Consider the following 105399-nt stretch of genomic DNA (forward strand, 5'->3'; position numbering starts at 1 on the left):
ACGACGGCTACAGCACCCTGGCGTTCCTGGGGCATCTGCTGGTGGCCATCGGCCGCTGCATCGCCAAGCCCAGCCGGATCCGCTGGGCGCCGGTGTTCGCGCTGGCCGAACGGGCCGGCCTGGACGCCATCCCGATCGTCGCCACCACCACCTTCTTCATCGGCGCGGTCGTGGCGCTGCTGGGGGCCAACCTGCTGACCGAGTTCGGAGCCCAGGTGTTCTCGGTCGAGCTGATCGGCATCTCGGTGCTGCGCGAGTTCAACATCCTGATCACCGCCATCCTGCTGGCCGGCCGCTCGGCCTCCAGCTTCGCGGCCGAGATCGGCTCGATGAAGATGAACCAGGAAATCGACGCCATGCAGGTCATGGGGGTCGATCCCTACGAGGCCCTGGTCCTGCCGCGCTTCGCCGCCCTGCTGATCACCATCCCGCTGCTGACCTTCGTGGCCACCCTGGCGGGCCTGGCCGGCGGCATCCTGGTGGTGTGGACGGCTCTGGACCTGTCGCCCGGCTTCTTCCTGCAGCGCATGCAGGACTATGTCGGCGTGCAGCACTTCTGGATCGGCCTGTCCAAGGCCCCGGTCATGGCCATGGTCATCGCCGCGATCGGCTGCCGCCAGGGCATGGAGGTCGGCAACGACGTCGAATCCCTGGGCCGCCGGGTGACGGCGGCGGTGGTCCACGCGATCTTCGCGATCATCGCCATCGATGCGGTCTTCGCCCTGATCTACATGGAGCTGGACCTATGACCGCCGGCGACGTCGAGCCTGGCGAGGACGCGGTCTCCACGGCCACCGCGCCGCCGATCCGCATCGAGGGCCTGGTGTCGCGGTTCGGCGAGGCGGTCATCCACGACGGCCTGGACCTGACGGTGAACCGCGGCGAAGTGCTGGGCGTGGTCGGCGGCTCGGGCGCGGGCAAGTCGGTGCTGCTCAACACCATCATCGGCCTGAAGGCCCCCGACGGCGGCTCGGTCAAGCTGTTCGGCCAGGACATGCAGGTCGCCTCGCGCCGGCGTTGGAGCGTGATCGAACGGCGCTGGGGCGTGCTGTTCCAGCAGGGCGCGCTGTTCTCCAACCTGACGGTGCGCGAGAACGTCGCCGCGCCGCTGTTCGAGCACACTCGCCTGCCCAAGCGCGAGATCGAGCAGCTGGCGGACCTGAAGATCGCCCTGTCCGGCCTGCCAGCAAGAGCGGGCGGCCTGAAGCCGGCCGAGCTGTCGGGCGGCATGCGCAAGCGGGCCGGCCTGGCCCGGGCCCTGGCCATGGACCCGGAACTGCTGTTCCTCGACGAACCGACCGCCGGGCTGGACCCGATCAGCGCCGCGGCCTTCGACGAGCTGATCAAGGACCTGTCCGACAGCCTGGACCTGACGGTGTTCATGATCACCCACGACCTGGACACCCTCTACGCCATCACCGACCGCATCGCCGTGATCGCCGACAAGAAGGTCGTGGCCGCCGGGCCCGCGAGCGACCTGGAAAAGTCCGACCACCCCTGGATCAAAGAATACTTCATGGGACCGCGCGGTCGCGCGGCCGCCGGCAAGTCGACGCCCCCCCCGTCGATGCCCCCCACGTCGACGTCGAGGACGCGCTGATGGAAAGAAACGCCAACTACGCCCTGGTGGGCGCGGCGACCCTGATCCTGTTCATGGGGTTGCTGATCTTCGTCGTCTGGCTGGCCAAGCTGAGCTTCAGCCAGGACTACGACCTGTACGACGTGCTGTTCGTCGGCCCGGTGCGTGGCCTGTCGGACGGCGGCGAGGTGCATTTCAACGGCATCAAGGTCGGCGAGGTCACCAAGATCGCGCTGGACAAGAGCGACCCCAACCGGGTCATCGCCCGGGTCCGCGTCACCTCCGACGTGCCGATCAAGACCGACAGCTACGCCACGCTCGAGCCCCAGGGCATCACCGGCGTCAACTATGTGCAGATCACCGCCGGCGCCCCCTCCAAGCCGCTGCTGAAGAGCACCGTCAAGAGCGGCGAGGTCCCGGTGATCCGCAGCCAGCGCAGCGCCCTGTCCGACCTGCTGGAAGGCGGCGGCACGGTGCTGACCCGCACCATCGAGGCCCTGGACCGCATCAACCGCGTGTTGTCGGACGACAACGTCAAGACCTTCAGCGCCGCGGTCAGCGACGTCCAGTCGGTCACCGCCGAACTGCGGGAGCGCAAGGCGATCATCGCCGACACCCAGAAGGCCCTGCAGAGCATCGACGCCACCACGTCGAAGATTGGCGAGCTGTCGGATAGCTCCAAAGGCCTGGTCGACGGCGACGCCAAGCGCACCCTGAAGAACCTGGGCGACGCCGCCGAGGAGCTGAAGGCCACGGCCAAGGACGTCCGGGGCATGGTCGGCAAGCTGGACGGTCCGACCACCGATTTCGCCACCACCGGCCTGCCGCAGTTGTCGGCCGCCGTCGTGACCCTGCAGTCGGCCGCCGAGTCCCTGGACCGGTTGGTCGGCGAGGTCGAGCAGAACCCGCGCGGCCTGGTCAGCAAGACCCCGGCCAAGGAAGTGGAGGTCAAGCCATGAGCATCCCCCCCGTGCGCGTCTCGGGCCCCGCCCTGCGCTCGCTGAGCGTCGCCGCCCCCGCCCTGGCCCTATGCCTGGCCCTGTCCGGCTGCATCAGCCTGTTCCCCAAGGCCGACCCGTCGGGCCTCTACCGGTTCGGCCACGGCTCGCCGCCCGCCGCCGCGTCGACGTCCGAGAAGACCTTCGGGGTGTTCAAGACACCGACCGTGTTCACTCGGGCGGCGATGGGCGACAGGATCCTGACCGTCACCGATGGCGAGGCGGCCTACATCGCCAGCGCCCGCTGGGTGTCGCCGGCCATCGTGCTGTTCGACGAGTCGGTGGCCCGCGCCTTCGAGGCCGAGTCCAACCCGGCCCGCCTGGTCACCCGCGGCGAGACGGCCAAGGCGGCTATGGCCCTGCGCCTGGAGGTCCGCTCGTTCGAGGCCGACTATGTCGACGGCCCCAAGGCCGCGCCCGAGGTGCTGGTCGAGATCCGCGCCGTGATGACCCGCACTGGCGATCGCGCCCTGCTCGGCGACAAGGTCTTCCAAACCCGGGTCAAGGCCTCGAACAACCGGGTCGGCGCCATCGTCCAGGCCTATGACGCGGCCAACACCCAGGTGTTGACCGAGATCATCGCCTGGGTGGGGGAAGCTGGGAGCAAGCTGCCGGCGGAGTAGGTTTGGGTCGCCTTGAAGCCGTGTCTGGCTCTTCTGCTTTGCGCCATGTGCCGACCTTCGCCCGATTCCAGGAATACGACCTTCGGGAGCATTGCCGCGCGGACCTACTAACCCCTTGGCAACGCCGCGCCCATCGGTTTGGCGCGCGCCAGAAGTCCGCACAGGCGCTATGCTCCTGATCAGGTGATGGGGGGCAAGATGGTGGGGCGCAGCGGCAAGAAGTGTTCGTTCCTGGTATCGGCCTCACTGGCCGGCACGATAGCCGCGGGTTGGGCCGCGATCGCGCGCGCCGATGTCGTGACGTCTCCTCCAGATGGCTTCGCGATCGCCGAGCCGCTCGGGGGCCTGTCGCTAAGGCGGGTCTATGGATCACGGCCGGGTCAGACCTGCATCTACGATCGAGCGCCCAAGGGATGTGCGCTCCTGGCGGTTTCAGCAGAGTGGTCGCCGCGGAACTTGCCGATCGCCGTCACCTTGGAGCGCCGCGATACGGGCTTCGCGATCCAGTTTTCGACTTTGTTGCAAAACCCTAAGGGCCTCCCAGCGTGCTACACTCGTCAAGGGCTTGCCGGTAGCGGCGCTTCAAGCGCCGCCCGAGTTTGGGCCAGCTTGCAGTCGCGGTTCGAGACGTGGAGCAAGGAGTGCGACGTCGTCCGCGCCTTGGGCGGCGATCGCGCCCGATCGGATTTCTTATCGACGGGGGCCGATATGAGCCGGGCCTACCAGGTCCTTCGCGCGGCGAGACAGCTTACGCCCTCCGAGGAGGGCGCCGGTCTGGATTCGTTTCTTCCGGACCGGGTCACCCAGCCGTTGCTAGACGCCGTGGTGGTCGCGTGCGGCGGCTCTCCGGGATCCGCTACACTCGGATCGAACGACACGATCGCCTGGCATTTCGACCGGACCGTTCCCTATGGTCCGGACGGTTCGAGGCCCTTTGGCGTCTGCGTCGACGAGCAGATAAAGTACTTCCCGGGTTATCGGCGCCCGGACTAGGCCGCGCAGATCTCGCGGACACAGCCGCGCAGCCAACGGTGCGCCGCATCGCCATCCGTCCGAGGATGCCAGAGCAGGGACACCGTGAACCCAGGCAATGGGACCGGTAGCGGAAACCAGAACATGCCGGCCCGCAGCGCGCGGGTATGACGCTCGGGGACCGTGGCGATAAGGTCGGATCCACGTGCGAGGGCCAGCGCCGCGGCGAAGCCGCCTACCTCGGCGGCGATGTCCCTCACCACTCCGGACGCTGCCAGCCAGTTGTCGATCGGCGGCTTCTCGGAGCCCTGCAGCACGACCTCGACGTGACGCCAGGCGCCATAGCCCGCCGAACTCACCGGACCAGGGCTCAGCGGGTGCCCGAGTCGCGCGACGCCCACATAGCGATCGTCGAACAGCCCCTGGGCTCGGACCTCCGGTCCAATCGTTTGTTCGACGACGCCGGTCTCCAGATCGACGTCGCCATCGCGCAGCGGCGTGCTGTCCTTGTCGAGCTTGGCGATAAAGCGGAGCCGCACGTTCGGGGCCTGTTCGGACACCCGAGACACCAGCTCGGCCCCAAAATTCTCCACGAAGCCCTCGCGCGCGCGAAGGGTGAAGGTGCGGGCCAGGCGGGCTAAATCGAGCCGCTCCACCGGGCGCAGCACCGCCGCGGCCTGGTCAACCAGCTGACCGACGTTCTCGCGCAGCGCCAGCGCTAGAGGCGTCGGCGCCAGGCCGCGGCCGGCCCGGACAAGCAGCTGATCGCCGGTGGTCTCGCGCAGCCGCGCGAGGGTCCGGCTCATCGCCGAAGGGCTGAGCTGCAGGCGCTTGGCCGCGCGCGCGACGCTGCCTTCCGCGAGCAGGACATCCAGGGCCACGAGCAGATTGAGGTCGGGTGTCGACATCGGTCGATGTCTAGCACGACCTCGCTTCTGACATGGCGTCAAACGCACGAATGAATTGCAAATGGTGCGCGTTCCGCCCCATCGAGCTCGCGGCTATCTCTCGGACAGAGCCGAAGGAGACAGCCATGACCAAGACCGCCCTGGAAACATTCATCGACAACGTCCGGTCCGATTGGGGGCCGTTGACCAGCGAAGTCGCCGCCGCGTGCAGCCGTCACTTGGCGGCGCTGCTCCGGGCGCCGGTGACCGAAGCGTGGTTGGCGAACCTGCATGCGAAGCCGCCGCTCAGCACGACGCTGTATCGCGACCCCGACCACGGCTTCATGCTGCTGGCCCACGCCGAGCCAGCCGGTCTCTACCGGCCGCCACACGACCACGGCCTCAGCTGGGTGATCTATGGCGTTCAGCGCGGCCTGAGCGAGATGGGGACCTACGGGCGCTTGGACGGCGCCGACGGGCCGCGCCTGGTCAAGCGTAACGCCACCCTGGTCCAACCTGGTCAGGTGCAGGTCTACCTGCCAGGAGACATCCACGACACGCGCTGCACGAGCGGTCCGGCCCTGCTGTTTCGCTTCACCGAGCGCGACCTGAAGGTCGAGGACGCCGAAGAGCGCAGGATCACGCGTTACGTGGAGCGGAACGGCGTGTGGACGCGGGGCGCGCCATGACCATGCGCCCCGTCCGGGCGATTGCCGCGGTGCTGGCGGCCACGACGCTGGTGGTTCTGGATGCGGCGATCGTCAACCTGGCGCTACCGACGATCGGCCACGCTTTGCGGGTGTCGCCCGCGATGTCGATCCTGGTGGTGACCGCCTACCAACTGGCGCTGGTGATGGCGTTGCTCCCTTGCGCCGCGCTCGGGGAGAGCCTCGGCTTTCGGCGTGTCTTCACGGCGGGCGTGGCGCTTTTCACGGCGGCTTCGGCGCTCTGCGCCGCCGCTCCGTCCCTGCCCTGGCTGGTGACGGCGCGATTTCTTCAGGGGCTCGGCGGCGCGGCGGTGATGGCCCTGGGCGTCGCCCTGCTGCGCCAGGTCGTGCCGCCTCACCGCCTCGGCGCCGCCATCGGCTGGAACGCGCTGACCGTCGCGCTCGCCACGGCGACTGGCCCGTCCTTGGGCGCTGTGATCCTCTCGGCGGCAAGCGGGCCCTGGTTGTTCGCCCTCAATCTGCCGATCGGCGCCGCGGCGCTCTTGGCCAGCCGCGCCCTGCCGCGCTCGCCTGGCTCCTCGCGAGCGCTGGATCCCCTCAGCATCGCCCTCAACGGCGGTGTCTTCGCCGCCTTGGTCGTCGGCGTGGATCTGCTGCCGACCCAGCCGCACCTTTCCCTCGTCCTGTTGCTCGGCGCGGGGGCGGGGCTAGCGATGCTGGTGCGTCGCGAAGCGCCCAAGGCGTTCCCCTTGGTCCCGTTGGACCTGTTGCGCGTGCCCTCCGTCAGCATTTCGGCAGCCGCCTCGGTGTGCCTGTTCACCGGTCAGACCGCGGCCCTGGTGGCGCTTCCCTTCTACCTGCAGCACGGCCTGGGCCTCAGCGCGTTGCAGATGGCGCTTTACATCACGCCCTGGCCGTTGACGGTGGCGATCGCCGCCCCGGTCGCTGGCTACCTGTCCGACCGCGTCTCAACCGCCTGGCTCTGCGCCTTGGGCGGCGGTATCCTCGCCCTGGGCCTTTCGGCGATGGCGATCCAGGCGCGGGGCGCGCCCCAGATCCTGGTTCCCTGCGTCATGCTGTGCGGCCTGGGCTTTGGCCTGTTTCAGGCGCCCAACAACCGCAACATGTTCCTCGGCGCGCCTCCGGAGCGTAGCGGGGCGGCCGGCGGTTTGCAGGGAACGGCCCGCCTGACCGGCCAGACGGCCGGCGCGGTGCTCATGACGGCGCTCTTCACCGCCACCTCCGTCGACCTGGCGCCGAGACTCGGCTTGGGGATCGGGGCCGCGCTGGCGTTGACGGCTGGGGCGGTTAGCACCCTGCGCGCCGGGCGCAGGAGCTTGTCCGCCGCCCGGCCGGCGCCTCGATGATCGTCGCCATCGCGCCAGCAGCGGACAAATGGCGCCACAAGGTGACGCCGCCCTATCCACTCACAAGGCCGACAGCGGCTCCGCCACCGCGCCATACCCGGCGTCCGGCTGGATGCGCAGCGACGGGCCGTCGACCCAGGGCTCGACGGTGACCAGAGGCCGGGCCAGCGCCGTCTCGATCGCCGCGATCGGGCTGGCGCTCTCCGCCAGCAGTTGCAGGTTCATCCGCGTTGGAAAGATGAGTTTGCGCGCGCCCGAGGCCGCCAGGGCCAGGGCCTCGCCCGGGGCGATCCACTCGGCGTCGACCGCTTCGTGGCCGTCGCAGATCGCCAGTTGCGCCAGGGGCGCGTGGGCGACGTAGAACCAGGTGTCGAAGCGCTTGGCCATCAGCGGCGGGGTGATCCAGCGGGCGAAGATGGTCAGGGCCGCCAGGTCCAGCTTCAGGCCCAGGTCACGGACCACGTCGAGGAAGGCCACGCGGTCCTCGGCCACCGCCGCCCGCACGTCGATCGCCGCCTCGCCGACATAAGTCTCGCCGGCCGCGTCGCGGGCCAGCAGCACCCCCGCCTCCTCGTAGGCCTCGCGGATCGCGGCGATGCGCAGGGCGGCGCCGTCCTCGCCGACGCTCTCCCAGCCGGTGGCGTGGTCGCTCCAGGCTGGGTCGTGGTCGCCGGCATGGCTCTTGCCGCCCGGGAACACCAGGGCGCCGGCCGCGAAGTCGATCTGGTGGTGGCGCTTGACCATCAGCACCTCGAAGGGCGAGGCATCCGCCTGGGCGTCCCGCAGCAGCAGAATGGTGGCGGCGGGTCGGATGGGGTCGGTCGGGCGCTCTGACATCGGACGAGCTTGGCGGAGAAGCCGCGCCTTGCCCAGACGTTTTCGAACAGGCGTTTGGTTAGAGCCGGGCAAACATTAACCTGTCATCCCGGACAAGCGCGCAGCGCGCCGATCCGGGACCGACGCGTGAACTCAGCGCTTCCGGCGGTCCCGGATCTTCGCTTCGCTACGTCCGGGATGACAGTTTCAAGGTGGAAAAGACGCTCTACCCCACCGCCGCCTCGACCTGCTCGGTCAGGCGATCGACGCGCTCCAGCAGGTAGTCGGTGTCCTCGCGCGACACCGCCGCCGAAGAGGTCAGGAACCGCTGGATCATGTGCTCCTGGAAGCGTTCGCGGTCGCCGGGGCGGCCGTCATAGTCCAGGGCGTGGAAGGCGTCGACGCCGGCCCGCAGGGCCGGGAACAGGCGCGACGGCAGGCCGGCCCGCTCGCAGATCGCCTTCAGACCCAGATGCCCGGCGTCGTGGATCATCAGCCAGGTGCGGTGATGGGGCACGCCCGCCAGCTCGGCGACGCCCCATTCGAAGAAGGTCATGTGGCCGTGGGCCAGGGCGCGCAGCAGCAGGGACGGCGTCAGGCGCTTGACGCTCGCCAGGTGCGCCGCGAAGCCCTTGGCGTCGGCCGCCCGGCCGGCCTGCTCCACCAGGTCGATGGTCGCCCGCTCCTTGGCCCCGAGGATCAGGTCCAGGGTCCGCTCGGCCGACAGGGCGTGGTGGGTCAGGATGTGGTCGCGCAGCTGGTCGCCGACCATGTCGATCAGGCGCTCGGTCACCGCCAGCGGCAGGGCGGCGCGATAGGCCACCGCGCTCAGCACCGCCTCCGACTTGGAGAACCGGTCCAGCACGCGCTGCAGGGCCATGTCCGAGAAGCGGGCATTGTCGTTGGCGCAGGCGGTGGCGACCACCTCTTCCGACCCCTGGTCGACCAGCAGGGCGGTGATCTTGCTCGACAGCCTGGGACGTTTAGCCACGGCCAGTTGCCGCACCGGACCGCCCAGGCGGACGATCTCGGCCAGATCCTGGTCGCTGAACACCGGCGAGAAGCTGATGATCGGCAGCGACACGCTCTCGACGTCACGGGCCAGGCGGTTGGCGATATCGGGCGGCAGGGTCGGCGAATTGCGCAGGGTCACGGCCATGGCGCGGCGGACCAGTTCGGCGGCGTCGGCGGCCATCACCCGCAGGATGTCGGCGGCCAGGGCCCGCTGGGCCTCGTCCAGCTCGGCGCGGTCGATCGTGCGACACAGCTTGTGGGCGGCCAGCGCCCGCTCGTCGGGCGTCGCGCCCTTCACCAGCATGCGGATGTCGTGGTCGGTCAGGGCGGCGCGGGTGGTGGCCATGGATCTCCCCCCTATGCCTGGGAACAGCTGGGAATCGGATCATCCCTTGTTAGGCTTAACGATTGTTTGCCCGCATTGCGCTGTGGATTAACGATAAGCCGTAACCCCGTGCAAACCGCGACCGCCTAGGGTCCTCGTTCATCACCCGAGGAATCCGATCCTTGTTCGCCGAGCGCCGACCAACCGCCCCCGCAGTCAGCGGCGCCGACGCCCGTCTGGCGCTCGACGCCCAGACGGCGCTGCTGCCCTATGCGCTGGCGGTGTTCGCCGTCAGCCTGCCGATCTATGTCTGGGCCGGGTCGTTCGCCGCCAACGCCGTCTGGCTGGCGGTCAGCTTCGCGGTGTTCGCCATCAACTGGGGCGCCTTCTACGCCGTGGTCGCCTGGCTGCGCACGCCGGAGGCCGAGAACCTGGCTCGCCGCGCGCGGGTGCACGTGCTCTCGGGCCTGCTGTGGGCGGTGGGGGTGATCCAGATGGCGATCTTCGCCGACGGGGCCGGCCCGGCCCGCGACACTCTGCTGCTGCTGTCGGCCGGGGCGGCGGTGGTCTGCATCTTCTTCTCCGCGCCGTGCATGGTCGCCCTGCTGATCACCGCGCCGGTCGCCGCCTGCGGCCCCTTGCTGCTGCTGTTCTCGCGGCCCGACAGCCGCTGGGCCGGCACAATGGCCTGGGGCGCGATCGCCCTGGCGATGGCCCTGTCCCTGGTGCTGAACCGCATGCTGCGCCGCCAGCACGCCCTGGCCCTGGACCATGAGGCCCTGCTGGAGGAGCGTCTCAAGGTGCTGGAGTCCGCCGAGCGCATGGCCCGCTCGAAGTCCGACATCGTCGCCACCCTGAGCCACGAGATCCGCAACGGCCTGACCGGGGTCACCCACGTGCTGGCCGCCGCCGCCGGCAAGGGCGGCCGCGCGGCGCCATCGCGCGAGCAGCTGAACGCCGCCCTGGACGCCGCCCAGGACCTGGTCGCCGTGCTCAACGCCACCCTGGACTCCGAGACCGCCGAGTCCGGCCGCCTGGCGGTCGAGCGCGTCGCCTTCGAGCCGGTGCGCCTGATCCGCGACCTGGTGCTGCTGGACCGGCCGCACGCCATGGCCAAGGGCCTGGAGCTGACCGTCCACGTCGAGGCCGAGCTGGAGCACCGCCAAGCCGGCGCGGCCATGGGCGACCCGCTGCGCACCCGCCAGATCATCGCCAACATCGTCGGCAACGCGGTGAAATACACGGTGCGCGGCCGGATCGAGGTGCGCGTCGAGCGACGCGGCGACCAGATCGCCATCGAGGTGGCCGACACCGGTCCCGGCCTGTCGGGCGAAGAGCTGGAACAGGCCTTCGAGGCCTTCCGCCGCATCGAGCGCACCGGCGCCGGCGTCAACGGGGCGGGCCTGGGCCTGTCGCTGTCGCGCCAGCTGGCCCGGCTGATGGGCGGCGCGCTCGAGGGCTCCAGCGCCGTGGGCGTGGGCAGTTGCTTCACCCTGACCCTGCCTTTCGACGAACTGGCCGTCTGCGTGGTCGAGACCCGGGCCGAGGCCGCCCAGCCGCCCGAGCCGGCCGGCGCGCCGCCGCGCAACCTGCGAATCCTGATCGCCGAGGACGACGCCCTCAACGCCGCCATGCTGCGGGCCATCCTCGAGCAGCTGGGCCACCAGGTGGTCCACGCCCAGAACGGCCGCCGGGCCCTGGATCTGGCGCGGATCTGCGACTTCGACCTGGTGATGCTGGATGGCCGCATGCCGATCCTCGACGGTCCGCAGACCGCCGCCGCCCTGCGCGCCCTGGACAGCGGCAATCGCGACGTGGCGATCATCGCGGTGATCGGCGGCGACGCCGACGAAGCCCGCGAGTGCCTGGACGCCGGCGCCGACACCGTGCTGCGCAAGCCCGTCAGCGTGGCCGCCGTGGCCCGCGCGGTCGCCGACGCCGCGACCCTGGACCGCAAGAGCGTCTCCAGCCAGGCCGCGGTCGCCTGATATCACCGACGGAAAGACTTGTGCCAGGGTTGTACGAAACCGTCGGTAAGGCCAAGCTAGGCTGCGGATCGCGACCCCTCCGGAGACGAAGGGCGCGGCCGGATAGCCGTCACGCTCCTCCCGAGATGTCCTCATGAAAAAGACCCTCGCCCTCGCCTTGTCCGCGCTGGCCCTGTCGTCGGCGCCGGCCGCCTGGGCCGACGCCAATATCGAAGCCTCGCCCGCCGGCTGGCGCCTGCAGAACTACGCGCCCAACACTTTGCTGGTCCATTTCACGGGCTCGCCCTGCCAGTACGGCACCCTGTCATTTCCGGCCAACGCCACCAACGAGGACAGGAACCGGTTCTACGCCCTGGTGCTCAGCGCCGCGACGACCGGCAAGAAGGTCGGCGTCTATTACGAGACGGTCAGCGGCTCCTGCCAGATCACCTCGTTCTACACGCCCTGACCCCCCCGCGACGCAACCTCCCCGTTTGGCTCACGCCGAGACCTCCGCTCAGGACATCTCCATGAAAAAGATCGCGACCATCGCTCTGCTCGCCTCCGCCCTCCTGGCGGCTTCGCCCGCCCTTGCCGACAACTATTTCGAGGCGGTCCCCACCGGCTGGAAAATGCAGAACTATGTGCCCAACAATCTCATCACCTACTACACGGGCACGGCTTGCTACGCAGGTCAGATCTCCTTCGGCCCCAACGCCACGAACGAGGACAAGAACCGGTTCTACTCTCTGGTGCTGACGGCCCAGACCACCGGCAAGAAGATCGGCGTCTTCTACGAGACGGTCAGCGGTTCCTGCCAGATCTCGTCCTTCTTTCCAGTCCTCTAGCCCGGTCCTCCGGCGGCAAGCGACGTCGATCGTCCTTCCAACAAACGTTTGGATCGCCCACACTCGCCGCAACAAAAAAGCGGGAGAACGTCATGCTGCGCGGATTGCGGGTCATCGAACTGGCCACCTACATCGCCGCCCCGGGCGCGGCCGGGATCATGGCCGACTGGGGCGCCGACGTGATCAAGATCGAGTCGCCCGACGGCGACCCCATGCGGCGGTTCTTCGACACCATCGCCTCCGACCAGGACGCCAACCCGATCTTCGAGCTCGACAACCGCGGCAAGCGCTCGGTGGTGCTCGACATCCGATCAAAGGGCGGCGCCGCCGCGGCCAAGGCCCTGGTCAAGGACGCCGACATCTTCCTGACCAATGTCCGCCCGGCCGCCCTGGCGCGGGCGGGGCTGGACTACGAGACGCTGAAGGCGGTCAATCCGCGGCTGATCTATTGCAGCCTCACCGGCTACGGTCTGGAGGGGCCGGACGCCGACAAGCCGGGCATGGACGTGGCGGCCTTCTGGTCGCGAGCCGGGGTGGGCGCGATCACCGCGCCGAAAGGGGCCGAGCCCTTCCCGATTCGCACCGGCATGGGCGACCACGTGACCTCCCTGGCGACGGTGTCCGCCATCCTGGCGGCGGTCCACGAACGGCATCGCACCGGAACCGGGCGGCTGGTCGAGACCTCGCTGCTGCGCACCGGCGTCTATGCGATCGGCTCGGACATGGCCATCCAGCTGCGGTTCGGGAAGCTGGCCTCGACGCGCGGGCGGCGCGAGGCGATCCAGCCCCTGGCCAATTTCTTCAAGACCAGGGACGACCGCTGGATCTGCCTTCTGGCCCGCCAGGGCGCCACCGACTGGCGGCAGATCGCCGTCGCCGCCGGCCGCCCGGACCTGCCCGAGGATCCGCGCTTCGCCACCGCCCGCCTGCGTCGCGAGAACACCGCCGCCCTGGTCGACATCCTCGACGAAGCGTTCGGGGCGATGGACTACGCCCAGGCCAAGGAAGCGCTCGACGCCGGCGACATCACTTGGGCGCCCTGGCAGACGCCGCGCGACCTGGTGGGCGACCCCCAGGCCCAGGCGGCGGGATGCTTCGTGCAGACCCCGGACGGCCACGGCGCCACCTTCCCCGCCCCCGCCGGTCCGGCCCGCTTCCCGGGGTCGGAGGACGGGCCTAGAGGCCCGGCGCCGCGCCTGGGCGAGCACACGGCCGTCGTGCTGACCGAGATCGGCTATTCGGAGGACGAGATCGCGGGGTTGCGGCCGGTGGAGGCGTAGGGATGAGCGGACCGAAATGACCTACCGCCTGGTCTTGTCCCCGGCTTCCGACAGCACGCGCAGCATCTCGGACGAGAACATCGAGTTGGTCATCCGCGAGGCGGACGAGCCGCTGCTGTTCGACGCCAGGCTGAAGCCGCTGTCGACATCCTGCGAGCCGCGCAGGATCAGGTTGACGAGCGCTTCCTGCTGCTGGATGCGCTCCAGCCGGCGGCCGGTGGCGTACTGGATGAAGCCCTGGTCGGCGGCGGGCGTGGCGTTGGCCGAGGCGTCGAGGGCCGTGACGCGCTCGCCGCCGCCGGTCTTGGTCAGGTTGGCGTAGACCTCGCCGACCGTGGCCGCCCGGCCTTCGCGATAGAAGATCGAACGGTTGGCGGCGGCCGCGTCGGGGAACATCGCCGCGGCGCTGGCCCCGGGCGAGGCGTTGACGGCCTCGATCAGTCGGGCCGAGCCCTGGGGCCCCAGGAAGTGGGCGGCGTAGAGCTCGCCGGAGGTCGGCGAGCGCCCTACCCGCCCGCGCAGGTAGGAGGCATGGTCGGAGGCCAGTTCGCCAGCCATCAAGGATGCGGCATGCGGATCGAGCTTCAGGCCCAGCACGGCCTTGCGGGCCTCGTCGCCAACTACCCGGTAGCGGCCGTCCGCGCCCTGTTGGATCAGATCGGCGTAGCGGGCGTAGCCGTACTTGGTCCCATGCTTCTTCAGCGTGGACAGCCAGGTCTGGTCGACGAACTGGAACAGGCCCGAGGCCGAGGAGGTGCCAGCCTTGGCGTTGGGGTTGTAGCCGCTCTCGCGCTTGGCCGTGCCCATCAGGAACGTGAAGTCCACGCCCGTCGCGCTGGACGCGCGCTGGATCGCCGACTCGACGACGCTGCGGATGGAATTGACGGCTGCCATGGCGTCAATGTCTGAACCAGCGTGGTTAATGCGCGCTTAACCATGCCGGCGCGGGGGCCCCGCCGCCCTGCGACAGGGTGTCTCGCTTACGATCGTAATAAATCTACGCTCGTAATATTTACAAACGTAATTCTTCGTGGGACGCTCGGGTGTCGATCCAGAGACATCGACGCTCAAGGAGGTTGCCATGGTCGCCCATCAAGCCACGATCGGTTCCTACATTCCCGGCCTGAACGACGCGCCGCGCGGCAAGCCGTCGAAAGCCATGGTCGCGGCGCTCGTCCTGGTCTCCGCCGCCCATGCGGGACTGTTCGCCTACCTAGCCTACCAGAAGTTCGTGATGCCGCAGCCTGTCATCGAGGACCGGGGCTTCATCCTCGAAGCCCCGCCACTGGAGCCGCCGCCGCCCAAGCCGCAGCAGGAAACGCCCAAGCCGGAGCAGTCCAACCCTATCCGGCCGCATGTGCCCGCTGATCCGCCGCCCCTGGCGACCCCCGACAAGCTGGTCGTGCCGGTCCCGCCGCCGAGCGACGTGGTCGGCTCGGGGCCTCCGAAGTTCACCTTCAATCCGCCCTTCGCCGGTGATCCGCCGGTCGAGCCGACGGTGGCCAAGGTGATCCGCAGCCCCAACTGGCTGAAGAAGCCCGGCGCCTCGGAGTTCAGCCGCTTCTATCCCGAAAGCGCCATGCGCCGGGAGGTTTCGGGCCAGGCCACCCTGGCCTGCACCGTCGCGGCCAACGGCGCCCTGCGCGACTGCGTGGTGGCCGGCGAGACCCCCGCCGAGGAGGGCTTCGGCAACGCCGCCGTCAAGCTGTCGAAGTACTTCAGGATGAGCCCCCAGACCGAAAACGGCCAGCCCGTCGACGGCGCCAGCGTGCGCATCCCGATCAAGTTCAGCGCGGGGTAGCTATCTCGCCCTCTCCCAGAGGGAGAGGGAGGGGCCCACGCCGTCAGGCGTGGGAGGGTGAGGGGTTTAGACGTTGGACGGCGTGCCGGCAGGGCGCTTGGGGATGAGCAGTTGACGGCGTCACCCCTCACCCTCCCACCGCTGCGCGGCGGGCCCCTCCCTCTCCCCTCCGGGAGAGGGCGCAGGAAGGGGCCGACTTTCCAACCAGATCCTCCCCCTCTGGGGGAGGTGGCCCGGAGGGCCGGAGGGGGTCCGCACGGCGCCCCCAGACGGAGAACCCCCTAATAGCTCTTCGGCAGCCCCAGCACCCGCTCAGCGATGAAGTTGAGGATCATCTCCCGGCTGACCGGCGCGATGCGGGCGATCATCGCTTCGCGGAAGTAGCGCTCGACGTCGTATTCCTTGGCGTAGCCCATGCCGCCATGGGCCAGGACCGAGGTTTCGCAGGCGGTGAAGCCGGCCTCGGCGCCCAGGTACTTGGCGGCGTTGGCCTCGGCCCCGCAGTCCTTGCCCAGGTCGTAGAGGGCGGCGGCCTTGAAGGCCATCAGGTTGGCGGCCTCCAGTTCGGCCCACGACCGGGCCAGCGGATGCTGGATCCCCTGGTTCTGGCCGATCGGCCGGCCGAACACCACGCGCTCCTTGGCGTAGGTCACCGCCCTGGACAGGGCCACACGGCCCAGGCCCACGGCCTCGACCGCGAACAGCACCCGCTCGGGGTTGAGGCCATGCAGCAGGTAGGCGAAGCCCTTGCCCTCCTCGCCCACCAGGTCCTCCTGGGGCACGTGCAGGTCCTCGATGAACAGCATGTTACACTCGACCGCCTTGCGCCCCATCTTGGGGATCGGCTTGGCCTCGATCTTCTCGCGGTCGGTGTAGAACAGCGACAGGCCCTGGGTCGGCTTGGCGCACTGGTCCTTGGGCGTGGTGCGGGCGATGATCAGAATCTTGTTGGCCCGCTGGGCCCCGGTCGTCCAGATCTTGCGGCCGTTCAGCACATAGCCGTCATTGGTGCGCTCGGCCCGCGTCTCCAGGCTGGAGGTGTCGAGGCCCGAATTGGGCTCGGTCACCGCGAAGCACATCTTGTCCTCGCCGGAGATCAGCCGCGGCAGGTGCTTCTGGCGCTGTTCGTCCGTGCCGAACTTCACGATCGGCATCGGGCCGAAGATGTTCAGGTGGATGGCCGAAGCGCCGGAGAAGCCCGCGCCGGACTGGGCCACGGTCTGCATCATCACGGCGGCTTCCGTCAGGCCCAGGCCCGCCCCGCCGACGCTCTCGGGCATGGCCACGCCCAGCCAGCCGCCCTCGGCGATGGCGGCGACGAATTCCTCGGGGAAGATTCCGGTCTCGTCGGTGCGGCGCCAGTACTCGTCGTCGAAGCCGGCGCACAACTTGGCGACGCCCTCGCGGATGGCTTCCTGTTCCTCGGTCAACCAGAATCCGGCCATGCGCCCCTGCCCTTGCTGTTGTCGTTGTCGCTCAGGCCTTCGAAAAGCGCCGCGCGTCGAAATGCGCGGCGTCCGGACCCGGGTCGTTGCCTGTCAGATACGCCGCGACCAGAGCGGCCACAAGCGGCGCCAGCAGCCAGCCGTTGCGCCGCGCCCCGACCGCCAGCATCACGCCGGGGGTCGCGCTCCAGCCCACCAGCGGCAGGCCGTCGACGGTGGTCGCCCGTACCCCGACCTGGGTGGTCATCGTCGCCTCGGCCAGCTCGGGCCGCAGGCGGATCGCCGCCCGGCGCAGGCCCTCGGTCGCGACAGGATCGATCGTCAGGTCGTTCCGCCCGACCTCCATGGTCGCGCCGATCGCCGGGTTTCGGCCCGGGCAGACATAGGCCCCCTCGCCCCGGATCACCGGACCGGTCGCCGGGCCGCGGTCGGCCCGCAAGATCTGGCCCTTGATCGGGGTCAGGGCGGCCAGTTCCGGGGCCAGGCCAGGAAGGCGGGCCGCCCCCGTGGCCAGCACCACGGCCTCGAAGGCCGCCAGGTCTCCGACCTCGAAAGCCCGCGCCTCGAACCGCACGCCCAGCGCCAGGGCCGCGTCATGCATCGCCGCCAGGGACGGCCGCGCCTCGAGCCGCCAATCCTCGTCGCTGGTCAAGGCGCCACCCTGCCGTCTCACAGGCGCGCCCACGGCCTCGAAGCGGGTCGCGACGGCCTCCAGCCAGGCCGCGTCGCCCTCGACCCTCAGGCCGCTCCTGAGCAGGGTGATCCCCAACGGCGCGGCGAAGGCCGGCCAGAGGTCGCGCGCCCGCCGCAGCAGGTCCAGGTGCGAGGTCGAGGCGGGGTCGAACACGGCTTCGGCGACCGGGGCCAGCATGCCCGCGGCCACGCCCGAGGCGTTGTCGCCCAGGGGGCGCGGATCGAAAACCGTGACGTCCCGCCCGGCGCGCGCCAGGGCCAGCGCCACGGCCGATCCGATCGCGCCGGCGCCGGCCACCGCCACCCGCGCGCCAAGCCTCGTCTCCATGGGCGGCAAACACCCCTGTCCGCGCGAAAGGTCAACCCCGGCGGGCGATTTTCGGGACAAGGACCTGATGTGTCAGAGACGTGACTAACGCAACCGCATGGGTCTATCCTGTGTTAACCAAGCTGGACCGCACGCCTCGCATCCACGCGCGACCGGGCGATCGCTGGAGGGACCAGAAGCGGATGACTGCAAAACCCCCCGCCGAAGCGGCTCACCCCGTCGACCTCTATGTCGGCGCCCGCCTCCGGATCCGCCGCAAGGTCCTGGGCCTGAGCCAGACGCAGCTGGCCGACGCCCTCGGCATCACCTTCCAGCAGATCCAGAAGTACGAGCGCGGCGCCAACCGCATCAGCGCCTCGAAGCTGTACGAGGCGGCGCGGCTGCTGCAGTCGCCGGTGTCCTACTTCTTCGAAGGCCTGGACGAAACGGCCGGAGGCGACGCCGACGACGGCTTCGCCCAGCGCATGACCCAGTTCGTGGCCACTCCCGAAGGCCTGGAACTGGCCGGCCTGTTTCCCCGCCTGAACGACCGCCGCCTGCGCCGCCGCGTGGTCGATCTGGTCAAGGCCATGGTCGACGACGAGCCGGCCGCGACGGCACGCTAGGCCCACCGCGCCGACGCACGCTTCTTCGACGCCCGCGACGCGCGACGCCGCCTGAACGCTCTGTTTCCCAGACTCAGGGTAGCGGCGCTGTGCCGCACAGGCTGGACCTATCGCAAAGCATCGTTGGCGCGCAGCATCGCTTTCAAGAAAGCGGCGCGCGACCATCCGCGCGCCAGGGGGGAGCGTAGAGTGGAAACGTCGGAGGCCGCTTTGGGCCGCATTCGATACTGGTGGCAGACCCGGCCCATGGCCGGCCTGACCGTGGGTTGGATCGTGATCATCCTGATCGGCTGGCGCGTCTGGGCCGCCGTATCCGGCCACCACGGCTAGGGCATTCGTCGGCCAAGTTGGCTTAACCCCAACACCGCCCATCCCGACGAATGCTCCAGGTCTCGCCCCCCCGCCCGGAAAACGAAAAAGGCCCGGCTTGGCGGCCGGGCCTTTTCGACGTCTGGCGATGGTACCGCCTCTCAGGCTTGAACTGAGGACCTCCGGTTCCACAAACCGGCGCTCTAACCAACTGAGCTAAGGCGGCGCATCGCGAGGGAGTGTCTTTAGTCGGAGGCGTGAGCCGGATCAAGCACCGAAACAGCCCCGTTCACACGAAAACGCCCCGGAGCCGTGAAGCTCCGGGGCGCTCGTGGTCTTGCCGGTCGTCGGACCCCTAGCGGGGGACCTGGAAGACGATCGGGATCGTGATCTGACCACCGTCCACCGGAGCGCCGTCAAGCGTCTTCGGCTTCATGCGGAACAGTTTCGACAGCTTCATCGCCGCGTCGCCAAAACCGTAGTCGCCCGGGTTTTCCGAAACGACAGAGCAGCTTTCCAGCGACCCCCTGGCGGTGACGGTGCACGACAGAGTCGCGCGGCCATTCACTTCCATCCGCTGAGCGCGGTCGGGGTAGTAGCGAGCCATGTCCTCACCGGTAGGCTTGCGGGCCCAATCCGGCTTGGTGATGACCGACGCCCGCGCCGGCGGGTTCGAGGGAACCGGCGGCGTGGCGGAGATCACGGGCGGCGCCGTTTGCTCGACCCGTTCCTTGACAGGCGGGATCGGCAGGGGCGGCGGCGGCGTGATGTCCGGCGGCGGCGCGATCGGCGGCCTCGGCTGCACCACCGCGGGAGGCGGAGGCGGAGCGTTGGTCGGCGGCGGCGGCGGCGGCGGCGGAGGCGGCGGCGGCGGGGGCGGCGGAGGCAGCTCCACGTCCACGGCGTCGTCGTGGTACTCCTTCATCACTGCTTCGAACTTCTGCTTCGCCAGATACGCGAACAAAGCAGCGTGGAAGCCGACGACGACGATCAGCGCGATACCGAAGGCGCCGAGGCCCTTCTTCCGGCGCGGACCTTCTGAGGTGAGCGGGTCGTAGTGGCGATGCTCAGGCGCTTTTTGTTCAGCCATGCATCACCCCTAGCTGTTCTCATCCTTGCCGATCAGAGCCACGCTATAGAAGCCATTGTCCTGGAGGGCGTTCATGACCTCCATGAAAGCTCCGTAGCGCGTCTTTTCGTCGGCGCGGATGAAGATGCGCTCCTTGGTAGGGTCGCGTCTGCCGATGTTCTTCGTCAGGTCTTCACCCATCGTGTCAACCGTGGTCGGAAAGTCTCCAATAAAGACTTCGCCCGATTCCTTGATCGAGATGTAGACCGGTTTCGGCGGATTAGGCGATGCCTTCGCGACCGCCGGCGGCAGGTTCACTTCGACCGACACGGAGGCGAGCGGCGCCGCCACCATGAAGATGATCAGGAGGACCAGCATGACGTCCACGAAGGGCGTGACGTTGATCTCGCTGTTCTGTTCGACGTTAAACCTGTCGCCACCACCGCCTGAGAGTTTGGCGGCCATCGGTCTTAGGCTCCTTTGTCGAGCTGGCGCGAAATGGCGTTCATCAGTTCAGCGACGAAACCTTCCGAGCGCGTGCCGTAACCCGAGATGCGGGTCTGGAAGTAGTTGTAGAAGATAACCGCCGGGATAGCGGCGAACAGACCGATACCGGTGGCGAGCAGCGCTTCGGCGATGCCGGGGGCGACGACGGCCAGGTTGGTCGTGTTGGTGTTCGCGATGCCGATGAACGAGGTCATGATCCCGTAAACCGTACCGAACAGACCGATGAACGGACCGGCCGAACCGACCGAGGCCAGGAACACCATGCCGCCCGACAGACGCTTCACCAGCGAGGCTTGCACCGCGTTGATGGCGTAGGTCGCGCGCGACAGCGTCGAGTCACGGTGCTCGCCGGTGACGGCCAGACCCGCTTGACGCGACAGTTCGACTTCTTGGGCGGCCGCGGCGGCCATGTCGGCCATCGGGTTGCCTTCGAATTCTTCCGACGAACCGATACGGGCGATGTCGGCGATCGAACGGGCGCCGCGGAAGGCTTCCAGGAACTTGTCCGATTGTTTGTTCAGGGCGCCGAACTCGAAGATCTTGGTGATCAGCAGGACCCACGAGAAGATCGAGGCCAGGATCAGGCCGATCATCACGACCTTAACCACCGCGCCAGCGGCGAGGAACATGCCGACCGGGGTCAGCGAGTGCGATTCCTTCTTGGGTTCGGCGGCGGCGGCGTCAGCGGCCGGCGGAGCGGCTTCGGCGGGAGCCGGGGCCGGAGCGGCGGCGTCACCGGCCGGAGCGGCGGCTTCGGTGGTGGCCGGCGCAGGAGCCGCAGCGTCCTGAGCGAAAGCCGGAGCGCTCGCCATCAGCGCCATGGCGCCGACGAGTGCGATGAGGGGGGTCTTCCGTTTAATGTCGAGCATCTGTCGCCAGTTCCTGATTGGTCTAGCACGTTTGGACCGAGGGTCGTCGCGCGAGAGCGTCTCCACCCTAACTTGAATAGCCTGCGTGACGACCGATCTCTCGGTAGCCCCGCGGACCCGCTTCGCTGCGCTCGACCCGTTACGCCCCCCTTGCCGGGCTTGTGCCCCTGAGAAGGATCGTTTCGAAGCGCGTGTGACCGCCGCCCCTATGAGGCAGCGATCTTACCGCAATGTTAGAATTGCGGCAGGGGTCCTTTGGCAACCCCTTTTCGCACCGTCAAGGGGTGAGGGAGGGCATAAATTCACCGTCCCTTTGACGCACGCACTATCGTTGCCGCACCGCACAAAAGGGAAATCAGGATTTGAGGGCGGTTTTTCCCTATCATGGAGAATATCCATGCTGCGCTGCAACAAACTGACAAAACGCCGGTCTTGCAGGCGTGACCACGGCGAGCACCGAGCCAAAGCGCAATCCTGCGGCGAACGTCCCTGGCCGTTCTCGGGCGCTCGCCGGGCGTCGCCTCCCGCCGAAAGCCGGGGAATGGGCCCGTCGGCGCCTTCCGCCAGGCCGAAAATGGCCGCGCCCGGCTGAAATCCGTACCTCGATCGGTCGGAATCGGCGGCCGAGCCTGACGATTCCGGTCTCAGACGGCCGCCGCCGGACCGAAGCTCCACCGCCGGATTCCGGACGCGTCGCCATGGCCATCCGCCCGTCGCGAAGACGCCGGGCGGGCCGGTGGCCGGCGCGCCCAGGCATGACGCCGATGGGCGGCTAAAATTTCACTTCTGCACGGGAGGGGGACGGAAGTGATGAAAGTCGCGGCGCCGGCCCACGAGCCACCCCACGTCACGAGCGATGACTTCGATCGAATGACCAGGCCGCGGATGAGGAGAAGTGGTGCCTGGGGCCGGAATCGAACCAGCGACACGCGGATTTTCAATCCGCTGCTCTACCAACTGAGCTACCCAGGCCCTGAGCCTTGGAGGCGGTCGAAACCGCCCCGGCGCCCGCCTGACGGCGAGGAGCCGCGTCTATAGGTGAGCCGAAAAACGAAGTCCAGTCCCTCGTGGGCGATCGCCGATTATTCCCGCTCGAAGTCTGTGGACGGCGGGTTTTCCTCGTCCTCGTCGGCGCCGGGCACGACGTAGCGGTCCGACAGCCAGCGGTTCAGGTCGACGTCGGCGCAGCGCTTGGAGCAGAACGGCCGGAACTCCGGGATCGCGGGCTTCTTGCAGATCGGGCAGGCGCTCATGACGCGGAGACCTCCAGGCGGTCGTTGGGCCAGTCGGCGACGACCGACAGGGTGAAGCGCCGGCCGATCTTGTCGGCCAGGCCGGCGTCCAGGGCCGCGAAGGCCTCGGCGACGGCCGGGCCGCAGCGTCCGGCCAGCCTGCCGCCGGGGTCGGCCCTGCCCTCGCGCTCGAAGGCCCGGACCAGGCGCAGGGCGCCGGCGCGGGCCGACAGGCCGCCCGTCTCGTCGAGCAGCCGGTCGAGGATCGGCCGGGTCCGGCGCGGCACGATCATCTCGAGCGCCCCGAACTTGCTGATCGGCCCCAGGCCGACGCCGGGATTGTCGATGGCGAAGGCGTTGCGCGCCGCCGTGGTCAGGGCTGGACCGTCGTGGCCCCGGCCGACCAGGTCGAACACCACAAGCCCCGCCAGGCCCTTCAGGCGCAGGACCCGGGCGGCCGTGGTGAAAGCGGCCATGTTGGCGGCGCGGGCCGCCTTCTTGGAGTCGCCGTCGCGGTTTCCGAGGTCGACGTCGACGGCCACCAGGGCCCGGGTCGGTTCGACGGCGATGTCGCCGCCGCCCGGCAGGGCGAAGACGGTCATCAGGGCCTCGGCCTCGGCGGCCTCGACCGCCTCCAGGGCGGCCAGGCCCTGGGTGGGCGAGCCCGACTTCACCCACAGGCGCAGCAGCTCGTCGATGGTCGGGGCGTGGGCTAGGACGCGGGGCTCGCCCTCGGCCTCGCCGATGAAGCGGGCCACGGCCGACTTGTCGCGGCGCGAGGGCGCGCGGATCTCGATCTCGACCAGTTGGCCCTCGACCAGCTTGGGCATGTCGGGGCGCAACGGCAGCAGGATGTCGGCCCCGCCCGGCAGGGCGACGAAGGCCGAGGCGAAGGCGCGCTCGATCTTCTTGACCCGGGCCACGCCGCGCACGCCCTCGGCGTCCAGCGGATCGTCACCGTCCCAGGTGGCGACCAGGCGTTCGGGGCGACCGTCCAGGGTGACCACCCCGACCGTCTCGCCGATGCCCTTGTAGAGATAGGCGCGCCGCTCGCTCATGGTTTCTTCCAGTCGAGACCCTGAAGCAGGTTCATGGTCTCATAGAGGGGCAGGCCGACGACCGAGGTGTAGGAGCCATGCAGGTCGATGATGAAACCGCCCGCCACGCCTTGCACGCCGTAGCCGCCGGCCTTGCCGTTCCATTCGCCGCCGGCCAGGTAGTCGGCCTTCTCGGCGTCGGACAGATGCTTGAACTGCACCCGGGTCTCGACCAGCCGCGAGGCCTCGCGGCCGTCGGGGGCGATCGCCGCGACGCCGGTCAGCACCATGTGGTTGCGGCCCGACAGCAGCTTGAGACAGTAGGCCGCCTGCTCGGGTGTCTCGGCCTTGGGCAGGATGCGGCGACCGACGGCGACGACGGTGTCGGCGGCCAGCACCAGGCAGCCGGGCGAGCGCGGGGCCACCGCCCTCGCCTTCTCGACGGCCAGACGCAAGGCATGGCGCCGCGGGGTCTCGTCCCGCGACGGCGCCTCGTCGATGTCGGCGGGATCGACCCGATCCGGGACGACGCCGACCTGCGCGAGCAGGTCCAGGCGCCGGGGGCTCGCACTGGCCAAAACCAGCGGCGTCCGCTGGACGACCATCGCCAGCCCTACTTGAAGCGGTAGGTGATGCGGCCCTTGGTCAGGTCGTAGGGCGTCATTTCCACGAGCACCTTGTCGCCGGCCAGCACGCGGATGCGGTTCTTGCGCATCTTGCCGGCGGTATGGGCGATGATCTCGTGATCGTTCTCCAGCTTCACGCGGAAGGTCGCGTTGGGCAGCAATTCGCTGACCGTACCGGGAAACTCGAGCAGTTCTTCCTTAGCCATCAGGCCTCTCAAAACGGGTGACGCCATGCCGGTAGAGCCCCCGCGACGATTGAGTCGGGGAGCGGATCGCGGCTGCGAGGCGGGGTGTATAGCGCATTCACCCCCCGAACGTCGATGGCGCGCCGAAACGTTGTCGAATCGCGTTGGCCAGGGCGTCGCGCACCTCACGATAGGCGGTAAGCATGGCGTCGCGGGAACCGATCGCAAGGGTGGGGTCGTGGGTCGGCCAGTACTCGATGTCGGTGGCCCGGTCGCGAGCCAGCTCCACGGCCCGGTGCTGGGCCTCGGGGGTCAGGGAGATGACCACGTCGAAACTGTCGTCCTCCAGCTGGGCGAAGCTCTTGGGGCGATGACCGGCGACGTCCAGGCCCATCTCGTCCATGACCACGGCCACGAACGGATCGACGCCCTCCTCGGCCGGGTCGCCCTTCAGGCCGCACGAATCGACGAAGGCCCGGGCGCCGTAGAAATGCCGGAACAGGGCCTCGGCCATCGGCGAGCGCACGCGGTTGTAGTTGCAGGCGAACAGCACCGCGTCCGGAAGCCCCGACACCCCTAGAGCCTCTCTCTGCCGAACAAGCTCAACCGCTCAGAAGAGAGAGGCTCCAGAGTCTGGGTTCTTGGGCGTGTTCTCATCGTGAAACCGGGGCCACTTTCGCGGAACACGCCCTCAGCCCCGCCAGTGCAGCGCGCAGATCAGGGTGAACAGCCGTCGGGCGGTGTCGAGGTCGGTCTTGACCTTGCCCTCCAGCCGCTCGCGCAGCAGCGACGAACCCTCGTTGTGCAGGCCGCGCCGGCCCATGTCCAAGGCCTCGATCTGCTGCGGCGACGAGTTGCGGATCGCCGAATAGTAGCTGTCGCAGATCATGAAGTAGTCCTTGATCACTCCCCGGAAGGGCGACAGGGACAGCAGGTGCCGGCGCTCCCAGCGCTCGCTTTCAGGGCCCGGCCCGACGATGTCGAAGGCCAGGCGGTTCTCGATCAGCGACAGGCGCAGGTCGTAGGGCCCGCCCGCCGCCTCGGCCGGCTCGAAATAGTTGCCGTCCAGCAGGTCGAAGATCGCCACCTGCCGCTCCTGCTCCTGGTCGCGGGACGCCGCCGCGAGGCTGTCCTCGTCGATGACGATGGACTTCAGGGACTGGCTGGCTTTGACGTCTGACATCGGAGGGAGACTTGCGCCTTACGGCTTCGAAGGCAACCGGCCAGACGGGAGGCGGATCGACGCCGACAGCGCGTGGGCCGGCAGGCCCTCGGCCCTGGCCAGGGCCACGGTGTGGGGGCCGAGGATCCCGAACGACGCCGCGTCGCATTTGACGATCGAGGTGCGCTTGAGGAAGTCGTAGATCGACAGGCCCGACTGGAAGCGCGCCGCGCGGCTGGTCGGCAGCACGTGGTTGGAGCCGGCCACGTAGTCGCCGATCGCCTCGGGCGTCAGCCGGCCCAGGAAGATCGCCCCGGCGTGGCGCACCCGGTCGGCCAGGCGCTCGGGGTCGTCGATCGCGAACTCGACGTGCTCGGGGGCCAGCAGGTCAACCAGGCGCGGGCTATCGTCCAGATGGCACAGGATGATCGCCCCGTGGTCGCGCCACGACTCGGCGGCGTCGACGCCCGTCGGCAGGGTCTTCAGCAGGGCGTCGACGGCGTCCGACACCGCCTGGGCGAAGTCCTCGTCGTCGGTGATCAGGATCGACTGGGCGGCCGGGTCGTGCTCGGCCTGGCTCAGCAGGTCGGCGGCGATCCAGTCGGGATTGTTGTTGGCGTCGGCGACCACCACGATCTCGGACGGGCCGGCCAGGGCGTCGATGCCGACCACGCCGTACAGCCGGCGCTTGGCGGCGGTGACATAGGCGTTGCCCGGGCCGACGATCTTGTCGACCGGCTGGATCGGCCCCGCGCCATAGGCCAGGGCGGCGACGGCCTGGGCCCCGCCGATCCGCCAGATCTCGGTGACCCCGGCCTCCTTGGCGGCGGCCAGCACCGCCGGCTCCAGCTTGCCGGGCGGGGTGACCATGGCGATGCGGTCGACGCCGGCCACCTGGGCGGGCACGGCGTTCATCAGCACGGTCGAGGGATAGGCTGCGCGACCGCCGGGCACATAGACGCCCACGGCCTCCAACGGCGTCCAGCGCCAGCCCAGCTGCACGCCGGCCTCGTCGGTCCACGACTGGTCGGTGGGGCGCTGGCGTTCGTGGAAGGCGCGGATGCGGGCGGCGGCGAAGGCGATGGCCTCGCGGACCTCGGGGGTCGCGGCGGCGGCGCCGGCCTCGATCTCCTCGGCGGTGACGCGGATCGTTTCTTCCGTCAGCTCCACCCCATCGAAGCGGCTGGTGAAGCTGAGCACGGCGGCCAGGCCGTCGGCCCGCACGGCGTCCAGCACGTTGCGCGCGGCCGCATCGACGTTCTCGGGCGCGCCCCGGCGCTCGTCGAGGAAGGCCTTGAAAGCGGCGGGAAAGGCGGGGTCGGCGGAGTTGAAACGACGCATGGGGCCTAGATGCGGGTTTTTGTGTGGGATGCAAGTTTTGATGCACGAGGCCGCCAACCCAAAGCCTCCCCCTGTGGGGGAGGCGATCGCGCAGCGATCGGTGGGGGGGAGTTTTGGGGTTGTCGATCGTAGGACTGGCCATCGGCCTATCACTCCCCCCTCCGTCGGCTTCGCCGACACCTCCCCCACAGGGGGAGGCTTTACGGACACATGACTTCGCCGCCTGACGGGATGTCCCGAAAGGGTGGTTGAGGAGGACGCGGAGCGGCCGGGCCAAGCCCGGATGACCGTGAGTTTGTGTGTGCGTTTCGGCTAGACCTGACCGCTCCGCGAAACCGTTCTTCTCAAGGGACGGCGATTGAGGGCTTGTTTCATCCCGATCGACGTTTCCCCTCGGACGGGCAGGATCAAAGCCGCCCGGAAGGGGCCGTCGGCGACTCCGACTGATCCTGGAACAGGGATTGATCGGGCCCGAGCGGGCGTCGGGGTGCAGGACGCAAGTCCCGGCGAGGTTTCGGTGGGTCCCGGATCTATCCACGAACAGACCCACACCTGCCTCGCGCGCGGCCCTGCGCGGCCCCGCTCGGTTCCATCCCCATCGCCTGCTTGGGCCGGTACCAAGAGCCCTCCCCGTGATGGAGACAGCTCTATTGTGCAGCGGGTTTGAGCGCGGCGGTCAATGTGACGCTGATTTTCTTGCAGGGCGTTGGAAAGGCTGGGGTTCCTTCCGGCGCGGGCGGGGATACAGGCACGCCCGTCCCCGTCAGGCGGATGCTTTCAACGTCCGAGAAGGGTGGAAGTCAGACAACCGTTCTTCCCTCCCCCTTGTGGGGAGGGGGGACCAGCGAAGCTGGTGGGTGGGGCTTCACCGCCGCAAGGACGCCCTGCACCGGACCCCCACCCGACCCGCTACGCGGGCCACCCTCCCCGCAGGGGGGAGGGACGGGATGGTTTTGGGTTTCAGATGCTGACCGTTCGAACCTCCGCAACGGGTCGAAAGCGGAAACCAACGCCCTATTGGAAAGCCGACGCCCTCGCCCCGCCGCCAACCCGCATCGCCGCCCAATAGACCGCCGCCGCCAGTCCCGCCCCGACGAACCACGCATAGTCGTAGAGCCCCGTCCACGGCGCCCCGAGCCCGGCCGCCGCCGGCAGGCCGGCCGCCTTCAGGAACCCCGGCAGGTTCGGCGCCACGCCGATCACGAAGGCCGCCAGCGCCGCCAGGTTCCAGCCCTTGAAATAGGTATAGCGCCCCGTCCGGTCGTACAGCGCCTCGACGTCCAGCCGGGTCCGCCGCAGCGGCCAGTAGTCAGTGATCAGGATCCCGGCCACCGGCCCCAGCAGGGCGCCATAGCCGGTCAGCCAGACGAAGATGTAGCCCTGCGTGCTCTCCAGCAGCTTCCACGGCATGATCAGCACCCCGATGACAGCGGTGATGTAGCCGCCGGTGCGATAGCTGATCCGCTGGGGCCACAGGGCCGAGAAGTCGTAGGCGGGGCCGACCAGGTTGGCGGCGATGTTGCAGGAGACGGTGTCGAGGCTGATGATCAGCAGGCCGACCAGCACCGCGATCCCGCCGATGTCGCCGGCCAGGGCCACCGGGTCCCAGATCGGCTTGCCGAAGATCAGCACCGTGGCCGAGGTGGTGATGACGCTCATGGTCGCCAACAGGGCCATCGGCCCCGGCAAGCCCACGGCCTGGCCGACGATCTGGTCCTTCTGCGACCGGGCGAAGCGCGTGAAGTCGGGGATGTTGAGGGCCAGGGTCGCCCAGTAGCCGGTCATGGCGGTGACGGCGGGGCCGAAGTCGCGCCAGAAGGTCCCGGCCTTGGCGCCGCCGGGGTCGTAGGCCGAGGGTTCGTGCAGGATCGGCCCCAGGCCGCCGGCCTTGCTCAGCGCCCACCAGACCAGCAGGCCACAGACGACGACCTTGACCGGCGCCGTCCAGGTCTCGAGCTTGCGCACCGTCTCCAGGCCCTTGGTGACGAACAGCAACTGGATCGCCCAGAAGGCGGCGAAGGCCAGCAGTTGGCCGACCCCGATGCCCAGCACCGGGACCATCGGCCCGACCAGGCCGCGCCCGACCATCACCCCCAGCAGGGTCAGCAGCGCCCCGCCGCCGATCCAGGTCTGGATGCCGTACCAGCCGCAGGCGACCACCGCCCGGGCCAGGGCCGGGGCCCGCGCCCCGCGCCAGCCGAACGAGGCCCGGGCCAGCACCGCGTAGGGCACGCCCCAGCGCGCCCCGGCGTGGCCGATCAGCAGCATCGGGACCAGCACCACCAGGTTGCCCAGCAGCACCGCCCACACCGCCTGTCCGGCCGACATCCCCTGCTCGATCAGGCCCGCCGCCAGCATGTAGGCCGGCACGGCGATGACCATGCCCAGCCACAGGGCCGCGAAGTGCTGGGCGCGCCAGGTGCGCTGCTCGGGCGTGGTCGGCGCCAGGTCAGGGTTCCAGAGCGTGTTGCCGCCCTGAAGGTCGATTTTCTGATGCATGCCGCCCCCGCGATGTCGTGGGCGGAGCATCGGTCAGGTTGGGGGTGGACGTCACGCTTTAAGTGGGGTGGCGGCGGTCAGCTCCCTAGTGCTGTCATCCCGGACAAGCGCGCAGCGCGCCGATCCGGGACCGGCGCGTGAACGCAAGCGCTTCCGGCGGTCCCGGATCTTCACCCGGCTTCGCCGGGTTCGTCCGGGATGACAACAGTTGGGGTTTGGTCGCCCTACCCCATCCCCGCATAGGCCAGGGTCGCCAGCCCCGCCCCGAACAGCAGGAACATCGCCACCAGCCCCACCCGGCCCCACTGGATGCAGGGACCCATGTGCCGCAGCTCGGCGGAGGCCGGCTTGTTGATGTCGCATTTCCTGAAGAACACGGGACGCACGCGCACACGGGTCGCATACATGGCGTCGACCATGGTGAACCTCCCTAACGATGCCCGCCCCTCTGGCGGGGACGTGGGTCGAGGTTAACACGAAACTCGCCTGATAGGCGAACAACGGGCGTGACCATCCGCCTTGCGCGCATCACTCGCGCGGGCCCGGAAGCGGCGGGGATCGCGACGGCACCGGGGTCGACTGGACGATGGAGGTCGTGGTCTGGCCGTAGGCGAGGAACCGGTCGAGGATCTGGTCCATGTTTTCCAGCGCGTCCAGATGGACCTTGAGGATGAAGCAGTCCTCGCCGGTGATGCGGTGGCATTCGGCGACCTGCGGGATCGACTCCGCCAGTTCGATGATCCTGGGAAGCTGCCCGGCCATCGGCCTGACCCGGATGAACGCCGTGATCGGCCACCCCAGCGCCTTGGCCGACAGTTCGAGGCGATAGCCCAGGATGACGCCGGCCTCCTCCAGCCGGGTCAGGCGCTCCTTCACGGCCGGGGCGGACATGCCGATCCGCCGGGCCAGTTCCGAAACGCTGGCGCGGGGATCGCTGTCGAGCAGCCGCAGCAGTTCGACGTTCCTGGCGTCGAGAAGCAGATCATCGAAGTGAAGGTTATTTCGCGCCATGACCTTCAAACTCGTCCTGATAATCCGGGATGGACCTTTGACTCACCATGGACCCAGGCCCGTTGCATTGCAAAGATGATGGCCTTCACGGATCGCGGCGATGCACGGAGCCGACATGACGCTTTCAACCTCCGGATCGACCTTGGCCGCTCGGTCGGCGCAAGTTCCGCCACATCTCTATTTCGTGGCCAGCGCGGTCTTCCACTATCTGGGCCCGGCCTTCGCGGTGCTGCTGTTCGCCCGGGTCGAGCCGCTGGGCGTCGCCTGGCTGCGGATCGCCAGCGCCGCGATCATCTTCGCGGCCTGGCGGCGACCCTGGCGGTTCTTCCGCCAGCTGTCGGCCGCCGACCGCCGTACAGTGGTCGCCCTGGGCGTGGTGCTGGCCCTGATGAACGCCACCTTCTACCTGGCCATCGACCGACTGCCGCTGGCGACGGTGGGAGCGATCGAGTTCCTCGGCCCGATCGGCCTGGCGGCGTTCGGCATGCGGTCCGTCCGCAACGGGCTGGCCCTGGCCATCGCCGTGCTGGGGGTCTGGCTGCTGACCCAGGTCCGCATCGAGGGTGAGCCGATCGGCTACCTGTTCGCCTTCCTCAACTGCGGGCTGTTCATCCTCTACATCGTGCTCGGCCACCGGATCGCGGCGGGCGGCGGCGTGGCGGGGATCGATCGGCTGGGCATGGCGATGCTGATCGCCATGGTCGCGGCCCTGCCGATCGGCCTGCGCGACGCGGCGCCGGCCTTCGCCCACCCGCTGCTGCTGGCGGCGGCGATCGGGGTCGGGATCTCGTCGTCGGTGATCCCCTATGTCTGCGACCAACTGGCCATGGCGCGGTTGCCGCGCGCCACCTTCGCCCTGCTCCTGGCGCTGCTGCCGGCCACGGCGGCGGTGATCGGCGTGGTCGTGCTGCGCCAGGTTCCCACCCTCTGGGAGATGGTCGCCATCGGCCTGGTGGTGCTGGGCGTGGCGATCCATCGTCCCGAGGGGCGGGACGCCTAGCTACTTGACGATCGTATCCACCGTCTGCCGCGTGACCGCGTGATAGAGCGGCCGGGTCTTGGCGTAGACCCGCTTGGCGATCGGCTGGCCCCACGTGCCCTGCTCCATCAGGTCCTTGAATAGCGGCGCGACGAACTTGCGGCGGCCCTGGTCGGTGAGGAAGGCCTCCAGCGACGGCGTGGCCGGGTCGTAGCGGTTGGCGATGGCCAGTTGCAGCCAGACGAAGCGGATCTCGCTGTTGCCTTGGGCCGACAGGCCGAAGGCCTTGTCCAGGGCCGCCAGCCGCTCGGCCGACAACTGGCGCGGCAGGCTGGCGACGAAGCGGGTGCGCTCAGGCGTGCTCCAGGCCGTCCATTTGGCGCTGGGCGCGGGACCGCCCTTGGCGAAGGCCGCGGCCAGGGCGTCCACCGCCGGGAAGGCGGCCGACTGCACGTGGACGGCGTTGCCGGGCAGGCCGGCCTCGTAGACCCATTTGTCGATGCCGATCGCGGCTTCCAGCTTGGGGTCGCCCTTGATCAGGTTGGCGCGCAGGTCGGCGACGAAGCCGGCCGTGGTCTGCGACTGGAAAGCGTGGCGGGCGAAATATGCCTTCAGATAGGCGTCCCAGCGTTCGCGGCCGACGGCCTTTTCGATGGTCCGCAGGAAGGTCGCGCCTTTCTGGTAGGCGATGTCGGTCATGCCGTCGTCGGGGTCGCGGCCGGTCAGGTCGAGATGCAGCTTGGTGTTGGGGCTGGCGGGCCCGCCGGCGTCCTTGATGGCCTCCTGCAGATCGCTCCAGCCCAGGTCGGCCAGCATGTCGGCGCGTTCCTTGCCGTACAGCTTCTCCATGATCCGGTTCTCGAAATAGTCGGTGAAGCCCTCGTTCAGCCAGAAATCCGACCAGGTGGCGTTGTTGACCAGGTTGCCCGACCACGAGTGGGCCAGTTCATGCGCCACCAGGCTGACCAGCGAGCGGTCGCCGGCGATGATGGTCGGGGTGGCGAAGGTCAGGCGCGGGTTCTCCATGCCGCCGAACGGGAACGACGGCGGCAGCACCAGCAGGTCGTAGCGGCCCCAGGCATAGGGCCCGTAGAGGCTCTCAGCCGCCTCGACCATCTTCTCGACGTCGACCAGCTCGTCGGCGGTTTTGTCCAGCACCGAGGGCTCGGTATAGACGCCGGTCCGCGCGCCCAGCGGCTTGAACGCCAGGTCGCCAATGGCGATGGCGATCAGGTAGGAGGCCACCGGCTTGTCCATCCTGAAGCGATAGAGGCTGCCGCCGGCCACGGGCTCGCCATCGGGGGTCAGCATCTCGGCGCTCATCACCGCCTTCAGGCCTTCGGGCGCGACGATGCGGGCCGTCCAGGTCTGGCGAATGCCGGGGCTGTCCTGGGTGGGGATCCAGGTGCGGTTGAGGATCGCCTCGCCCTGGCTGAACAGGTAGGGCGTCTTCTTGCCGGCCGTCTGGGCCGGGGTCAGCCATTGCAGGGCCGCGCCGCCGGGCGCGCTGTCGTAGCTGACGACGATGCGGCGGGCGCCGTTGAGGGTAACGGTCAGCGGCGCGCCGAGGATCGGGTCGGCCTTGCCCAGGGTCCACGGCAGGGCCACGCCCTTGGCGTCGGCAACGCCCTTGATGACCAGGCCCTTGCTGTCGAGCACCACCTCTTTCGCGTCCGGCGCGGCGGCGATGTCGAGGGCGGCCGTGCCGGTCATCTTCTGGCCGGCGAAGTCGGCGGTCAGGTCGAGGTCGACATGGGTGACCCGGGCGACCAGCGGCTGGGCGTAGGAGTGGATGTCGCGCGCCTCGGGCGTCATCAGGATGGCCGGAACCGGGGGCTGGGCGGGCGTCGCCGCCATCACCGCCGTCGCGGCCGCGCCGCACAGGAGGAGCGCCAGCAGGGCGGCGCGGGCGGCGGTCTTGTTCAAGGTCATGGGAGCCGGTTCCGATTGCGGCGGGGCGTCCGCCCGCGCGTGGACTTTGAACCGTCTTAGCTCAGACCCGCCCGGGGTCCAGCCCCAATACCCCCAACGCTGCCGTCTCGAACTCCGTGCGTCCTTCGAGGCCCGCTTCGCGGGCGCCTCAGGATGAGGAGCTTTGTGCTGATTCCTCATCCTGAGGTGCGAGGCGCAGCCGAGCCTCGAAGGACGCACGGCGTGGGCCCGTTCGCGCTCAGAGATAATCCAGCAAACTCGTCCCGCCCGAATTGACGCTGCCGTCCGAATTGAACATCGAGGCCAGCTTTTCCGACAGGTTCTGCATGGCGATCATCTTGTCGTAGAGCGCCGGGGTCCAGCCCGCCGCCTGGCGTTCCTCGTCGCTCATCGAGGCATATTGGGTGATCAGGGTCTTGCCGAACGCCGAGGGGTCGGACGAGCCCTTCGTGCTGATGAAAGCGCCCGAGACGCTGTCGCGGTTGCGGGTGCGGATTTCGGCCGCCGCCTGGGCGACCTCGTGGTCGGAGAACTGGTCGCCCTTGTTCAGCGCCACCGCCGCCAGCGACCGGTCGTCGAACTTGGAAAAGTCGATCTGGCCGTCGTCGGGGCCGGTGGCCATGCCGTCCTTGGTCGCGGCGGCGTACTGCTTGTTCAGCACGCTGCGGACGTCGGAGGCGACCTTCTCGATGTCGCGGGTGCGGGGGTTGGACACCACCCCGCCGGTGTCCTTGAGATAGGCCGCGACCGGGTCGCCCTCGATGCCCTTGGGCTGGACGCCGGGCTTTTCCGTCGCCTGCTTGAGACCCTCGGTCAGGGCGGCCTTGTCCTTGGCCCACTGGCCCATGGCCTTCTCCTCGGGACCGGCGGCCTCGAGGTTGGCGAGCGCGGCCTTGTAGAGCCCGGTGTAGTCGCCGGTCACCCGCATCACCGAGGCCGAGGCGGAGAGGCTGGCGTCGCGGTTGGCCTTCAGCTGCAGGCTGGCGACCACCTGCTCCTCGATCGGGAACTTGCCGCCCTGGTTGCTGGCGATGGCGTAGAGGCCGCGGCGGTCCAGGCCGCTGACGTCGATCGTGGCCTTGCCGTTCTTGAGGGCGCTGGTCGCCTTGGCGTCGGCCAGCAGCTTGTCGAGCGCCGTGCGCGCGGCGCCGACCACCGCGTCGGTGGCGCGGGTGTCGGTCTGGGCCGCCAGCGCCGCCTGGGCCTGGGCCGACAGGGTGACATTGACGCTGGAGCCGCCGGCCTTGGCGGCCGCAGCGCTAGAGGCGTCCGAAGTGGCGGCCGTCGTCGCGGCGTTGGCCGCCGTCCCGGTGGTCGTCAGATAGGGGTTGGCCGCATAGCCGTTGGTAACGCTGCCGACCATGACCACCCCGACGCATCCGTCGCGAGATTACGAATCGCGACCAGCCTGAAACACCGCCACACAAGGCGGCAACAGGGTTAAGAGCGCATTAACCATCATGAGAGCTGGGGACACACACTCGTTCCCGGCGCCTTGCCATGACGTCCACGGCCATGGAGCGAGTGTGTGTCCCCGTCGTCTCGCACCTCAATCCCGGGCGCTGACCTGGGCGATCGGCGTGATGTCGCTGAAGTTGACGATGTCGCCGCTGACCTCGGCGCCGCGCGGGCCGGCCAGAGAGGCCTGCATGGCGGCGGCGTCCTCGAAGGCCAGGTGAACCATGGCCACGAACGGCGCGGGGCCGCCGTCGGGGGCCGACAGCCCCTTGAACACCTGCACGTCCTTCAGGCCCGTGGAGGCGAAAGCCGCCTTCACCAGCGGGATGTGGACGTCGTCGTAATAGGCCTGATCGAACTTTCCGCCGGGGGTCGCGGGATAGAGCACGCTGAAGATGACCATGTCGTCTCGCCGATCCGCGGCTCCGCTTGAGCGCGGGCCGTCCTGACGTTCACTTAAGCACGGGCGGGACGGGGCGCCACCGAGGCGGCCCCGCTACCGCGCCGCCCACAGGTTGCCGGCGGCGGCCTGCAGGTCGCCCGACACGCCGCGACGGGCCAGGGACAGGCCTTCCAGCTCCACCCGGTCGGCGCGCAGGGTGCGGGGGTGGACGCTGTAGCCCAGGTGATAGACGGCGCGGTCGGTCTTGGTGACCCCGTCCTGGATGAACACCGTCAGCACCCCGACCGGCACGCGGCCCGTCCTGGCCTTGCCCGCCGCCTTGCGCAGGCCGTTCTCGATCCAGTCGACCTCCAGGCGCGGATTGCCGGTGGTCTCGACGCTGTCGCCACGGATCTGCGGCGGGAACCAGACGGTCTGGGTCTGGATCACCTGGCCCTCGTTGACCGAGGTCAGGCGCACCCGCTTGCCGTCGTCCTCGCGCGCGCCGGTCATCACGAAGCTGAGCTTCTGGGCGTCGGCCCTGGCCTGGGCCTGGCGCTCGCTGGCGGCGGCGGTGCGGTCGCGGTCCTCGCGGGCTCGCTCGCGGTGCGAATCCCAGAAGCCGAGACCGGCGATCAGCAGGGCGCCGACCCCGACGAACTCGGCCAGGGTCAGCCAACGGACCTGCAGGCGCTTGCGGGACTCTTCGGTCATCGGGGCTCCGCTCGTGGCAAGGTCGGGGACACACACTCACGGCGAAAACCTAGCCGCATTGGCCCAGGCCGTGCAGTGAGTGTGTGTCCCCAGCTGTATCCGAAACGCTTAGTCCGCGTGAGCCGGCTTGCGCGGCGTCGACCACGGCTCCGAGACGTCGGCCAGGACCACGTCCAGGCAATCGACGCTGACCTTCAGGTCGCCGCCGCCGGCGAAGGTCAGCAGCACGCTGCCGCCCGGCGCCTCACCCGCCTCGAAGGCCACCGACAGCAGTTCGACCACCGCCGACTTGGCGTCGCGGCGCAGCTTGCGGGCCTGAACGCCGGTGACGTCGCCCAGTTGCAGAGCCGAGCGCACGCGCTCACCCTTCCTGCCCGCGCCTTCCCACCGGAAGCGGTTGCAGGCCAGGGTCAGGGTGCGCCCCTGGGCGTCCCAGCGAATGTCGCCGATCTTGGCGACGGCGTCCTGCAGGACGGCGGAGATCACCGCCAGGTCTTCGGCCTCATGGGCCAGCAGCTTCAGGGGGGCGGCGTCAGTCATGGTCGATGTCGCTTTCGGGCTCGCCCTTGATGCGGCGCACCTGTGCTCCGCAAGCGCCCAGCTTCTCTTCCAGCCGTTCGAAGCCGCGGTCCAGGTGATAGATGCGGCTGACCGTGGTTTCGCCGCGCGCCACCAGGCCGGCGATCACCAGGCTGACCGAAGCCCGCAGGTCGGTGGCCATCACCTCGGCCCCCTCCAGCCGCTCGACGCCGCGCACGCGGGCCTCGCCGCCCGACACCGAGATGTCGGCGCCCAGGCGCATCAGCTCCGGGGCGTGCATGAAGCGGTTCTCGAAGATGGTCTCGCGGATGTGGCTCTCGCCCTTGGCCGTGGTCATCAGGGCCATGAACTGGGCCTGCAGATCGGTGGCGAAGCCCGGATAGGGTTGGGTTTCCAGATCGACCGCTTCCAGGCGGTGGCCGTTGCGCTTGATGATCACCCCGTCCTCGGTGCGGATCACGCCGGCCCCGGCCTCTTCCAGCTTGACCAGCAGGCTGTCGATCAGCTCGGGACGGGCGCGGGTCAGCTGGACCTCGCCGCCGGCCATGGCCGCGGCCACGGCGTAGGTGCCCATCTCGATCCGGTCGGGGATCACCGAATGGGTGGCGCCGTGCAGCTTGGCGACGCCGGTGATGGTGATGGTCGGGGTCCCCGCCCCGTCCACCTTGGCGCCCATGGCGTTGAGGCAGATCTGCAGGTCCAGCAGCTCGGGCTCGCAGGCGGCGTTGTGGATCCGCGTCACGCCGTCGGCCAGCACGGCGGCCAGCATGGCGTGCTCGGTGGCGCCCACCGAAACGAACGGGAAGGTGATCTCCGCGCCCTTCAGGCCGCGCGGGGCCTGGGCGTAGACATAGCCCTCGTGCAGGTCGATCTTGGCGCCCAGGGCCTCCAGGGCCTGAAGGTGCAGGTCGACCGGGCGGGCGCCGATGGTGCAGCCGCCGGGCAGGGAAACCTTGGCCTGGCCGGTGCGGGCGATCAGCGGGCCCAGCACGTTGAACGAGGCGCGCATCTGGCGCACCAGCTCGTAGGGCGCGAAGCCGCTGGTGATCTCCGGGGCATGCAGCACCGTCTCGGAACCGTCGGGCCCCTCGCGCTCGTCGACATGGGCGCCCAGGCGGGTCAACAGCTTGCCCAGGAACTTGGTGTCGGCCAGGCGTGGCATGTTGGTCAGGCGCAGCGGCTCGGACGTGAGCAGGCTGGCCGCCATCAGCTTGATGGCCGAATTCTTGGCGCCGCTCACCGGGATGATCCCGTTCAGCTGCGCGCCGCCGGTAATGGCGATACGATCCAATGAAAGTCCCTCGTCGCGCGGCTGAAGACGTGGGGGCGCCGCGCGGTCACATGTGAAGGGGCGGTTCTACCGGTTGCAAGGGCCCACGCAAGAGCCTGCACCGAATCCGCACGGTTCGTCCTCAGTCGGATGACGGTTCGGGGGTTTCCGGCTTGGCCGCCGCCGCGGGCGCGGCCTTCCTACGGCGAAGATTGGTCCGCAGCGCCTGGGCCAGCCGCGCTTCGCGGGCCGCTTTCTCCCCGTGGGGCTTGGTGTCCGACTTGGGGTTTTGGCTCATATGTCCACAGGTGAAAGCCGTGCGACGATCGGTCAAGACGATTTTGGCTTTGCCAACCGCGTTTGGTTCGCTATACGCCCCCTCCTCTTCGCCGCGGTAGCTCAGTGGTAGAGCGCATCCTTGGTAAGGCTGAGGTCCTGGGTTCGAGTCCCAGTCGTGGCACCATCGGGACCCAGACCCTGCAAGGGGTTTGGGTCCCGACCACTCCAATCTCCCCATATCCCTACCTCCCTACGCCGAACCTAGGCGCCGACCTTCCCGTGCGCCGCGCGGGCGGCCAGGGCATGGTCGATCACCGCGCGCACCTTGGGCGATAGCTGTCGGGCGGCCGGATAGAGGGCGTAGAGTTCGCGGTCGGCGACCCGCCAATCGCCGAACGTCAGCTCGATCAACTCGGGAAAGCGGCCGGCCAGCCCCTTGGGCAGATAGCCGACGCCCAGGCCTCCCCGCACGGCGAGGGCGCCGAGGGACAGGTCGTCGACCGAAGCGCCCAGCGCACGCGGCGTGAAGGTGAAGGCCTCGCCGCCCGCCTGGGCGAACCGCCAACCGTGGATCGGCGGCGTGACGACGGCGGGCAGGCGGACCAGGCGACGCGGATGGTCCAGATTGGCGGCTTCGGGCCAGCGCTCAAGGAAAGGGCGGCTGGCGAACACGCCATAGGGCGCGGCCCACAGCTTGCGGGCCACGTGACGGCCGTCCGGCAGCGGGGCCAGCTGGAAGGCGACATCGACGCCCTCCTCGATGAGATCCGGGACCCCGTTGGTCAGGCGCAGGTCCATGACGAGGTCGGGATGGGCCGCGGCGAAGTCCAGCAGTTGGGGCGCGAACTCCTCGTTGCACACATGGTAGGGGGCGGTGACCGTCAGGCGCCCTGACAGCCGGGAGTCGCACAGGTCCAGGCCACGCGTGGCCGCCTCGATCTCGTCCATGGCCGCCGCGCAGCGATCGGCGAAGGCGCGGCCGTCGTCGGTGAGGCCGACGGCGCGGGTGGTGCGGCGCAGCAGCTGGGTCTTCAACCGCTCTTCCAGGGCCGCCACCCGGCGGCTGACCGAACTCGTCGGCAGGCCCAGGCTTCGGGCGGCCGCCACGAAACTGCCCTCGCGCGCCACCCGCAGGAAGATCGCCACGTCGTCATAGCCCAGCATGCGATCGCTCCTCGCCCACGCTTCGGGATTCAGATCGGCGCCGGCGCCGCCGAACGCAAGGCGGGCATTATCCCAAACATGGAAAACAGCGCTCCATGAGCGCGGATTGTCCCATCGGCCCATGGACGGCATCTCCCATCGCGCCTCGCAGCCTCCGCGAGGCCCAAGGAGTAGACCCCATGAAAGCGCTTGTTCAGGACCGGATCGGCTCGCCCCTCGACGTCGTGGAACTGCGGGACGTTCCCAAGCCGCGCGCCGGACCTGGCCAGACTCTGGTGCGGATGGTCGTCGCCGGGATCCACCCGGGCGACTTCTTCTTTACCCAGGGCCTCTATCCCGAAGCCAAGCGGCCCCAATTGCCGGGTCAGATCGTCGGCAACCACGGCGTGGGGCGCGTGGTCTCCGGCGATGGCCGCGCCGACCTGGCGCCGGGGACCCTGGTCGCCTTCAGCGCCGGCCGTGTCTGGGCCGAGTACGCGGCGATCGACACGGCGGCGCTGATCCCGCTGCCGGACGACTATCCGATCGACCGCGCCGCCCAGCTGATGCCGGCGATCACCGCGCGCGACCTGCTGACGGCCAGCGGAGTCCAGGCCGGCCAGTGGCTGGCGGTGACGGCGGGCCACTCGCTGGTCTCGAGCCTCTTGATCCAGATGGCGCGTCGACGCGGCGTGCGCGTGCTGGCGGTCGTCCGCCGTCGGATCGTCGGCCGCGACCTGGAGGCGCTGGGCGCCGAAGCCGTGATCGCGCTCTCCGACCTCCAGATCCCGCTGGCCGAGGCCGTGCGTGCGGCCACGGGCGGAGCCGGCCTGAACGGCGTGGCCGACGCCGTCGGCGGCGAGGTCCTGACCCAGTTGCTGGAGGTCCTGGCCTTGCGCGGCCGGGCGGTGATCGTCGGCGCCTATGACCCCCAGCCCTTCAAGGCCTCGGCGCTGAAGGTGCTGATGGACCTGCTGGAGATCCGCTCGTACGTCTATCGCTACTTCTTCGAGCCGCCGGCCGCCGGGGACGGTGACTATCTGAAAAGCGTTCTCGACGAGCTGGCCGACCCCGCCACCGTCGTGCCCATCGCGGGCCGGCACCGCCTGGAAGATTTCCGCCAGGCCCTCGAGGAGACCGCTGCTCGCCCCGAGGCCGGCAAGCGCGTGCTGGTGTTCGACTAACCCGCGGGTCGCCGGCTCGCGCGGACCGCGATGGGGGCCACCGCGGGCGCGGCCGACAGGATCAGGAAGAGCGCAGCGCGTCGCACTAGTGGCCCCTCCGGAAATCCATGTCCTCGAGGGCGATGCCGTTGGTCTCGGGCATCACCTTCCAGACCCACAGGAACTGCAGCAGCATCATCGCGCCGAAGAAGGCGAACACCCATCCGCCGACATGGGCGGCGAAGACCGGGAACGCCCAGGTGATCGCCGCCGCCATCACCCAGTGGGTGGTGCTGCCCAGCGCCTGGCCCTTGCCCCGCACGGCGCTGGGGAAGACCTCGGAGATGAACACCCAGATGACCGCGCCCTGCGAGATGGCGAAGGCGGCGATGAAGCCCAGCAGCCCGGCCAGGACCAGGGCGCCGTTGGGATGAGCGCTCTCCAGTTGCAGGCCCACCAGGATCAGGGCGACGGCGGTGGCCACCGACCCGAAGTAGAGCAGGGGTTTGCGGCCGTAACGGTCGATCAGGAAGAAGGCCAGCAGGGTGAAGATCAGGTTGGTGCCGCCCACCGCGACCGACTGCAGCAGGGCGCTGTCGACGCCGGCCCCGCCCAGTTCGAAGATGCGCGGGGCGTAGTAGAGCAGCGGGTTGATGCCCGACAGCTGGTTGAACATGGCGATGGCGATGGCGCAGGTCACCGGCACCGAATAGGCCGATTGGAAGAGGCTGGGCTTGGCGGCCGCGACGTCGCGCTCGGCGGCGACGCGCATGTGCGCCACCTCGGCGTCGGGGTCGCGGAAGCCGAGCCGGGCCATCACGCCCCTCGCCTCGCCGTCACGTCCGTTGACGACCAGCCAGCGCGGGCTGTCGGGCAACAGGAAGGTGACCACCAGGAACAGGATCGACGGAACCGCCACGATGCCGAACATCCAGCGCCAGGCGGTGTCGGCCGGCGCGAGGCTGGAGATGACGTAGTTGGAGAGGAAGGCCAGCAGGATGCCCAGCACGATGTTGAGCTGGTTCAGCGCCACCAGCCGTCCGCGCACATGGGTGGGCGCGACCTCGGCGATGTAGATCGGGGTGACGACCGAGGCCGCCCCGATCGCCAGCCCGCCCAGGAAGCGGAACGACACCAGGGCGTACCAGTCGAGGGCCAGGCCCGTCCCCAGCGAGGACACGACGTAGCAGATCGCCACGGCCAGCAGCATGGGCTTGCGCCCGAAGCGGTCCGAGGGCCAGCCGGCGACGAGCGAGCCGATCACCGTGCCGATCAGCGCCGAGGCGACCGTGAAGCCCAGCGCCCCCTCGCTCAGGGCGAAGCGGTCCTGCAGCGCCGAGGTCGTGCCGGAGATCACGGCGGTGTCGAAGCCGAAGAGCAGCCCGCCGAGGGCCGCGCCGGCGGCGCTGAGGATCATCGCCAGGGTGACTCCCGATCTCGTGGGTGGCGGGGCCGCGGTCTGTGTCGTCGTCATGGGTCAGGAGACCTTCGCGAGGGTGGAGACGGAGCTCTGTTGCGCGCCGATCGCCCAGTGCATGGGCCATTGGCGCGTGATCGTGCGGTGGGCGATGGCCAGGGCGCCGGTCAGGCCCGCCGAGGCGCCGGCGGTCGGTGCGGCGACGTAAACGCTCATGTCGAGGTCCCGGACGCTGGCGTCGTAGTCGGCCAGCTTGTCGGTCAGGGCGCGGCGGACCTGTTCGTACATGTTGGCCTGCTGCATGACCCCGCCGCCGATGATGATCCGGTCGGGGCGGACGATGTAGGTCAGGGTGGCGCAAAGGCCGGCGATGTAGTCGGCCTCGATGGCCCAGGCGGGATGATGGGCGGGAAGCTCTTCGGCCGGCGCGCCCCATCGGGCCAGCATGGCCGGTCCGCAGGCCAGGCCCTCCAGGCAGTCGCCATGGAACGGGCAAATGCCTTCGAAGGCCTGGTCGCCGACGGCGCGCGGCAGGCGGATATGGCCGGCCTCGGGATGGTTGGCGCCACCGTGCGGCACGCCGCCGATCAGCAGGCCGACCCCGATGCCGGTGCCGATCGTCACATAGCAGAAGGTGTCGAGCCCCCGGCCGCCGCCGAACAACAGCTCGCCCACGGCCGCGCAGTTAACGTCGGTGTCCAGCGCCATCGGAACGTCCAGCCGCCGCCGGAAGTGGCCCAGGAGGTCGATGTCGCTCCAGCCGGCCTTGGGCGTCGAGGTGATCGAACCGTAGTTGGCCGAGGTCTGGCGCAGGGACAGCGGGCCGAAGCTGCCGATCGCCAGGGCCGACAGCGGGCCATGGGCGGTCGCCGCCCGGTCGAAGAAGGCGCTGGCCGCCCCCAGGGTCTCGTCGGGCGTGGTGGTGGGGATGCGCACCTGGTCGAGGATCACGCCATCCTCGTTGGCCACCCCGCACAGGAACTTCGTCCCGCCGGCCTCGACGCCGCCCAACAACATGCGATCTGACATGGTTTCAATACTCGTGGATGGCGGCTTACTGGCCGGTTTGACGGAGGCGCCCGGCCGGGCAGGCGCCGTCGCGCGCCCGGACCGGGAGGCTAGAACCTGTGGGTGAGGCTGGCGAGATGGCCGTGTCCGGCTTGCGCCGGAGGAGCGAACGCGCGCCCCGCGGCCAGGGACACGGACGTGCGGCGGCAAGCTCTGAAGGTCATTGTTTCCTCACGCGATGCGTCTTTCGAGACGCTATTCTTCCCGCCGGTCGGCGGCGTTATCCAATTAAATCTAGTAAAGTGATTTAGTCGAGTCAACGGCGAGGATGAAGCCCGCCTAGTCGTCGGCGCCTTTCAGGAGCGAGCCGAGGTTGGGGGTGTAGCTGGCATAGAGCGGCAGGAGCCCGGCCCCCACCGCCGGAGCGACTTCGCCGATCCGGCCGCGAAGCAGGCTGGGCGTGAAGAAGTCCCGCGGCGCGCTGGCGGCGATCTTCCCTTCGACCAGCTGGCCAAGGGCCTCCAGGGCGGCCTCGTCCAGGGCGCCGCTGAGCACCACCGCGTCGAGGTCCAAGAGGCTGTTGGCGCCGATGGTGACGAAGGCGATGGCCTCGGCGCAGTCCTCGAGCCAGGCCTGGCGGATCGCGGCGTCGTCGCCGGACCCCAGGCGCGCTTCCAGGCTGTAGAGCGACGCCCTGTGGAGCAGGAAGTCCCGGCCTCCGGGCGTCGCAACCGGCATCGAGGCCAGGGCCGCGGCGTTGCCATGGCGGCCCTGGTGGATCTGGCCGCCCAGCACCAGGCCGCCGCCGACGAAGGCGCCGATGTGGAAATAGAGGTAGTTCTCGATCCCCAGGCCGACGCCGCACAGGAGCTCGGCCAGCGCCGCGGCGTTGCCGTCGTTCTCGAAGAACACCGGACAGTCCAGCCCGGACCGGAAGGCCTCCTCGACATCGGCCCTCCCCCAGTCCTTGGCCTGGTCGGCCGAAACGCCGATCTCGTCGCGCCATTCGCCGATGAACCACGGCATGGCGATGCCGACCCCCAGGAACGCCTCGCGCCGCTCCGGCGCCAGGGCGGCCAGCTGGACCCGGGCGAACCGCGCGATCTCGGCGATCACCGCCTCAGGCTGAGGGAACGTCACGTCATGGGTCTGGGTGGCCAGGACCACGCCGTCGAAGTTCAGCAGCACGCAGGTCAGGCGGTTGCGCCCGATCTCGACGCCGATGGTGAAGCCGTTGTCGCCGTTGATCTTGTAGATCGTGGAGGGCTGGCCCATCCCGCCCGTGCGCCGCCCGGCCACGACCAGCAGGCCGTCGGCTTCCAGGCCTTCGACGATGCGGACGGCCGCCTGGGGCGACAGTCCGGTGATCTTGGCCAGGTCGGCCTTGGAGGCGCCGTCCAGTCGGCGGATCGTCGAGAGGACGAGGCGCTCGTTGTAGCGGCGAACGCCGTTGGAATTGCTGCCGCGCGCCATTCGACGGACACCCTCTAGGCCGGTGGGGCCGGCATGATAGCCGCGCGGCTTCGAGTCGCTAGCCGGTCAATCCTGTCGCCCGTCGTCGGGCCCCACGCCCCTCCCCCATTCGACGAAACCTCGCTCACCGGTTCGGTGCGGGTGCGCGACGCGGATGCGGATCGGCGCCGGAAGGCCGGCGGAGTCCGCTAGCTAGCAGGCGATACGGTCGGCCGGCTTGGCCCCGCCGTCGGCCCGCGCTTCGCCCCGATGCCGGTACTGCTCCAGGGAAGCGGCCTTCATCTGGATCGAGAAGCCGGGCGCCCGCGGCGGCATGTAGGCGGCGTCGCGGATGACGCAGGGCTCGACGAAGTGCTCGTGCAGGTGATCGACATATTCGATGACGCGGCCCTCGCGCGTTCCCGAGAAGCACAGGTAGTCGATCATCGACAGGTGCTGAACGTATTCGCACAATCCCACCCCGCCGGCGTGCGGGCAAACCGGCAGGTCATACTTGGCCGCCATCAGCAGCACGGCCAGGACCTCATTGACCCCGCCCAGCCGGCAGGCGTCGATCTGCACCACGTCGATCGCGCCGTTCATGATGAACTGCTTGAACAGAATGCGGTTCTGGCACATCTCGCCGGTCGCGACCTTGACCTCGCCGATGCCGGCGCGGATGCGGGCGTGGCCGTAGACGTCGTCCGGGCTGGTCGGCTCCTCGATGAACCACGGCTTGGCGAAGGCCAGGGCGTTGACCCAGTCGATGGCCTCCTCGACGTCCCACACCTGGTTGGCGTCGATCATCAGGGTGCGGTCGGGGCCCAGCACCTCGCGCGCGATGCTGACGCGGCGGATGTCGTCGGCGCGGTTGGCGCCGACCTTGAGCTTGATGTGGCGGAAGCCGGCGTCGACGGCCTCCTGGGCCAGGCGCCGCAACTTGGCGTCGTCATAGCCCAGCCAGCCGGCCGAAGTGGTGTAGCAGGGGAAGCCCTCGGCCTCGAGGGTCTCGACCCGCCCGGCCTTGCCCTCGGCGCGGGCTTCCAGCAGCGCCAGCGCCTCGGCGGGCTTGATGCAGTCGGTCAGGTAGCGGAAGTCGATGGCGCGGACCAGTTCGGCGGGCGACATGTCGGCCACCAGCCGCCAGACCGGCTTGCCCTCGGCGCGGGCCCACAGGTCCCAGACCGCGTTGACGACCGCGCCGGTCGCCAGGTGCATGGCGCCCTTGTCGGGGCCGATCCAGCGCAACTGGCTGTCGCCGGTCAGGTGGCGCCAGAAGCGAGCCGGGTCCTGCTTCACCCAGTCCAGATCGATCCCGACCACCAGGTGGCGCATGGCCTCGATCGCCGCGATGCAGATCTCGTTGCCGCGACCGATCGTGAAGGTCAGGCCGTGGCCTTCCAGCCCATCCTGATCGGTTTCCAGCACGACATAGGCCGCCGAATAGTCCGGATCGGGATTCATGGCGTCCGAGCCGTCCAACGCCTGGCTGGTGGGGAAACGCACGTCGGCCGTCCGCAGGCCAGTAATTCGAGCCATCAGGACTGGGCCCCTCTCAGGCTGTGGACGCAGGTCAAGGCGGTGATCTCCAAGGGTCGCGTTCGGGGTCGGGGCGCACGCGGAGGACGATGTTTCAACGGTGATTTCGTATGTGGAATATACGTTCGCATTTAAAATGCAGTCAACACCCTAGCGAACGGCGAGCGCGGACCTGGACCGCGACGCCGATCACCCGGCGGCGCGTTTTCGGGGCTGAAATCAAAGACCAACCTCAAAAAAGGTAGCGATAACATCGTCGCGGATTGTTACGACAAATGCAAGCGCATTTGCATTCTACTTTTACCAATGAACCGCCGGTGTTTCATTGCCTCGCGGACACCTGACGCTCGGAGCGCGCCCTAGGAGCCGTGGACGGTAGGCGTTGAAGGTTGGTTTCGGCCGCGCCTTGCGTCCTTCGAGGCTTCGCTACGCTACGCACCTCAGGATGAGGGAGGCAGCACAGACTTCCTCATCCTGAGGCGCCCTCCAAAGGAGGGCCTCGAAGGACGCAGGGCGCTTCAAGACCTCAGCCGCCCACAGCTCTTAGAACTTCGCGCGCACGCCGGCCGTGAACCTGCGGCCGACATTCTCGTAGCCGCGGCTGTAGCCGTAGGCGTTCTGGTCGATCCGGGCGCTGTCGGTCAGGTTCTGGCCGTCGACGGTCAGGCTGATGCTCTTGGTCAGGTCGTAGCTGGCCGAGAAGTCGACCTGCCCGTAGGACTGGCCATAGCTGCCGTCGCCGAAGGTCGAGGTCGTGCTGTTCACGAACTTGCTGCGGAAGTTGTAGGCGAGGCGAGCGCTGAGGCGGCCGTTCTCGTAGTAGCCGACCAGGTTGTAGCTGTATTTCGAAACGCCAGGCAGCGGCAGCGGCGGCCCGCCCTGCACCGTGGAAACGTCGTCGGCGTCGATGTAGGTGAAGTTGGCGATGACCCCGAAGTCGTCGAACGGCCCCGGCAGGAAGGTCAACGGGGCCTGGACACCCAGCTCCGCGCCCTTCAGCTTGCCGCCGGCCCCGTTGTCGGGCTGCGAGATCGTGAAGGTCCGCGGCACGATCGCCCCGGTCTCGGTCAGGGTGACGTTGATGTTCTCGACGCGGCTGGTCGAGACGACGAAATTCTGGACGTCCTTGTAGAACAGCGCGGCGCTGACCAGGCCGCCCTGGCCGAAATAGTATTCCACCGACACGTCCAGCTGCTTGGCCCGGTACGGGTCGACATTGGGGTTGTTGATGGTGATGAAGCTGGTGTTGGCGTTCACCGTCGTCGACGGCGACAAGGTCGACATCGTCGGACGCGACATCACCTTGGCCACGGCGGCGCGCAGCACCAGGTCTTCCCGCAGGTTGTAGCGAAGGTTCAGGCTGGGCAGCCAGTCGTGGTAGGCGCGCTTGATCGACACCGGCGTGACGCTGGGCAGGGTGGTGGTCGAGGAACCCAGCGAGAAGCGAATCTGCGTCAGGTCCGGGGCGTAGCCGGCCGAGTCCTGGTCGGTGTGCACGTAGCGGAGGCCGACATTGCCGGTCAGCCGGTCGTCGCTCGTCGCGAAATCGGCGCGCAGATAAGCCGAGGCCTCCTTCTCGCCCACCGCGTACTCATTGGCCAGGGCGCGGACCGTCGGCGCGACCTTCAGGATGGCGTCGAGCGGCGCCTTGGCGAACAGCAGCGCCGGGTCGGCCGACAGGAAGGTGCTCGGATATTTCACCGGGCCGTCATAGCTGTTGAAGAAGTGGTCGAACGAATAGAGCCGCATCAGGCTGGAGGCGTCGAACGACGGGCCGTCGACCGAGGCGACGACCGGCAGGCCCAGCAGGCCGGCCAATTGCGCGGCGGTGACCTTGATCTGGCTGGTGCCGAATTCCTGCTTGCGATCCGAATAGCGCGCGCCGGCCTTCACGCCCCGCAGGAAGCCCTGGCCGGTGTCGTAGGCCAGGTCGAGCTTGGTGTCCCAGTTGCGGTCGTCGATCGGCCGGCGATAGTCGCCCGACAGCCCGATGCCCTTGAAGTTGGCCGGGTTCAGCGGGTCATAGCCGCGGGTGAAGTTGAACTGCGGGAGGTTCTTCGGGTCCTGGCGGAAGTCGTAGGAGGCGCTGGCGCGCCCCAGCACCGTCGGCACGAAGCTGTCGAACAGCTGCTCGGCCTTCGAATAGGAGCCCTCGCCGTTCACCGTCAGGCGGCCGAAGTCCAGCTTGAAGCCGGTCCCTCCCGATTTGAGCGTGTTGTAGGTGTTGGAGACGGTGTTGGTGTTGCGATAGTCGACACCGTCGGCGTCGAGGTAGATGACCCGGCCGTTGGCGTCGAGCGCGCTGTCGCGGATGCACCCGCCCGGCGCCACGCCCTGCTGGGCGGTCGGGCAGATGATGCTGGTGAACCGCAGGGTGTTGATCGGCTGGCTGAGCTTGGTCTCGTACTTTGAATAGAGGAAGTCGCCATACAGCTCGATGCGGTCGGTCGGTCGCGCCTGGAACCCGCCGATCGCGGTCACGCGCTTCGAATTGCCCAGGATGATCCGGGTGCCGGCCTCGTGGTTGAAGCGCAGGCTGTCGGCGAAATCGCCGTCCCGGTTGTAGTCGAGCTTGGGCGTGCGGGTGTTCTCGACGCCGTTCTCGAAGCCGAAGCCGCGGAAGGTGTCGGACCGGAAGTCGCGGCGCTGGTAGTTGACGCCCAGGCTGACCCCGAACCGGTCGGAAAACAGGTGATTGACCAGCACGGCCACCTGCGGCTCGACCTTTTGCGACTTCTGCTCGTACAGGCCTTCGGCGCTGATCGCGATGCGGTCGCGACCCAGGTCCAGCGGCCGGGCGGTGTTGATGTTGACCGTCGCGGCCAGGCCGCCGCTGAGCTGATCGGCCGAGGGGGTCTTGTAGACCTCGACCGAACTGACGAAGTCGGAGGCCAGGGTGGCGAATTCGAAGCTGCGACCGCCGCTCGGGGTGGTCAGCACGCGGCCGTTGTATAGGGTTTGGGTGAAATCCGGGCTCAGGCCGCGGACGCTGATCCGCGAGCCTTCGCCGTTGGTGCGGGTGATCTGCACGCCGGTGATGCGCTGCAGGGAGTCGGCCAGGTTCTGGTCGGGGAACTTGCCGATGTCCTCGGCCGAAATGACGTCGCTGATCACCGAGGCGGTGCGCTTGATGGTCGCGGCCTTGGCCAGGCTTTGGCGAAAGCCGGTGACGATGACCTCGTCGACCGTGCTGTCGGCGGCGGCGGGCGGCGGCGGGGCTTCGGCGGCTTGAGCATGGGCCAGGCCCGGAAGCAGGGCCATCAAGGCCAGCGCCGAGACCCCTCCGATGAGCGAACTCTTTTCCAACGTCATATCCTCCCCCGTCAGCGCTTGCCGCGCATTTTGCATGTGGATTTTATGTTCGTATTTAAAATACCTGTCAACTCATTGGCGTAAATTCGGGAAGACCAATATGAAATGCAACTTGCACATATAAACTCATATTGCCTATCTAGGGTCGCGGCCTTTGGGGGACCGGCTGAACGGACCCGGTAGCAACGACCCGGGTCGCCCGGCGCGCCGCTCCGCCACGGCCGCCCAAGACCCGTTCGGCGGTCGACGGCTTTCGAAACCGAGGAAAAAGGTCAGATGAAGAACCTTCGCATCGCGGCGCTAGCCCTGCTGGTCGCGCCCACCCTCGCCCTCGCCCAGACGCCGGACCCGACCGCCGACCAGCGCCGAAGCGCAGAGGCCAACGAACCCACCGGGATCGGCGCGCCGGCCGCGCGCGACAGCCAGGCCCTGGCCCGCGCGCGGGACGGATGGTGGACCCAGGCCCAGCAGACCCGCGACCAGCGGCTGCAATGGTTCCGCGACGCCCGCTTCGGCGTCTTCGTGCACTGGGGCCCCTACTCGGTGCTCGGCGGTCAGTGGGAAGGCCGGCCCAATCCAGGCTATTCCGAGCACATCATGCGCGTGGCGCGCATCCCTCGCGAGACCTACAAGAACGAGGTCGCCGCCAAGTTCCGGCCCGACGCCTATGACGCCCGGGCCTGGGTCAAGCTGATGAAACAGGCCGGGGCCGGCTATGTCATCCTGACCGCCAAGCACCATGACGGCTTCGCCCTGTGGCCGTCCGACGCCAGCGACTACAACATCGCCAAGGTGTCGGGCTTCCAGCGCGCCCCCCTGGCCGAACTGGTCGCGGCGGCGCGGGCCGAGGGCCTGAAGGTCGGCTTCTACTATTCGCACGCCTTCGACTGGGAAGACCCCGACGCCCCCGGCAATGACTGGGACTACGCCAATCCCGGCGGCGACAAGAAGCTGCACGGCGTCGACTGGTGGAACAACGACCCGAAGTTCCTGGTCAACACCCAGCGCTATGTCGACCACAAGGTCGTCCCGCAGCTGACCGAGCTGATCACCCGCTACCACCCCGACATCCTGTGGTTCGACACGCCCGGCAAGCTGCCGTTCTTCCAGCAGGCCCAGGTGGTCGAGGCGGTTCGCCGGATCGATCCGAACGTCGTCATCAACGGCCGGGCGGCGCGCACCGCCGAGGCCAATCTCGGCGACTTCCTCGACACTTCCGACCGGCCGGCCGAACTGCGCCCCACGCCGGGCGACTGGGAAGCCATTCCCACGACCAACGAGTCCTACGGCTACAACGCCCTCGACCACAGCCATAAAAGCGTCGCGCACTTCGTGCGGCTGATCGCCAAGGCGGCGGCCAAGGGCGGCAACATCCTGCTCAACATCGGTCCCAAGGGCGACGGGACGATCGACGCGCCCGACGCGGCGATCCTGCAGGGCGTCGGCCGCTGGATGGCCGTCAACGGCGACAGCATCCACGGCTCGACGCGCACGCCGCTGGACCGCCAGGCCTGGGGCGACAGCACGATCAAGGGCGACCAGCTCTATCTGCACGTCTTCGACTGGCCCAAGGGCGGAACCCTGCGGCTGGGCGGCCTGCTGAGCCCGCCCAAGAGCGCCTGGCTGATGGCGAACAAGACGCCGGTGACGTTCCGCCGCGTCGGCGCCGGCGACTACGAGTTCAGCCTGCCCAAACAGGCGCCCGACGCCGCCGACAGCGTCATCGTCGTCAAGACCGACGGTCCGGTGCGGGGAGAGGCCGGACGCCTGATCGAGACCCGCTGGGGCGACAACCAGCTTCTGGCCTTCGACGCCCAGGCTCGCGGCGCGGGCTTCACCTATGGCGACGGCAAGACCGCGCGGTTCTATGTCGACGGGTTGGAACGGGCCGGAAACAGCCTGGCCTGGCCGGTCCGGGCCACGCAGGGCGCCCCGGTCAAGGCCAGCCTGCGCTACAGCACGCCGGGCCCGGTGGGTCCGAACGCCCGCTTCGTCCTGCGCTACGGCGCCGCGACCCTGTCCGCGCCGATCACCGCGACGGCCTCGCCGACGGACCTGCGGCGCCTGGATCTGGGCGCGCTGCCGCTGCGGGCCGGAGACCTGGCCGACCTGACTCTGGCCATCGAAGGCGGCGATGCGCCGGTCCATGTTTTCGATTTGCAACTGGAGCGATGATGAAGGTCCCTTCCGTTCGCCCCCACCCATCGGCTATCCCTTTGTCCATGACACGGGAGAAGCCGGTGGCGGGCGCATTGAGCAAGGCCGGGATCGACGGCGACGACGAGCAGCGCTATCGGGCGCCGGCCCTCGAAAAGGGCCTGGACATCCTGGAGCTGATCTCGCGAGCGTCCGAGCCCATGTCGATCGGGATGATCACCCAGGCGCTGGGCCGCTCGACCGGCGAGCTGTTCCGGATGATCCAGGTGCTGGAATATCGCGGCTTCATCGAACAGAGCGGCGCCGGCTATGTGCCTACGGCGCGCCTGTTCGCGCTGGGCATGGAGCAGGCCCCGGTCAAGTCGATCCTGGAGGTGGCCCTGCCGGTCATGCGCAAGCTGGCCGAGGAGGCCGAACAGAGCTGCCACCTGGCGCTGCGGGCCGACGGCGACATCGTCGTCGCCGCGCGGATGGAGTCGGCCGGGCTGATCGGCTTCTCGGTGCGCATCGGCTATCGCCAGCCCCTGGTGCTGACCGGCTCGGGCACGGTGCTCTACGCGTTCCAGTCGCCGGCCACCCGGGCGCGCTGGGAGGCCGCGTTCGACCCGAACCTGCCGGCTGACAAGCTGGCGGCCTTCCGGGCCCGCGCCGATCGCGTCCAGGCCAACGGCTATGACGAGCATCCCAGCGACGTCGTGCCCGGCATCGTCGACCTGGCCGCGCCGGTCCTGCGCGGCGAGGTCGCGGCCGCCGCCCTGACCATGCCCTTCGTGCGCAAGGTGCCGCTCAATGTCGAGCAGGGCCACGCCCTGCAGATGGTGCGCGAGGCCGCGCGCGAGATCTCGTCCGAACTGGCCTCGAGCGACGTGCGGGTCTGACCGTCGGGTGATGGGCGCCGGCTACCGGCCAGCGCCCTCCGTTCCCTGTCATCCCGGATCTGCGCGCTGCGCGCTTGTCCGGGATGACAGGATTTGTATGCCCTTCGTTCAGCCCGCGACCACCACCTGGTCCTGCTGGCCCAGACCCGCGATGCCCAGCGAGACGCGGTCGCCGACATCGAGCCAGACCTGCGGCTTCTGCCCCAGGCCCACGCCGGGCGGCGTGCCGGTGGTGACCACGTCGCCCGGCTGCAGGCTCATGAACCGGCTCAGATACGAGAGGATGAAGGCCGGCCGGAAGATCATCGTCGACGTCGACCCGTTCTGGTAGCGCTTGCCGTTGACCTCCAGCCACATGTGCAGGTCGTGGAGGTCCGGCAGTTCGTCGGGGGTGACCAGCCAGGGACCCAGAGGCCCGAAGCTGTCGCAGCCCTTGCCCTTGTCCCATTGCGACGACTGCATCTGGAAGGCGCGCTCGGAGACGTCGTTGCAGACGCAGTAGCCGGCGATCGCCCGCGCGGCCTCTTCTTCCGACACATAGGCGCAGTGGGCGCCGACCACGAAGGCCAGCTCGACCTCCCAGTCCAGCTGGGTCGAGCCGCGCGGCTTGAGGATGGGGTCGTTGGGCCCTGACAGGGCGCTGGTCGCCTTCATGAAGACAACCGGCTCGTCCGGGATGGGCAGGCCGGATTCGGCGGCGTGGTCAGCGTAGTTCAGGCCGATGCAGATGAACTTGCCGGGCCTGGCGACGCAGGGACCCAGCCGCGTGTCAGGCGCGACCACCGGCAGGCTGGCCGGGTCCAGCGCCCGCAGGCGGTCCAGGCTCTCGGGCGTCAGCGTGGCTCCGTCAACGTCGGCGATGACGCCGCTCAGGTCGCGGATGACGCCATCGGCGTCGAGCAGTCCGGGCCGCTCACGACCCTCTTCCCCAAAGCGCAGCAGTTTCATCAGAGGTCTCCGAGTTTCGAGGAAGCTACATCACCCAGCCGCCGTCGATGACGTGCGTCTGGCCGGTGGTGAAGGCGGAGACGTCGGAGGCCAGGTAGAGCGCCAGGCCGGCGACCTCCTCGGCCTTGCCGACCCGTCCCATGGGCTGGCGCGCGACGAAGGCGCTCCAGGCGGCGTCGTAGTCGCCGGTCGCGCGCAGGCGTTCGTGCAGCGACGGCGTCTCGACGGTTCCCGGGCAGATGGCGTTGCAGCGCACCCCCTGGGTGACGAAGTCGGCGGCGACGGCCTTGGTCAGGCCGATGACGGCGGCCTTGGTGGCGCAATAGGCGAACCGGTTGGGCACGCCTTTGATCGAACTGGCCACCGACGACATGTTGACGATGCTGCCGCCGCCCTTGGCGATCATCCCCGGCAGGGCGGCGCGGATCGTGCGGTACATCGCCGTGACGTTGAGGTCGTTGGCGAACGCCCACTCGTCGGGCGAGCAGTCGAGGATCGTGCCGGCCGACACCACGCCCGCGCAGTTGAACAGGATGTCGAGTTCGCCAGCCTGGCCGATCACCTCGCGGACCATGGCGTCGTCGCGTACGTCGAGCCGGGCGACGCGGCAGCCGGCCAGGCCGTTCAGGGCGTCGAAATTGACGTCGGTGGCCCAGACGGTCGCCCCCTGGGCCGCGAACAGCTCGGCGGTGGCGCGGCCGATGCCCTGACCAGCGGCGGTGATCAGCGCGGTCTTGCCGGCCAGTTGTCCCAAGGCGGCCGCTTGCGTTCGGTCAGTCATGATCGTGGTCCTTAAGTCCGTAGAGTCGGGCGGCGTTGCCGCCCATGATCGCCGCGCGCCGCGTCTCGTCCAGCGGCGCCAGCAAGCTTGAGGTGATGTCCAGCCACGCCGCGTAGCCGCCGGCCAAGGTCAGCACGGGCCAGTCGCTGCCCCAGACGATCCGCTCCGCGCCGAAGGCGTCGAGCAGCACCGACAGGACCGGACGCAGGACCGAAACGCCCGCGCCGGGCGGGGCCTGCGTCAACAGGCCCGACAGCTTGACGCTGGCGTTCGGCGCGGCGGCGGCGGCGCGGATTCCCGCCTCCCAGGCCCGCAATCCGGCCGGCGTGAAGGTGGGCTTGCCGGCATGGTCCAGGATGATGGTCAGGCGCGGATGGCGCTGGGCCAGTTCGGCGACCACGCCCAGTTGGTCGTCCCGCACCAGGGCGTCGAGCACCAGGCCTTGCCGGGTCATGGCCTCGAGGCCCGGCGCGACGGCGGGTCCCAGGATCCAGGCGGGGTCCTCCAGGTCCTGCAGCATCGGCCGCAGCCCGACCAGGCCCGGCCGCCGCGACAAACCGACGACCCGCGCCGCCGCGTCAGGAGCCGACAGGTCGGTCCAGCCGACCACCCCGGCGATCCACGGATGAGCCTGGGCGGTGGCCAGCAGGAACTCGGTCTCGGCCTCGGTGGGCGCGGCCTGCACCAGGATGGTCGCCCCGACCCCGCCGGCCAGCAGTTGGGGGCGCAGCGCCTCCGGCTCGAAGTCCTGGTGCAGCACGCCCATGGCCGGCGTCAGCCAGCCGTAGTCGCCGCGCGCCAGACGCCAGACGTGATGATGCGCGTCGATGCGCGTCACGCCGGATCGCCCGGCAGCGCCGCCTCGGCATCGACCAGCCCTTCGCTTCGCAGCTCGCGCCAGAGGTCGGCGGGCAGCTTCCGGGCGTACAAGGCGAGCGTCTGGTCGACCCGCGCCACCGAGCCCAGGCCGGGGATGACGCTGACGACGGCGGGATGGGCCAGGGGAAACTGCAAGGCCGCGGCGGTCAGGGGCGCGCCATGCCGGTCGCAGACGGCCTCCAGCCGCCGCACCCGTTCGACGATGTCGTCCGGGGCCTGGCCATAGTCGTAATAGTGCGGGCCGTCGCGCTTGACCCCGCTGGCCAGGATTCCCGAATTGTAGGCGCCGCCGATGACCACCGAAACCCGCCGCGCCAGACAGGCGGGCAGGAAGGTCGTCAGGGCGGTCTGTTCCAGCAGCGTGTAGCGCCCGGCCAGCAGGACGACGTCCAGGTCGACGTGGTCCATCGCCTCCAGGCAGATCTCCCACTCGTTGACGCCCAGCCCGAAGGCGTTGATCGCGCCACTGTCGCGCAGCCGCTCCAGGGCCCGGAAGCCCCCGCCCGTGGTCAGTTGCGCGAAGGTGCGTTCGTGGTCGTCGCCATGGGTCAGGCGACCAATGTCGTGGACATAGAGGATGTCGATCTTCGCCAGCCCCAGACGCTGCAGGCTGTCCTCGTAGGACCGCATGACGCCGTCGTGGCTGTAGTCGTAGACCTGCTCGAACGGCATGGCGGACCGGAAGCCGTGCCGCTCGCCGTCGCCGCTCAGGCTTGGATCCGGCGTCAGCAGGCGGCCGACCTTGGTCGACAGGACCGTGTCCCGGCGGTCGCGCAGCAGGTCGCCCACCCGGCGTTCGCTGAGGCCGTGGCCATAGCGCGGCGCGGTGTCCACATAGGTCATCCCAGCTTCGAGCGCGGCCTCGAGCGTCGCCTTGGCCTCCCCGTCGCCGACCGGCCGATAGAGGTTGCCCAGCGACGCCGCGCCGAACCCCAGTTCGCTGATCGCCAGGCCCGTGCGCGGAATCGTGCGCTTGGGGATCATGCGTCGCGCTCCTGTTCGTCGAGCGCGAAGATGCGGGCCATCGGCGTCCATTTTGGGCCGTCGTCGCGGATCGGCTTCTGGAAGGCGTCCATTTCCTGTTCCCAGGCTTCGACCCGCGCCCGCAACCCGGGATCGGCGGGGCGCGGGAAATCGTCCTCGACCTCGGCGATCATCACCAGGCGGTCCTCGATCCGCCAGATCTCCATCGACCGATAGCCGCGCTGGCGAATGTCGCGGACCACCTCGGACCAGACCGCGCCAGGCGCGTGGCGGGCCTCGTAGGCGGCGATCAGCCCCGCGTCCGCGACCAGGTCCAGGGCGTGGACCAGCCGCCGGCTCACGGGCGCTTCTCGCGAAGGACGAGGATGGCGAAGCCCAGCACCACGGCGAAGCACAGCATCGGAATGGCCATCATGTGGTGGATTCCGCCGATGCGGTCGGAGACCAGCCCCATGGCCGGCGGGATCAGGGCGCCGCCGATGATCGACATGATCAGGAACGACGAGCCGTTCTCGGTTTCCTCGCCCAGGTCCTCGACCCCCAGGGCGAAGATGGTCGGGAACATGATCGACATGAAGAAGCTGGTCAGCCACAGCGCCGCCACCGCGACCTCGCCGCTCAGGGTCGCCGCCGCCCCGCAGAGCACCACATTGGCGACGGCATAGATCGCCAGCAGCCGGGCCGGCGCGACCCGGCGTTGCAGGAAGGCGCCGCTGAACCGGCCAACCATCAGCATGGCCAGGCTGCCCGACAGCAGGAAGGCGACACTTCGTTCACCCAGCTGGGGCGCCTGGCTCTTGGCGAAGTCGATGAAGAAGCTCCAGACCCCGACCTGCGCGCCGACATAGAAGAACTGCGTCACGACGGCCCGAACCAGGCGCTGGTGACGCAGGACCGCCCAGAACGAGCGGACCTCGGTCCGCTCCGCCAAGAGCCGTTCGATGCGCGGGAACCTGGTTCGCGCGATCAGCACCGCCAGCAGACAGACCGCGATCCCGATCGCCACATAGGGCCCCTGGACCGTGGCGGCCTCGCTGGTCCGCCAGGCCGCGCGCTCGGCGGCGGTCATGGCCGACAGGGCGGCGGGGCTGTGCTCGACGCCGGAGAGCACGAAGAGACCACCGATCACCGGCCCCAGGATCGCGCCGACGCCGTAGAAGGACTGGGCCAGGTTCAGGCGGGCCGACGCGGTCTCCTTGGCGCCGAGGATCGAGACATAGGGGTTGGACGCTGTCTCGAGGAAACCCAGGCCGATGGCGATCACGTACAGGGCCGTCAGGAACACGCCGAAGCGCTGGACCTCCGCGGCCGGGTAGAACAGGAACGCACCGGCGGCGTAGCAGCCGAGCCCGAACAGGATCGTGGCCTTGTAGCCGTAGCGCCGGATCAACAGGCCGGCCGGGATCGCCGCGCAGAAGTAGCCGAGATAGAACGCCGTCTGGATCAGGCTCGACTGCGTGCGGGTCAGGTCCAACGCCTTCTGGAACTGGCGGATCAGGACGTCGTTCAGCGCCGCCGCCAGGGCCCATGAAAAGAACAGTGTCGTGACCAGCGCGAACGCGACGGCATAGCGGCGCTCCACGATCGGTGGCGGCGCGGCCGCGACATCGGTCGGCATTGAACAAAACCCTCCTCGATCGGCGCGTCTGACGCGCGCCCTTGTTTTCTGACAAATATGAAATACAGGTTCATATAAGAAATGCAAGCGAACGCAGGGCCGGAAAGCGATGATCGCCACCTCGACCGAGGACTTCAGGCAGGCCGCCAAACGGCGGCTGCCGCGCTTCCTGTTCGACTATATCGACGGCGGGGCCGGCGACGAGAGCACCCTGCGCCGGAACGTGGATGACCTGTCCACCTTGGCGGTTCGACAGCGGGTTCTCAAGGACGTTGGTGGCGTCGATCTGACGACGTCGCTGTTCGGGCAATCCCTGGCGGCGCCCATCGTGCTGGGGCCCGTGGGCCTGAGCGGCATGTACGCCCGGCGCGGCGAGGCCCAGGCCGCCTGCGTCGCCGCCGAACGTGGTTTGCCATTCTGCCTGTCGACCGTTTCGGTTTGCGGGCTGGAAGAAGTGGCGGCCGCCTCGGCCGCGCCGATCTGGTTCCAGCTCTATGTGATCCGCGACCGCGGCTTCATGCGCGACCTGATCGCCCGGGCGAAGCAGGCGGGCGCCAGCGCCATGGTCTTCACGGTCGACATGCCGGTTCCGGGCGCGCGGCGGCGCGACGCCCACAGCGGACTCTCCGGCCCCCACGCGGCGTGGCGCCGCTATCTGCAGGTCGCCGGCAAGCCCGCCTGGGCCTGGGACGTGGGCCTTCACGGTCGCCCTCATCAGCTGGGCAACATCGCGCCGGTCCTGGGCCAGGCCAGCGGCCTCGAGGATTTCATGGGCTGGCTGGGGGCCAATTTCGACCCCACCGTCCAGTGGCGGGACCTGGAATGGATCCGCGAAGCCTGGGACGGCCCGCTGATCATCAAGGGGATCCTCGATCCGGACGACGCCCGCGACGCGGTCCGCCTGGGCGCCGACGGGCTGGTGGTGTCCAACCACGGCGGACGCCAGCTGGACGGCGCCCCGTCCACCGCCCGCGCCCTGCCCAGCATCGCCGAGGCGGTGGGCGACAAGCTGACCGTCCTGGCGGATTCCGGCGTCCGCTCGGGACTGGACGTGGTGCGGATGCTGGCGCTGGGCGCCAAGGGCGTGCTGCTGGGCCGCGCCTGGGTCTATGCGTTGGCGGCCGCCGGCGGCGGGGGCGTTGGCCAGTTGCTCGACATGATGACGGCCGAGATGCGCACCACCCTGGCCCTGGCCGGCGTCACGACCATCGCCGACATCGATCGCGGCCTGCTCGACCTCCGATAAACGAGGCCCCAATAAACGAAGGCCCCAATAAAAAAGGAGCCGGACGACGGGAGTCGTCCGGCCCAGGCGGGGAGGTTTCGACGCGCCGCTAGTTGGCGGGCGTCAGGTAGAGCGCGCGGATCGCGAACAGTTCCTGGCCGGCGGTCTGGGGCCGGATGGCGACGGTGTAGCGGCCGGGCTTGTCGAAGTGCAGGATCCCGACCGGCTGGAACGCCAGGAACACCGGCTTGCGCCGTTCGATCTTGCCGGTCTCGACCACGCCGAAGGCGCGCTTCTGGTCGTTCATCTCGACCACGCCCTCGCGGCCGGCCTGGGCGGCGGTCGCCGAGTACTGCAGGTCGATGTGGTAGTCGCCGGGGCGCTCCACCTGCACGGTCCAGGCGATCGACTTGGCCGGATCGTCCAACCCGACCACGGTGTAGTATTTCCGCGTGTCGTCGACCGACAACTGGGTCTTCACCGCCTCAAGCCCGACGCCTTCGCTCAGGACGGCGTCGGCGACGTCGAGCGGCTGGCGGCCATAGACGGGCGACAGGACCGCGCCCTGGTCGCGTCGCGCGGCGACCGGCTCGCGGGTGTCGACGGCGATCACCAGGTCGTCGCTAGGCGTGGCGTCCTTGGGCAGGGTGATCGCCAGGCCGTCGCCCTGCTTGAAAGGCAGGGCCGCGCCACCGGCCAGCAGCGTCACCTTGGTGACCGCTTCGGTCAGGCCCGGAACGCGGATCACGCCGTCGGCCGGACGATCCAGGACGTGCAGGTAGAGGCGCTTGCCGCGCTGGGTGGCCACGCCCCACGGCGTCTGCGGCAGCGGCGAGCGCGTCGTGCCGTAGATGCTCTCGCCATTGACCTTCAGCCAGTCGCCGACCTTGAGCAGGCGAGACTGCGCGCCCTCGGGGAAGCGGCCCCGGCCGTCGGGACCCATGTTGAGCATGAAGTTGCCGCCGCGGCTGGCCGAGGTGGCCAGCAGCTCGATCAGGGTGTCCGTCGACTTGAAGTCGTTGTCGAAGGCCGAATAGCCCCAACTGCGGTTGTGGGTGAACACCGACTCCCAATCGCCGCCATGCACCAGGCTGGCCGGGGGGACCTCGGAATCGGACGGCGAGCTGTAGTCGCCCAGGCCGTTGCCGATCCGGCTGTTGAGCAGGCAGTCGGGCTGCAGCTTCTTGACCAGCTCACGCAGGCGCTTGGAATATTCGGGCGCCATGGGTCCTGGCGTGTCGAACCAGATTTCGCGCAAGGGTCCGTAGTTGGTCAGCAACTCGGTGACCTGCGGGACGACCTTGGTGTTGAAGTAGGAGTCGAAGTCGGTCTTCTTGGGGTCGAATTCCCAGTCGTTGCCGCCACCGTTCGGCTCGGTCCAGTCCTGGTATTGCGAGTAGTAGAAGCCCAGGCCGACGCCCTCGGCCTTGGCGGCCTCGGCCAGTTCCTTGAGCGGGTCACGGCCGAAGCGCGTGCCATCGACGATGTTGTGCTTCGACGCCGCCGACTTGAACATCGCGAAGCCGTCATGGTGCTTGGCGGTGATCACCACATAGCGAAAGCCCGCGGCCTTGATCGTGCGGATCCAGGCCTTGGCGTCGAAATCGACCGGGTTGAACTCCTCGGCCAGGGCCAGGTATTCGGCGCTGGGGGTCTTGCTGCGCTGCATCAGCCATTCGGACGCGCCGTAGAACCGCTTGCCGCGGATCACGCCGCCGGCCTGGGCGTAGATCCCCCAGTGGATGAACATCGCGTAGCGGTCGTTGTTGAAGCGCGCCAGCGCCTGGGTCGTCGCCGCATCGTGCTGGACGGGCTCATAGACCTGGGCCTTGAAACGCGTCTGCTCCGGAGGCGCGCCGACCGCGTCCTGCGCCTGCACGGAGGTGCTCGTCATCAAAGCCAGAACCAGCGCGCTGACCGTCAATCGTATCATCTAGGACCTCCCCTATGAGCCATTCGTTTCATATGTGGCATGGCATTTCTTATGTGAAAGTCATTGCGCAAATCTCGGCGACGGTCAATCCCGAGTTATCGAGGGGCGCGTGATAGGGAATTGATGGCTTTCGCAGGCCGTCTCGGCATGGCCGAGGGACGCCCAGCGCGGGGGCGCTGGGGCGGGAAAGCCGTGTCGAACAGCAGGCGGGTGGCGCGGCTCAGCCGGCCTTTGGCTTGAAGCGGAAGGCCCCGCGGCCGGGTGGGACGGCATAGACCGCGCAGCCCGCTTCCTTGCGCAGGAACCGCGCGCCGGCCGGGGCGCGGGGCAGCCGCTCGCCGCCGTTCGGCAGCCAGGCCTCGGCCACGCAGGCCCCGGGGATGGCCACCTCCAGCACGGCCAGCCCGTCCGGCTCGCGCCGCCAGTGCGAAGCGGCCAGGCCGCGCGGCGTCAGGATCGTCGCCCCCGCTCGGTCCAGCCCGGTCGGCAGGATGGGCCGCGCCTGGAGGCGGGCATAGCCCGGCGCGGTCGGTCGCAGCCCGGCCAGGCCCTCGTAGAACCAGCTGCTGATCGACGCGAAATAGTGGTGGTTCCACGACCGCGCGCCCAGGCCCCAGCCCTCGGGCATGCTGCGGATGTCGTTCTTCAGCCAGAAGCCCCAGCTGGGTTCGTCGGTGCGAGTCGCCACCCGGTAGGCGACGTCGCCATGGCCATGGTCGCCGAGCAACCGGGGCAGGTAGCGCAGGGCGTAGACCCCGACGTCCAGGCGGTAATTCTTGGCGACCAGATCGGCCGCCAGGCCGTCGACCACCGCCTGGGCCTGGCCGTCGGGGACCAGGCCCAGGGCGACAGGCAGGACGTTCATGGTCTGGGCGTAGACCGCCGGCTTGCCGCCGGTCGCCGGGGCCAGGTAGCGCCGCCCGGCGGCGTCCCAGTAACGGCGGTTGTAGGCCTCGCGCACCTGGGCGGCGAGCGCGGCGTAGCGCGCCGCCTCCTCGGCCTGGCCCAGTTGGCGAGCGCTGGCGGCCGCGCCGGTCAGCATGTGGAAGAAGAACGCGGTCGAGGTGGCGTCGACCGGCCCGGTCGGCCCGGCGGCGGCGTATTCGCCCAGGCCCCGGTCGTAGCGGAAGTCCGGCCCCTTGATGAAGGTCGCGGTGTAGTCGGCCAGGCGGCGGCGCATGGCCTGGGTGCGGGCCTCGATCCGCCGGTCGCCGAACCGCAGGGCCATCTCCTCGGGCAGGATGAAGGCGGCGACGTCCCAGGCCGGGGTCGGGCCCCAGATATAGTTCCAGCCCGGGCTGTTTTCGTAGCCGTAGAACGGCGTCGTGGGTACGATCTCGGGCAACTCGCCGCTGGGGGCCTGGGCGTCGCCGAAGTCGTCCAGCCACTTGGTCCAGGTGCGAGCGACGTCGAAATTGACCGCAGCGGCGGCCGAGGAGGCCTGGGCGTCGCCGGTCCAGCCGTTCTTCTCCAGGGTCGGGGTGTCGGTCTGGGCGGCGTGCAGGTTGTTGAGCAAGCCCTGACGCGCCGCGTCGTGGATCTGATTGAGCAGGGCGTCTCCGCAGTCGAACGTCCCGATCGAGGCGACCGCCGAATGCACCTCGACAGCGGTCACCGTGTCGGGCGCCGGCGGGCCGGCCAGGCCGGTGACCTGGACATAGCGGAAGCCGCCATAGCCGAAGGCCGGCCGCCAGGTCTCGGGACCGGTTCCGGCCAGGGTGTAGCGGAAGGTCAGCAGCTGGGCGTCGATCAGGCCGCTGGCGACCTGGATCGTCCCGTCCTTGCGCGGCTTCTCGGCCAGGACCAGCGAGATCGTCCGCCCGGCCGGGCCGGCGGCGGCCAGCACCGGCTGGCCGGTGATGATCCGGCCGAAATCGAACACCCAGACGCCAGGCGAAACCTCCCGGGTCGCCACCGGCCTGTGGGTGGCCACACCCGTGACGGGTTCATGGATCGCCGCGACCAGGCGGCCGGCTGGAGCCTTGGCGACCCGCGCCGGCTCCCAGGCCGCGTCGTCGAAGGCGGCCGTGCGCCAGCCGCGCGGCTCCAGCCGCGCGTCGTGGCGTTCCCCAGCATAGATCGAGTCGAACAGGGTCGGGCCGTCGGCGCTCTTCCACGAGGGATTGGTGACCAGCACCTGGACCTCGCCATCGGCGCGGACGATCTCCAGCCGGGCCCGCATCGCCGGCTCGGCCGTCCAGGGCGCCTTGTGGAAGTACCATTCGTTGGGTTCGGTCACGCCGTACCAACCGCGTCCCAGTTCGGCGGCCAGGACGTTGCGCCCCTCGCCGATCAGGGCCGTGACGTCGTGGGCCGCGTAGAGCACCCGCTTGTCATAGGCCGTCCAGCCGGTGGCCAGCGGCCCCGCGCCGATCGCCCGGCCGTTCAGGCTGAAATCGGCCCAGCCGCCGGCCGCGACATAGAGCCGGGCCCGCGCCACCAGTCCCGCGACCTCGAACCCACGCCGCAGCAGCGGCGCGGGATGAGCCAGGGGCAGCATGATGTCCTTGCCAGGCACCCCGGCGGCGATGGTCAGGCCGTCGGGCCCGGGGTCGCCGCCGGTGAAGGGATTGTCGCCGCCCTCGAACCGGGTCTCGAAGCCCGGGCGGTCGGGGGCGGTCAGGCCGACGCCATGGATCACCGCCGCGCCGGCCTCCGGCGCCAGGAAGCCGAACGTGCCCTCGGCCTGGGTCGCGTCGTCCAGGGTGTCGATGACGACGCCGTCGAGGCTGACGCTCAGCGTCGCGCCCTTGGCGGTGATCGCCAGTCGCCGGCGCTGGCCGGCCAGGGTCGCGAAGGCGGCCGGCAGCGGCGTGGTCTTCAGCTTGCGCAGCTTGACCTGCGGGCTGGCCCCGCCCGGATACTGCCGGACCTGGACCATCAGCGACGGCGCGCCCTCGACCTCGCCGATCCGCAGGACATAGGCCTCGCCATAGGTCTTGCCCTCGGGCCGGGCCCGCAGCAGCACGTCGAAGAACCGGCCCTTCAGGGTGAAGTCGACGGTCAGGACCTGGTCGGCCCAGCCGCGCGGCGGGGCCAGATTGCGACCGATCCAGGCCGCCTCGCCCCAGTCGGCGGGATCGAGCAGGCCCATCTCGAAGGCGGCGGGCGCGCTCCAGGCCCCTGCCCGGTCGGCGGTGTCCCACAGCCGGACCCGCCAGGCGCGACGCTGGCGCGAGGCCAGGGGCGGACCGGCATAGACCGCCTCGACCGCGTCGGCGCTGGCCACCTTGCCGCTGTCCCAGACCGGCCGGCCAGCCGCGAGCTCGGCCTCCGACCCGGCGACCTGCACCTGATAGGCGCTCTGGCCGACCGCCGGCGGACGCCACATCAGCCGGGGCCTGGGCTCGTCCAGACCGATCGGGCTGGGCGCGTATTCCACACGCGGATCGACGGGGGCTCCCGTCGCGCCGCCGCCGGTTTCCAGCGCCGAGGCCCCGCCCGCCGTCAACCAGCCGGCCAGCGCCGCGCCGCCGCCGAGCGCATCGCGCCGCGTCGCCTTGACCATCGGTCGTCTCCGAAGGTGGGCGCGATCAGTGCGCGCCGGGCGCCGTACCCGTCGCCGATGCGCCCGGCATGGAGCCAGCAGGGCCGGCGGCCGGCGCGGGCACCTTGGCCAGGGCCTCGCCCAGGGCCTTCAGCGCTTCCTCGTCGAGATTGGCCTGCGGGAAGCCGGCCAGTTCGCGCGGGCTCAGCCCCTTGATCAGCTCGGCCGTGGCCGCCTGCTCCTCGGGCGGCGCCTCGGGCTGGCCGGCGGCCTCGCCGCGCTTGCGGAAGAACTCGCTGAGCACCGCCCGGGCGGCCGGGTCGGCGAAGATGTCGGCCATCTTGGTGTCGACCGAATAGTGGGGCGTGGCCGGGGCCGCCTGCCGCGCCTGGGCCATGCCGCCCGCCGACAGGATCGCCACCGACGCCATCAGGGCGATCGTCAATTTCCTCGACATGTCGAACCTTCCATTCAAAGCCAAAAAGAGCGTTTCCAGCGAAGGACGAGCGCCTTCGTTCTTCGTTACGTTATGCAACCGTATAACCAAAGTCGAGCCTCATCAGCGCACCATGATCGCCACCAGCGCGTCGGCATGGGCCTCGATCACCGCGGGGTCCGAAGGGTCCACGCCCCACACCCGCCGGACCTCCGGCGCCAGGGTGTAGAACAGCTGGGCCGCGCCGACGAAGATGTAGACCGAGGCCGGGACCGAGACCTTGGGCAGGATCCCCTCCTTCTGGCACAGCAGCACGAAGGCCTCGGCCGCCTGGCGGGTGTGAACGATGAACTCGTCGGCCGCCCAGCGGAAACGCTCGCTGTCGCGCACGCTTTCCTGGACCATCAGCCGGGCGTGCTCGGGGTGCCGCGCCGAATAGAGCACCACCGCCCGGATCACCGCCTTGGCGAAGTCGCGGTACGAGCCGTAGGCCGGATCGTCCGGAGCCGGCAGCTGCAACTCCTCGGCCTGACGCTTGAACAGGAACGACACCGCCGCCCGCCACAGGGCGTCCTTGCTGTCGAAATGGTACTTGATCAGCGCGTGGTGCACGCCCGCGTGGGCGGCGATCTCGCGCGTCGATGCGCCCTCGAAGCCCTGTTCGGAAAAGATCTCCAAGGCCGACTGGAGAATGCTGGCCTGGGTGGCCGCCTTCTGGCGCGCGCGAATGTTCAAGACGGGATCCCTGGGTCGTGGGCGCCGCAACCCGCGACGCGCGGTGAGACTAACAAGAGACTCGGCGGAAATGAAATTGGTTCACCAAGCGGTGAATCAGGCTCGACATTTCATTATACAGATGCATAACGTAACACAGTCGATACGGACCGCACAGAGTCCGAGGGGAAACGCGAGATGCGCGATCTGAAGCGAAAGCCGTTGGCGCGCGTGTCCTACGCGCCGCTCCTCGCCGTGGCCCTGAGCCTGGCCGCTTGCGGCGCCCAGAGCCAGACCCCGCCGCCCAACACGCCCCTGGTTCCTGTCGAAGCCCGGATCGCCGACGGCGCCCTGCGCGGCTACACGGCCTCGGGCGTCAACACCTTCAAGGGCGTGCCCTACGCCCAGCCGCCGGTCGGAGCCCTGCGCTGGCGTCCGCCGCAGGCCGCCCAGGCCTGGACCGGCGTGCGCGACGCCCAGGCCTTCGGTTCGGACTGCATGCAGAACCGCGCCGGCTGGGACGATAGCCAGTCCACCCTGCCGGTCAGCGAGGATTGCCTGACCCTGAACGTCTGGTCGCCCGACAACGCGGCAAAAGCGCCGGTCATGGTCTGGATCCATGGCGGCGGCTTCGTGATGGGCTCGGGCAGCCAACCGGTGTTCGACGGCGCGGCCCTGGCCCGTCGCGGTGTGGTGGTGGTGACCTTCAACTACCGCCTGGGCCGTTTCGGCTTCTTCGCCCACCCGGCCCTGACCGCCGAGCATCCCAACGAGCCCAAGGCCGACTACGGCCTGATGGACCAGGTCGCGGCCCTGGCCTGGGTGAAGGCCAACATCGCCGCGTTCGGCGGCGATCCGGGCAAGGTGACGATCTTCGGCCAGTCGGCCGGCGGCGGCTCGGTCAACCAGCTGATGCTGATCCCCACGGCGCGCGGCCTGTTCAGGCAGGCCATCGCCCAGTCGGGCGGCGGCCGCGACCTGTGGCCTCTGCTGTCGTCGGACCGCCCCGGCAAGGTCTCCGCCGAGTCGACCGGGACCGCCTTCGCCGCCAAGGCCGGGGTGAAGACCCAGGACGCCGAAGCCTTGCGCGCCCTGCCCGCCGCCAAGGTGCTGGGCAAGCTGGACCTGCTGAACCAGGAGGAGGCCACCTATTCCGGCCCGGTGATCGACGGCAAGCTGGTCACCAGCTCGGCCGCCGAAGGCTTCGCGGCCGGCCACCAGGCCAAGGTCCCGCTCCTGATCGGGGCGGGCAGCGACGAAATGGGCATCATCCCCGGTTTCCTGAAGGGCATGTTCGCCGGCAAGATCGTCGCCCAGCTGGGGATCCCCGAGGACAAGCTGCTGGGCGTCTACGGCTCCAAATCGGCGCTGAACGCCGACCTGCCCAGCGACGCCTCGTTCGTCGAGCCCGCCCGCGCCCTGGCCGGACTGGCGGCCAAGTCCGGCCAACCCGTGTGGCTGTACAGCTTCGGCTATGTCGCCGAGGGCAAGCGCAAGGACTGGAAGGGCGCGCCGCACAGCAGCGACCTGGCCTATGTCTTCGACACCCTGTCGACGCTGAAGGACAAGACCTCGCCGGCCGACCAGACCATGGCCACGCGCTGGGCCGACACCTGGGTCGCCTTCGCCAGGACCGGCGCGCCCGACACCGCCGCCCTGCCCGGCTGGCCCCGCTACGACGCGGCGACCGACCTGCGCATGGCCGTGACCAACGACGGCGCGGCGCCGGGCGCCTCGCCCGACCGCATCCGCGCCCTGGCGACGCTGCGCGACGCCCAGGCCGCCGCCACCAATCAACCATAAAAAACGGAGGGGACGAAAATGTTGAGGTTCAAGACGGGATTGGCGCTGGGCGCCTCCATGGTCGCGCTGATGTCCGGCCAGGCCCTGGCCCAGGACGCCAAACCCGCTGACGAAGCCATGCTGATCACCGAGGTGGTGGTCACCGCGCAGAAGCGCGAGGAAAAGCTGCAGGACGTGCCGATCGCCATCAGCGTGGTCGGCGAACAGGAGCTGATCCGCCGCAACATCGGCAATATCGACCAGTTGAAGCTGGTGGTTCCCAGCTTCGACGCCACCGCGTTCGGCGTCTCGGTGCGCGGCGTGGGCACCTCGACCTTCTCGACCTCGATCGAGCCGACGGTCTCGACCGTGCTGGACGGCGTCGTGCTGGGCCGGCCGGAAATGGCCCTGGGCAGCTTCTACGACGTGGCCCGGGTCGAGATCCTGCGCGGCCCGCAGGGTATGTTGTTCGGCAAGAACGCCTCGGCGGGCCTGGTCAGCATCACCACCAGGTCGCCCAAGCTCGACGCGCTCGAGGCCCTGGCCAATGTCAGTGTCGGCGAGGGCGGCTACACCAAGTCCGACGCCGCCGTGAACCTGCCGCTGGGTGACAAGGCCGCCCTGCGGGTCGCCGGCTTCGTCAACAAGCTGGACGGCGTGCTGAACAACAAGTTCGACGGCCGCCAGTTCAACGGCAATGACGAGTGGGGCGGCCGGGCCAAGCTGCTGTGGCGGCCGACCGACACCATCGACGTGCTGCTGACTGCCGACTACGCCAAGCAGGACCAGTCGGTGACCTGGTCGCCCTACAAGGTGAACCCGGCCGGCGCGCCGAGCTTCGTCTATTTCGGTTGCGGCGTGGTCGCCTCGCCCGACAACACCGACCTGTGCATCGACGGACCGCAGTACAAGCGCCGCGAGAACTACGGCTTCGCGGCCCAGGTCGACTGGAGCCTGCCCGCCGGCCTGACCCTGACCTCGATCACCGCCGTCCGGCGCGACTTCGACGACAGCAACGGCGACTCCGACAGCCTGCCGGTCAACATCCTCAACGACAACATCTCCAACCAGGACCTGCGCCAGGTCAGCCAGGAGGTGCGCATCGCCTCGCCGACCGGCGGCAAGTTCGACTACGTGGCCGGCGTCTACTACTTCCGGCAGAAGACCATCCAGGTCACCGACCAGACGGGCGGTTTCGGCCTGCCGTTCAACCTGAAGGGCAGCAGCACGATCAACAGCCTGGTGGACACCGCCAGCTACGCCGTCTTCGGCCAGGCCCACTACCAGTTGACCGAGCAGCTGAGCCTGATCGGCGGCGCGCGCCTGACGCGCGACGAGGTGTCGCTCGACTTCCATCAGTTCGCCAAGCCGTTCCCCTACATCGCCGTCAACCCGAAGGTCGACTCCTACGACATCGCCCGGGAGACCAACCTCTCCTGGAAGCTCGGCGCCCAGTACCAGTTCGCCGCCAAGACCATGGGCTATGCGACCATCTCGCGCGGCTACAAGGGGCCGGGCTTCAACCAGACGGGGGTCAGCAACGCCACGACCAGCCAGGAGGTCGGTCCCGAGATCCCGACCAGCTACGAGATCGGCGTGAAGACCACTCTGCTGCAGGGCCTGGCGGTGCTGAACGTCGCGGCCTTCGACACCAAGTTCGAGGACTATCAGGCCCAGACCGTCGATTTCACCCTGACGCCGCCGGCCTTCCGCACGATCAACGCCGGCGACCTGAAGACCCGGGGCGTCGAAGCCGACCTGACCGCGATCCTGGCCCCTGGCCTGATGGTGACGGCCGCCGCGGCCTATATCGACGCCAAGTACGGCCAGTTCGCGCCGATCTCCTGCGACCCCGTGGTCACGCCCGTCGGCTGCGTGGTGCTGAACCCGTCACGCCCCCCGCTCACCCCGCCGCTCTACGGCTATGACGCCTCGGGCCAACGCCTGGGCGGGGTGTCCAAGTGGAAGGCCAGCCTGGCGGCGGTGTACGAGCGCCCGATCGGCCATGGCCTGAAGCTGGCCGGCTCGGCCGACTACGGCTGGCGCAGCGCCGCCAACGCCGCGGCGACCAAGGACCCCAACACCCTGATCAAGGCCTACGGCATCCTCGGCTTCACCCTGGGGGTCGGCGACGAGGGCGACCGCTGGAAGCTGGCGATGTGGGGCAAGAACGTCACCGACAAGCGCTTCCCCAGCGCCCTGTTCGGCACGCCGTTCGGCGGGGCCGGCGACTATAGCCAGGTGCTGACCGGCGACGCCTTCCGCCGCTACGGCGTGACCCTGAACCTTCGCTACTGACCGTCCGGAGCGGGAAGACGTCGAGCGATTCCCGCTCTTTAGGACCGGAGGGTTTAGGTCCTCCGGTCTCTTTTTTATCCGTGACTGGACCTGGCGGACCTCAATTCTACCTCCGCTCATCCCGGCGAACGCCGGGACCCAGATCCCATGGCGGCGTGGCTGATTGGAAGGGCTCAGCGCTCTTGGCGTCAGCCTCAAAGCCTTTCCATCTGGGTCCCGGCGTTCGCCGGGATGAGCGGAATTTTAAGTTCAGGCCGTCCTTTCCACCACCACCTCCAGCGCACCCGCCGCACCCGCCCAGACCAGGACGAGTTGCGCCTCGCGGTCGTGGGTCCAGCGGGCGTCCGGCTGTGACAGCCGCACCTGGACGCCGTTCGGGAAGTGCGCGGTCGGCAGATAGATCTCGGTCGGGGCGTCGATGGCGAGGTCGGCCTCCAGCTCCAGGTCGAACCGCCCGCCCGAGAACCGCATCGCGCCGATCACCCCCTGGGTCAGCCGTGCATAGGGCCGGCTGAAGCCCAGCAGGGCCCGCGCGCCGGCGTCGGGGTCGTTGGCCCCCTCATCGACCTGATCGGCCGAATAGATCGACAGGTCCTCCTGGTTCCAGCCGTCTCCCACCCGCAGGTCGTTGCGGTTGCTGGCGGTGTAGTTCCACTGGGTCGAGGACAGCCGCAGCGCGTCCAGCGCATCGTACATCAGGCCCAGCGCCTGGGCGTGGGCGGTCCACGGCGCCTGGCCGCGCTCGCCCCGGTCCCAGGCCTCGAAGGCGTCGCCGCCATTGAGGTCGTAGGGGATGCCGAACTCGCCGATCAGGGTCGGCGCGCCCTGCTCGCCGAACCGCGAGCCCAGCCAGCCCACATAGGCCAGCTGGTTGAAATAGTGGGCGCGCAGGGCGTCCAGATCCTGGGCCGGGTCGAAGCGCTTCTTGCGCAGGATGTTGATGTCGTACCAGTGGCTGGCGTTGACGCTGCGCTCGGGCATCGCCTCGGGGAACATCCGCCCGGTGCCCAGCACGTAGGGGCACAGCTCGGCGAACACCAGCCAGTCGGACCGCACGGCCCGGATCGTCTCGGCCACCCTGGCGAAGAACGGGGCCATGAACTGGTTCTCGTGGTCGATCGGCTGGCCGTCGCGGACCCGGAAGAAATCCTCGTCCAGCACCTGCCCGCCCTCGCCGTCGAACCGCCAGGCGCCGGCCTGTTCGAAGGGGTCGGGGCCGTCGTGCGTCCAGATCGAGACGCCGGCCAGGTTGGCGGACTGTTCGCCGACCGCGTGGAGCACGCCCTTCTCGTCGCTCCAGCCCAGGCGGGTGATCGACACCGTCTGGCCCCGCGCCGCGCGCAGGGCGTCCAGCGGCGTCCAGTACAGGCCCGGCCAGACGTGCATCGGGTCCTCGGGCGTCGCCCGCAGCCGGGGCTGGCTCATCGGCAGGCCCACCCAGCCGAGACCGGGCTCGTTGAAGGTGTCGAAGCCGATGACGTTGTCCAGGTGCGCCACCCGCGCCGCCACGACGGCCATGGCGCCCAGATAGTGGTCCTGCAGGAAGTGCTGGACGTTGCGGCCCTCGACCGTCCAGTCCGGGGTCAGGGTCGCGCCGGCGAAGAAGGCGGTCCAGGCCACGCCATTGGCGGCCAGGCGGTAGTTCGACGCCCAGCTCATCATCGGATAGCGGTCTTCCTGCCGCGCCTCCGGACTGTCGTAGTCGTAGCGGTGCTGCATGACATGGGCCGCGTCGGCGGCGTCGAAGCGGGTGAAGTCCAGGCCCAGGGCCTCGAACACCCAGCCCGGCGCGCCATCGCCGCCACTCATCCGGCTCCAGACGTCCTGGTGGAAGTCCACGAACACCAGCAGCCCATGGGTCCTGGCCTTCTCGATGACGGCGACGAAATAGTCGAGATAGTCCTGGTCATACTGGCCGGGGCCCGCGTGCTCGACCGCCTCCCAGGTGGTCAACAGCCGCAGGGTGTTGAACCCCCAGCGCGCGATGCGCCCCAGATGGACGTCGGCCTCGTCCAGCGGGAACGGCCGGCCGATGAAGCTGACCGTCCGATGGTCGGAGAAGTCGCTGGGCCGGTCGGTGCCGCCGCCTGGCCACGGGACCTTGCAGTCGCCGCCCAGATTGACGCCGCGCAGGATCGCCTGGCGTCCGTGAGGGTCCACGAAAAGGCTTCCCCGAACATCGATCAGCGGCTTTGACATTCCATTCCCTCGGAGGCATTCTCGTTTCGTTATACAACTGGTGAATAAACATGACGGGCCCGCCGGTCCAGTCCTGCCAGGGTGAAACGGGGAAGAAATGTCGGGGATTCAGTTAGACGGGGCGCGGCTCACGACCTTCAAGAAGGTCGCCATCGGGGCCGGGGATTTCGGCTTCAACCTCTATTGGCAGACGGCCGGGCTCTATCTGCTGTTCTTCTACACCGACAGCCTGGGGCTGCCGGCCGCCACGGCCGGCTTCATCTACATGGCCGCCCTGATCTGGGACGCGGCGCTGGACCCGGTCCTGGGTCTGCTGGTCGACCGCACCCGCACCAGCATGGGCCGCTACCGGCCTTATCTCATTCTCGGGGGAGCGCCGCTGGCGCTCGGCTTCATCGCCATGTTCGCCGGGCCCTCGACGGGCACGGCGGCGATCATCTTCGCCGCGGCCACCCACCTGGCGTTCCGCACGCTCTACGCCGTGGTCTCGATCCCCTACGCCGCCCTGTTCGCCCGCATCACCAAGGACAGCACCCAGCGCGGCGACATGGCCGGCATCCGGATGGTGTTCGGCACCCTGGCGGCGATCGCCGTCGCCGCCCTGACCCTGCCGCTGGCCCAGGCCCTGGGCACGCCGGAAGCGCCGCGTCGCGGCTGGCTGATCGTCGGCGCCGTCTATGGCGTGATCGCCGCCTTGTGCCTGCTGGGCGTGGCCTGGGCCGCGCGCGGCCTGGACGTGGCCGACGAGGCCCCGCCGCCGCCCCGCCCGCTGCGCGACGTGGTCCGCAGCCTGGCCGCCAACCGCGCCCTGCACCTGGTGCTCGGCGCCGTTGCCCTGAGCGCCTTCTCCGGCACGATGTTCTCCAAGAACCTGCTCTACTATTTCAAGTACGTGGTCGGCGACGCCGGCATGGGCAGCGCGGCCCTGGGCATCGGCGCCCTGACGGCGGCGATCTGCGTGCCGGCCTTCGCGGTCGTGGTCCGGCTGGTGGGCAAGCGCGCCACCTGGCTGATCGGCGCCGTGCCGGGCATCGCCGGCCTGCTGGTCTGGCACTTCGTCGACGGCATGGGGGTGATCCCGCTGTTCGCCGCCGTGGTGCTGCAGGCCATGGGCCTGGCCTCCTACGTGGTCTGCTTCTGGGGCATGCTGCCCGACACCGTCGAGTACGGCGAATGGCGCAGCGGCGTGCGCACCGAGTCGATGGTCTTCGGCCTGACGGTGCTGGGCCAGAAGGCGGCCCTGGGCCTGGGCGCCGGCTTCCTGGGCGTGGCGCTGTCGCACATCGGCTACACGGCCAACGCCGTCCAGACCCCGGAAACCCTGGCCGGGATCAAGGCCATGATGTTCTGGATCCCGCTGATCGGCGGCCTGGGCTCGGCGGGCCTGATCTTCTTCTACCCGATCAACCGCGCCGCCCACGACAAGATGGTGGCCGAGATCGCCGCGCGCTCGGAACAGACCCCCATCGCCCCGACCAAGATCTCGCTGCAAGAAACGGTGATTCAATGACCTCCGCCTCCCTCCGGGCGGCGCCCCTCGTCGCGTCGTTCGCCCTGGCCGGGGCCGCCGCCCTGGCCACCCAGGCCCAGGCCGCCACCACCTGCGAGGACCTGGCCAACCTAAAAGTGGCCGGCGCGACCATCACCGCCGCGAAGACGATGGTGGTAGGCGATCGCCAGCCGATCGAGACCTTCGGCATCCCGCCCCTGCCGGTCGCCCAGGCCTATTGCCGGGTCAACGCCACCCTGGCCCCGACCGCCGCCTCGTCGATCAAGGTCGAGGTCTGGCTGCCGCTCGAGACCGCCTGGAACGGCAAGTTCATGGCCACCGGCAACGGCGGTTACGGCGGTTCGCTGGGCGGACCGCGCCTGTCGATGCGCCCGGCGCTCAAGGCCGGCTACGCGGTGGCCGGAACCGACATGGGCCACACCGAGGACGGGGCCGGCGGCGAGGCCAACTGGGCGCTGAACCAGCCCGAGAAGATCGTCGACTGGGCCCACCGCGCCAACCACGAGACCGCGCTGTTCGCCAAGGCGATGATCGCCGCCCACTACGGCAAGGGACCGCGCCTGTCCTACTTCTCCGGCTGCTCCGACGGCGGCCGCGAGGCCCTGATGGAGGCCCAGCGCTACCCCAACGACTTCGACGGCATCGTCGCCGGGGCTCCGGCCAATGCCTGGACCCGCCTGATGACCAGCTTCGCCTGGTCGTGGAAGGCTGTGCACGAAGCGCCCGAAAGCCGCATCCCCGACGCCAGCCTGGCCGTCGTCCAGAAGGCCGCCCTGGCCCAATGCGACAAGCTGGACGGCGTCGCCGACGGAGTGATCGAGGACCCACGCCTGTGCAAGTTCGACCCCGCCGTCGTACAGTGCAAGCCGGGCCAGACCGCCGAGTGCCTGACCCCGGCCCAGACGGCCGGCCTGCGCAAGCTGTATGAAGGTCCGCGCGATCCGCGCACCGGCAAGTCGCTGTTCCCCGGCTACCCGGCCGGCGGCGAGGCCGTCCCCAACGCCTGGCCGCTGTGGATCAGCGGCGAGAAGGCCCAGCACCCCTCCTTCGCCCGCTCGTTCTTCGCCAACTTCGTCTATTCGGACCCGAACTGGCAGCTGGCCAAGCTGAACTTCGCGGCCAATGGCGACTTCAAGATCGCCCACGACCGGCTGGGGGCGCTGGTCGCCTCGGACAATCCCGACCTGTCGGCCTTCAAGGCGCGCGGCGGCAAGCTGATCCTGTTCCACGGCTGGTCCGACGCGGCGATCACCCCCTACGCCACGATCCGCTACTACGACGCCGTCCGGAAAACGATGAGCGTCAAGGGCGCCGATAGCTTCTCGCGGCTGTACATGGTTCCGGGCCTGTCGCACTGCTTCGGCGGACCCGGCCCCAACAGCTTCGACATGCTGGCCACGCTGGACGGCTGGGTCGATGGCGGGAAGGCGCCGGACGTGGTCATCGCCAGCAAGACCAACAACGACTATGCCGGCCTGCTCGACATGCCGGCCAAGACCCTGCGCACCCGCCCGCTCTGCGCCTATCCCAAGGTGGCGCGCTGGGACGGCAAGGGCTCGACCGACGAGGCGGCCAGCTTCAGCTGCGCCAAGCCGGGGTGACACGGCCGGGGACAGGCGCATGCGCCTGTCCCCGGCCAAGTCCACCTCGCAAAACCACTAGACTGACCCAAGGGCGCCGGCCGCCAGATCGGTTCAAACAACCGTTCTGGAGGAAAACGCCATGCCGCAAGCCCTGATCATCGACGCCTGCCGCACGCCGCGCGGCATCGGCAAGGTCGGCAAGGGAGCCCTGGCCGACTTCCATCCCCAGCACCTGGCCGCCACGGTGCTGAAGGCCCTGGCCGAGCGCAACGACCTGAACACCGCCCAGGTCGACGACATCATCTGGGGCACCAGCACCCAGCGCGGCAAGCAGGGTGGCGACCTGGGCCGGATGGCGGCGCTGGACGCCGGCTATGACGTGCGGGCCAGCGGCATGACCCTGGACCGGTTCTGCGGCTCGGGCATCACCACCGTGAACCTGGCGGCGGCCTCGATCATGTCGGGCATGGAAGACCTGGTGATCGCCGGCGGGACCGAGATGATGTCCTACACCGCCGCCACGGCCGACCGCACGTCGGTGGGGTTGCTGGACTCCGGCAACCTGCGCCTGCGGGCCCGCCACCCCCAGACCCATCAGGGCGTCTGCGCTGACGCCATCGCCACCCTGGAAGGCATCGACCGCCGGGTGCTGGACGAGTTAGCCCTGCTCAGCCAGCAGCGCGCCGACCACGCCATCCGCCACGGCCACTTCGACCGGGCCCTGGTCCCGGTGCTGCGCGACGACGGCTCGGTGGCGCTGGACCGTGAGGAGTTTCCCCGCCCCGAGACCACGCTCGAAGGCCTGTCGGCGCTGAAGGCCTCGTTCGAGATGATGGCCGGCGTGCCGATCGACGAGGCGGGCACGACCTTGGGCGGGTTGATCAATCAGGTCTATCCGGACCTGAAGATCCAGCACGGGCACCATGCCGGCAACTCGTCGGGCGTGGTCGACGGGGCGGCCGCCGTGCTGCTGGCCTCGCCCGCCTACGCCGCCGCCCATGGACTGAAGCCTCGCGGCCGGGTGGTGGCCATGGCCAATATGGGCGACAGCCCGACCCTGATGCTCAACGCCCCGGTCCCGGCGGCCCGCAAGGTGCTGGCCAAGGCCGGGCTGACGGTGGATGACATCGACCTGTGGGAGATCAATGAGGCCTTCGCCGTGGTGGCCGAGAAGTTCATCCGCGACCTGGGGCTCGACCGCGACAAGGTCAATGTCAACGGCGGAGCCATGGCCCTGGGCCATCCGATCGGCGCGACGGGTTCGATCCTGATCGGCACGATCCTCGACGAACTGGAGCGCCGCGACCTCAAGCGCGGCCTGGTGACGATGTGCGCGGCCGGCGGCATGGCCCCGGCGATCATCGTGGAGCGGGTCTGAGAGCTCTCTATAAACCCGCTCCTCCCGGCGAATGCCGGCGACCCAGATCCCATAGCGGTGTGGCTGATGGGAAAGGCTCGGCGTTATTGGCGTCAGCCTCAAAGCGATTCCATCTGGGTCCCGGCATTCGCCGGGATGAGCGGATTGAAGGGATCTCACCGCCGGTAATACGCCTCCACCAGCGCCCGGTGCGGCGGCAGGTGTTTGAGCGCCTCGGTCGCCGCGCCGGCCACCTTGGCGAAGGCCTGCTGGGCCATCGCGCCATCGGCGTAGCGGCCCTCGACCGGCGCGAAGTCGGTCGCGGCGTTCATGCCGTAGAGGATGTACTGGTAGCTGGCCGGCAGGAAGGTCTCCAGGTCGACCAGGAAGTCGAACCGCGACACCGGCCGGTGCTTCCATTGGGCCATCAGGTCCCGCAGCCCTTGCGGCCACGAGGCCGGATCGGCGTTGTCGCGCCAGTAGGGCTCGTCGCGCTTCGACAGGCAGTAGTGCAGTTTGAGGAACGACACGATCCGCTCGAAGCGGCCGGCCATCAGGCCGTTGAAGGTGCGGGCGGCGCTGTCCATCGCGGCGCGGTCGCGCAGCGGGAGCACCTCGGCGATCATCGTCGCGGCCACCTCGATCAGCATGATGCCGGTGGATTCCAGTGGCTCGAAGAAGCCGGCCGACAGGCCCACCGCCACGCAGTTGCCGATCCACTGGCGCTCGCGATAGCCGGTCTGGAACTTCAGCAGCCGCACCGGCAGGTGGTCGGCCTCGGACCCGACATAGGCGCGCAGCACCGCTTCGGCCCGCGCCTCGTCGGTGTGGCGGCTGGAAAATACGTAGCCGACGCCCCGGCGACCATCCAGGCCGATGTCCCACGTCCAGCCGGCCTCGTGGGCGGTGGCCAGGGTGTAGGGGGCGATCGGGGCGTCCGGCGTCGGATAGGGAACCTGGACGGCCAGGGCGCGGTCGTTGAACAGCACGTCGTCGCAGCGCTTGAACGGCGCGCCCAGGGCCTCACCGATCAGCAGGGCGCGGAAGCCCGAGCAGTCGATGAACAGGTCGCCCTCGATCACGCCCAGTTCGCTGGCCGTGACCGAGGCGATGTCGCCGGTCTCGGCGTCCAGTTGCACCGTCTCGACCTTGCCGGCCAGATGGACGACGCCCAGTTCCTTGGCCACGCCCCGCAGGAAGTCGGCGAAGCGCGCGGCGTCGAAATGGTAGGCGTAGTTCATCGGCCCCTGGAAATCGGGGTCCTCCGGCCGCTTGGGCGCCAGGCCGGCCTCGATGATCCTGCCCTGGGTGGTCACCGCGTCGGCGAAGGCCAGGGGCGCGCCCGCCTGGTGGTCCAGCAGCCAATAGGGCGACAGATCGCGACCCTCTGGCCGGAGCGGCAGGTTGAAGGGGTGAAAGTATTCGGAAGACTTGCCATCCGCCGAACGCCGTTCCCAATCCACGAAACGGACGCCCTGCTTGAAGGTCGCCGAGCTCTCGCGCATGAACCGCGCCTCGCTGACGCCCAGGGTCGCCAGGGTGCCGCGGATGGTGGGGAACGTGCCCTCGCCCACCCCGATGACGCCGATCTCGGGGGACTCGATCAGGGTGATCCGCGCCCCGCCCGGACGGTCGGCGCCCAGCTGCTTGGCCAGGTAGGCGGCCGTCAGCCAGCCGGCCGTTCCGCCGCCGACGATGACGATGCGGTTGCCCGCCATGAGCACGGTTCCTTGGACTTCACCTCCGCGCGCAACAGAAGCGCGGGTCGGCGAAAGGAAAGAAAAAATCCTGGGTGATGGTCAGGGGGAGACCATCACCCAGGGAGCGCAGTCTGGAGGAATGCATGCGCTCAAGGATGGCTGGCGCGACGCGCCGAGGGGCGACACGCCGCGCCTGAAGCGAAACCCGCCGGGAGGAGGATTTCGCTTCAAACTCGAAAAACGGATCCCGCCGGCCCGGACGCTTCCATCCGGGCCGGCGAGGTTTGGACCTCGCCTAGAACTTCGTCCGCAGACGGAAGCCCCAGGTGCGCGGCGGCTGATAGACCGCCGTCCACACCGGCGTGTAGTTCGGGGCGCCGGCCGCGCCGGCCCCGGTCTTGATGTCCTTGTCCTCGAGGTTCTGGACGAAGACCTCGGCCGACCACGGCCCTTCCGACGGCTGGTAGGTCAGGGTCACGTCGGTGCGGGTGTAGCTGCCCTGTTGGTCGGGAGCGCCCTGGTTGAAGTAGGACAGCCAGCTCTTGGTCTCGAAGTGGGTGGCGATCCGCGGGATCACCTTGGCGCCGCTGGTCAGCTCGAAGGTGTGATCGTAGGCAACCGTGCCCGAGAAGTGCGGGGCGTGCGGCAGTTCGTTGCCCTTCAGCTGGATGGCGGCGGTGACGTCGCCGTTGATCCGCTGGTCGGGGGCCAGCAGGTCCAGCATCTTGGTGTCGAGCGCCGTGGCCGAGATCTGCAGGCGGTCGTTGGGCGTCAGATAGGCCGTCAGTTCGGCCTCGACACCGTAGGCGCGGGCGCCCTTGGCGTTCTTGGTCACGACCTGCGAGCGGTTGGTGGTGCCGTCCGGATTGAAGATCGTCTCGACCTGGTTGATCTGGTAGCCCTTGAAGTCCTCGTAATAGGCCGCGAGGTTCAGGGTGGCCCGGCCGTCGAGGAAGCGGATCTTCGAACCGACCTCGTAGTTGGTCAGGGTTTCCGGATTGGCCAGGCGGCCGCCGTCCAGGATGTTGCCCGACTTGAAGCCGGTGCCGACGCTGGCATAGACGAGGACGTCGTCATTGATGTCGGCGTCGGCGCGCGCCAGCCAGGTCAGCTTGTCCCAGCTGCCCTTCACGTCGTTGCTGCTGATGGCGTAGCCCGGGCCGAGCAGGGCGAACAGTTGCTGGGCGGTGGCGCCGCGGTCCTGGCCGAAGATGCCGGCGCTGCAGTGGGCGGCGGTGTCGACCAGCAGGCAGTTGGCGTAACCGTTGAACATCACGTTCCGGCCGCCCTGATCCTGCTTGCTGTCCTCGGTGTAGCGCAGGCCGCCGGTCAGGCGGATGCGGTCGTTGACGTGCCAGACGGCCTGGCCGAACGCGGCCTTGGACTCCACGGTCCGCTTGGCCTGGATGAAGCTGCCGGCCCAGGTCATCGGACCGTCGCGATAGCCGTCACGCTGGTCGATGTCGAAGCGGATCGAGTTGTCTTCGTGGCTGTAGTAGCCGCCGACGATCCAGTCGACGACCTTGTCGCCCGTCGACTTCAGCTGGACTTCCTGGCTCCAGGCGTCGTTGCGCGACCACACGGTATGGTTCTCGCCGAAGCCGCCCTGGGTGAGCGCGCCGTTCTGGGTCACGCCCAGGATGCCGCCATCGGCGTCGCTGTTGGCGCTGCCGCCCACGCGCTGCCAGCCCGTGATGTAGGTCAGGGCCACGTCGTCATTGATGGCGTAGTCCATGGTGCTGCGCACGCCGTACGAGAAGCGGTCGCTCTCGGGGGCGGTGTCGATCAGGGCCGACCACTTCTTCTGGCCGGTGCGCGGGGTCTGGGCCAGGGCGACGACCGGGGCGCCGGTGTCCTGGTAGCCCTCGACATTGACGTTCCAGGTGAACTTGTCGTTCGGCTTCCACAGCGCGCTGAGGCGGGCCGAACGCTGGTCCTGAGCGTAGTATTTCTTGCCCTGGGTGACGAAGGCCGACGGGCTGACGCCGGCGATCTGCGGCGGGCGCTGGAAGTCGACATAGCCGTCGTGACGCTCGGTGATCGCCGCGATGCGGATCGCGAAGGTGTCCGACAGCGGCATGTTGACCGAGGCCCGCGCCCCGAAGCGGTTGTACGAGCCGGCCACGATTTCGGCGCTGCCGTAGGAGTCGCCCAGCGTCGGCTTGGCGGTGCGCAGGCTGACCGCGCCGACCGTGGCGTTACGGCCAAACAACGTGCCTTGCGGACCGCGCGCCACTTCGACCGCGTCCATGTCGTACATCAGCACGGCGGCGCCTTGGGCGCGCGGCGAGTAGATGCCGTCGACATAGATGGCGACTTCCGGGTCGGCCACTTCGGTGAAGGCGGTGTCGTTGCCGATGCCGCGCATGGTGATCAGGATCGCGCCCTGGTCGCCCTGCTGGTTGATCGCCATGCTGGGCACGAACTTGGCCAGGTCGGTGACGTCCTTGACGTGCTGTCGGTCCAGCGCGCCCTGGCTGAAGGCGCTGATGGCGATCGGGGTGTCTTGCAGGTTGGTCTCGCGCTTGGTGGCGGTGACCGTGATCTCTTCGATCAGGCTGCTGTCGGCCGGAGCCGGAGCCGTGGTCTGGGCCTGGACGGCGGTGGCGGCGATCAGGGCCGCCACGACCGACGAACCGGCCAATAGGTTTCTGCGGAACTTCATTCGTCATCCCTCCCTGCGCGCGATCCTTTTTTGGTCGCGACTTGCGTGCTGTGAATAGCTACAGTACGACAACGTTGTCAATCATGCTTGTATTTGGCACTTAGTTGAGACAAGCACCTCACCTGGTGTGAATAGCTTGAGGTAGGCGATCAGAAACAAGAGTTATTTGAGAATACGGCCCGCCAAGGGCAAGATGTACAGGGGAGGAATAAAAATGAACCGACAGCAGATGCACGGCCTGGCCATGGCCTTGATGCTGACCACGGCGCTGCCTGCCGCCGCCGCTCATGCCCAGGCCGCGACCGCGACCTCGGCGAAACCTTGGATGAACACCCGGCTGAACGCCGATCAACGCGCCGACCTGATCGTTGCCCAAATGACGCAGGACGAGAAATTGACCCTGGTGTTCGGCTATTTCGGCTCGAACCAGGAGAAGCCGAAGTTCACGCCGCACGCCGAGGCCCGCATGGGCTCGGCCGGCTACATCCCCGGAATCCCCCGCCTGGGCGTGCCGCCGCAATGGGAAACCGACGCCGGCGTCGGCGTCGCCACCCAGCGCGAGTCGAGCGATCCATACCTGGAGCGCACCTCCCTGCCCGCAGGGATAGCCACCGCCGCCACCTGGAACCCCGAGCTGGCCTTCAAGGGCGGCGCGATGATCGGTTCAGAGGCCCGCGATTCGGGCTTCAACGTGCAGCTGGCCGGCGGCGTGAACCTGGCTCGCGAACCACGCAACGGCCGCAACTTCGAATATGGCGGCGAGGATCCGCTGCTGGCCGGGGTGATGGTCGGGGCGCAGATCCGCGGCATCCAGTCCAACAACATCATCTCGACCATCAAGCACTGGGCCCTGAACGGCCAGGAAACCGGCCGCATGACGGTCAGCTCCAACATCGGCGACGCCGCCGCCCGCCAGTCCGACTTCCTGGCCTTCGAGTTCGCCATCGAGAACGCCAGCCCCGGCGCGGTGATGTGCGCCTACAACCGCATCAATTCGACCTACGCCTGCGAGAACGACTACCTGCTGAACCAGGTCCTGAAGCAGGACTGGGCCTATACGGGCTATGTGATGTCCGACTGGGGCGGCACGCACTCGACCGCCAAGGCCGTCAACGCCGGCCTGGACCAGGAGTCGGCCTACACCTTCGACAAGCAGCCCTTCTTCGGCGCGCCGCTGAAGGCCGCCCTGGCCGACGGTTCGGTGTCGCAGGCGCGGCTGGACGACATGGTCCGCCGCATCACCCGCTCGATGTTCGCCCACGGCCTGTTCGACCACCCGGTCAGCAAGAAGCCGATCGATTTTGCCGCCCACGCCAAAGTCACCCAGGCCGACGCCGAGGAAGCCATCGTCCTGCTGAAGAACGACGGCAATGTCCTGCCGATCACCAAGACCGCCAAGACCATCGCCGTCATCGGTTCGCACGCCGACGTCGGCGTGCTGTCGGGCGGCGGCTCGTCGCAGGTGTTCCCGATCGGCGGCATGGCGGTGAAGGGCCTGGGCCCCAAGGGCTTCCCCGGCCCGATCGTCTACCACCCCAACTCGCCGCTGCGGGCCCTGCAGGCTCGCAACCCCGGCGCCAAGATCATCTACAACGACGGGACCGATCCGGCCGCCGCCGCCAAGGCCGCCGCCGGCGCCGACGTGGCCGTGGTCTTCGCCCATCAGTGGGCGGCCGAATCCCAGGACTATTCCCTGACCCTGGCCGACAACCAGGACGCCCTGATCAACGCGGTCGGCGCGGCCAACCCCAAGACCGTGGTGGTGCTGGAAACCGGCGGTCCGGTGCTGATGCCCTGGCTATCCAAGGTCGGCGCCGTGGTCGAGGCCTGGTTCCCGGGCACCAACGGCGGCGAGGCGATCGCCCGGGTGCTGACCGGCGAGGTCAATCCGTCGGGCCGCCTGCCGATCACCTTCCCGGCCAGCGCCGACCAGTTGCCGCGCCAGACGATCGACTGCGACCCGGCCAAGCCGGAGGACTTCTGCGACGTCGATTACGACATCGAAGGCGCGGCCGTCGGCTACAAGTGGTTCGACCAGAAGGGCCACGTCCCACTGTTCGCCTTCGGCCACGGCCTGTCCTATTCGACCTTCGGCTACAGCGACCTGAAGGCCTCGGCGACCGGCGACACCCTGACCGTCAGCTTCAAGGTCACCAACACCGGCAAGACGGCCGGCAAGGACGTGCCCCAGGTCTATGTCGGTCCCAAGACCGGCGCCGGCTGGGAAGCCCCGCGGCGCCTGGCCAGCTTCAAGAAGATCGACCTGGCCCCGGGCGCGAGCACGACGGTCAGCGTCACGGTCGATCCGCGCCTGCTGGCCACCTTCGACTCCAAGGCCAAGACCTGGAACATCGCCGGCGGGGCCTACGAGGTGTCGCTGGGGGCGTCGTCGCGGGACCTGGGCGCGAAGGCCGACGTGACCTTGGCGGCGGCCACGCTGCCGGTGTCGTACGACGCGAAGTAGGGATTAGGGGCGGGGCGGCGGTGGCCGCTTCGCCTTTTCCACCTCAACGACTGTCATCCCGGACAAGGCCCGCAGGGCCGCCGATCCGGGACCGCCGCAAGCGCTGAGTTCACGCGTCGGTCCCGGATCTTCGCGCTACGCGCCAGCCCGCCGTCAGGCGGGCCGCTTGCGCGCCCCGAGGCCGGGATGACAACCGTTTTGGAGTTACCTCGGCGCCGGCCCCGTCGACGCCCGGACCATCAGCTCGAACGGCAACAGCTGGCTCCCCGCCGTCAGTTTCTCCCCCGAGGCGCTGGCGGTGATCAGCATGTCGGCGGCCTTTTCGGCCATCCGCGCCACCGGCTGGCGCACCGCCGTCAGCGACGGCACGCTGAGCCGCACCCCGATGGAATCGTCATAGCTGAGGATCGACAGCGCCCCCGGCACCGCGATACCCCGCGCCTGGGCGACGCTGACCACGCCCAGGGCCATCTGGTCGTTGGAGGCCATGATCGCCGTCGGCGGCTCGGGCAGGTCGAGCAGGGCGTTGGCCCCCGCCACCCCGGCCTCGAAGGTGAAGTCGCCCTGATAGACCCAGGCCTCGGGCACGGCGATCCCCGCCGCCTCCATCGTCGCCACGAAGGTCTCGACCCGCTGGATCGACGACGAGAACTTGTAGTCGCCGGCGATCATGCCGATCCGCTTGTGGCCCAGGCCCAGCAGGTGCCTGGTCGCCTGGCGGGCGGCGGCCCGGTCGTCCATGTAGACCCGCGGCCCCTGCCCGCGCACCGGGGTGTTGAGCCGCACGAACGGGATGTTTCTCTTCTTCAGCGCCCCCAGCACCACCGGGTTCTCGCAGTTGGGCGGCGTCAGGATCACCCCGTCGGGCTGCAGCGACGACAGCACCGCGGTGATCTGTTTCTCAAGCTGGTCCGACTCGCGGTCGACCAGCTCGAACATCAGGTGATAGCCCGACTGCTCGCAGCGCAGCATGGCGCCGTACAGCATCTGGTCGATCCACTCGTTGCCGCGCTCGCTGCGCCAGTTGTCCAGCGTCAGGCGGCGATCGTTGAAGGCCACCAGCAGATAGGAGCGCGAGCCGGCCATGGTGCGGGCGGCCTTGCTGGGGCTGTAGCCCAGCTTCTCGACGGCGGCGAGCACCCGCTCCTTCAGGTCTGGGGTGACGTTGGGCTCGTTGTTGAGCACTCGCGACACCGTCTTGACCGACACGCGCGCCTTCTCGGCGACATGGATGATCGTGGCCGGCCGCTTCGCCATGCAGAATCCGTCTTCCCCCGTTGCGCGTTCAAATCTAGACCCCGTGCAACACTCTGTCTGCCCCACGCCGTCCTGCTCGTTCCATTCTAACTTGACGGCGATGGGAGCGGTATCATTTAAGAGCCGCATTCGACCGCGCAGCCTGAAGGACCGTGCCCATGACCCTCACCGGTGAACTCCTGATCGACGGCGGCGCGCGCGCCGGAGGCGGCGGCGCGATCACGGCGATCGATCCCAGCACGGGGGGAGCCCTGCCGGTCAGCTTCGGCGGCGCGACGCCGGCCGACCTGGACGAAGCCTGCGCCCTGGCGGCGGCGGCCTTCGGGCCCTACCGCGCCACCTCGCCGGAAGTCCGCGCGGCCTTCCTGGAGACCGTGGCTTCGAAGATCGAGGCGATCGGCGATGAGCTGATCGTCCGGGCCATGGCCGAGACCGGCCTGCCCCGCCCGCGCCTGGAAGGCGAGCGCGGCCGCACGGTCGGCCAGCTGCGGATGTTCGCCGGCGTGCTGCGCGACGGCGGCTGGCTGGAGGCCCGCATCGACCCGGCCCAGCCCGACCGCAAGCCGATGGCCCGTCCCGACCTGCGCCTGCGCAACGTGCCGCTGGGTCCCGTGGCGGTGTTCGGCGCTTCCAACTTCCCGCTGGCCTTCTCGGTGGCCGGCGGCGACACCGCCTCGGCCCTGGCGGCCGGCTGCCCGGTGGTGGTCAAGGCCCACCCGGCCCATCCGGGAACCTCCGAGCTGGTCGGCCGGGCCGTGCAGGAGGCGGTCGCCGCCTGCGGCCTGCCGCCGGGCGTGTTCGCCCTGCTGCACGACGCCGGCATCGCCATCTCGCAAGGCCTGGTCGGCGATCGACGCATCAAGGCCGCCGGCTTCACCGGCTCGCGCCGGGCCGGCCTGGCCCTGCTGGCCGTGGCCCAGGGCCGGCCCGAGCCGATCCCGTTCTACGCCGAGATGAGCAGCATCAACCCGGTGCTGCTGCTGCCCGCCGCCCTCAAGGCCCGCGGCGCGGCCATCGCCCCCGACTTCGTCGCCGCCCTGACCCAAGGCGCCGGCCAGTTCTGCACCAATCCCGGCCTGCTGCTGGCCATCGATGGCCCTGAGCTGGACGCCTTCCTCGCGGCCACCGCCGAAGTGGTGGCCAAGGCGCCCGCCGGCCAGATGCTGACCCCCGGCATCTGCAAGGCCTACACCGGCGGCGTCCACGCCCTGGAGACCACGGACGGCGTGAGCCAGGTCGCCCACGGCCTGGACGGCGGCCACGGCCAGGGCCGGGCGGCGCTGTTCAGCGTCGACGCCGCCACCTTCCTGGCCACCCCGCACCTGCAGGACGAGGTGTTCGGCGCCGCCTCCCTGGTGGTCCGCGCCAAGGACCTGGCCCAACTTCTCGAGGTGCTCGCCGCCCTCGAGGGCCAGCTGACCGTCGCCGTCCACATGGACGAGGCCGACATGGATCTCGCCCGCGCCCTGCTGCCGACCCTGGAACTGAAGGCCGGCCGGGTGCTGGTCAACGGCTTCGGCACCGGCGTCGAGGTTGGCCACGCCATGGTCCATGGCGGCCCGTTCCCCGCCACCTCCGACAGCCGCACCACCTCGGTCGGCTCCCTGGCCATCCACCGCTTCCTGCGGCCGGTCTCCTACCAGAACCTGCCCCAGGCGCTGCTGCCGCCCGAACTGCAAGACGGCAACCCGTTGGGGATCGTCCGCCGGGTCGATGGGACGCTGAAGCTCTAAATAAGCCCGTCATCCCCCGACTTGTTCGGGGGATGACGACGGTCGTGTACGCTCTCGCCTTTATCGTCCGCCCCCAACCGTTCGCCAACGTGATAGACGAAGCGCCGGTTCCGGGAGCGACACGCCAGACATGAACTACCGCCACGCCTTCCACGCCGGCAATTTCGCCGACCTGCAGAAGCACGCGATCCTGATCGCCCTGCTCACCACCCTGACCGCCGACGAGACGCCGCTGTCGGTGATCGACACCCATGCCGGGGCCGGGGCCTACGACCTGGGCGGCGACATGGCCCAGCGTTCGGGCGAGGCCGCGGCGGGGATCGGCAAGCTGCTGGCGGCCGCCAAGGCTGGGGCCGCGCCCGCCGTGTTCGCGCCCCTGGTCGCGGCGGTGAAGGCGCTGAACGGCGGCGGCGAGGGCTCGCTCTATCCCGGCTCGCCGCTGCTGATCGCCCGATCCCTGCGCAAGGCCGACCGCTACGTCGCCTGCGAGCTGCGGCCCGACGACTTCGACAGCCTGCGCCGGTCGCTGGCCCCCTACCCCTTCGCCCAGGCGGTGCGGGACGACGGCTACGCCACGGCCGTCGCCAAGGCGGGCAAGGGCGGCCAGGGCGGGGGAAAGACGTTCGTGCTGATCGACCCGCCGTTCGAGCGCAGCGACGACTACGCCCAGATCGTCGCCACCACCAAGGCCGTGCTGGCCAGGGACAGCCAGGCGGTGATCGCCGCCTGGATGCCGCTGAAGGACCTGGAAACCTTCGACGCCTTCATGCGCGCGATGGAAACCGTCACCAGCGACGCGCTCGCCGCCGAGCTTCGACTGCGGCCGCTCGTGGACCCCATGAAGATGAACGGCTGCGCCATGGTCATGGTCGGGGCGCCCCGGTCCGCCGAGGCGGCGATCGCCGAGGTTACGACCTGGCTGGCCGAAAACGTGGGCGACACCGGCGCCAGGGCGCGGATCTGGCGCGCGTGACCCTCCGCCCATCCGGCCCCTGAAGGCGGACGGATGGGCTTGACCCGGGGTCAACAATTTCGCGCTTGCGAAGCCAAAAACCGTGTTATGCTGCATCGCAACAAAACGGTTGTTGGAGCCCGCGCCATGACCTCGTTCCTGCCTGAAATCCCCAAGATCGACCCCGAAAAGGGTCCGAACCTGCTGGCGGGCGCGGCTTCGCCCCTGTGGCTGGTGTTCGGCGGCGCCGCCATGGCCGGCGCGACCTGGTGGTGGTGGACAGCGCGCTGGCGCGAGGCGGTCAATATCGAGGCCCTGATGGCCCCGACCCTGGCGCTCAAGGCGGAACCCGCCCCGGCGCCCGTGATCGATCCGGTGACCGAGGCCCCGGTCCTGGCCTTCGCACCGGTGGAAGCCGTCGAGGTCGCCGAAACGGTCGAGGCCGTCGCCACCGAGACCATTGAAACCGCCAAGGCGGTGACCGAACCGGTCGTCGAGGCCGTCGTCGAAACCGTCGAGGCGGCCGCCGACGACCTGACCCTGCTGGTCGGCGTCGGCCCCAAGCTGTCGGCTTCGCTGGCCGAGCTGGGCGTCACCCGCTTCGCGCAGATCGCCGCCTGGGGACCCGAGGAACTCGCGGACTTCGACGCCAAGCTCAGTCTCAGGGGCCGCGCCGAGCGGGATGCGTGGGTGGCCCAGGCCAAGCGGCTGACCAACCCCTAAACCATCATCCCCGCCCTCTGCGGGAGACCCCAAATCGAGGCGGCCATACCCTGCGTCCTTCGAGGCGAGCCTGCGGCTAGCACCTCAGGATGAGGTTCGTGGACTGGCTCTGAATTCCTCATCCTGAGGCGCCCGCGCAGCGGGCCTCGAAGGACGCAAGGCGCTACTCCAGCCCAAACGCCGCCAGCAACCGGTCGGCCGCTGCAGAGGCCGGCAGCTCCCCCGCCCGCACCGCCCGCTCGACTTCGGCCGAAATCCCCGCCACGGCCGGCGCGGCCCTGAACGCCTCGGCCAGCCGGTCCTGGACCATCGCCCACATCCAGCGGCTGTCCTGGTCGGCCCGCCGCCGGGCGCGGTCGCCGTTGGCGGTCATGATCTGGCGGTGGCGCCGGATCTGGTCCCACAGCCCGTCGAGCCCCGCGCCCGTCAGGCCCGAGGCGGTCAGCACCGGCGGCGTCCAGTCGGGCGAGGCCGGCGTCAGGATGTGCAAAGCGTTGCGGTAGTCGCGGGCCGAGCGCTCGGCCCTGGCCGGATCGGCGTCGGCCTTGTTGATCACCAGCAGGTCGGCCAGTTCGATCAGGCCCTTCTTGATGCCCTGCAGTTCGTCGCCACCGCCGGGGATCAGCAGGGCCAGGAAGATGTCGACCATCTCCGACACCACGGTCTCGGACTGGCCCACGCCCACCGTCTCGACCAGGATCACGTCGAAGCCGGCCGCCTCGCACAGCAGCATGGCCTCGCGGGTCTTGCGGGCCACGCCGCCCAGCACCCCGCCGGATGGCGACGGGCGGATATAGGCGTTGGGGTCGACGCTAAGCCGCTCCATCCGGGTCTTGTCGCCGAGGATCGAGCCGCCGTGCCGGCCGGACGACGGATCGACCGCCAGCACCGCCACCCGGTGGCCGGCGGCGGTCAGCATCGTGCCGAACGCCTCGATGGTGGTCGACTTGCCGGCCCCCGGCACGCCGGTGATGCCGATCCGCTGCGCCCCACCGGTGCGTGGCATCAGCCGTTCGAGCAGGGCGCGGGCGGCGCGCTGGTGGTCGTGGCGGCGGCTCTCGACCAGGGTAATGGCGCGGGCCAGGGCGGCGCGGTCGCCGGCGACCAGGCGGGTTTCGAGGTCGGCGATGTTCGGCTGGGCGCTCACCCGTCCCGCTTAGAGGACGACGGCCGTCCCGGAAACCGAAACCATCATCATCGAACCGTTGGGGCCGACGGTGTTGTAGTCGAGATCGACGGCCAGGATGGCGTTGGCGCCCAGCTTCTCGGCCTCTTTCACCAGGTTCTTCATGGCGTCCTCGCGGGCCCGGGCCAACACCCGCTCATAGGACTTCGAATGGCCGCCGATGAAGTCGCGGATCGCCGCCATCAGGTCCAGCACCACGTTCGCGCCGAGGATCGACTGGGCGTAGATCGCGCCCTTGTAGTCCTGGACCGGCCGTCCTTCGATGAAGGGGGTGGTCGAGATCAGCATCGATGGATCCTCGTCAGCCGGGTCGGCGCGCCGTCAGCTTAAGCATAAACCGGCCGTTTGCCGAGGGGCTCCCGCCAAGCGCTCGCGTCCGGCGGGAAACTGTACCGTAGCCCTTCCTGCGCGCTCATGGTTAAGGCAGATTGGCGGCTTCTCGCCGCTGGGGGCTGCCGGTGATCTTCGCCAAATCGCATCTGGATCTTCACAACATCCGCAACAACGTCGAGCGGGTGAAGAAGCTGTCCGACAACGTCGTCGGCATCGGACCGCTGGGCATCGGCCTGGATGGCCTGCTGACCTGGATTCCCGGGGCCGGAGAGCTCTACAGCCTGGGGGCCGGCGGGCTGATCATCATCGACGCCGTGCGAGCCCGCGCCGCGCCGATGATCGTCATCCAGATCACCGCCATCATCCTGATCGACACCGTGGCCGGGGCCGTGCCGGGCATCGGCAACGTCGCCGACATGCTGTTCACCGGCCACAAATGGTCGGCCGACATGCTGACCAAGCACATGGACGACACGATCTATTTCGAAGGCACGCGCAAGGACGTGCAGGGCTCGGCCGAGTACCGCGACCTGCTGGGCCGCATCCAGGCCGGCAAGGAAAAGCGCCGGGTGGTGTTTCTCGGTTAGCATCGGCCCGAAAAGTGGGGACCGGTTTTCGGAACGAGCCGATGCATGGTCGGAGACAACCAACACCTCGCCGGAGCGTTGACCCCAGATGACCGACCGCACCGCAGAGCCCTATGTCGTCGATGAAGGGCCCGCCAGCCACCGGCGCAAGGCCCATCACGCCTGGCGTCAGGCCGAAACCGTCAAGCGGCTGTCGGACCGGCTGATCGGCATCGGACCGTTCGGCATCGGGCTGGACGGCGTGCTGGCCTGGGTCCCCGGCGTCGGCCTGGCCTACGGCCTGGGCGCCGGCGGGCTGCTGCTCTACCACGCCGTCAAGGCCAAGGCCTCGGCCGCGACCCTGGCGCGGATGGCCGCCTACCTGGCCGCCGACAACCTGTCCGACACCGTGCCGATGCTGGGCTGGGCCGTCGACACCCTGTTCCCCGGCCACCTGATGGCCGCCAAGGCGCTGCAGAAAGACATCGAAGGCCGCCACGGCCTGCCCGACGACATCGACGCCAAGACGCGGAAGAGGCGGCGGATGAAGGCGGGCAAGCGGTAGGTCAGCGGATCGGCGGCAGATCGGCCAGACACAGCGTCAGCGATGGGAAGGCCAGCGACGCGACCGTGTCGCGCGCCGAATACTGAACGACATCGCGATAGACGCCGCCACTCAGGTCGCGATGGACGGTGATCGTGCTGGTGTTGACGTCCACCACCCAATAGTCGCGCACGCCGTGCTGGGCGTAGAGTTCGGCCTTGATCGACAAATCCTTGGCCACGGTGCTCTGGGCGACCTCGATCACAAGACCAACGTTCGCGCCGTTCACCCCGTCCAGCGGCAGGTTGGCGTCGTAAAGGTAGAGGTCTGGGTCCGGCGCGTAGGTCGGCGCCAGTCGCAGGGTGGAATCGACGATGACGATGGTCTTGCCTTGGGCCTGGGCCATGAAGGCGTAGGCGATCTGCATCTTGGCCCGCGTATGCGGCGCGCCTTCCGAAGCCATCTCGACCAGCCCCCCGTCGATCAACTCCACCTTGGCGCCCTCGTCGAGGATTCCCGCCGCCTGCATGCGCAAGACGTCGTCCAGGGTGAACCTGTGCGGCTGGGAGGTTTCGAGCGCGCGGGCCAGGGCGTTCATGGGGAGAGGCTAGCACGAACCCGCGCGGCTCGGAACGGCCGCTCGCGGAGCAGGAAGGCGGCCCTGCCGACCATAGGCGATCGTCCAGACACCCAGGCCCGTAGCCAGACCGAGCACGGCGCTGAGCGGGAAGACCACCAGGGTGTCGGTCGCGTGCCAGCCGAGCAGTTTGAACGCCACCGCGAAACCCGTGATCGCGCCGATCAGTCCGGCCAGCGCGCGATGGTGCCGCCCGAACTGGTGCAGGCAGGCCCAGACGCAGCAGGCGCTCAGCACGTAGGGCCAGCCCAACACCGCCCCGAACGGCAGGGCGGCGACCGCGCCCGAGGCGGCCGTCGCGGCGCGCGTGGCGTAGGAGGTGGCCTCGTCGGTCCAGATCATCACCTGCGACAGGCCCAGGGCCGGAAAGCCGAAGGCGAAGACGACGGCCAGGACGATGCGGTTGACGCTGGTCTTCTCGCGGGCGGGCGGCGGGAGCATGGGGGCCTCGATGGGATGTGCGTGACATCCTCATCAGGGGTGATGCGCGTGCGGATGGATCGGTGAGCGCCGTGGAAATCCCGTCAAGCCGTGGTGCAGAGAGCTGTCGTCGATCTTCTTCGCCAGAACGCGTTTGCTTCCCTTTGAAGCGCCTTGTCTCTATCGCCGTTTTCCCGGCGAAGGCCGGGACCCAGCTTCATCCGGAACGCCTCGTGGGTTTCACCTGGGCCCCGACCTTCGTCGGGGAATCGGAAGAAGGGATCGCGTTCAACCGCGAAAATCACGCCCTAGATGGCGGATAATGGCTCAATGACCGGTTCGGGCAACATTCGTTGGCGGCCATAGGCGATCCACCAGGCCAGCAGTCCGCAGCAGACCCCCGTGAATGGAAAGGCCAAGCCCGGCCAAGCCCATGCCCGGCTCAGCAAGAGCAGGCCGCCATTCAAGCCCCCGATGGCCGCCGCCATGATCGCGAAATGTAGTCGCAGACGGTGCAGAACAGCCCAGACAAGGAAGGATGGGAAGGTGATGGCCGCCGCGAGCAAAGGCATAACCGTCAGCATCGCCGGGATCATTGGCCTCAGTCCCGCGAGCGTCTCCGCAGGGGTCTTGTCGTAGTCGCTATAGCCGAGCGCCAGCGCGCTCGTGGTCGCCAACGGGTAGGCGACCACGAGCGCGACGTAGATGGCGGCCAAGACCCTCGCCCCCGTCGTTCGTCGTTCACTGCGCGGTCTCATGTGCAGATTACGCCGCCTCGCCCTGCGTATAGCCCAGCTGCTTGTTCAGCTTGTCCAGCAGCTCGATCACCGCCTCGGCGATCACCGTGCCGGGCGGGAAGATCGCCGCGGCGCCGGCCTCGCGCAGGGCGTCGAAGTCCTGGGGCGGGATCACGCCGCCGACCACCATCATGATGTCGGCCCGGCCCTGCCTGGCCAGTTCGGCCTTCAGTTCCGGGGCCAGGGTCAGGTGACCCGCCGCCAGGGACGAGGCCCCGACGATGTGGACGTCGTTCTCGACCGCCTGCTTGGCGGCCTCGGCCGGGGTCTGGAACAGCGGGCCGATATCGACGTCGAAGCCCAGGTCGGCGAAGGCGGTGGCGATCACCTTCTGGCCGCGGTCGTGGCCGTCCTGGCCCATCTTGGCGACCAGGATGCGGGGGCGGCGGCCGTCGGCCTGTTCGAAGGCCTCGACCATGGCTTTCGCCCGAGCGGCGGCGGGGTCGCTGCCGGCTTCCTTCATATAGACCCCCTGGATCGACTGGATGGTGGCGCGGTGGCGGCCGAAGACGTTCTCCATGGCCAGGCTGATCTCGCCGACCGTGGCGTGGGCGCGGGCGGCGTCGACGGCCAGGGCCAACAGGTTCTGCGTCCCGCGCGCCCCGTCCTCCAGCGCCTTCAGCGCGGCGGCGGTCCTGGCCGGATCGCGCTCGGCCTTCAGACGGGCCAGCTTCTCAAGTTGCTGGGTACGGACCGACGAATTGTCGACCTTCAGCATCGGGATGACGTCGGCCACCTCCGGCTTGTAGCGATTGACCCCCACCACGCTCTGGCGATTGGCGTCGATGCGGGCCTGGGTCTTGGCGGCGGCTTCCTCGATGCGCAGCTTGGGGATGCCCTGCTCGATGGCCTTGGCCATGCCGCCGGCCGCCTCGACCTCCTCGATGTGGGCCATGGCCCTGACCGCCAGGTCGTGGGTCAGGCGCTCGACATAGTAGCTGCCGCCCCAGGGGTCGGCGACGCGGGTCGTGCCGCTTTCCATCTGCAGGAACAGCTGGGTGTTGCGGGCGATGCGGGCCGAGAAGTCGGTGGGCAGGGCCAGGGCCTCGTCCAGGGCGTTGGTGTGCAGGCTCTGGGTCTGGCCGTTGACCGCCGCCATGGCCTCGACGCAGGTGCGCGAAACGTTGTTGAACACGTCTTGGGCCGCCAGCGACCAGCCCGAGGTCTGGCTGTGGGTGCGCAAGGATAGCGAGCGCTCGTCCTTGGGCGCGAACTCGCGCTTCATCATCCGGGCCCACAACAGCCGGGCCGCGCGCATCTTGGCGACCTCCATGAAGTAGTTCATGCCGATCGCCCAGAAGAACGACAGGCGTGGGGCGAAGGTGTCGATGTCCATGCCCGCCGCGACGCCGGCCCGGGCGTACTCGACGCCGTCGGCCAGGGTGTAGGCCAGCTCCAGGTCGGCCGAGGCTCCCGCTTCCTGCATGTGGTAGCCGCTGATCGAGATCGAGTTGAACTTCGGCATCTTCTCCGAGGTGAAGGCGAAGATGTCGGAGATGATCCGCATCGAGGGGCCGGGCGGATAGATGTAGGTGTTGCGCACCATGAACTCTTTGAGGATGTCGTTCTGGATCGTGCCCGACAGCTTGTCGGGGCTGACCCCCTGCTCCTCGGCGGCGACGATGTAGAGCGCCAGGATCGGCAGCACCGCGCCGTTCATGGTCATCGACACGCTCATCTTGTCGAGCGGAATGCCGCTGAACAGGGTGCGCATGTCGAGGATGGAGTCGATGGCCACGCCGGCCATGCCGACGTCGCCCTTCACCCGCTCATGGTCGCTGTCATAGCCCCGGTGGGTGGCCAGGTCGAAGGCCACCGACAGGCCCATTTGACCGGCCGCCAGGTTGCGGCGGTAGAAGGCGTTTGAGTCCTCGGCGGTCGAGAAGCCGGCGTACTGCCGCACCGTCCACGGGTTGGTGACGTACATGGTCGGATAGGGGCCGCGCAGATAGGGCGCGACGCCCGGATAGCCGCCGGTGAAGTCCAGACCCGCGATGTCGGCTTCAGAGAACGAGGCCGCGACGTCGACGCCTTCGGGCGTGACCCAGACCGGGCCGTCGGTCGGGGCGTCGACCCCCTCTCCTTCTCCAAGGGGCGTCCCGGCCTCGAAATCGACGTCCGCGAAATTGGGGAACTGGCTCATGCTTGCGCTCCCTCGAAGGCGGCGGCGAAACGGATCGGCGTCAGCGGCGGGCAGCGCGAGTCCGGCCCCGGCAGGCGGACGCTGGGCCCGTCGACCGCGAAGTCGGCGACCACCGGCGTGGCGACCTCGGCCGGCTTGTCCTCGCCGTTGGGGAAGGCGGTGACGCCGAGGATCTTGCGGCTCTTGTCGGCGAACTGGGCTTCCTGGCCGGCGCGGGTTTCGCCGACGATGTCGGCGATCAGGCCGCTTTCCAGCGCCTTGATGATCCCGCCGTCCGCCTCGATGGCCTGGAAGCCGCCCCAAGCGGCGCGGGCCAGCAGGTCGGTCAGGTTGTCGAGGTACCAGGCCCCGCCGGCCGGGTCGGCGACGCGGCCCAGGTGGCTCTCCTCCATCAGCACCAGCTGGGTGTTGCGCGCCTGGCGACGGCCGAAAGCGGTGGGCAGGCCGATGGCGTCGGTGAAGGCCCCCAGCACCACCGCGTCGGCCCCGCCGACCGCGCCGGCGAAGCCTGCAGAGGTCAGGCGCAGCAGGTTGGTCCAGGCGTCGGCCCGGGTCAGCATGCGTTGCGACGAGCGGGCCTCGATGACGGCCGGGACCGAGACGCCGCAGGCCTGGGTGATCCGCGCCCACAGCGCCCGGGCGGCCCTCAGCTTGGCCACGCCGGTGAAATATTCGGCGTCCAGGCTGACGCCCAGGACGATGCGCGAGAAGGCCTCTTCCATCGACAGGCCGGCGCGGACCAGGGCCTTGGCGTAGGTCACGGCGCTGGCGGCCATCGTCGCCAGTTCCTCGGTGTTGGAGCCGCCGGCCTCGTGGGCGGCGCGGCCGGTGGCCAGGAACAGGCTGGCCTTGGCGTAGGTCGTCGCCAGGCGGGCGCCGACCGTGGCGGCCGAGACCAGATGGCTCTCGATCGGGCCGGGGCTGGTCCCAGCCTGGGCGAAGGCGGTCAGCGGGTCCAGGTGGAAGGCCAGCGGCGCGTTGGGCGCGGACTTGGCCAGGGTTCCCAGCCAGTCGGCGGCCTTGGGACCCAGGAAGCCGGCGTCGAGGGCGACGGGGGCGAGGTCCAGCATCACGCCGTTCAGCGCCTGGGCCAGGTCCTGCAGCGAACCCACCGCCACGCCGTTGAGGCCGGACGGGTCGAGGGCCAGCAGCACCGAGGCCGCGCCGCCCTCCAGGTCCTTCATGATCTCGGCGGCCGCCTGGCGCGGATCGGGATGGGCGGCGCGCATGCGCAGGTCCCACGGCCGGTCGGCGTCGCGAGCCCGCAGGTCGCGGACCACGGCCACGCCGTCCTCGATCGTATAGAGCGGCTGGATGGCGATGCCGTCGGGGGTCTGGGTGACCAGGGCGTCGTCGAACGTCTGGCCCTTGAGGGTCTTTTCGACCAAGGCCATCCACTTCGACCGATCCGGGGCGCCAAAATCCTCGGCTAGCGGGGTGGTCGGGTGATTCACGACGTCTCTCTCCTGCACCGCAGCATTTTCTTGTTTTGGCCAGCAGATGCTCCTCTGCCCTAGGGTAGGTCAAGCGCTTGCGCATGTCGCGAACGAGCGTTTAAACTAACGCTGTTTACATGAGCGACCCGGAGCGGCCGCCGAACAGGAGACGACTTCCATGGCCTTGCCGCCGATTCTGCGCGACCGTCTGCGCCTGCCCGTCATCGCGTCTCCGCTGTTCATCATCAGCAATCCGGACCTGGTGATCGCCCAGTGCAAGGCGGGGATCGTCGGTTCGTTCCCAGCCCTCAACGCCCGGCCGATCTCGCAACTGGACGAGTGGCTGGCGCGGATCACCGAGGAGCTGGCGGCCTATGACCGGGCCAATCCGGACGCGCCCTCGGCCCCGTTCGCGGTCAACCAGATCGTCCACAAGACCAACAACCGCCTCGAGGAGGACGTCGCCCTCTGCGTCAAGTACAAGGTCCCGGTGGTGATCACCTCGCTGGGCGCGCGCGAGGACCTCAACGCGGCGGTCCACTCGTACGGCGGCGTCACCCTGCATGACGTGATCAACGACCGCCACGCCCACAAGGCCATCGAGAAGGGCGCCGACGGCCTGATCCCCGTCGCGGCCGGGGCCGGCGGCCATGCCGGCACCCTGTCGCCGTTCGCCCTGGTCCAGGAAATCCGCCAGTGGTTCGACGGGCCGGTGGCGCTGTCGGGCTCGATCGCCTCGGGCCGCTCGATCCTGGCCGCCCAGGCCATGGGCGCGGACCTAGCCTATATCGGCTCGGCCTTCATCGCCACCCAGGAGGCCAACGCCGTCCAGGGCTACAAGGACATGATCGTCGAGAGCCAGGCCGACGACATCCTCTATTCCAACCTGTTCACAGGCGTGCACGGCAACTACCTGCGCCCGTCGGTGGTCAAGGCGGGACTGGACCCGGCCAACCTGCCGGTCAGCGATCCGTCGGCCATGAACTTCGGCTCGGGCGGCAACCAGGACGCCAAGGCCTGGCGCGACATCTGGGGCTGCGGCCAGGGCATCGGCGCGATCGGCGCGGTGCTGTCGGCCGGCGAACTGGTGGCCAAGTTCGCGGAGGAATACGAGGACGCCAAGGCGGAGCTGGCGGCCAAGACCGCGCTGACTTCGGGAAACCGCCTGGCTTTCGCCGCCCAGTAGACGGGGACGCGCAGGGGGATGGACGCGCGTCCGTCCTCCCTGACTCCCGGCGGGCTGACACTGGAGGTCTCGAAACCTTCAGGAGCAAGCCCATGTCCGACGACGCCACGCCTCGCCTGTCACTGCCCTATGTGGCGGCCGGCCAGGCCCAGAAGCACATCACCGTCAACGAGGCCTTCGCCCGGCTGGACGGCCTGGTCCAGCTGGCCGCCGAGAGCCGCGCGGTCGCCGCCCAGCCCGCCTCGCCCGGCGACGGCGCGGTCTGGATCCTGCCGGTCTCGGCGACGGGTTCGGCCTGGGGCGGCAAGCCGGCCAGCCTGATCGCCCGCCACGAGGCCGGCGCCTGGGAATTCCTGACGCCGAACGCCGGCTACATGGCCTGGATCAAGGACGAGGGTCAGGCCCTGGTCTTCGACGGGGCGGTCTGGACGCCGATCGCCTCGACCTTCAAGGCCATCAACGCCGCCAGGTCGGCGTTCGGGGCCAATACGCGCTTCGAGATTCTCGAGCAGGAGGTGACCCTGTCGGGCGCGTCGGTGGCCACGACCGTGGTCATCCCCAACCGGGCCATCGTCCACGGCGTCTCGACCCGCACCAGCGTGGCGGTGACGGGGGCGACGTCCTACAGCTGCGGCGTCGCGGGCGAGGCCGGCAAGTTCGGCGCGTCCCTCGGCGTGGCCAAGAACGCCAGCAATGTCGGGGTGATCGGGCCGACAGCGTTCTACGCCGACACCCCGGTGGTGATCACGGCGGCCGGCGGCGGCTTCACCGGCGGCAAGGTGCGGGTGGCGATCCACATCGAGCGCTTCGACGCGCCGGCGGCGGTGTAAGCGAACGGGGACAGGCGCATGCGCCTGTCCCCAGTCCAGCTTGACCCCTCCCAGCAACCCCGGTACCAACCGCCCACCTTTGGGGAGTAGCCGCCCGCACCGATCAGCGGGGCCTGTCGTCAACACACTTATCCTTCGGGATATGGCGCAGGTGGAGGAAGCCACCAGCTTCCGCGGCGAGACCAATGGCGTCGGTTTCCGTTCCGGGCTGGGCGGGGTCTCCGACGCTATTGGCATGCGCTCGGCCCGGACGGTATCTGATCCATGGAATCCCTGCTCGTCTCGGCCCTGGTCGTGGCCATCGCCGAAATCGGCGACAAGACACAGTTGCTGGCCATCATCCTGGCGACCCGCTTCAAGAAGCCCGTGCCGATCATCCTGGGCATACTGGTCGCCACCCTGGCCAACCACGCCCTGGCCGCCCTAGCGGGTTCTCTGGTCTCCGACCTGTTCGACGGCGCCTGGTTCCGGTGGGCGATCGCCATTTCCTTCATCGCCATGGCCGCCTGGGCCTTGATCCCCGACAAGGTCGACGACGACATGCCCGGCGGCGCGGGCCGCTATGGGGTGTTCCTGACCACCACCATCGCCTTCTTCCTGGTCGAGATGGGCGACAAGACCCAGATCGCCACCGTCGCCCTGGGCGCGCGCTTCCACAACGTGCCGCTGGTCGCGGCCGGCACCACCCTGGGCATGATGGCGGCCAATGCGCCGGCGGTCTATTTCGGCGAGGCGGTCACCAAGGTCGTGCCGCTCAAATACGTCCGCCTCGGCGCGGCGCTGATCTTCCTGGGCCTGGGGATCTGGGCGGCGGTCGAGGCGATGGGGTGAGGCCGGCCGGGGACATGATGGGGACAGGCGCATGGGCCTGTCCCCGCCCGTGCCTGTCGCCACGGCCCTTGATGCCGCCGGCCCCCAGCGCCAAAAGGGTTCCAACGAAGGGGAACCTTGCATGACCGAGCGCGGCTGGGAGTTCTGGATCGACCGCGGCGGCACCTTCACCGACATCGTGGCGCGACGTCCCGACGGGACCCTGACCACCCACAAGCTGCTCTCGGAGAACCCCGAGCAGTACGAGGACGCCGCCGTGGCCGGGGTGCGCGCGCTGCTGGGCGACGAGACCGCCATCGACGCCGTGAAGATGGGCACCACCGTCGCCACCAACGCTCTGCTCGAGCGCCAGGGCGAGCCGACGATCCTGGCGATCACCAAGGGCCACGCCGACGCCCTGCGCATCGGCTACCAGGCCCGGCCCAAGCTGTTCGACCGCAGGATCGTCAAGCCCGAGGCGCTCTACACCCGCGTGGTCGAGATCGACGAGCGGATCAGCGTCGAGGGCGGCGTGCTGCGACCGCTCGACGAAGCCGCCGCCCGCGCGGGCCTGCAGGCGGCCTTCGACGCCGGCTTCCGCGCGGTGGCCATCGTGCTGCTGCACGGCTTCCGGTTCACCGACCACGAGGCCCGCGTCGCCGTGATCGCCCGCGACATCGGCTTCGCCCAGGTGTCGGTCAGCCACGAGGTCAGTCCGCTGATGAAGCTGGTCGGGCGCGGCGACACCACGGTGGTCGACGCCTATCTGTCGCCGATCCTGCGCCGTTACGTCGACAAGGTGGCCGACGCCCTTGAGGCGAAAGAGGGGGGCCGCCAGACCCGGCTGCTGTTCATGCAGTCCAACGGCGGCCTGACCGACGCCCACGCCTTCCGGGGCAAGGACGCCATCCTGTCGGGCCCAGCCGGCGGCGTGGTCGGCATGGCGAAGACGGCGGCCCAGGCCGGCTTCGACCGGGTGATCGGCTTCGACATGGGCGGCACCTCGACCGACGTCTGCCACTTCGCCGGCGAGTACGAGCGAGCCTATGAGACCGTGGTGGCCGGGGTGCGGATGCGCGCGCCGATGATGAACATCCACACCGTGGCGGCAGGCGGAGGCTCGATCTGCACGTTCGACGGCGCCCGGTTCCGGGTCGGACCGGCCTCGGCGGGGGCCAATCCCGGCCCGGCCTGCTACCGGCGCGGCGGGCCGCTGACGGTCACCGACTGCAACGTGATGCTCGGCAAGCTGTCGCCGGACTTCTTCCCGGCGGTGTTCGGGCCCCACGCCAACCAGCCGCTGGACCGCGAGGTGGTGGTTGCCCGCTTCCAAGCCCTGGCCGCCGAAATCGAGGCCGCCACCGGCAAGACCATGACCCCGACCGAGGTCGCCGAGGGCTTCGTCACCATCGCCGTCGAGAACATGGCCAAGGCCGTGCGACAGATCTCGATCCAGCGCGGCTACGACGTCACCCGCTACGTGCTGGCCTGTTTCGGCGGCGCGGGCGGCCAGCACGCCTGCCTGGTGGCCGACGCCCTGGGCATGAGGCGGGTGATGATCCACCCGTTCGCCGGCGTCCTTTCAGCCTACGGCATGGGCCTGGCCGATCTGCGGATCCTGCGCGAGGCGACGGTCGAGCGGCCGCTGGCGCAGGCCGCCGACGACCTGGCGGCCCGCGCCGCCGTCCTGGCGGGAGAGGCCGAGGCGGCGCTGCGCGATCAGAACGTGCCGCTGGTCCGGGTCGAGACCCTCGCCAGCCTGCTGGTCAAATATGCAGGGACCGACACGCCGCTGCGCGTGCCGCTGGGCGATGCGGCGACCGTGCGCGCGGCGTTCGAAACCCTGCACCAACGCCGCTTCGGCTTCGTGTCGCCGAGCACCGCCCTGGTGGTCGAGGCCCTGGCCGTCGAGGCCATCGGCCATGCCGACGCGGGCGCGGAACCGGATTTTGAGTCCGGCGCGTCTTCGAGGGACGCTGCGCCGCTCGCGACCTTGACCGTCCGCATGGCCGGCGCGCAGCACGCCACATCGGTGTACGACCGCCCCGCCCTGCCGATCGGCGCGACGGTCGCCGGCCCAGCCATCATTCGCGAGGCCACCGGCACCACGGTGATCGAGCCCGGCTGGCGGGCCACCGTCGACGCCCATCTCAACCTGGTCCTCGACCGCGTCGCCGCCCTGCCCAAGCGCCAGGCGGCCGGCACGGCGGCCGACCCGGTGATGCTGGAGGTGTTCAACAACCTGTTCATGGCCGTCGCCGAGGAGATGGGGTTCGCCCTGCAGAACACCGCCTATTCGGTCAATATCAAGGAGCGGCTGGACTTCTCCTGCGCCCTGTTCGACCGCGACGGAAACCTGATCGCCAACGCCCCGCACATGCCGGTGCACCTGGGCTCGATGGGCGACAGCGTGCGGGCCATCCGCGAGGCCCGCGACGCCGACGGCCGGGGCATGAGGCCGGGCGACGTCTACATGCTCAACGCCCCCTACAACGGCGGCACCCACCTGCCCGACGTCACGGTGGTCACGCCGGTGTTCGACAAGAGCGACGCCCTGACCTTCTACGTCGCCGCGCGCGGCCACCAGGGCGACATCGGCGGGATCACGCCGGGGTCGATGCCGCCCAACAGCCGCACGGTCGAGGAAGAGGGCGTGCTGATCGAGAACTTCCTGCTGGTCGAGGGCGGGCGGTTCCGGGAGGCCGAAGTTCGGGCCCTGCTGGCTTCGGGCCGCTGGCCGGCCCGCAATCCCGACCAGAACATCGGCGACCTCAAGGCCCAGATCGCCGCCTGCGCGCGCGGGGCCGAGAGCTTGACCGGCCTGGTCGCCGAGTTCGGCCAGGACGTGGTCGAGGCCTATATGGCCCACGTGCAGGACAACGCCGAAGAGGCCGTGCGGCGGGTGCTGGCCACCCTGTCGGACGGCGCGTTCAGCTACGAACTGGACGACGGCAGCGTGGTCAAGGTGGCGATCACCGTCGACCGCGCGGCCCGCACGGCGCGGGTCGATTTCGCCGGCACCAGCGATCAGGTCCCGACCAATTTCAACGCTCCGGCCTCGATCTGCCGGGCGGCGGCGCTCTACGTGTTCCGCACCCTGGTCGATGACGAGATCCCGATGAACGACGGCTGCCTGCGGCCGGTCGAACTGGTGATCCCCGAAGGTTCGATGCTGAAGCCGCGCTATCCGGCCGCCGTGGTGGCCGGCAATGTCGAGACCAGCCAGGTGGTGGTCGACGCCCTTTACGGCGCGCTGGGGGTGATGGCCGCCGCCCAGGGCACGATGAACAACTTCACCTTCGGCGACGACCGGCGGCAATATTACGAGACCATCTGCGGCGGGGCCGGGGCGGGACCGGACTTCGATGGGGCCGACGCGGTCCAGACCCACATGACCAACAGCCGCCTGACCGATCCGGAGGTGCTGGAGGCCCGCTATCCAGTGCTGGTCGAGGCGTTCTCGATCCGGCGCGGGTCCGGTGGGGCCGGCGCGCATCACGGCGGCGACGGGGTGGTGCGCAGGATCGGCTTCCGCGAACCGATGACGGCGACCCTGCTGTCCAACCGCCGGCGGGTGGCGCCGTTCGGGCTGGCCGGCGGCGAGGCCGGTCAGTTGGGCGCGGCGCGGGTCGAGCGGGCCGACGGCTCGGTGCGGACGCTCGGCGCCACGGACGCGGTCGAGGTGGCGGCGGGCGACGCGATCGTCATCGAGACTCCGGGCGGCGGCGGCTACGGGCCAAGCTCGGCAGCCTGACATCTGGGCGCAGAATATTATCGTTTGACAGAAATTATTTTCGGAATGAGTTTGGCGTCACAGGAGGACGCCATGGCCACGGTCGTGAAATTCAGACCCATCGTCGACGCCGCGCCGGACACGGGAGAGACCGCCGCCCAGCGCCGCGTGCGCCTGGGCAGCCGCGGCCTGTCGGTGCTGTTCACGCTCCTGCTGGGCGTGTCGGCGGCGATCCTGGTCACCGCCTTGATCACCATGCTGTTCTACAAGGGCGAACTGGTCAGGATCGGCCCCGACAACTGCTACATCGGCGAGGGCCCGCCCAACTCGGTGGCCTTCGGCTCGCTCCCCCTGCCCCACCGCCTGGTCTACTGCGTCGTCGCGATCGTGCGGGCCACGCCGATCATCATGCTGTTCGCGAGCCTGCGGACGCTGTTTGGCCTCTACGCCAAGGGCCAGGTGTTCTCGCGCGCCGCGGCCGAGAGCTTCGGCCGGATCGGCGGCTGGCTGTGCGCCTACGCCCTGTCGCCCTTCGTCTGCCACCTGGCGCTCAGCGCCACCGGCTACGAGATCGACAAGAATTGGGCCCACATGGCCAGCGTCCAGGCCTTCGTGCTGGGCCTGCTGGTGCTGGTGATCGGCCAGGTGATGCGGGTCGGGCGCGAGATCGAGGAAGACCGGGAGGCGTTCGTCTGATGCCGATCATCCTGCGCCTCGACGTGATGATGGCCCGGCGCAAGGTGCGCTCCAACGTGCTGGCCCGCGCCATCGGCATCACCGAAGCCAACCTCTCCCTGCTCAAATCAGGCAAGGTGAAGGGCATGAAGTTCGACACGCTGGAGGCCCTCTGCGCCTTCCTGCACTGCCAGCCGGGCGACATCCTCGAATACGCGCCCGAGCAGACGCCGGACCAGCTTCCCGACCACGAGCAGGACACGCTCAAGCGCGCCTGACGGCGCTTCTCACTGGAGACATCGATGAAACCGCCTTCAACGCCCGCCCGGGCGATCGCCTTCGGCTGCCTGCTGCTCGGCGCTCCCCTGGCGGCTCAAGCCGCCCCCAGCTTCGCGCCGGTCGAGGGCGGCAAGATCGCCTATGAGACCTGCGGGACGGGACCCAAGACGATCGTGCTGCTGCATGACGGCATCCTCCACTCGGCCGTGTTCGACGGCGTCTGGCCAACCTTGTGCGAGCGCTTCCGGGTCGTGCGCTATGATCGCAGAGGCTACGGCGCGTCGCCCGCCGCGACGGCGCCCTATGCGCCGGCCAAGGACCTTGAGGCGCTGATGAAGACGCTTGGGATCGAGCACGCCACGCTGGTCGGCTCGTCGTCGGGCGCCGGTGTCGCGGTCGACTTCACCCTGGCGCATCCTGAATCAGTCGACAGGCTGGTGCTCGTGGGCCCCTGGGTCAGCGGCTACGACGCCTCCTTCGGCTTCCTCGCGCGGACCCTGAAACTGCTGGTCCTCTTCAAGCTTGGGAACATCGATGGCGCGGTGAAGGACCGCTACATCCTGACCAAACACGCCGACGCCGAACGAGCGCGGGTGGCGGCGTTGCTCCGCGCCTATCCGGGCAATGTCACCGCCGGAACCAAGGAGCAGCCGTTGGCCGTGGCCAAGCCGCGTCTGGGCGAAATCCGCAAGCCGACCCTGATCGTCGTGGGCGAAATCGACATCAAGGATGTGCAGGAACAGGCCAAGGCGCTGGAGACCGCAATTCCCGGCGCCCGGCGCGTGGTCGCGCCAGGCGGTCACCTCCTCTATCTCGAACATCCGAGGGCCTTCGCCGACCTGGTCGCCGGGTTCGTGGACAAGGAGTAGCGACCCGCGTCGCCTAGATCGCAGGCGCCTCCTCGTGCGCCTTCAGCGCCACCTTCAGTTCCTCGACCATCATCTCCCTCAGCACCGGCGGCGAGACGATCTCGATCGCGTCGGCCCAGGTGAACAGGTGCCACGACAGCTCCAGCATGCCGCTGGCCCGGAAAGCGACCAGCACCGAGCCGTCCGCCTCCTGGGTCACGGTCTGGTTGGAGTGGAAGCGCCAGCGCAGGGCGTCGGCGGCGCGGTCGGGACGGATGCGCAGCGCCACGTCGTACATCTCGCCGTGATAGATGCCGAAGCTCTCGTCGGCGAAGGCCTGCAGCGAGAAGTCGGGGGGCGGCGAGGCCGGCTTGTCGAGCACGGCGATGTCGTGGATGCGGTCCAGCCGCCAGGAGCGCGGGCGCGGATTGCTCCCCTCCAGGGCCACCAGATAGTTGCTGCGGCCGAACAGGATGCCCAGGGGGGTGACCTCGCGCACCCGGCCCGGCGTGCCGCCGCCCTGGTAGCGGAACGACACCGCCTGCAGGCTCTTGATCGCCGTGCGGATGGCGGTCAGCACCTGCTCGTCCTCGAACGGGCGCGGGCCGGCGTGGACGGCTATGGTTTCGGCCTGGACCAGGGCCTCGACGTCGGGGGCCACCCGCCGACGGGCCGCGCCGCGCAGGGCCGACAGCAGCTTGCGCTCCAGGGCGTACAGCGCCGAGGACCGCGCCTCGGCCCCGGCGGCGGCGTAGGAATCGGCCGCCGTGCGCAGCGCCGCCAGTTCCTCCGCGGTCGGGGTCTGGAACAGGCTGTCCAGGCCGGACGGGATGCGGAAGCGCTTGGTCGGCGGGTCGTCCATCGCCTCCATCTGCGGGAAGGCGGCCCAGACCGCGTCGCGCATGCGTTCGGCCGTGCGCCGACCCACGTCCATGGCGCGGGCCATCTCGTCCAGGGTCATGCCTTCGGACGATCCGGCCAGCATCCGGGCCAGGTCCAGCAGTCGGGTCGCCTTGTCGTGCCGCATACGCGCTCCATACGTCCGGATTTGACGTATCGCACATGGATAAGGGAGTCATCGAAAAACGCCCCCGAAAAACGCCCCAGGTCCGGAGCCTCGAACATGACCCGTCCCAACCGCGAAAATTGGGCCTCCCAGGATTGGCATACCGCCCCGGTCAGCGCCGCGATGATCTCGGCCGTGCTGGACTTCGCCGACATCCACCGCGACCTGGGCGGCGGGCGCACCCTGTTGCGGCTGAGTCCCGAGCGGGTGCTGCGGGCCGACATCATCCTGCTGCTGGGCCGCGACGCCGGACGGGCCGCCGATATCGGCCTGGTGTGGAACGATCGCGAGGACCAGATCGTCCGGGTGATCGACGACGCGGCCCTGCGCGCCTCCCGGCAGGCGGCCTGGGAAGACGCCTTCGACCTGTTCGACGGCGAGGACCGCGAGGCGCCGCCGCAGCGGTTGTGCGCCTGAAGCGGCGCGGCGGCCCTCGGACAACGCCTGGCGACTAGGGGGTCCTCGGACTCGTTCGTTTTTCATGCACGAGAGTCAGGCGACCCACACGATCTAGTCCCTTCCCCTTTCCACGCCACCAGGGATGGTTTTCGCATCGAGCATCTTGAGTCTAGAGATTCATAGCCGGATCTTGACCGAGAGTTCACCCCTGCCATCGCCAGGAATAGATTCAGCCGACAAAGTCTTAATGCCTAACGGTGCGTTAGCCACATCCTGAAAATAGCCACGACACTTTCACACTATCGCAAGGACGTTCTCGCACAGTGCTCCCGAGCAAAATGCTCCCGGCCGTCAAAATGACGTCGGACACCTTGAATGGGAACCTGCCGAAATGGCTCTGAATAGCATCAACACCAATTCGGGCGCGATGATCGCCCTGCAGAACCTGAACGCCACGAACGCCGAACTGGGCGTCACGCAACAGCGGATCAACACCGGCAAGAAGGTCGGCAACGCCAAGGACAACGGCGCGATCTGGGCGATGGCCAAGAACCAGTCGACCACCGCCAACTCCCTGAACGCCGTCAAGGACTCGCT

General features: G+C 69.1%; 90 protein-coding genes, 3 tRNA genes, 3 pseudogenes and 1 riboswitch (1 of these 97 only partly in view). Of the genes and pseudogenes, 40 read left to right on the forward strand and 56 right to left on the reverse strand.

Annotation, left to right across the window (positions count from 1 at the left end):
- The 5 genes from ASD79_RS07580 to ASD79_RS07600 all read left to right on the forward strand — a co-directional run.
- On the forward strand, positions 1-749 hold the 3' portion of the coding sequence (locus ASD79_RS07580) for an ABC transporter permease (RefSeq protein WP_056720433.1). 367 nt of this gene lie to the left of the window's left edge; only the last 749 of its 1116 coding nucleotides appear in the window; its start codon lies beyond the left edge, outside the window; the stop codon is at positions 747-749.
- Positions 746-1600: an ABC transporter ATP-binding protein gene (locus ASD79_RS07585; protein ID WP_056720434.1), complete on the forward strand. Its 855-nt coding sequence runs from the start codon at positions 746-748 to the stop codon at positions 1598-1600. Before ASD79_RS07580 ends, ASD79_RS07585 begins: the two co-directional genes overlap by 4 nt.
- Positions 1600-2538 (forward strand): MlaD family protein, encoded by a 939-nt coding sequence (locus ASD79_RS07590; protein WP_056720435.1) that lies wholly within the window; start codon positions 1600-1602, stop codon positions 2536-2538. The genes ASD79_RS07585 and ASD79_RS07590 overlap by 1 nt, the downstream gene beginning before the upstream one ends.
- Complete coding sequence (locus ASD79_RS07595; protein WP_156400411.1) at positions 2535-3200, forward strand: ABC-type transport auxiliary lipoprotein family protein; 666 nt, start codon at positions 2535-2537, stop codon at positions 3198-3200. Before ASD79_RS07590 ends, ASD79_RS07595 begins: the two co-directional genes overlap by 4 nt.
- A 198-nt stretch (positions 3201-3398) precedes the next feature.
- Positions 3399-4193, forward strand: coding sequence for a hypothetical protein (locus tag ASD79_RS07600; protein ID WP_156400412.1), 795 nt, complete (start codon positions 3399-3401; stop codon positions 4191-4193).
- Here ASD79_RS07600 and ASD79_RS07605 read toward each other — a convergent pair.
- Positions 4190-5080: a LysR family transcriptional regulator gene (locus ASD79_RS07605; protein WP_056720437.1), complete on the reverse strand. Its 891-nt coding sequence runs from the start codon at positions 5078-5080 to the stop codon at positions 4190-4192. The two genes, ASD79_RS07600 and ASD79_RS07605, sit on opposite strands and share 4 nt — an antisense overlap.
- Before the next feature lie 125 nt (positions 5081-5205).
- Between ASD79_RS07605 and ASD79_RS07610 the strand changes: the two genes are divergently transcribed.
- On the forward strand, positions 5206-5748 hold the full coding sequence (locus ASD79_RS07610) for a hypothetical protein (RefSeq protein WP_056720438.1): 543 nt from the start codon (positions 5206-5208) through the stop codon (positions 5746-5748).
- Complete coding sequence (locus ASD79_RS07615) at positions 5745-7094, forward strand: MFS transporter (protein ID WP_200952288.1); 1350 nt, start codon at positions 5745-5747, stop codon at positions 7092-7094. The genes ASD79_RS07610 and ASD79_RS07615 overlap by 4 nt, the downstream gene beginning before the upstream one ends.
- Positions 7095-7154: 60 nt before the next feature.
- Here the strand turns inward: ASD79_RS07615 and ASD79_RS07620 are convergent, their stop codons facing one another.
- Together ASD79_RS07620 and spbR are read right to left on the reverse strand one after the other, a co-directional pair.
- The gene (locus ASD79_RS07620) at positions 7155-7931 is read right to left on the reverse strand and encodes an NUDIX domain-containing protein (RefSeq protein WP_056720439.1); all 777 of its coding nucleotides are present in this window, start codon (positions 7929-7931) and stop codon (positions 7155-7157) included.
- Positions 7932-8136: 205 nt separating this feature from the next.
- A complete protein-coding gene (gene spbR, locus ASD79_RS07625) occupies positions 8137-9270 on the reverse strand; it encodes a pole-localized protein SpbR (RefSeq protein ID WP_056720440.1) in 1134 nt (377 codons plus the stop codon).
- Positions 9271-9431: 161 nt separating this feature from the next.
- Between spbR and ASD79_RS07630 the strand changes: the two genes are divergently transcribed.
- The 4 genes from ASD79_RS07630 (at position 9432) to ASD79_RS07645 (ending at position 13344) form a co-directional block, all read left to right on the forward strand.
- Complete coding sequence (locus ASD79_RS07630) at positions 9432-11237, forward strand: ATP-binding protein (RefSeq protein WP_056720441.1); 1806 nt, start codon at positions 9432-9434, stop codon at positions 11235-11237.
- Between the two features lie 133 nt (positions 11238-11370).
- Positions 11371-11685 carry a hypothetical protein gene (locus ASD79_RS07635; RefSeq protein ID WP_056720442.1) on the forward strand — a complete coding sequence of 105 codons (315 nt, stop codon included), beginning with the start codon at positions 11371-11373 and terminating at the stop codon, positions 11683-11685.
- Between the two features lie 61 nt (positions 11686-11746).
- The gene (locus ASD79_RS07640) at positions 11747-12064 is read left to right on the forward strand and encodes a hypothetical protein (RefSeq protein ID WP_056720443.1); all 318 of its coding nucleotides are present in this window, start codon (positions 11747-11749) and stop codon (positions 12062-12064) included.
- 92 nt (positions 12065-12156) lie between these two features.
- On the forward strand, positions 12157-13344 hold the full coding sequence (locus tag ASD79_RS07645) for a CaiB/BaiF CoA-transferase family protein (protein ID WP_056720444.1): 1188 nt from the start codon (positions 12157-12159) through the stop codon (positions 13342-13344).
- Between the two features lie 21 nt (positions 13345-13365).
- On the opposite strand, the gene ASD79_RS07650 is transcribed toward ASD79_RS07645, so the two are convergent.
- Positions 13366-14238 (reverse strand): transglycosylase SLT domain-containing protein, encoded by an 873-nt coding sequence (locus ASD79_RS07650; RefSeq protein ID WP_056720445.1) that lies wholly within the window; start codon positions 14236-14238, stop codon positions 13366-13368.
- Between the two features lie 187 nt (positions 14239-14425).
- On the opposite strand from ASD79_RS07650, the gene ASD79_RS07655 reads away from it, so the two are divergent.
- Entirely contained in the window at positions 14426-15145 is a 720-nt protein-coding gene (locus tag ASD79_RS07655) for an energy transducer TonB (RefSeq protein ID WP_056720446.1), read from the forward strand.
- Between the two features lie 281 nt (positions 15146-15426).
- On the opposite strand, the gene ASD79_RS07660 is transcribed toward ASD79_RS07655, so the two are convergent.
- Both ASD79_RS07660 and ASD79_RS07665 read right to left on the reverse strand, forming a co-directional pair.
- Complete coding sequence (locus ASD79_RS07660) at positions 15427-16590, reverse strand: acyl-CoA dehydrogenase family protein (protein WP_056720447.1); 1164 nt, start codon at positions 16588-16590, stop codon at positions 15427-15429.
- Positions 16591-16621: 31 nt separating this feature from the next.
- The gene (locus ASD79_RS07665) at positions 16622-17611 is read right to left on the reverse strand and encodes an FAD-binding oxidoreductase (protein ID WP_056720448.1); all 990 of its coding nucleotides are present in this window, start codon (positions 17609-17611) and stop codon (positions 16622-16624) included.
- A 182-nt stretch (positions 17612-17793) separates the two neighbouring features.
- On the opposite strand from ASD79_RS07665, the gene ASD79_RS07670 reads away from it, so the two are divergent.
- The gene (locus ASD79_RS07670) at positions 17794-18216 is read left to right on the forward strand and encodes a helix-turn-helix domain-containing protein (RefSeq protein ID WP_007669027.1); all 423 of its coding nucleotides are present in this window, start codon (positions 17794-17796) and stop codon (positions 18214-18216) included.
- A 458-nt stretch (positions 18217-18674) separates the two neighbouring features.
- On the opposite strand, the gene ASD79_RS07675 is transcribed toward ASD79_RS07670, so the two are convergent.
- From ASD79_RS07675 to ASD79_RS07745, 15 genes are all read right to left on the reverse strand, one after another.
- Positions 18675-18751 (reverse strand) — tRNA-His (locus ASD79_RS07675).
- 129 nt (positions 18752-18880) lie between these two features.
- Complete coding sequence (locus ASD79_RS07680; protein WP_056720449.1) at positions 18881-19615, reverse strand: energy transducer TonB; 735 nt, start codon at positions 19613-19615, stop codon at positions 18881-18883.
- A 9-nt stretch (positions 19616-19624) separates the two neighbouring features.
- The gene (locus tag ASD79_RS07685; RefSeq protein ID WP_056720450.1) at positions 19625-20059 is read right to left on the reverse strand and encodes a biopolymer transporter ExbD; all 435 of its coding nucleotides are present in this window, start codon (positions 20057-20059) and stop codon (positions 19625-19627) included.
- 5 nt (positions 20060-20064) lie between these two features.
- Positions 20065-20970 carry a MotA/TolQ/ExbB proton channel family protein gene (locus tag ASD79_RS07690; protein ID WP_056720451.1) on the reverse strand — a complete coding sequence of 302 codons (906 nt, stop codon included), beginning with the start codon at positions 20968-20970 and terminating at the stop codon, positions 20065-20067.
- An 896-nt stretch (positions 20971-21866) separates the two neighbouring features.
- Positions 21867-21942, reverse strand: a tRNA-Phe gene (locus ASD79_RS07695).
- A gap of 110 nt (positions 21943-22052) precedes the next feature.
- The gene (yacG, locus tag ASD79_RS07700) at positions 22053-22223 is read right to left on the reverse strand and encodes a DNA gyrase inhibitor YacG (RefSeq protein WP_007669031.1); all 171 of its coding nucleotides are present in this window, start codon (positions 22221-22223) and stop codon (positions 22053-22055) included.
- Entirely contained in the window at positions 22220-23260 is a 1041-nt protein-coding gene (locus ASD79_RS07705) for a ribonuclease E/G (protein ID WP_056720452.1), read from the reverse strand. The genes yacG and ASD79_RS07705 overlap by 4 nt, the downstream gene beginning before the upstream one ends.
- Complete coding sequence (locus ASD79_RS07710) at positions 23257-23844, reverse strand: nucleoside triphosphate pyrophosphatase (protein ID WP_056720453.1); 588 nt, start codon at positions 23842-23844, stop codon at positions 23257-23259. The genes ASD79_RS07705 and ASD79_RS07710 overlap by 4 nt, the downstream gene beginning before the upstream one ends.
- A gap of 8 nt (positions 23845-23852) precedes the next feature.
- The gene (gene infA, locus ASD79_RS07715) at positions 23853-24071 is read right to left on the reverse strand and encodes a translation initiation factor IF-1 (RefSeq protein WP_004617696.1); all 219 of its coding nucleotides are present in this window, start codon (positions 24069-24071) and stop codon (positions 23853-23855) included.
- Positions 24072-24168: 97 nt separating this feature from the next.
- The gene (locus ASD79_RS07720; protein WP_082584842.1) at positions 24169-24624 is read right to left on the reverse strand and encodes a low molecular weight phosphatase family protein; all 456 of its coding nucleotides are present in this window, start codon (positions 24622-24624) and stop codon (positions 24169-24171) included.
- 117 nt (positions 24625-24741) lie between these two features.
- Positions 24742-25233, reverse strand: a complete 492-nt coding sequence (locus ASD79_RS07725; RefSeq protein WP_056720454.1) for a UPF0262 family protein — start codon at positions 25231-25233, stop codon at positions 24742-24744.
- 18 nt (positions 25234-25251) lie between these two features.
- Positions 25252-26553: a histidinol dehydrogenase gene (hisD, locus tag ASD79_RS07730; protein WP_056720455.1), complete on the reverse strand. Its 1302-nt coding sequence runs from the start codon at positions 26551-26553 to the stop codon at positions 25252-25254.
- 1014 nt (positions 26554-27567) lie between these two features.
- Complete coding sequence (locus tag ASD79_RS07735) at positions 27568-29052, reverse strand: NCS1 family nucleobase:cation symporter-1 (RefSeq protein WP_056720456.1); 1485 nt, start codon at positions 29050-29052, stop codon at positions 27568-27570.
- A gap of 224 nt (positions 29053-29276) precedes the next feature.
- Entirely contained in the window at positions 29277-29471 is a 195-nt protein-coding gene (locus ASD79_RS07740) for a hypothetical protein (protein WP_056720457.1), read from the reverse strand.
- A 109-nt stretch (positions 29472-29580) separates the two neighbouring features.
- The gene (locus ASD79_RS07745) at positions 29581-30063 is read right to left on the reverse strand and encodes an Lrp/AsnC family transcriptional regulator (protein ID WP_056720519.1); all 483 of its coding nucleotides are present in this window, start codon (positions 30061-30063) and stop codon (positions 29581-29583) included.
- A gap of 115 nt (positions 30064-30178) precedes the next feature.
- Between ASD79_RS07745 and ASD79_RS07750 the strand changes: the two genes are divergently transcribed.
- Positions 30179-31063, forward strand: a complete 885-nt coding sequence (locus ASD79_RS07750; protein WP_056720520.1) for a DMT family transporter — start codon at positions 30179-30181, stop codon at positions 31061-31063.
- On the opposite strand, the gene ASD79_RS07755 is transcribed toward ASD79_RS07750, so the two are convergent.
- The 7 genes and pseudogenes from ASD79_RS07755 to murA all read right to left on the reverse strand — a co-directional run bounded on the left by ASD79_RS07755 (position 31064) and on the right by murA (position 37359).
- The gene (locus tag ASD79_RS07755) at positions 31064-32974 is read right to left on the reverse strand and encodes a M1 family metallopeptidase (protein WP_056720458.1); all 1911 of its coding nucleotides are present in this window, start codon (positions 32972-32974) and stop codon (positions 31064-31066) included. It lies immediately after the preceding gene.
- 117 nt (positions 32975-33091) lie between these two features.
- Positions 33092-33173 (reverse strand): annotated as a pseudogene (locus tag ASD79_RS24980) (hypothetical protein); the annotation flags it as partial.
- Between the two features lie 39 nt (positions 33174-33212).
- A complete protein-coding gene (locus ASD79_RS07760; protein ID WP_056720459.1) occupies positions 33213-34337 on the reverse strand; it encodes a hypothetical protein in 1125 nt (374 codons plus the stop codon).
- A gap of 186 nt (positions 34338-34523) precedes the next feature.
- Complete coding sequence (locus tag ASD79_RS07765; RefSeq protein ID WP_056720460.1) at positions 34524-34835, reverse strand: EthD family reductase; 312 nt, start codon at positions 34833-34835, stop codon at positions 34524-34526.
- Positions 34836-34928: 93 nt separating this feature from the next.
- Positions 34929-35528, reverse strand: a complete 600-nt coding sequence (locus ASD79_RS07770) for a hypothetical protein (protein WP_056720461.1) — start codon at positions 35526-35528, stop codon at positions 34929-34931.
- A 108-nt stretch (positions 35529-35636) separates the two neighbouring features.
- The gene (locus tag ASD79_RS07775; protein WP_056720462.1) at positions 35637-36068 is read right to left on the reverse strand and encodes a DUF2948 family protein; all 432 of its coding nucleotides are present in this window, start codon (positions 36066-36068) and stop codon (positions 35637-35639) included.
- Positions 36061-37359, reverse strand: a complete 1299-nt coding sequence (murA, locus tag ASD79_RS07780) for a UDP-N-acetylglucosamine 1-carboxyvinyltransferase (protein WP_056720463.1) — start codon at positions 37357-37359, stop codon at positions 36061-36063. The genes ASD79_RS07775 and murA overlap by 8 nt, the downstream gene beginning before the upstream one ends.
- 367 nt (positions 37360-37726) lie before the next feature.
- Between murA and ASD79_RS07785 the strand changes: the two genes are divergently transcribed.
- Positions 37727-37801, forward strand: a tRNA-Thr gene (locus ASD79_RS07785).
- Between the two features lie 77 nt (positions 37802-37878).
- On the opposite strand, the gene ASD79_RS07790 is transcribed toward ASD79_RS07785, so the two are convergent.
- Positions 37879-38781, reverse strand: coding sequence for a LysR family transcriptional regulator (locus ASD79_RS07790; protein WP_056720464.1), 903 nt, complete (start codon positions 38779-38781; stop codon positions 37879-37881).
- Between the two features lie 179 nt (positions 38782-38960).
- Here ASD79_RS07790 and ASD79_RS07795 point away from each other — a divergent pair, with 179 nt between their 5' ends.
- Positions 38961-39944: a zinc-binding dehydrogenase gene (locus tag ASD79_RS07795; protein WP_056720465.1), complete on the forward strand. Its 984-nt coding sequence runs from the start codon at positions 38961-38963 to the stop codon at positions 39942-39944.
- 85 nt (positions 39945-40029) lie between these two features.
- Here ASD79_RS07795 and ASD79_RS07800 read toward each other — a convergent pair whose 3' ends face one another.
- From ASD79_RS07800 to ASD79_RS07820, 5 genes are all read right to left on the reverse strand, one after another.
- Positions 40030-41340, reverse strand: a complete 1311-nt coding sequence (locus ASD79_RS07800; RefSeq protein WP_056720466.1) for a sugar porter family MFS transporter — start codon at positions 41338-41340, stop codon at positions 40030-40032.
- Between the two features lie 60 nt (positions 41341-41400).
- Complete coding sequence (locus ASD79_RS07805) at positions 41401-42369, reverse strand: ROK family protein (protein ID WP_056720467.1); 969 nt, start codon at positions 42367-42369, stop codon at positions 41401-41403.
- Positions 42370-42687: 318 nt separating this feature from the next.
- Positions 42688-43821, reverse strand: a complete 1134-nt coding sequence (locus ASD79_RS25415) for an ROK family transcriptional regulator (protein WP_056720468.1) — start codon at positions 43819-43821, stop codon at positions 42688-42690.
- A 192-nt stretch (positions 43822-44013) separates the two neighbouring features.
- The gene (locus tag ASD79_RS07815; protein WP_056720469.1) at positions 44014-45339 is read right to left on the reverse strand and encodes an L-fuconate dehydratase; all 1326 of its coding nucleotides are present in this window, start codon (positions 45337-45339) and stop codon (positions 44014-44016) included.
- A gap of 543 nt (positions 45340-45882) precedes the next feature.
- Positions 45883-48645 carry a TonB-dependent receptor gene (locus ASD79_RS07820; RefSeq protein WP_162252342.1) on the reverse strand — a complete coding sequence of 921 codons (2763 nt, stop codon included), beginning with the start codon at positions 48643-48645 and terminating at the stop codon, positions 45883-45885.
- Between the two features lie 282 nt (positions 48646-48927).
- Between ASD79_RS07820 and ASD79_RS07825 the strand changes: the two genes are divergently transcribed.
- Entirely contained in the window at positions 48928-50826 is a 1899-nt protein-coding gene (locus tag ASD79_RS07825; protein WP_056720471.1) for an alpha-L-fucosidase, read from the forward strand.
- Positions 50827-50891: 65 nt separating this feature from the next.
- Complete coding sequence (locus ASD79_RS07830) at positions 50892-51686, forward strand: IclR family transcriptional regulator (RefSeq protein ID WP_235524358.1); 795 nt, start codon at positions 50892-50894, stop codon at positions 51684-51686.
- Between the two features lie 108 nt (positions 51687-51794).
- Here the strand turns inward: ASD79_RS07830 and ASD79_RS07835 are convergent, their stop codons facing one another.
- The 6 genes from ASD79_RS07835 to fucP are packed head-to-tail and all read right to left on the reverse strand — an operon-like array spanning position 51795 to position 56896.
- Positions 51795-52634 carry a fumarylacetoacetate hydrolase family protein gene (locus tag ASD79_RS07835; RefSeq protein WP_056720473.1) on the reverse strand — a complete coding sequence of 280 codons (840 nt, stop codon included), beginning with the start codon at positions 52632-52634 and terminating at the stop codon, positions 51795-51797.
- Positions 52635-52659: 25 nt separating this feature from the next.
- The gene (locus ASD79_RS07840; RefSeq protein WP_056720474.1) at positions 52660-53415 is read right to left on the reverse strand and encodes an SDR family oxidoreductase; all 756 of its coding nucleotides are present in this window, start codon (positions 53413-53415) and stop codon (positions 52660-52662) included.
- Positions 53408-54253 carry an amidohydrolase gene (locus tag ASD79_RS07845; protein ID WP_056720475.1) on the reverse strand — a complete coding sequence of 282 codons (846 nt, stop codon included), beginning with the start codon at positions 54251-54253 and terminating at the stop codon, positions 53408-53410. The genes ASD79_RS07840 and ASD79_RS07845 overlap by 8 nt, the downstream gene beginning before the upstream one ends.
- A complete protein-coding gene (locus tag ASD79_RS07850; RefSeq protein ID WP_056720476.1) occupies positions 54250-55278 on the reverse strand; it encodes an aldo/keto reductase in 1029 nt (342 codons plus the stop codon). Before ASD79_RS07850 ends, ASD79_RS07845 begins: the two co-directional genes overlap by 4 nt.
- Complete coding sequence (locus ASD79_RS07855) at positions 55275-55619, reverse strand: L-rhamnose mutarotase (RefSeq protein WP_056720477.1); 345 nt, start codon at positions 55617-55619, stop codon at positions 55275-55277. The genes ASD79_RS07850 and ASD79_RS07855 overlap by 4 nt, the downstream gene beginning before the upstream one ends.
- Positions 55616-56896 (reverse strand): L-fucose:H+ symporter permease, encoded by a 1281-nt coding sequence (gene fucP / locus ASD79_RS07860; protein WP_056720478.1) that lies wholly within the window; start codon positions 56894-56896, stop codon positions 55616-55618. The genes ASD79_RS07855 and fucP overlap by 4 nt, the downstream gene beginning before the upstream one ends.
- Positions 56897-57005: 109 nt before the next feature.
- Here fucP and lldD point away from each other — a divergent pair, with 109 nt between their 5' ends.
- Positions 57006-58142 (forward strand): FMN-dependent L-lactate dehydrogenase LldD, encoded by a 1137-nt coding sequence (gene lldD / locus ASD79_RS07865; protein ID WP_056720479.1) that lies wholly within the window; start codon positions 57006-57008, stop codon positions 58140-58142.
- 88 nt (positions 58143-58230) lie between these two features.
- Here the strand turns inward: lldD and ASD79_RS07870 are convergent, their stop codons facing one another.
- The 4 genes from ASD79_RS07870 to ASD79_RS07885 all read right to left on the reverse strand — a co-directional run bounded on the left by ASD79_RS07870 (position 58231) and on the right by ASD79_RS07885 (position 64712).
- Positions 58231-60015, reverse strand: coding sequence for an alpha-L-fucosidase (locus ASD79_RS07870; protein ID WP_162252343.1), 1785 nt, complete (start codon positions 60013-60015; stop codon positions 58231-58233).
- Positions 60016-60274: 259 nt separating this feature from the next.
- Positions 60275-63562, reverse strand: coding sequence for a family 78 glycoside hydrolase catalytic domain (locus ASD79_RS07875; protein ID WP_056720481.1), 3288 nt, complete (start codon positions 63560-63562; stop codon positions 60275-60277).
- Positions 63563-63587: 25 nt separating this feature from the next.
- Positions 63588-63998: a hypothetical protein gene (locus ASD79_RS07880; RefSeq protein WP_156400413.1), complete on the reverse strand. Its 411-nt coding sequence runs from the start codon at positions 63996-63998 to the stop codon at positions 63588-63590.
- Between the two features lie 102 nt (positions 63999-64100).
- Positions 64101-64712 carry a TetR/AcrR family transcriptional regulator gene (locus ASD79_RS07885; RefSeq protein WP_056720483.1) on the reverse strand — a complete coding sequence of 204 codons (612 nt, stop codon included), beginning with the start codon at positions 64710-64712 and terminating at the stop codon, positions 64101-64103.
- Positions 64713-64889: 177 nt separating this feature from the next.
- Here ASD79_RS07885 and ASD79_RS07890 point away from each other — a divergent pair, with 177 nt between their 5' ends.
- Together ASD79_RS07890 and ASD79_RS07895 are read left to right on the forward strand one after the other, a co-directional pair.
- Positions 64890-66494, forward strand: a complete 1605-nt coding sequence (locus tag ASD79_RS07890) for a carboxylesterase/lipase family protein (protein ID WP_056720484.1) — start codon at positions 64890-64892, stop codon at positions 66492-66494.
- An 18-nt stretch (positions 66495-66512) separates the two neighbouring features.
- A complete protein-coding gene (locus tag ASD79_RS07895; protein WP_082584847.1) occupies positions 66513-68771 on the forward strand; it encodes a TonB-dependent receptor in 2259 nt (752 codons plus the stop codon).
- Between the two features lie 249 nt (positions 68772-69020).
- Here the strand turns inward: ASD79_RS07895 and ASD79_RS07900 are convergent, their stop codons facing one another.
- Positions 69021-70931, reverse strand: a complete 1911-nt coding sequence (locus ASD79_RS07900; protein ID WP_235524360.1) for a cellulase family glycosylhydrolase — start codon at positions 70929-70931, stop codon at positions 69021-69023.
- Positions 70932-71067: 136 nt separating this feature from the next.
- Between ASD79_RS07900 and ASD79_RS07905 the strand changes: the two genes are divergently transcribed.
- From ASD79_RS07905 to ASD79_RS07915, 3 genes are all read left to right on the forward strand, one after another.
- The gene (locus ASD79_RS07905) at positions 71068-72480 is read left to right on the forward strand and encodes an MFS transporter (protein WP_056720487.1); all 1413 of its coding nucleotides are present in this window, start codon (positions 71068-71070) and stop codon (positions 72478-72480) included.
- On the forward strand, positions 72477-74081 hold the full coding sequence (locus ASD79_RS07910; RefSeq protein WP_056720488.1) for a tannase/feruloyl esterase family alpha/beta hydrolase: 1605 nt from the start codon (positions 72477-72479) through the stop codon (positions 74079-74081). Before ASD79_RS07905 ends, ASD79_RS07910 begins: the two co-directional genes overlap by 4 nt.
- Before the next feature lie 121 nt (positions 74082-74202).
- Positions 74203-75441 carry an acetyl-CoA C-acetyltransferase gene (locus ASD79_RS07915; protein ID WP_056720489.1) on the forward strand — a complete coding sequence of 413 codons (1239 nt, stop codon included), beginning with the start codon at positions 74203-74205 and terminating at the stop codon, positions 75439-75441.
- A gap of 155 nt (positions 75442-75596) precedes the next feature.
- Here the strand turns inward: ASD79_RS07915 and ASD79_RS07920 are convergent, their stop codons facing one another.
- Positions 75597-77138, reverse strand: a complete 1542-nt coding sequence (locus tag ASD79_RS07920) for a tryptophan halogenase family protein (RefSeq protein ID WP_056720490.1) — start codon at positions 77136-77138, stop codon at positions 75597-75599.
- 277 nt (positions 77139-77415) lie between these two features.
- Complete coding sequence (locus ASD79_RS07925) at positions 77416-79785, reverse strand: TonB-dependent receptor (RefSeq protein WP_056720491.1); 2370 nt, start codon at positions 79783-79785, stop codon at positions 77416-77418.
- 214 nt (positions 79786-79999) lie between these two features.
- Here ASD79_RS07925 and ASD79_RS07930 point away from each other — a divergent pair, with 214 nt between their 5' ends.
- Positions 80000-82249 carry a glycoside hydrolase family 3 protein gene (locus ASD79_RS07930; protein WP_056720492.1) on the forward strand — a complete coding sequence of 750 codons (2250 nt, stop codon included), beginning with the start codon at positions 80000-80002 and terminating at the stop codon, positions 82247-82249.
- 204 nt (positions 82250-82453) lie between these two features.
- Here the strand turns inward: ASD79_RS07930 and ASD79_RS07935 are convergent, their stop codons facing one another.
- Complete coding sequence (locus ASD79_RS07935; RefSeq protein WP_056720493.1) at positions 82454-83506, reverse strand: LacI family DNA-binding transcriptional regulator; 1053 nt, start codon at positions 83504-83506, stop codon at positions 82454-82456.
- Positions 83507-83664: 158 nt separating this feature from the next.
- Between ASD79_RS07935 and ASD79_RS07940 the strand changes: the two genes are divergently transcribed.
- The 4 genes and pseudogenes from ASD79_RS07940 to ASD79_RS24230 form a co-directional block, all read left to right on the forward strand.
- Positions 83665-85239, forward strand: a complete 1575-nt coding sequence (locus ASD79_RS07940) for an aldehyde dehydrogenase (NADP(+)) (RefSeq protein ID WP_056720494.1) — start codon at positions 83665-83667, stop codon at positions 85237-85239.
- A gap of 130 nt (positions 85240-85369) precedes the next feature.
- Positions 85370-86212, forward strand: coding sequence for a 23S rRNA (adenine(2030)-N(6))-methyltransferase RlmJ (gene rlmJ / locus ASD79_RS07945; RefSeq protein WP_056720495.1), 843 nt, complete (start codon positions 85370-85372; stop codon positions 86210-86212).
- A 126-nt stretch (positions 86213-86338) separates the two neighbouring features.
- The gene (locus ASD79_RS07950) at positions 86339-86914 is read left to right on the forward strand and encodes a hypothetical protein (RefSeq protein WP_056720496.1); all 576 of its coding nucleotides are present in this window, start codon (positions 86339-86341) and stop codon (positions 86912-86914) included.
- Positions 86915-86984: 70 nt separating this feature from the next.
- Positions 86985-87078: pseudogene (locus ASD79_RS24230) on the forward strand (hypothetical protein); the annotation flags it as partial.
- Here ASD79_RS24230 and meaB read toward each other — a convergent pair.
- Together meaB and ASD79_RS07960 are read right to left on the reverse strand one after the other, a co-directional pair.
- The gene (gene meaB, locus ASD79_RS07955) at positions 87078-88061 is read right to left on the reverse strand and encodes a methylmalonyl Co-A mutase-associated GTPase MeaB (RefSeq protein ID WP_056720497.1); all 984 of its coding nucleotides are present in this window, start codon (positions 88059-88061) and stop codon (positions 87078-87080) included. The pseudogene ASD79_RS24230 and the gene meaB overlap by 1 nt on opposite strands.
- Before the next feature lie 9 nt (positions 88062-88070).
- The gene (locus ASD79_RS07960; protein WP_007667130.1) at positions 88071-88388 is read right to left on the reverse strand and encodes a heavy metal-binding domain-containing protein; all 318 of its coding nucleotides are present in this window, start codon (positions 88386-88388) and stop codon (positions 88071-88073) included.
- Between the two features lie 170 nt (positions 88389-88558).
- Between ASD79_RS07960 and ASD79_RS07965 the strand changes: the two genes are divergently transcribed.
- Positions 88559-89020: a DUF4112 domain-containing protein gene (locus tag ASD79_RS07965; RefSeq protein ID WP_007667128.1), complete on the forward strand. Its 462-nt coding sequence runs from the start codon at positions 88559-88561 to the stop codon at positions 89018-89020.
- A gap of 88 nt (positions 89021-89108) precedes the next feature.
- Entirely contained in the window at positions 89109-89564 is a 456-nt protein-coding gene (locus tag ASD79_RS07970; protein ID WP_056720498.1) for a DUF4112 domain-containing protein, read from the forward strand.
- Between the two features lies 1 nt (position 89565).
- Here ASD79_RS07970 and ASD79_RS07975 read toward each other — a convergent pair whose 3' ends face one another.
- From ASD79_RS07975 to ASD79_RS07995, 5 genes are all read right to left on the reverse strand, one after another.
- Positions 89566-90141: a Uma2 family endonuclease gene (locus tag ASD79_RS07975; protein WP_056720499.1), complete on the reverse strand. Its 576-nt coding sequence runs from the start codon at positions 90139-90141 to the stop codon at positions 89566-89568.
- A gap of 9 nt (positions 90142-90150) precedes the next feature.
- Positions 90151-90621 carry a hypothetical protein gene (locus tag ASD79_RS07980; RefSeq protein WP_056720500.1) on the reverse strand — a complete coding sequence of 157 codons (471 nt, stop codon included), beginning with the start codon at positions 90619-90621 and terminating at the stop codon, positions 90151-90153.
- A gap of 287 nt (positions 90622-90908) precedes the next feature.
- A complete protein-coding gene (locus ASD79_RS07985) occupies positions 90909-91316 on the reverse strand; it encodes a hypothetical protein (protein ID WP_056720501.1) in 408 nt (135 codons plus the stop codon).
- 49 nt (positions 91317-91365) lie between these two features.
- Positions 91366-93540: a methylmalonyl-CoA mutase gene (gene scpA, locus ASD79_RS07990; protein ID WP_056720502.1), complete on the reverse strand. Its 2175-nt coding sequence runs from the start codon at positions 93538-93540 to the stop codon at positions 91366-91368.
- Positions 93537-94934, reverse strand: a complete 1398-nt coding sequence (locus ASD79_RS07995) for a methylmalonyl-CoA mutase family protein (protein WP_056720503.1) — start codon at positions 94932-94934, stop codon at positions 93537-93539. The genes scpA and ASD79_RS07995 overlap by 4 nt, the downstream gene beginning before the upstream one ends.
- A gap of 220 nt (positions 94935-95154) precedes the next feature.
- Between ASD79_RS07995 and ASD79_RS08000 the strand changes: the two genes are divergently transcribed.
- From ASD79_RS08000 to ASD79_RS08030, 7 genes are all read left to right on the forward strand, one after another.
- Positions 95155-96162, forward strand: a complete 1008-nt coding sequence (locus ASD79_RS08000) for a nitronate monooxygenase family protein (protein ID WP_056720504.1) — start codon at positions 95155-95157, stop codon at positions 96160-96162.
- Positions 96163-96254: 92 nt separating this feature from the next.
- Entirely contained in the window at positions 96255-96992 is a 738-nt protein-coding gene (locus ASD79_RS08005) for a DUF2793 domain-containing protein (RefSeq protein WP_056720505.1), read from the forward strand.
- A 69-nt stretch (positions 96993-97061) separates the two neighbouring features.
- Positions 97062-97215, forward strand: a riboswitch (yybP-ykoY riboswitch).
- A gap of 41 nt (positions 97216-97256) precedes the next feature.
- On the forward strand, positions 97257-97823 hold the full coding sequence (locus ASD79_RS08010; RefSeq protein ID WP_056720506.1) for a TMEM165/GDT1 family protein: 567 nt from the start codon (positions 97257-97259) through the stop codon (positions 97821-97823).
- A gap of 121 nt (positions 97824-97944) precedes the next feature.
- A complete protein-coding gene (locus tag ASD79_RS08015; RefSeq protein ID WP_056720507.1) occupies positions 97945-101556 on the forward strand; it encodes a hydantoinase B/oxoprolinase family protein in 3612 nt (1203 codons plus the stop codon).
- Positions 101557-101628: 72 nt separating this feature from the next.
- Positions 101629-102231, forward strand: coding sequence for a DUF2975 domain-containing protein (locus ASD79_RS08020; protein WP_056720508.1), 603 nt, complete (start codon positions 101629-101631; stop codon positions 102229-102231).
- Positions 102231-102488, forward strand: a complete 258-nt coding sequence (locus ASD79_RS08025) for a helix-turn-helix transcriptional regulator (RefSeq protein WP_056720509.1) — start codon at positions 102231-102233, stop codon at positions 102486-102488. Before ASD79_RS08020 ends, ASD79_RS08025 begins: the two co-directional genes overlap by 1 nt.
- Positions 102489-102512: 24 nt before the next feature.
- Complete coding sequence (locus tag ASD79_RS08030; RefSeq protein WP_056720510.1) at positions 102513-103358, forward strand: alpha/beta fold hydrolase; 846 nt, start codon at positions 102513-102515, stop codon at positions 103356-103358.
- 13 nt (positions 103359-103371) lie between these two features.
- Here ASD79_RS08030 and ASD79_RS08035 read toward each other — a convergent pair whose 3' ends face one another.
- Positions 103372-104364, reverse strand: a complete 993-nt coding sequence (locus ASD79_RS08035; protein ID WP_056720511.1) for a YafY family protein — start codon at positions 104362-104364, stop codon at positions 103372-103374.
- 96 nt (positions 104365-104460) lie between these two features.
- Between ASD79_RS08035 and ASD79_RS08040 the strand changes: the two genes are divergently transcribed.
- Positions 104461-104820 (forward strand): hypothetical protein, encoded by a 360-nt coding sequence (locus ASD79_RS08040; RefSeq protein WP_056720512.1) that lies wholly within the window; start codon positions 104461-104463, stop codon positions 104818-104820.
- A gap of 373 nt (positions 104821-105193) precedes the next feature.
- Positions 105194-105399 (forward strand): annotated as a pseudogene (locus ASD79_RS08045) (flagellin); the annotation flags it as partial.

Origin of the sequence: Caulobacter sp. Root655 (assembly GCF_001427665.1) — a bacterium.
In the GTDB taxonomy this organism is placed as follows: Bacteria; Pseudomonadota; Alphaproteobacteria; order Caulobacterales; family Caulobacteraceae; genus Caulobacter.

Coding starts and splice junctions, on each gene's coding strand:
- ASD79_RS07585 (WP_056720434.1), top strand. CDS start 746: ATGACCGCCGGCGACGTCGAGCCTGGCGAGGACGCGGTCTCCACGGCC.
- ASD79_RS07590 (WP_056720435.1), top strand. CDS start 1,600: ATGGAAAGAAACGCCAACTACGCCCTGGTGGGCGCGGCGACCCTGATC.
- ASD79_RS07595 (WP_156400411.1), top strand. CDS start 2,535: ATGAGCATCCCCCCCGTGCGCGTCTCGGGCCCCGCCCTGCGCTCGCTG.
- ASD79_RS07600 (WP_156400412.1), top strand. CDS start 3,399: ATGGTGGGGCGCAGCGGCAAGAAGTGTTCGTTCCTGGTATCGGCCTCA.
- ASD79_RS07605 (WP_056720437.1), bottom strand. CDS start 5,080: ATGTCGACACCCGACCTCAATCTGCTCGTGGCCCTGGATGTCCTGCTC.
- ASD79_RS07610 (WP_056720438.1), top strand. CDS start 5,206: ATGACCAAGACCGCCCTGGAAACATTCATCGACAACGTCCGGTCCGAT.
- ASD79_RS07615 (WP_200952288.1), top strand. CDS start 5,745: ATGACCATGCGCCCCGTCCGGGCGATTGCCGCGGTGCTGGCGGCCACG.
- ASD79_RS07620 (WP_056720439.1), bottom strand. CDS start 7,931: ATGTCAGAGCGCCCGACCGACCCCATCCGACCCGCCGCCACCATTCTG.
- spbR (WP_056720440.1), bottom strand. CDS start 9,270: ATGGCCACCACCCGCGCCGCCCTGACCGACCACGACATCCGCATGCTG.
- ASD79_RS07635 (WP_056720442.1), top strand. CDS start 11,371: ATGAAAAAGACCCTCGCCCTCGCCTTGTCCGCGCTGGCCCTGTCGTCG.
- ASD79_RS07640 (WP_056720443.1), top strand. CDS start 11,747: ATGAAAAAGATCGCGACCATCGCTCTGCTCGCCTCCGCCCTCCTGGCG.
- ASD79_RS07645 (WP_056720444.1), top strand. CDS start 12,157: ATGCTGCGCGGATTGCGGGTCATCGAACTGGCCACCTACATCGCCGCC.
- ASD79_RS07650 (WP_056720445.1), bottom strand. CDS start 14,238: ATGGCAGCCGTCAATTCCATCCGCAGCGTCGTCGAGTCGGCGATCCAG.
- ASD79_RS07655 (WP_056720446.1), top strand. CDS start 14,426: ATGGTCGCCCATCAAGCCACGATCGGTTCCTACATTCCCGGCCTGAAC.
- ASD79_RS07660 (WP_056720447.1), bottom strand. CDS start 16,590: ATGGCCGGATTCTGGTTGACCGAGGAACAGGAAGCCATCCGCGAGGGC.
- ASD79_RS07665 (WP_056720448.1), bottom strand. CDS start 17,611: ATGGAGACGAGGCTTGGCGCGCGGGTGGCGGTGGCCGGCGCCGGCGCG.
- ASD79_RS07670 (WP_007669027.1), top strand. CDS start 17,794: ATGACTGCAAAACCCCCCGCCGAAGCGGCTCACCCCGTCGACCTCTAT.
- ASD79_RS07680 (WP_056720449.1), bottom strand. CDS start 19,615: ATGGCTGAACAAAAAGCGCCTGAGCATCGCCACTACGACCCGCTCACC.
- ASD79_RS07685 (WP_056720450.1), bottom strand. CDS start 20,059: ATGGCCGCCAAACTCTCAGGCGGTGGTGGCGACAGGTTTAACGTCGAA.
- ASD79_RS07690 (WP_056720451.1), bottom strand. CDS start 20,970: ATGCTCGACATTAAACGGAAGACCCCCCTCATCGCACTCGTCGGCGCC.
- yacG (WP_007669031.1), bottom strand. CDS start 22,223: ATGAGCGCCTGCCCGATCTGCAAGAAGCCCGCGATCCCGGAGTTCCGG.
- ASD79_RS07705 (WP_056720452.1), bottom strand. CDS start 23,260: ATGAGCGAGCGGCGCGCCTATCTCTACAAGGGCATCGGCGAGACGGTC.
- ASD79_RS07710 (WP_056720453.1), bottom strand. CDS start 23,844: ATGGTCGTCCAGCGGACGCCGCTGGTTTTGGCCAGTGCGAGCCCCCGG.
- infA (WP_004617696.1), bottom strand. CDS start 24,071: ATGGCTAAGGAAGAACTGCTCGAGTTTCCCGGTACGGTCAGCGAATTG.
- ASD79_RS07725 (WP_056720454.1), bottom strand. CDS start 25,233: ATGTCAGACGTCAAAGCCAGCCAGTCCCTGAAGTCCATCGTCATCGAC.
- hisD (WP_056720455.1), bottom strand. CDS start 26,553: ATGCGTCGTTTCAACTCCGCCGACCCCGCCTTTCCCGCCGCTTTCAAG.
- ASD79_RS07735 (WP_056720456.1), bottom strand. CDS start 29,052: ATGCATCAGAAAATCGACCTTCAGGGCGGCAACACGCTCTGGAACCCT.
- ASD79_RS07740 (WP_056720457.1), bottom strand. CDS start 29,471: ATGGTCGACGCCATGTATGCGACCCGTGTGCGCGTGCGTCCCGTGTTC.
- ASD79_RS07745 (WP_056720519.1), bottom strand. CDS start 30,063: ATGGCGCGAAATAACCTTCACTTCGATGATCTGCTTCTCGACGCCAGG.
- ASD79_RS07750 (WP_056720520.1), top strand. CDS start 30,179: ATGACGCTTTCAACCTCCGGATCGACCTTGGCCGCTCGGTCGGCGCAA.
- ASD79_RS07755 (WP_056720458.1), bottom strand. CDS start 32,974: ATGACCTTGAACAAGACCGCCGCCCGCGCCGCCCTGCTGGCGCTCCTC.
- ASD79_RS07760 (WP_056720459.1), bottom strand. CDS start 34,337: ATGGTCGGCAGCGTTACCAACGGCTATGCGGCCAACCCCTATCTGACG.
- ASD79_RS07765 (WP_056720460.1), bottom strand. CDS start 34,835: ATGGTCATCTTCAGCGTGCTCTATCCCGCGACCCCCGGCGGAAAGTTC.
- ASD79_RS07770 (WP_056720461.1), bottom strand. CDS start 35,528: ATGACCGAAGAGTCCCGCAAGCGCCTGCAGGTCCGTTGGCTGACCCTG.
- ASD79_RS07775 (WP_056720462.1), bottom strand. CDS start 36,068: ATGACTGACGCCGCCCCCCTGAAGCTGCTGGCCCATGAGGCCGAAGAC.
- ASD79_RS07790 (WP_056720464.1), bottom strand. CDS start 38,781: ATGCTGGGCTATGACGACGTGGCGATCTTCCTGCGGGTGGCGCGCGAG.
- ASD79_RS07795 (WP_056720465.1), top strand. CDS start 38,961: ATGAAAGCGCTTGTTCAGGACCGGATCGGCTCGCCCCTCGACGTCGTG.
- ASD79_RS07800 (WP_056720466.1), bottom strand. CDS start 41,340: ATGATCCTCAGCGCCGCCGGCGCGGCCCTCGGCGGGCTGCTCTTCGGC.
- ASD79_RS07805 (WP_056720467.1), bottom strand. CDS start 42,369: ATGTCAGATCGCATGTTGTTGGGCGGCGTCGAGGCCGGCGGGACGAAG.
- ASD79_RS25415 (WP_056720468.1), bottom strand. CDS start 43,821: ATGGCGCGCGGCAGCAATTCCAACGGCGTTCGCCGCTACAACGAGCGC.
- ASD79_RS07815 (WP_056720469.1), bottom strand. CDS start 45,339: ATGGCTCGAATTACTGGCCTGCGGACGGCCGACGTGCGTTTCCCCACC.
- ASD79_RS07825 (WP_056720471.1), top strand. CDS start 48,928: ATGAAGAACCTTCGCATCGCGGCGCTAGCCCTGCTGGTCGCGCCCACC.
- ASD79_RS07835 (WP_056720473.1), bottom strand. CDS start 52,634: ATGAAACTGCTGCGCTTTGGGGAAGAGGGTCGTGAGCGGCCCGGACTG.
- ASD79_RS07840 (WP_056720474.1), bottom strand. CDS start 53,415: ATGACTGACCGAACGCAAGCGGCCGCCTTGGGACAACTGGCCGGCAAG.
- ASD79_RS07850 (WP_056720476.1), bottom strand. CDS start 55,278: ATGATCCCCAAGCGCACGATTCCGCGCACGGGCCTGGCGATCAGCGAA.
- fucP (WP_056720478.1), bottom strand. CDS start 56,896: ATGCCGACCGATGTCGCGGCCGCGCCGCCACCGATCGTGGAGCGCCGC.
- lldD (WP_056720479.1), top strand. CDS start 57,006: ATGATCGCCACCTCGACCGAGGACTTCAGGCAGGCCGCCAAACGGCGG.
- ASD79_RS07870 (WP_162252343.1), bottom strand. CDS start 60,015: ATGACGAGCACCTCCGTGCAGGCGCAGGACGCGGTCGGCGCGCCTCCG.
- ASD79_RS07875 (WP_056720481.1), bottom strand. CDS start 63,562: ATGGTCAAGGCGACGCGGCGCGATGCGCTCGGCGGCGGCGCGGCGCTG.
- ASD79_RS07880 (WP_156400413.1), bottom strand. CDS start 63,998: ATGTCGAGGAAATTGACGATCGCCCTGATGGCGTCGGTGGCGATCCTG.
- ASD79_RS07890 (WP_056720484.1), top strand. CDS start 64,890: ATGCGCGATCTGAAGCGAAAGCCGTTGGCGCGCGTGTCCTACGCGCCG.
- ASD79_RS07895 (WP_082584847.1), top strand. CDS start 66,513: ATGTTGAGGTTCAAGACGGGATTGGCGCTGGGCGCCTCCATGGTCGCG.
- ASD79_RS07905 (WP_056720487.1), top strand. CDS start 71,068: ATGTCGGGGATTCAGTTAGACGGGGCGCGGCTCACGACCTTCAAGAAG.
- ASD79_RS07910 (WP_056720488.1), top strand. CDS start 72,477: ATGACCTCCGCCTCCCTCCGGGCGGCGCCCCTCGTCGCGTCGTTCGCC.
- ASD79_RS07915 (WP_056720489.1), top strand. CDS start 74,203: ATGCCGCAAGCCCTGATCATCGACGCCTGCCGCACGCCGCGCGGCATC.
- ASD79_RS07920 (WP_056720490.1), bottom strand. CDS start 77,138: ATGGCGGGCAACCGCATCGTCATCGTCGGCGGCGGAACGGCCGGCTGG.
- ASD79_RS07925 (WP_056720491.1), bottom strand. CDS start 79,785: ATGAAGTTCCGCAGAAACCTATTGGCCGGTTCGTCGGTCGTGGCGGCC.
- ASD79_RS07930 (WP_056720492.1), top strand. CDS start 80,000: ATGAACCGACAGCAGATGCACGGCCTGGCCATGGCCTTGATGCTGACC.
- ASD79_RS07935 (WP_056720493.1), bottom strand. CDS start 83,506: ATGGCGAAGCGGCCGGCCACGATCATCCATGTCGCCGAGAAGGCGCGC.
- ASD79_RS07940 (WP_056720494.1), top strand. CDS start 83,665: ATGACCCTCACCGGTGAACTCCTGATCGACGGCGGCGCGCGCGCCGGA.
- rlmJ (WP_056720495.1), top strand. CDS start 85,370: ATGAACTACCGCCACGCCTTCCACGCCGGCAATTTCGCCGACCTGCAG.
- ASD79_RS07950 (WP_056720496.1), top strand. CDS start 86,339: ATGACCTCGTTCCTGCCTGAAATCCCCAAGATCGACCCCGAAAAGGGT.
- ASD79_RS07960 (WP_007667130.1), bottom strand. CDS start 88,388: ATGCTGATCTCGACCACCCCCTTCATCGAAGGACGGCCGGTCCAGGAC.
- ASD79_RS07970 (WP_056720498.1), top strand. CDS start 89,109: ATGACCGACCGCACCGCAGAGCCCTATGTCGTCGATGAAGGGCCCGCC.
- ASD79_RS07975 (WP_056720499.1), bottom strand. CDS start 90,141: ATGAACGCCCTGGCCCGCGCGCTCGAAACCTCCCAGCCGCACAGGTTC.
- ASD79_RS07980 (WP_056720500.1), bottom strand. CDS start 90,621: ATGCTCCCGCCGCCCGCCCGCGAGAAGACCAGCGTCAACCGCATCGTC.
- scpA (WP_056720502.1), bottom strand. CDS start 93,540: ATGAGCCAGTTCCCCAATTTCGCGGACGTCGATTTCGAGGCCGGGACG.
- ASD79_RS07995 (WP_056720503.1), bottom strand. CDS start 94,934: ATGGCCTTGGTCGAAAAGACCCTCAAGGGCCAGACGTTCGACGACGCC.
- ASD79_RS08000 (WP_056720504.1), top strand. CDS start 95,155: ATGGCCTTGCCGCCGATTCTGCGCGACCGTCTGCGCCTGCCCGTCATC.
- ASD79_RS08005 (WP_056720505.1), top strand. CDS start 96,255: ATGTCCGACGACGCCACGCCTCGCCTGTCACTGCCCTATGTGGCGGCC.
- ASD79_RS08010 (WP_056720506.1), top strand. CDS start 97,257: ATGGAATCCCTGCTCGTCTCGGCCCTGGTCGTGGCCATCGCCGAAATC.
- ASD79_RS08015 (WP_056720507.1), top strand. CDS start 97,945: ATGACCGAGCGCGGCTGGGAGTTCTGGATCGACCGCGGCGGCACCTTC.
- ASD79_RS08020 (WP_056720508.1), top strand. CDS start 101,629: ATGGCCACGGTCGTGAAATTCAGACCCATCGTCGACGCCGCGCCGGAC.
- ASD79_RS08025 (WP_056720509.1), top strand. CDS start 102,231: ATGCCGATCATCCTGCGCCTCGACGTGATGATGGCCCGGCGCAAGGTG.
- ASD79_RS08030 (WP_056720510.1), top strand. CDS start 102,513: ATGAAACCGCCTTCAACGCCCGCCCGGGCGATCGCCTTCGGCTGCCTG.
- ASD79_RS08035 (WP_056720511.1), bottom strand. CDS start 104,364: ATGCGGCACGACAAGGCGACCCGACTGCTGGACCTGGCCCGGATGCTG.
- ASD79_RS08040 (WP_056720512.1), top strand. CDS start 104,461: ATGACCCGTCCCAACCGCGAAAATTGGGCCTCCCAGGATTGGCATACC.